Source organism: Streptomyces sp. NPDC054765 (assembly GCF_053612065.1).
Map to the genome: position 1 here is coordinate 115,344 of NZ_JBSHBP010000005.1, position 99,306 is coordinate 214,649.

A 99,306-nucleotide genomic window follows, 5' to 3' on the forward strand; every position below is an offset into this window, starting at 1 on the left:
TCCGCCGCCATGGGCATCGCCGTGGTCGCCGCACTGATCCGTGGCTTCACCCGGGAGAGGACCGACCAGGTCGGGAATTTCTGGGTGGACCTGACCCGGATCGTGGTGCGCCTGCTGCTCCCGGTCTCGTTCGTCTTCGCGCTCGTTCTGGTGGCCGCCGGTGTCATCCAGAATTTCCACGGACTCCAGGACGTCACCACGATTGCCGGCGGCCAGCAGAGCATCACCGGGGGTCCGGTCGCCTCCCAGGAAGCAATCAAGGAAATCGGTACGAACGGCGGCGGTTTCTACAACGCGAATTCCGCCCACCCGTTCGAGAACCCCAACGCCTTCACCAACTTCGTCGAGATCTATCTCCTTCTGGTGATTTCGTTCGCGCTGCCGCGCACCTTCGGGAAGATGGTCGGGGACAACCGCCAGGGATATGCGGTGGTCGCCGTGATGGCGCTGCTGTGGGCCGCCTCGGTCGCGATCGTGACCGCCAATGAGCTGCACAGCGTCAGCAGCGTGGCCGGTCACGCGGCCGGCGGAATGATGGAGGGCAAGGAAACACGGTTCGGTATCTGGTCGTCGGTGCTGTTCGCCGTGTCCACCACCCTGACGTCATGCGGCGCGGTCAATTCCTTCCACGACTCGTACACGCCGGGCGGCGGGGGCATGACGCTCTTCCACATGATGCTCGGGGAGATCGCGCCCGGCGGCACCGGTTCCGGGCTCTACGGCATGCTGATCCTGGCGATCGTCGCGGTTTTCGTCGCCGGGCTGATGGTCGGCCGTACGCCCGAGTACCTGGGCAAGAAACTGCGCGGCCGGGAGATGAAGTACGCCTCGCTGTACATCCTGACCACGCCCGCCGTCGTACTGGCCGGCGCGGGGCTGGCGATGGCGTTCCCCGGCGAGCGGGCGGCGATGCTCAACTCCGGGGCGCACGGCTTCTCCGAGGTGCTGTACGCCTTCGCTTCCGCGGCCAACAACAACGGCTCGGCGTTCGCGGGCCTGAGTGCGAACACCGTCTGGTACAACACCGCGCTCGGTCTGGCCATGCTCTTCGGCCGCTTTCTTCCGATGGTGTTCGTGCTGGCGCTGGCCGGGTCGCTCGCGCGGCAGCAGCCCGTTCCGGTCACCGCGGGCACCCTGCCCACCCATCGGCCGCAGTTCGTCGGGCTGTTGACCGGCGTGGTCCTCATCGTCGTCGGTCTGACGTATTTCCCCGCGCTCGCGCTGGGACCCATGGCGGAAGGTCTGGAGGGTCTGCGCTGATGCCCACGACCGGCATTCCCGCTCCCGCTCCGCCGACCGGGCCCTCGGCCGGCCCTCGGCGGCCCCGGGTCCCGGGCGGACTGCTCGGCCCCCAGCAGCTGCTGAGGTCGTTCCCCGATGCCGTGCGCAAGCTGGATCCGCGGATGATGTACCACAACCCGGTCATGTTCGTCGTCGAGGCCGGGGCGGTCCTGGCCACACTCTCGGCGGTCGAGACGCCCAGCGTCTTCGCCTGGGTGATCACGGGATGGCTCTGGCTGACGTCGGTCTTCGCCAATCTGGCCGAGGCGGTGGCGGAGGGCCGCGGCAAGGCGCAGGCGGAGACACTGCGGCGGACCAAGACCGCCACGACGGCCCGTCGTCTGGCCGGGTGGCAGGCGGGTGCGAGCGAGGTCGCCGAGGAGGAAGTCCCCGGCGCCGGCCTGCGGTTGGGTGATCATGTGGTCGTCGAGGCCGGGCAGATCATTCCGGGGGACGGCGATGTGGTCGAAGGCGTCGCGAGCGTCGACGAGTCGGCGATCACGGGTGAGTCGGCGCCGGTGATCCGTGAGTCGGGCGGTGACCGGTCCGCGGTGACGGGTGGTACGAAGGTGCTCTCGGACCGGATCGTCGTGAGGATCACCTCGAAACCGGGTGAGACCTTCATCGACCGGATGATCGCGCTGGTCGAGGGTGCGGCCCGGCAGAAGACCCCGAACGAGATCGCGCTCAACATCCTGCTGGCCTCGCTGACGATCGTCTTCCTGGTCGCGGTGGTGACACTGCAGCCCTTCGCGCTCTTCGCGGGGGCCGAGCAGTCCCTCGTCATCCTGGTCGCCCTCGTCGTGGCCCTGATCCCGACCACGATCGGCGCTTTGCTCTCGGCGATCGGCATCGCGGGCATGGACCGGCTGGTACAGCGCAATGTGCTGGCGATGTCCGGGCGTGCGGTGGAGGCCGCGGGCGACGTCAACACCCTGCTGCTCGACAAGACCGGCACCATCACACTCGGCAACCGCCAGGCGGCCGCGTTCCTGCCGGCCGAAGGGGTGGGCGTCGAAGAACTCGCGGACGCCGCCCAGCTGTCGTCGATCGCCGACGAGACGCCCGAGGGCCGCTCCGTCGTCGTCCTCGCCAAGCAGCGGTACGCACTGCGCGGCCGCGGTGAAGGAGAGCTGGTCCAGGCGGAGTTCGTCCCGTTCACCGCCCAGAGCCGGATGAGCGGGGTGGACCTGGCGGATCCAGGGGAAGCGCGGTCGCTGCGCAAGGGCGCGGCGACGGCCGTGATGCGCTGGGTCCGTGACCACGGCGGACACCCCACCGCGGAGGTGGGCCACCTCGTCGACGGCATCTCCGCGAGTGGCGGCACCCCGCTCGTCGTCGGTGAGGTGATCCGGCCGGGCGGTGACCAGGCCGCCGACGCCCGTGTCCTGGGCGTCATCCACCTCAAGGACGTGGTCAAGGAAGGCATGCGCGAGCGCTTCGACGAGCTGCGGCGGATGGGCATCAAGACCATCATGATCACCGGCGACAATCCGCTGACCGCGCGCGCCATCGCCCAGGAAGCAGGGGTGGACGACTTCCTCGCCGAGGCCACCCCCGAGGACAAGATGACCCTCATCCGGCATGAGCAGGAAGGCGGCAAGCTGGTCGCCATGACCGGCGACGGCACCAACGACGCCCCCGCCCTCGCCCAGGCGGACGTCGGCGTGGCGATGAACACCGGCACCTCGGCCGCCAAGGAGGCCGGGAACATGGTCGACCTGGACTCCAATCCGACCAAGCTCATCGAAATCGTCGAGATCGGCAAGCAACTGCTCATCACCCGGGGGGCGTTGACGACCTTCTCGATCGCCAACGACGTCGCGAAGTACTTCGCGATCATCCCGGCGATGTTCGCCGGGGTCTATCCGGGCCTGGACAAGCTCAACATCATGCGGCTGCACAGTCCGGCCTCGGCGATCTCCTCGGCGATCGTCTTCAATGCGCTGATCATCGTTGCGCTGATCCCGCTCGCGCTACGCGGTGTGCGCTACCGGCCGTCCTCGGCCGCGAAACTGCTCAGCCGCAACATCTGGAGGTACGGACTCGGCGGTCTGGTCCTGCCGTTCGTCGGCATCAAGCTGCTCGACCTCGTCATCCAGTTCCTCCCCGGCCTGCGCTGACGGGCGCCGGAAGGGCGACCCGCAGCAGACCGGCCGACGGCAGAAAAGGTCCGACGAGAGAAGAAGGCGATCCCTTCATGCACACTCCTCTTCCTCCCTTGCTCCGGCGGCATGTGGCGGCGCTGCGGATGCTGCTCGTGTTCACCGTGCTCACCGGCATCGCCTATCCGCTCCTCGTCACCGGCATCGCGCAGGCCGTGTTCTCCCACGAGGCCAACGGCTCCCTGGTGACGACGGACGGCAAGCCGGTGGCCTCCAGTCTGCTCGGCCAGAACTTCGCCCTGCCGAAGCGGAACCCCGAGGACGCGAAGGAACCGCTGCGGCCCGACCCCAAGTGGTTCCAGCCCCGCCCCTCCGCGGGCGGGTACGACCCTTTGGCATCCGGCGCCTCCAACCTCGGCCCGAACGACACCCGCCTGATCAGCACCGTCAGGCAACGCCGCATTGCCGTGGCGGCATTCGACGGCGTCTCCCCCGCATCCGTTCCGGCCGACGCCGTGACCGCCGGCGGCTCCGGTCTCGACCCGGCGATCTCCCCGGCGTACGCCTACGAACAGGTCAACCGCGTGGCAAAGGCCCGACGCCTGGCCCCCGCCGAGGTCGAGCAGCTTGTCGCCCGCCACGTCCAGGGCCGCGTCCTGGGGTTCCTGGGTCAAGAACGCGTCAGCATCGTCGAACTCAACCACGAGCTTGCCAGGCTGATGTGACCGTGGAGCAGACCGCCGGCCGGGGGATGACCCGTAGGACAGGCCTTACGGCCGGCCGTCGGCCGCGGGCGGTTCCTCGGCAGGGAACAGGATCGGGCTGAGCAGGTACCGGGTGCGCCCGGGTGAAGGTTCGTTCGCCATGCGCGAGACGAGCACGTCGCGCATCTCGCCGATCAGCCCGGCGAGTTCGTCCGGGCTGAGCCAGAGCGCATGCTGACGGTAGCCGACCAGGTCCGCGGCCGGGTCGGCACCGTCCCGGTCGAGGTAGGCATGGAACTCGGCGAGCAGAGTGGCCACGGCCACGGCGAACCCGCGCCGGTGGTCTTCCGGTGACACCGACGCCGCGGTCTCGGCGTCGATCACCGCCCGCTCCCGCCGCAGCCGGTAGCGGCGCTCCACGGCGCCACGTACCCGCTGCTCGTCCACCACTTCCAGCAGGCCACCGTCGGCCAGCAGCCCGACATGCCGGTACACGGTGGCCTTCGACACGTCGGGCAGCAGCGCGCACAGCTGCGACGTGGTGAGCGACCGCCCACCGGACAGGGCGTGCACGATGCGCAGCCGTACCGGGTGCAGCAGCAGATCGACCGTCTCCATGGGATGACATTCTCATAGCTGATAACGTTCTCAAAGTCAAGAACAGTGCCTTCGAGTGACCGGGAGAGCGCACCGTGCCGCACCAATCGCCACCGCTGGGATGCCACTTCGACGTCGGCGGGCGGCAGCTGATGCTGTACCGCTCCGGCGGTGAAGGCCCGACCACAGTGTTCCTGGCGGGAGTCGGGCTGATGAGCCTGGACTACCTGAACATCCACCACCGTGTGGCCGAGCTGACCGGCAGCGTGCTCTACGACCGTGCCGGCAGCGGATGGAGTGACCCGGTCGCGCTGCCGCGTACGGCCGCGGAGGTCACCGACGAACTGCACGAACTGCTGCGCACCGCCGCCATACCCGGCCCCTACCTGCTGGTCGGCCACTCCCTGGGCGGGGCCTATGCGCGCCACTACGCACGGCGCTTTCCCGGCGAGGTCGCCGGCCTGCTTCTGCTCGATCCGTTCCACGAGGACTTGGCCGTACGCGGGCCCCGGCAAGCGCGGGAGCGGCTGGAGCAGATGCTGGAGCAGATGCGGGACCAGAAGCTGGTGCCACTCACGGAGCAGCAGATCCGGCAGTCCCGCGACCGGATGGCGCACCGCTTCGCGGCGTGGCCGGAAGCGGTGCGCGGGCCGCTGGCCGAACGCCACCTCGTCACCTGGCAGGTCGCCGCACAGGAGAACCAGAACGTCTATGACAAGGTCGCCGACGAGTTCCGGCGCGCACCGGACACGCCCGACGTCCCCTTGATCGTGCTCTCCGCGATGGGACACGACGCCACGCAGGCCCACCTCTGGCCAAAAGAGCTGCTGCGCGAGATCAACGACGCCAAGCGCGCCCTGCACGCGGAACTGGCCGCCGAGTCCCCGCGCGGCGAACAGCGCATTCTCGATGACGCGGGGCACGGGTGGCTCCATGAGGAATGCCCGGAGGCTGTGCTCCAGGCGGTCAACGACCTTCTCGACCGGGCGCGTTGAGCGCTGTGATCGCGTAGGGCTGTCCGGCGGATCGGATCGGATGCGGGTTCCGGGCTCCGCGCGGCGATGAGCCCGTGGGGTCCGTCACGCTCCTCCCCCGGCAGTCGGTGTTGCCTGGGCCGTGATGTCGTGCTGCGCCAGCAAGCGCGTACGGAAGAGGTCGAGGACCTCGTCCAGCGCCTCGCGGGTCGGCTGGCCGGGTTCGTCGATGAGGTGCTCGGTCAGTACGGAGTGCGGCGGCAGCGTGGCACGGGGATTCGCGGCGGAGTCGTCCAGTTCGACGGCGGTGAAGGCATCACCGAGTTCGCGGCGCAGAAAGTCGAAGCGCTCGCCCGGTACCAGCCGGTCTCCGCGGAACCGCAGCCCCATGACCCGAAGCCCCTCGCGTGCACAGCGGCCCCGGACGGCGGCGAGGTCTTCGGCGGAAATATCGATGCCGCCGGCCCGGCTCTTGGTGAGCGCCAACGGCAGCGACGGCTGGGACAGGACGGGCGCGAGAAGGCGCTCGTCGGCGGCCATGGCCAGGGCGAAGCCGCCGGTGAGACACATGCCGATGGCCCCGACGCCGGGGCCGCCGCAGCGCCGGTGTTCGTGCGTGGCCAGGGCCCGCAGCCAGGTCACCACCGGCGAGGTTTTCCCCTTGGCCAGCACGGTGAATTCCCGGCTCACGCACACCTTCCGCAGTGACGAGGCTGCATAGAGTCCGGCCTTCAGCCGGCCGGCCTCGGCAGGATCGGCTTCGCGGCCGGGGGTGCCGAAGAGCACCGGAAGCACGGCGGTGCAGCCGATTGCGGCCACGCGTTCCGCGAATTCCAAGACCTTGGGAGTGATGCCCGGTATTTCTGCCATCACGATCACGGCGGGCCCGGTGCCACGCCGCAGAATCCGGCGGGTGGTGCCGTCGTGGGTGAAGGTGCCGCGGTCGAAGCCGGTCAGGTCATGATCTGCCATGGATGGCCACCGTCCTGGTAGGTCGTTGCCCGGGGGCTGGTCGGGGTGCTGGTTGGTCGGTGCTGCGCTCCGGCCGGGCGCTCGGCCGGGCGCTGCGGCCGGGCGCTTCTTCCCCGTCCCGGCATGCGTCAGCGCGAGAGTACCCGGCGGGTGTCGTTCGGGGCAGCGCAAACCTCGCCGCTCCCGACAATGTGGCCCGCGGCCGGTCACCGCGCCGTCTTCCCAGGTGACGCCGGGGTGCGGCCGGAGCGCGCCCTCCAACTGACGTGTGTGACACGGCAGTTACGCCTGCGAAGGCAGCTCGGCTTTCAGGTTCGCGGGATGGTGCGGTCCTGGGGATACGGCAGTTCGGGCAGGGAGGGCTCCCGCAGCCAGGCGTCGAAGAGTGCGTCGAGCGGGGCGGAGGCGAACTGCCGGGCGTATGCGGTGAAGTCGGCGGTGCTCACCGTGCCGTGGCGGTGCTCCGTGGCCCAGCCTTTGAGCATGCGGAAGAAGGCGTCCTCGCCGAGGGCGCAGCGCAGCGCATGGACCGCCAGTCCTCCTCGCCGGTACAACCGGTCGTCGAACATCAGGATCTTGCCGGGGTCGGCCGGCCGGAGGTCCTGCGGCAGAGTGGCGAGCAGGGCGTGCGAGGCCGCGGCGTGCGCGGCGGCCGCGGGGCCTCCACCGTGCTCCGACCAGAGCCACTCCGCGTACTTGGCGAAGCCCTCGTTGAGCCAGATGTGCTGCCAGTTGGCGACCGAGACGCTGTTGCCGAACCACTGGTGGGCGAGTTCATGGGCGATCAGGCGTTCCGAGGTGCGTGCGCCGTCCAGGTGGTTGGTGCCGAAGGTGGCCACGCCCTGGGCCTCCACCGGGACCTCCAGTTCCTCGTCGGCGACCACGACGGTGTACTCCCCGAAGGGGTACGGGCCGAACAGCTCCTGGAAGAACTGCATCATCCGGGTCTGCCGGGCGAAGTCCGCGGTGAATTCGGGCAGCAGCCGTGCGGGCAGGTAGGCGGTCTGCGGCACCGGTGGCTGCTGTCCGGCCATCGGGGCCGGGCCGGTGAGCGGCACGGCGGTGTACTTGCCGAGGGAGACGGTCACCAGGTAGCTGGAGGTGGGGGCCGGCTGCTCGTACACCCATGTGGTGCTGCTCGACCGGGTGGTGCGGCTCAGCAGCCGGCCACCGGCGACCGCGGTGTACGGGGACGGTGCGGTGACCGACACCCGGTACGACGCCTTGTCGGCCGGCCGGTCGTTGCAGGGATACCAGGACGGTGCACCGATCGGCTGGCTCGCCACCAGCGCGCCCTCGGTCAGCTCCTCCCAGCCCAGGCCGCCCCACGGGCTGGGCATCGGCTTGGGGTTGCCGGCGTAGCGCACCTCCACGGTGAAGGCTCTGCCCGGGGCCAGTGCCTTCGGCGGGCGGATCCGCAGCTTGCCCGCCCGGTGGGTGTAGCGCACGGTGCGGCCGTCCACCAGGATCCGCTGAATCCTGAACGGGGCCAGGTCGAGTGCGATCTCGTCCAGTGGAGCGGGGCCCGCCAGCGCGCTGAGCCGCGCCGAGCCGCTGAGCCGGTTGGCCACGGGCCGGTAGGTGAGGTCGAGTTCGTAGTGGCGGACGTGGTAGCGGGCGTCGCCGTGACCGGGGAAGTACGGGTCCGTGGCAGGGGCCGGGACCTGATCGGGGTTCATCGGTGCCATTCTCCCCCGGCATCGGCGGACTGACGGTGCATCGTCGTGCTGTACCTCATTCCCGGGGGTGCCAGGCCTCGATCGGGTTGCCCAGCCACCGGGTGCCGGCGGGGACGGTCTCCGCGCCCATCGCCAAGGACGCCGGTCCGAGTGTGCTGCACGCCCCGAGGGTACTGCCGGGCAGGACGATGCCGCCGGGTCCGAGAGTGGCGCCCTCGCGCAGCAGCACGGTGTCCATCCGCAGGACCCGGTCGTGGAAGAGGTGGGTCTGCAGCACACAGCCCCGGTTGACGCTCACCCCGTCCTCCAGCGTGACCAGGTCGGCTTCCGGCAGCCAGTAGCTCTCGCACCACACGCCCCGGCCGATCGTGGCTCCCAGACCGCGCAGCCAGAGGTTCATCAGCGGCGTGCCCGGTACGGCACCGACCAGCCAGGGCACGGCGAGCACCTCGACGAAGGTGTCGGCGAGCTCCGTACGCCATACGAAGCCGCTCCACAGCGGGTGTTCCGCCGGGCGGACCCGGCCCGCCAGCAGCCACTTGGCGGCAATCGACACGCCACCGGCGACGGTCCCCGCGGCCAGCAGCACCAGGCCGGAGAGCAGCGCCGCCACCACCGGTGAGCTGCGTTCGGCCAGGCAGGCGAGCGCGGCCAGGGCCAGCAGGCCGAGGGTGGCGGAGACCAGCACCGGCAGCAGCCGGCACCCTTCGACCAGTCCCCGGGCCCAGAGCAGCCGGGCCGGCGGATCGTAGGTCAGACGGTGGTCCGCGATGCCGGCCGAGCGCGGCAGGCGCATGGGCGGCATGCCCAGGTACGAGCTGCCCTTCTTCGCCTTCTCGGGGGTGGCGGACAGCACGCCCACCAGCCCGCGGTCCGGGACGGCGCGCCCCGGTGCGGTCATGCCGGAGTTGCCGAGGAAGGCCCGCTCGCCGATCTCGGCCGCGCCGATCCGCAGCCACCCGCCGCCCAGTTCGTACGGGGCGACCAGGGTGTCGTCGGCGAGGAAGGCACCGTCGCGCACCGTGGTAAGGCTGGGCAGCGCCAGCACCGTGGAGACCTCGACCCGGCTGCCGACCTTCATGCCCAGTGCGCGCAGCCAGAGGGGAGTGATCAGACCGGCGTAGAGCGGAAAGAGCGTCTCACGGGCCAGGTCCATGAGCTGGCTGACGGTCCAGGCCTGCCAGCCGGTCCGGCCGTGCAGCGGATGCCAGCCGGGGCGCAGACCACGGCTCAGCGACCGGACGACGGCGATCAGCAGGGCCGCGTAGGCGAGCCCGAAGGCCAAGGTGGCGGGCACGAGGGCGAGGAGCGCGCCGCGTACGGCGTCGCCGAGGTCGTCCCCGGCGCGGACGAAGCAGCCCGCCACCGCCAGCGCCGGGATCCCGGCCACCAGCCGCAGCAGTGCGAGCAGCGGGCCGCTCATGCCGTACAGCGCCGCCCACGGGGCCCGGTGCGGGGGTCGGCGCTTGGGCCAGCGCCGGGCGGCCTTGCCCAGCTTGACGGCGGGGACACCGCCCCAGCTCTGCCCGGTCGGCACCCGGGCGGTGACACCGGAACCGGGGGCGATCTGAGCCCGCTTGCCCACCCGGGCGCCGGGGAGGAGTGTGCTGCGGCTTCCGACCACCGCCCCGGAGCCCACCTTCACCGGACCGACCTCCAGCCGGTCCCCGTCCAGCCAGTAGCCGGACAGATCCACCTCCGCCTCGACGGCGCACCCCCGGCCCAGCTTGAGCATCCCGGTCACCGGTGGCAGGGAGTGCAGATCGACCTCCGGCCCGATCCGTGCGCCCAGCGCACGGCCGTAACGGACCAGCCACGCCCCGGAGAGGTGGACCGCACCGCTCAGCTCCGCGAGCCGCTCCGCGGTCCACAGGCGCAGATGCACGCTGCCGCCGCGGGGGTAACTGCCGGGCCGCAGTCCCCGCAGCAGCAGACGGGCCCCGCCGGCTGCCACCGCCACTCTGCCGGGCGGGCTGAAAAGCAGCAGGCCACCGGCCACCACCCACCACCACGAGGCTGTCGGTGCCCAGGGGTAGCTGCCGAACCAGGCCAGGACGTTGCCCAGCGTCAGCAGTCCGAGCGTCCAGCGCAGTCCGACCAGGGTGAAGAGCGGCAACAACAGGAGAAGTTGCACGGTCTGGGCCCGGACCGGGACGGGCCGCACCTGGCGTGTGCCGCTCTCGGCCTGCGCGGAACGTTCCAGCAGCCGGGCCAGCTTGCGCAGTGTGGGGTGCTGGTAGACATCGCGGACGGCCGTGGCCGGGTAGCGGTCGCGGAGCAGGGTGGTGAGCCGGGCGGCGGCGAGGCTGCCGCCGCCGATCGCGAAGAAGTCGTCCCGGGCATCGGTGACCGGGACCCCGAGGATCTCGTACCACTGCCCGGCCAGCCATGCCTCGGTGCCGTTGAGCCGCTCGCCGGGACCCGCGGCACCGTGACCGGGGCCTGCCGTCCGGGGCAGGGGCCAGGGCAGCGCGGCCCGGTCCACCTTGCCGGACGTGCGGGTGGGCAGGGTGTCGACCGGGGCGAGCAGCGGCACCAGTGCGGCGGGCAGTTGGGCGCGCAGCCGCTCGACGGCCTTGGTCCGGTCCCAGCCGTCCTGGAGCACCACATAACCGACCAGGAGCGGGGTGCCGCCCCGCGCGGTCCGGACGGCGGCAGCGGCACCGGCGACACCGGGCAGCGCCAGCAGGGCCGCGTCCACCTCCCCCAGCTCGATCCGCCGGCCGCCGAGTTTGATCTGTTCGTCGTCGCGCCCCAGGAAGACCAGTCCGTCGGGCTCGGCCCGTACGAGGTCGCCGCTGCGATAGGCCCGGTGCCAGCCGAGTGACTCCAGCGGGGCGTATTTCTCGGCGTCCTTGCCGGCGTCCAGGTAACGCGCCAGCCCGGCCCCGCCGATGACCAGCCGGCCGATGCCGCCCATGGCGACCGGAGCTCCGGTGTCATCCACCACGGCCAGCTCCCAGCCGTCCAGCGGCAGGCCGATCCGTACGGGTCCTTCGCCGGTCAGCAGCGAGGCACAGGTGACCACGGTCGCCTCGGTCGGGCCGTAGGTGTTCCAGACCTCACGCCCCTCGGTGACCATCCGCTCCACCAGTTCGGGCGGACAGGGCTCGCCCCCGAAGACCAGCAGCCGCACCTCGTTGAGCGCCTCGGCCGGCCACAGCGCGGCGAGCGTGGGCACTGTGGAGACGACCGTGATGTCCTGCTCGGCGAGCCAGGGGCCGAGACCGGCACCGTCCCGCACCCGGGACCGCGGCACGGGCACCAGACAGGCGCCGTACCGCCAGGCGAGCCACATCTCCTCGCACGAGGCGTCGAAGGCGACCGAGAGGGCGGCCATCACCCGGTCACCCGGGCCGAGCGGCTCCTCCTGGAGGAAGAGCGCCGCTTCGGCGTCGACAAAGGCCGCCGCATTGCGGTGGGTGACCGCGACGCCCTTGGGTGTGCCGGTGGAACCGGAGGTGAAGATGATCCAGGCGTCGTCCTCGGGTCCCGGGCGGCGCAGGCGGCCGGCGGGGGCGCGGCGGCCCGTCAAGGTGAGGTTCCGCCCCTCCCCGAGCACGGCGCACACTGCCGCCTCGCCGAACACCAGCTCCGCCCGTTCGTCCGGGTCGTCGGCGTCCACCGGTACGTACGCCGCACCCGCGGCGAGCACGGCCAGAATGCAGAGGTAGAGGTCATTGGTGCCGGAGGGCACCCGTACCCCGACGCGGTCGCCCACGCCGACGTCGGCCGAGACCAGCCGGCGGCGTAGTGCGTCGACCTCGCCGGCGAGCTCCCGGTAGCTCAGCGAGACCCGTCCGTCGTCCAGGGCCGGCTCGTGCGGATGGATCAGGACGGTGGCGTCCAGGACATCCACGAGCGTGCGCGCAGCGGGAGCCGTACGTCCGCCGAATACGGCGGGCAGGCCGTCGGCACTCTCACCCGCGGGGTCCTGCTCCCGCACCATGCGCCCCGACGCCAGCTCAACCATGCGTTCCTCGTCCCTTGTTCCCCCTTCCGCCGCCGGGTCGGGACGGGTGGCGGGGTGGCGTGCACGGGGTGAGGTGTTTCGGGTGCCGCGCACCGGGTGCCGTGCGCCTGGGCCCCCGCACGTACGGGCCCCGCGAACTGCCCGCCGGCCCCTCGCCCGTCCATGCGAATATCCGGCATTCCGCGATATTCGGCGAGCATTGGTGGCAAAAGGGTTGTTTTCCCTCTGTGGTCGGCTGCTGCCGCCCCTCGACGGACCGCAGCGGGGTCACCCGTTCGGCCTGCCGCACGGTGCGTCACACGGGCATCCGGCCCACGCTGCTCCCAATCCCCACGGGAAAGGAGTGGTACCGGTGACGCCGTTGGCCGACGACTGGCTGGCACCCTGGGTCGCGCAGGCCCGCTCAGCCCTCGAAGGGGGACCGCTGGCCGCGTTCCTCGCAGACCTCGCCACCGCCGCCCCCGCACTGGGACGCGCCACGGCACACATCATCAGCCTCCCCGTGCACCCCGCCGCACTCGCCCTGCGCACGTCCCCCGAAGTCCTCACCACGGACCTGGCCCAGCTCAGTGCGGCCGGGCTGCTCACCTGTACCTACGACGGCGACGCCGACGCCGCGCATGCCACGATCACCCTGCTGCCCGGCAGCTCGTCCTCGTGATCACACAGCGCCGCCGGCCATGGCCGACGGCCGGCCCCGCGGTGCCGGGCCGTCGGACCGCCGGTCGTCATCGTCACGTGTAGGCGGTCTCCAGCGCCGTGGAACCGGCCGTTGCCCGCTGCTGGGCACGGTGGAGCGTCCGCACCGCGAGCCATCACGGGGCGGACTGTTACGTCGTTACGTCGTCACGTCGTCACGTATCCAAGGTCCTCACGTCCTCACGTCCTCACGTCCGAAGCCGGACAGCGGATGTCGGCGCCGCCTCCCTGCTCAGCCACCTGTCGACCGTCTTCGCCAGTCCGGCGAGGGCGGGGTGGCGCAGCATGCTGTGGTGGCTGCCTTCGACCGGGTGGGCGGTAGGGCTGCCGGTGGTGCCAAGTCCACGGCGTCAGCGGGTCGCCGATCCCGTCCGCCACGTCCGCCCTGCCCGCACCCTCCGCCCCGCGCTGAGCGGTGGATACCCCCTGGGGGTGTATGAGGGCAAGCAGCGGAGGGCTCACCGTGCCCGGCGCGAGAGCGGGGGCGAGGGCGGCGCGACGGCGGAGCGACGGCGGAGCGACTGTCCCGTAAATCCCGCTTTGGATATTTAGCGCCCATTGGAGTGGCATTGTTCCGGCGCGTGGTCGTAGCGTGTCCGCAGAGAAGCAGCGACAGCCCCGCGGGGACCGTTCGGCCCGTCACAGGACCGCACCCCGCGCCGCAGCCGGTGTCCAGCCATACGAAGCGGTTGAGGAGCGGATATGCGAGCTCACAGGGCAAAGGCAGCACTCATGGTCTGTGCCGGGGCAGCCCTTGTGGCGGCTGCCGCACCGGCGGCCGCGTCCGGCGCCTTTGAACCGCCGGCGCGGCACGGGGTGGCAGCCATCGACTGCAGCGGCCATCCGCAGGTCCGCCCCGGCGATTTCTTGATCGCCTGCGGTGACGGCAACAACGGCCTCACCTCGCTCCGGTGGGCGCAATGGCAGCCGCAGTCCGCCACGGCCGAGGGAAGCAATGTGGTCAACGACTGCCGGCCTTACTGCGCGGCAGGCCACTTCCACCGGTACCGCGTCACCGTCCGGCTCGACCACCCGCAGATCCGCCCCGGTCACCCTGGGCAGCAGCACTACACCCGGCTGACCCTCAGCTACCCCGCCGACCGGCCGGCCGGCACACCCCGCGTCGTCACCTCCCAGCTCTGGAACTGACCGGGCCCCCGCGAGTACGCGGCGCCGGGGGGATGGTGGCAGCGGCGGATGATGGTACCGGTGTCGGGACCATGATGCCGGGCTGAGACCGTCCGGGCGAGCCGGTGGCGACAGCGGTCACGGCATCTTCCCGCACGCCGTCGCAGCGCCGGCGGGCGCCCGGCGGAAGTGGGCGCCCTCGGCCGCGGACCGCTGCCCGGCGGTTCACTTCGGGGGGTCCCCCGACGCTTCGACGCGCGCGATCGGGGCGGAGCTGGTCTGCTGGACCGGGGGCCGTTGTACCCGTTGTACCCGTTGTACCCGTTGGGCCGTTGTACCCGTTCCCCCGGAGATCCCGATGAGCACTTATCGAGCCGCACAGGTCGCCGCCGCCGGCGGTCCGCTGGAGATCGTCGAACGCGAGGTGGCGCGGCCCGGCCCCCGCCACGTACGGATTGCCGTGGACGCCTGCGGGGTCTGCCACAGCGACTCGGCTTTTGTGGACGGCCTGTTTCCGGGCGTCCGCTTCCCGCTGGTCCCCGGGCACGAGATCGCCGGACGCATCGAGGAGACCGGCGAGGGAACGTACAGCGGCTGGCAGGTGGGCGACCGGGTGGCGGTGGGCTGGTTCGGCGGCAGCTGCGGCCACTGCACGCCCTGCCGGCAGGGCGACTTCATGGTCTGCGAGAACCTGAAGGTCCCCGGATGGGCGTACGACGGGGGCTTTGCCGACACCGTGATCGCCCCGGTCGACGCCCTGGCCCGGATCCCCGATGCGCTGGCGGCCACCGACGCAGCGCCCCTCGCCTGCGCGGGGGTGACCACGTACAACGGGCTGCGGCGCAGTTCGGCGCGGCCCGGCGACCTGGTCGCCGTACTCGGCATCGGCGGCCTCGGTCACCTCGGGGTGCAGTACGCGGCCGCGATGGGGTTCGAGACCGTGGCCATCGCCCGCGGAGCCGGCAAAGCCGAATTCGCCAGGCGGCTGGGCGCGCACCACTACCTCGACAGCACCGTGGACACCCCCGTCGGGGACGCGCTGCAGGCCCTCGGCGGCGCCAAGGCCGTGCTGGCCACCGCCGCCAACTCCGACGCCATCACGGCCACCGTGGACGGGCTCGCTCCCCGCGGCGAACTGGTGGTCATCGGTGTGGACGCCGAACCGCTGGGCATCAGCCCGAACCAGCTGCTCATGAGCGGCAAAATCATCCGCGGCCACCCGTCCGGCACGGCGCAGGACGTGCAGGACACTCTGGAGTTCAGCACCTTGCACGGGATCCGCCCGATGGTCGAGGTCGTGCCGCTGGACCAGGCCGACGACGCCTACCGGAAGATGATGTCCGGCGCCGCCCGCTTCCGGATGGTGCTCACCACCCGCTGAACGGGAGGCGGTGAGCGGAGCCGCTTGCTGCGGGATCTGTTACGGAGTGCCTCGCCGGGGCCGTTACGGGTCCTTCCCGGGTCTGACGCGGGGCCGTTGCGGGGTCCGTTGAGGCAATCCGTTGAAGCATTCCGTTGCGGGCGCAGTGCGCTCCCCCGGCGCCGAGGGGGCGGCGCCGGGCCGGCAGCGCGTTCCACTTTCTCCCTGGGACGGCTGGGACACATCATCATGTGAGCCGTCGGAAACGCTGAGCGACGCAGGGTCACGCTCCGGTGCACCTGCACATCACGCAAGGAGAATCCGATGAATCGACGCATGCTGCGCAACGGCGTGGTCGCCGCAATCGCCGCTTTCGCCATGGTCCCCGCGGTGGCGGTCGCCGACTCCTGTCCGCACCCCGCCCGCGTCCGGCACTCCACGTACCACGGCACGGCGACGACGTGGACCACTCATGCGTACGGCCGCGCGGTGACCCCGAACGGCATCACACTGAACGTCCGTTCGGGCCCGGGTACCGGCTACCGCGTGGTCGACACCGTGCGTGCCGGCGGTGTGCGGGCCCTCGTGTGCAAGACGAGGGGCAGCACGGTTCGGGGCAACAGCCGCTGGTACAAGCTCTCGCACCGTCGGGGTTATGTCTCCGCCCACTACGTCCACGCCTTCCGCACCGTCCCGTGGTGCCGGGTCCTCAGCAGCTGACACCGGCACCGCCGTCCGTGGTGCCGCCGGAATGACCTCCGGCTGCCCGCCCGCTCGCGGCGGCGAGCGGGCGGGCGGGCGGGCAGCCGGTCCGATCTCTTGGAGCGCTTGATGGTCAGAGACATGCAGGGACAACACCCCGGACAGGGACAACGCCCCGGACGCAGGACCGTGTTCAGGCTCGGTGTGGTCGCGGCGGCCGCTGCCGTCGCCCCGGTGCGGTGGGCAGGGGCCGCCTCGGCCCCGGGCCGGAAGCCGCCCGCACTGTCCGCGGCGGGCCGGCAGTTCCTCGCAGGGAAACTGCGGCACACCACGGTGCTGCAGTCCTTCGCCGTCGACGAACGGCGGGGTCATGTCTACGCCTTGCAGCTGGTGGCGGGCGGGTTCCGGCTGCCGGGCGAGAAGGCGGCTCTTTCGCATGCGGAGCGCGCCGGGAACGGCGATCTGTGTCTCAACCGGCTCACCCTTGACGGCTCCGAGGCCGGGCACATGTATCTGAAGGGCTTCGGCCACGGGGGCTCGATCGGGCTCGAGGAAGCCCCGGGCGGCGTCAGACTGTGGACGGAGTGGGACGCCAACCCGTCGTCCGGCTACGGACGCGGGGTGTGCCGTTTTCGTTTCGCGGACGGCCAGGTACGGGGAAGGGACAGCGGCGAACTCAGCACCTACCACCCCGTCACCGGCTCCACCAGCAACTGCCCCGCACTTGATCTGTCGCACCGGCACCTGCTGGTGCGGTACAAGCGGGCGGGCATACCGCGGTTCGCCCTGTACGACCTGGACCGGTTCCGGTCCCGTTGGTTCTGGCCGCTGACCGACTTCCTCCAGCCAGGCGCCGGCCTGGGACTGCCCTTCCAGGGCATGGCGCTGTACGGCAATTACGCCTACCAGATCCTCGGCAGTGCATACGGGGCGGGGAATCCGGCCTCCTCGGGCGGCAATACCCGGCTGTACCGCATGGATCTGCGGACCGGGCGTGTGGTGTGGCAGCAGCTGGAGCGGACGGCTCCGGGACTGTCGCCGCGCGAGCCGGAGGGCCTGGCCGTGCTGAGCGGCGACGGCACACCGCGGCTGTGCCTGGGGTTCGTCGAAGGCCCGGCGGGCGGGCGCAGCTTCCGTCTGTATGACAAAGCGCTCAGCTGACATATGTCGTTCGGTGTGCGCGGGGTGTCATCGGCCGCCATGCATGGGTACACATTCCGCCATCCGGGATGAAACAGGCTTCCCGGACCGCCGGTCGGGGCCGCTGACGCCACCACCCGCGGGTCGGAGGCAGGGTGGTATGGGGAGGCGCACATGGTGTCCCGCTGGCGGCCGCTGCCCGACACACTCGATACCGACGCACAACGCCTGGCGGAGGAGTTGCGCACACTCAAGGAGCGGACCGGGCTGAGCCTGGACGGGCTGGCCAGGAAGACCCCGTACAGCAAGTCCGCCTGGCACCGGTACCTCAACGGCGAGAAGCTGCCGCCGCGCGATGCGGTCGGGGCACTGGGCCAGGTCGCCGGCGCGGATCAGGAACGGCTGCTCGAACTGTACGACGCCGCCTACCGCGCCCGGACAGCGCCCGTGGCCGGACTCCCCGGGGCAGCGGCGGCTCCCGTCACGGCGGAACGGGGCGGGCGGGTACGGGAGATCCTGCGGGGCGCCGGGGTGCTGCGGGGCGCCGGAGTTCTGGTGGCCCTGACGGCACTGGTGGCGACCATGGGAGCGGCGGCCTCGATCGTCACGATCCCCGCACCCACTGCGCCCTCGGAGTGGGGCGGGTCCGACTCGTGCCACGGTCACCGGTGCCAGGGGCGTTATCCCCGGAGGTTCGGCTGCAACGGCGACGCGCGCACGGAGAGCACCATCACGGACACCACGTACACCGTGCGGCTCCGGTCCAGCCCGTCGTGCGGCACCGTCTGGTCGGAGGTGCAGCCGCGCTCCGGCGGCGCACAGAAGGTGTCGATCTGGGTCGGCAGTGACGCGCGGCTGACCTCCCATCCCGACGGACGTACGGGACTTGCCGTCAGTCCGATGCTGGCCACGTCGGACCTGCGGAAGGCGGTGGCATGCGCGAAGGTGACGGACCGGGTGGCGTGCACCGGCGCCGTCGAGCTGACGAGCCCGGCCCGCCCCAACGACGACGATGGCTTTCCGGGCCCCACATTCCTTGAACGGGTGATGCGTTGAGCTTCGGCGGGCGCGAGGTGTGCGCTGTCGAAGGCGGACGGTCCCTCCGCACAGCGGACTACTGTGGGGGAAGCCGTCGGCGAAGTGGCCGGCGGACGGGCGGCCCGCCCCGCGCGCGTCGGCCCGTAGCCCGATGAAAGGTGTGGAAATGACGAGCGTGCACGGCGCCCCCCTGGACATCCCCACCGCGGACGGCGTCGCCGACGCCTATCTCGCCCACCCCGACGACGGCGAGCCGCACCCCGGCGTCCTGCTGTACATGGACGCCTTCGGACTGCGCCCCTCGTTGGAGGCGATGGCCAGGCGCCTGGCCGGGCACGGCTACACGGTGCTGGTGCCCAACGTCCTCTACCGCGCCGGGCGCGCCCCGGTGGTGGACCTGCCCGAATTCATCGACCCCGCCCAGCGGCCGGAGATCATCGGGCAGCTCGTCCCGATCATGCAGACCCTCACCCCCGACCTGGCGATGCGGGACGCCGGCGCCTATCTCGACTGGCTGGCCGCCTCCCCCCTGGTCACCGACGGCCCGCTGGGCACCACCGGCTACTGCATGGGCGGCGTCCTCGGGATCCGCACTGCCGCGGCCTACCCCGACCGGATCGGTGCCGCGGCTTCCTTCCACGCCGGCCGCCTGGCCACCGACGCCGAGGACAGCCCGCACCGGCTCGCCGGCCGCATCACGGCGGAGCTGTACTTCGGTCACGCCGACCAGGACCACTCGATGCCGGCCGACCAGATCAAGAGCCTGGAACAGACCCTGGATGCCGAGGGCGTGCCCTACCGCAGCGAGCTGTACGGCGGGGCCCCGCACGGCTACACCCAGTCCGACACCACCGCGTACGACGCCGAGGCGGACGAGCGTCACTGGCGCAATCTGCTGGAACTCTTCGGACGCCGCCTCTGAGCAGACCCGCGCGGGCCGGCCGTCGGGGCGTGCGGGCATCCGGGGTAGCAGGGCGCCGGGCAGGAGGCGCCGGGGCACGAGGGCGCCCTTGCACGCGGAGGGTCGACCCACGGGACGGCCGGGTCCCGTGCGGGCCGGGCCCGGCGCAAGGACAGGCCCCCCGGGTCAGACAGCCGTGGGTTGTGGTGGGGTGAGCGGCTCGCCGTCGCGTGCTCCGGTGGCGGGGGTCGCGCCCGGGTCCTGTCTGTTGCCGGTGGGGATGACCAGCATCTTCGTGACCGTGCCGTCGTCCGCGACGACATCTCGGACGTGCGCGAATCCCAGCTTTTTGCCCAGCGTCAGGCTGGCGGCGTTTCCCGCGCCCACCATTCCGTAGACCTCGGTGAGCTTCAGCGTGTCTGCGGCGTAGCGCAGCACGCCGCGCACCAACTCGTTGCCCACTCCCCTGCCCCGGCTGCCCTTGACCAGTGCGGCGACCATCTCGTAGCCGTCGACATTGCCCGTCTTCTTGATCTCCGCATGGCCCACGTATTCACCGTCGGCCCAAACAGCCCACACATCGAACAGGTTCTTGGTATAGATCTCGTTGAGAATGGCTTTGAATACGGCCCGGATCTCTTCTTCCGGCGAACGCTCCTGGCCCATCCAGCGGCAGACCTCTTCGTCGCTGAGCAGAGCCAGAAACAGCTCCTCGTCCTCGGGCTGATAGGGCGAAAGAACCAGTCGGTCGGTACGCAGGATCGGGGTCATTCCAGGGTCCCTTCTTCGGTGAACGCCAAATGATCTCGGTGGGGCGAAAGCCCACGCCGGTACGGGGCAACAGGACTGGTTTCCGGGGAGTGCGCGCCGTGCGGAGGCGGGCGGGCAGGCCGCTTGCGGGCGTACGCGTACGTAGGTGATCTCATGCGAACTCCGGTCTGTGCAGCCGGAGTTACCCCGTCACGCCGCCGAATGCAGCGGCCCGCCGACGGAAGGGGGCCACGCCCGGCCTTCCGGCCGGGTGAAACGGCACCTGGTCACGGACCGGCCCCTGAGAAATCCCCTGCAATTCGCAGTGCCCTCACCCCGTAAAAGTCTCGAACTCCGCTCTCAGGCATCCGGCCCGTGCGGCGCATGTCACTGGTATAGCGCAATAATCGCCTATCGTCACTACCTGGCACCAAAACCGATATGACAGGTAATTAAGGCGTACGCCATCATTTGCCGACGGCATCGGATGCGGGGCTGCGCGGGGCTCCAGCCCCCGGCCGGCTGGGGAAAGGGAGGCGGCCACCGGGGAATTCGCTTCCGGTGGCCGGCCGTGACGCGGCCTGGCGGTGCCGCGGGCGCGATCTGCCGGATGGCGGTCCGGTCATTTCCCGGCGGACACGGCGGCGGGAGACGGGAAGAAGGGCATCAGGTCAGCGGGGCGGCGGCTCCCGGGGCGGCAGGGCGGAGCGAGGGCAGGGCGCCCGGGGAAGTCGCGGATTCGGGAGGGCAGTTCGGCCGGCAGCGCATACGGCCGGGGGCGGCGTCCGCGAGCCGTGCGGGCCGCGCCGGCCGTGCGGGCCGCACGGGCCGGGTGGCCGTGGTCGCGGCCCGCACGGAAGGTGGTGCGGGAACGGGCAGGGCGGAGCGGTCAGGCGCGGCCCTGCCGGGCGGGCCCGGTCAGGAAGCGGCCTGGTCCATGCGTTCGCGCAGGCTACGGGGCCGCATGTCGGTCCAGACCTCGTCGACGTAGGCGGAGCACTCGTCCTGGGTGCCCTCCTTGCCCACGGCGTGCCATCCGGCGGGGACTTCCAGGTCGGCCAGCCACAGCGAGTACTGGTCCTCGTCGTTGCGCAGCACCTGGTAGCGGGCGTTCTCGTCCATGTCACGCTCTCCCATCATGGGTTGACTTGTTGATCGGGCGGGTCGTCGGGTGGCCGCGGGGGCCGGGGCGTGCGGTCGAAGTGGGCGGTCCGGGCGGGCGGTCCGGGCGGCCGGGCGGTTGATCTCATTCAGGCTGCCGTCAACGGCCGCTGTGCGGGGGGCTTTTCGGGAAACCCCCGCGGGGAGGTACGCGATCGTCACTCGCGAACGGGGCACGGCACGGGGTGCGGCGCGGCGCGGGGCGCGGCACGGGGCGCGGGGCTCGGGGCACGGGGCACGGGGCGCGGGGCTCGGGGCACGGGGCACGGGGCGCGGGCGCGCCGGCTTCCGGCCCGTTCATGCGCTGTCCCGGGCGTGCCGGGCGATCCGGCGAAGGGCCTCGGCGAAGTCCCCGGCCACCGCCCGTACGGTCGTCTCCTCGTGGCGGCCGGGGCGGTAGTGCCAGGTGAAGGAGAGCCGGCCCTCCTGCACCGCGCCGACGGCCTCCAGCAGGTGGGAGCCACCGTCGCGGGGGTCGTGGTCCTGGCCGAAGGAGCCGTGCTCGGCGCGTACGAGGGCACCGTCGGTCCCACCGGGCCGGGCGTCCCACTGGCCCAGGTAGTTGAACACGATCTGCCCGCGGCCGGTGCGGTCCAGTCGCTCGCGCACGTCGGCGGGGCCATGGGTGCGCAGGGCGCCGAAACCGAGGCCGTTGCCGGGGACGGCGCGCAACTGGCGCCGGACCGATTTGACCAGGGCCCGCCAGTCCCGGGAGGGACCGAGGTCCGTCGGATCGGACACCTGAAGGCCGACGGGGTAGACGGTGGTGAACCAGCCGACCGTGCGGGAGAGGTCCACTCCGTCCAGGACGTCTTCACGACCGTGTCCTTCGAGGTCGATGCAGACCCGGTCGTGGCCGGTCCAGCGCGCCAGTGCCAGGGCGAGGGCGGCCAGCAGGACGTCGTTGATGCGGGTGCGATACGCGGTGGGGGCCGCGCGCAGCAGCGCCGTGGTGTCCGGCTCGTCGAGCGTCACGGTCACCGTGCGGGACGCTCCGGCGGGAGCTTCGGTGTCGTGGTCGACGGGAAGCGGGGCGGGGGCCGCGGCCTCCTCCCAGTACGGCAGTTCGTGGTCCAGCCCACCGTCGGCGACATGTGCGGCGAGGCCCCGGGCCCAGTCCCGGAAGGCGGTGGTCCGCTCGCCGAGGGTGACGGCCCGTCCCGTTGCGGCCTGCTGGTAGGCGGTCTCCAGGTCGTCCAGCAGGATGCGCCAGGAGACCGCGTCGACGACCAGGTGGTGCGCCACCAGGAGCAGGAAGGCGGGGCGGTCCGGTTCGCCGGTGAACAGCGCCGCCCGCAGCAGCGGGCCATGGCCGATGTCGAAGCCGGTGTGCAGGTCGTCGGCCGCCTTCTCCATGGCGGTGTCGGCCTCGCCGGGCGGCAGACCGGTCAGGTCGTGCCGGATGAGGAGGCTCTGCGGTGCGGACGGTGGCGGGTTCTCCTGGCGCCAGCGGCCGCCGTCCTCGGTGAACCGCATCCGCAGCGCGTCGTGGTGCGTCAGCAGGGCGGCCAGCGCGTCCTGGAGGGCCGCCGTGTCGGGGGTGCCGTCCAGTTCGAGCAGCGCCGACTGGTTGAAGTGGTGGCGGTTGGCCCGCGGGGTGGCGAAGAACCACGACTGGATGGGGGTGAGCGGCAGGTCGCCGGTCACCGGTCCGCTGTCGGTCCGCTCCGGCCCGGGGGTGACGACGGTGGCCAGTGCCGCCACCGTCTGATGGGTGAACAGGTCCTTGGTGGCCAGGTGCAGTCCGGCCCGGCGCAGCCGTGACACCACTTGCATGCTGAGGATCGAGTCGCCGCCGAGGTCGAAGAAGTTGTCGTCGGCTCCGACGGTGTCGAGGCCGAGGACGTCGGCCCAGATCCGGGCGATCTCGCGTTCGGTGTCGGTGCGGGGTGCGACATGCGGGGTGGTGGAGGCGGCTGCCGGGTCGGGGTCGGGCAGGGCGCGCCGGTCGGTCTTGCCGTTCGGGGTGAGCGGCAGCCGCGCCAGGGGGACGAACACCGACGGCACCATGTGCGGCGGCAGCAGGCGGGCCAGGTGGTCGCGCAGTTCGGGGACGGGCAGCGGTTGTGGCGTGCCGTCGGCCGGGACGACGTAGGCGACCAGCCGTCCGGGGCCGGCGGGGGGCTGTCCGGCCGGGCCGGCGGCGCGTACCGCGACCACCGCGTCACGTACCCGGGGGCTGCGCCGCAGCGCGCTCTCGATCTCGCCGGGCTCGATGCGGAAACCGCGCACCTTGACCTGTTGGTCGGCCCGTCCGGCGTAGCGCAGGTCGCCGTCGGCGCCCCACCGCACCAGGTCCCCGGTGCGGTACATCCGCTCGCCCGGCGGGCCGAACGGGTCGGCGACGAACCGTTCCGCGGTCAGTCCCGGGCGTGCCAGGTAGCCGCGGGCGAGTCCGGGGCCGGCCACGTACAGCTCGCCGGTCACGCCGACCGGTACGGGGCGCAGGGCGGCGTCCAGGACGTATGCCCGGGTGTGGGCGACGGGGCGGCCGATGGGCGGTGCGCCTGCTTCCGGGGCGAGCGGGCCGGTCCATGTGGACACCACCGTCGCCTCGGTCGGGCCATAGGAATTGATCATGCGGCGGCCGGGGGCCCAGCGCTCCACCAGGTCGGCGGGGCACGCCTCGGCGCCGACGATCACGGTGCGCAGATGCGGCAGGCCGCCGGCCGCCTCGGGCGGCAGGGTGGCCAGTGCGGCGGGCGGGATCAGGGCATGGGTGATCCGCTGCTCGGCGAGCACCCGGGCGAGTCGTTCGCCGAGCAGCGGTCCCTCCTCGCCCGCGATCAGGGCGGCTCCGGAGAGCAGCGAGACGGTCAGTTCCAGGACGGAGGCGTCGAAGCTGGGTGAGGCGAACTGGAGGACCCGGTCGCCCTCGTGCACCTCGTACCGGGCGGCGGCGGCCGAGGCGAATCCGGCGAGCCCGGTGTGGGTGACCACCACCGCCTTGGGGGTGCCGGTCGATCCGGAGGTGTAGATGACGTACGCGGGGTGCGCGTGCGTCAGCGGGGCGAGGCGGTCCGCGTCGGTGGGTGCGGAGTCGGGGCCGTCCGTACGCCAGATACCGGCCGGGTCGTCGAGGACCACGGCGGCTGCGGAGTCGCGCACCATGAAGTCCCGCCGCTCGGCCGGGTAGGCCGGGTCCACCGGCAGGAAGGCGCCGCCGGCCTTGGCGACGGCCAGCTGCGCCACCACCGTCTCCGCCGAGCGGGGCAGCGCCAGCGCCACCACGTGCTCGGGGCCGACCCCGCGGCCGATGAGGTGGTGTGCCAGCCGGTTGGCCGCGCGCTCCACCTCGGCGAAGGTCAGCTCGCGTACGCCGTCGGTGAGCGCCACCGCGTCGGGTGTCCGGGCCGTCCGCCGCTGGAACAGCGCGGGCAGGGTGGCCGGGCGCACCGGTCCGGCGCTGCCGCGCCCGTGGGCCAGCAGACGTCGCAGTTCGTCGTCGGGGGCCAGGGGCAGGGCGCCGAGGGGGCGGTGGGGGTCCTCGGCGATGCCGGTCAGCAGCGTGGTGAGCTGGTCGGCCAGCCGCGCGGCGGTGGCGGCGTCGAACAGGTCGGTGTTGTAGGTGATCAGCCCGTGCAGCGCGCCGGAGCCGGTCTCGGCGAACTCCAGGGTGAGGTCGAAGCCGGCGTGGTGCGTGTCCGGCTCGATGTCGCTCACCTGGAGACCGGGCAGGTCCAGCGCCGCTCCGGGCGCGTTCTGGAGGACGACCATGGCCTGGAAGAGCGGGGTGCGGCTGGTGTCGCGGACCGGCTGGACCTCGTCCACCACCTGCTCGAACGGCACGTCCTGGTGCGCGAAGGCGTCCAGTACCGTCTCCCGCACCTGCGCCAGGAATTCGGGGAAGGCCCGGTCCGGGTCGACGTCCGAGCGCAGGACGAGCGTATTGACGAAGAAGCCGATCAGGCGCTGGGTCTCGGCGCGGTCGCGGCCGGAGGTGACGGTTCCGACGGCGATGTCCCGCTGTCCGGACAGCCGCGCGAAGAGGGTCTGCGCGGCGGCGACCAGCGTGGTGAACAGGGTGGTCTGCCGGGTCCGGCCGAACTCGGCCAGCCTGCGGGCCGTGTCCGGCGGGAGGACGAGCGGGGCACTCGCACCGTTCCTGGTCTGTACGGCCGGCCGCGGCCGGTCGGTGGGCAGTTGCAGTGGCTCGGTCCCGGCCAGGCGTTCCTGCCAGTACCGCAGTTGCCGCCCGGCGGCGGTGCCGTGTGCGGTGCGCTGCCAGTGCGCGACATCGGCGTACTGCACCGGCAGCGGCGGCAGTCCGGCCGTGGTGCCGTCGAGCGCGGCCCGGTAGAGGTGGGCCAGGTCGCCGGTGAGCACCCCGGTCGACCAGCCGTCGGTGATGATGTGATGGAGGGTCAGTGTCAGGACGTGGTCGTCGTCCGCCAGCCGGACCAGTCCGGCCCGCAGCAGGGGGCCCTGGCGCAGGTCGAACGGGCGGGTGCGGTCGTCGGTCAGCAGCCGTGCCAGTTGCCCGGTGCGGTCGCCGGCGGGCAGGGCCGACAGATCGCGCAGCGGCAGCGGTACGTCCTGCGGCGGGTGGATGACCTGGACGCCCTGGCCGTCCACGGTGTCGAAGGTGGTGCGCAGCGACTCGTGCCGGGCGGCCAGCGCCGTGAGGGCGGCGCCGAGCGCGGCGGTGTCGAGCCGGCCGCGCAGGCGCAGGGCCAGCGGGGTGATGTACTCGCTGCTGCCGGGCGCGAACGCGTCGAGGAACCACAGGCGTTGCTGGGCGAAGGACAGCGGCGGTGCGGTGTCCCGGGGGACCGGGACGATGGCGCCCCGCTCCACGGGGCTGCTCTCCCCCCGGGTGAGCAGCGCGGCGAGCGCGGCCGGGGTCGGGTGGGTGAACACCGCGCGCGGGGTCAGACCGGTACCGAACGCCTCCGCCAGCCGAGAGGTCAGCCGGATGCTGAGGATCGAATCGCCGCCCAGCGCGAAGAAGTCGTCCTGCACACCGACCTGTTCCAGTCCGAGTACCTCGGCCCAGATCTCCGCGGTGCGGCGTTCGGCCTCGGTGCGCGGGGCGACCGGCTCCGGCCGGTCGCTGCCGGCGCCGGGCGCGGGCAGCGCCGCCCGGTCCACCTTGCCGTTGGCACTCAGGGGCAGCGCCGCCAGCGCCACGAACGCGGTGGGCACCAGGTAGTCGGGCAGGGTGTCACGGGCGTGTGCGCGCAGTGCGGCGGTGTCGAGGCCGTCGTGTGCCACGACATAGGCGACCAGCCGCTTCGCCCCGGTCCGTTCCGCACGGGCCACCACTGCGACGTCCGCGACGCCGGGGTGGGCCGCGAGGACGCCCTCCACCTCGCCGGGCTCGACCCGGAAGCCCCGGATCTTGACCTGGTCATCGGTGCGGCCGAGGAATTCCACCGTGCCGTCGAGCCGGCGGCGGGCCAGGTCCCCGGTGCGGTACATCCGGCCGCCGGGCGGTCCGCAGGGGTCGGCGACGAACCGGTCCGCGGTCGCGCCGGGGCGGCCGAGGTAGCCGCGGGCCACCCCTTCGCCCGCCAGGAAGAGTTCGCCCGCGGTTCCCGGCGGCACGGGCCGCATCCGTGCGTCGAGGATCTGGACGCGCATGTCGTCCAGGGGGCGGCCGATGGGCACGGTGGCGGGGACCACCGTGGCGTCGGTCATGGCGAAGGACGTCGCGAAGGTCGTGGTCTCGGTCGGTCCGTAGCCGTCCACGACGGTCAGGGCGGGGCAGGCGGCCAGCACCCGGCGCACGGCGGCGGCCGGGACCACGTCGCCGCCGGTCCACACCTGGCGCAGGCCCGCGAAGCAGTCCGGTGCGTCCTGGGACAGCAGCCGGAAGACTCCGGCCGTCAGCCACAGTGCCGTCACCCCTCCCCCGGCGGCCAGCCGGCGCAGCAGGGCCGCGTCCACGGCGCCCGGCGGGGCCACCACGACGCGTCCGCCGTTCAGCAGCGGTGCCCAGACCTCGAAGGTGGCGGCGTCGAAGGCCACCGGCGAGTGCAGCAGCACCCGTTCGCAGGCGGGGCCGGTGAAGCGGCTGTCGGTGGCGAGGGCTGCCACGTCGCGGTGGCGTACTCCCACGGCCTTCGGGGTGCCGGTCGAGCCGGAGGTGAACATCACGTACGCGAGCCGGTCCGGGTCCGCGGGTGGCAGCGCGGGCGTGCCGGCGGCGGCCGGCGCACCGGCCGGTCCGGCGGTCCGTGCGGCGGTCACCTCCCCGGCGGTGAGCCGGGCCGTGACGCCCGCCTGGCCGAGCAGTGTCCGGCGGCGTTCCGCGGGGGCGCGGCCGTCCACGGGCACGTACGCGCCGCCCGCCTTGAGCACCGCGAGCTGGGCCACGACGAGTTCCACCGAGCGGTCCATGAGCAGCGCCACCCGGCCCTCGGGGGCGAGGCCGTTCATCAGGAGCCGGTGCGCCAACCGGTCGGACCAGTCGGCCAGTTGACGATAGGTCACCTCATTGGTGCCGTCCGTTTCGGTGAGCGCGACCGCGTCCGGGATGCGGGCCGCCTGCGCGGCGAACAGGTCCACCGGCGAGCCGCCCGGGGCGGTGCGTGTGGTGGCGTTCCACCGGCGCAGCACCGCACGGTCGGCGGCGGTGAGCAGATCGAGGTCGTCCAGGGACCGGGCGGCGCCGTCGGCGACCGCGGTCAGCAGGTTCTCCAGGTGGGCCGCGGCCCGCTCCACCGTCGTACGGTCGAACAGCGCCCCGTCGTAGGCGAGGTCGAAGCCGAGGCGGTCGGCGAGGTAGGCGCGCAGGCACAGCGGGAAGCTGGTGGCGTCCTCGGCGCGCACGTCCTGGATGCGGATGCCCGCCCCGGCGGCGGCCGCCTCGTCGAAGGGGTAGTTCTCGAACACCATCATGCTGTCGAACAGCGCCTCGCCCGGAGGGAGTTCACTGAGCGCCTGGATGCGGGCGAGCGAGACGAAGTCGAAGTGCCGGGAGTCGCTCTGCTGTTCCTGGAGGTCGCGCAGCCAGGACAGTACGTCCTGGGCACCGTCGGTCCGAACGCGGGTCGGCACGGTGTTGATGAACATGCCGACCATGGACTCCACGCCCGGAAGTTCGGCCGGGCGGCCCGAGACCGTGGTGCCGAACACCACGTCCCGGCGGCCGCTGTAGCGGGCCAGCAGCAGTGCCCAGGCGCCCTGTACCACCGTGTTGACGGTCAGTCCGTTCCGTCCGGCCGTCGCGCGCAGCCGGGCGGAGGCCTCGGGGGTGAGCTCCAGGTGCACCAGCGCGTCGGACCGGGCGCGGTGTGCCTCGACGGGCGGCCGGTCGTAGGGCAGCGGGGTGCGGGCGGTGAACCCGCTGAGGGTGCCGGTCCAGTGCCGCTCGGCCTCCTCCTCGTCCTGCTCCCCCAGCCACTGCAGGAAGTCCCGGAACGGCCGCCGGGCCGGCGGCCGGACGGCGCGTCCCTCGACCGTCGCCGCGTACTGCGCGCACACATCGGCGAAGAGCTGTCCGGTGCTCCAGCCGTCGAGCATCAGATGGTGCGAGGACCACACCAGCACGATCTCGTCGCCGGGGAGCGCGGCCACCGCGAGCCGGCTCAGGGGTGCGGTGGTCACGTCCATGCCGGCTTCCCGGTCCTCGGTGAGCAGCCGGTCCAGGGCGCGGTCGCGCTCGGCGGCCGTCAGGGTCCGCCAGTCGTGGTGGACGACGGGCAGCACGGCACGGCGGTGGACGACCTGCACGGGGTGGGGCAGGCCCTGCCAGCGGACGCTGCTGCGCAGTGCCGGGGTGTGGTCGGCGACGGTCTGCCAGGCCGCAGCGAACGCACGCGGGTCGGCGACCCCGGCGATCCGGACCGCCATCTGGTCGAAGTAGGCGCCCGCCGAGTCGACCAGCCCGTGGAAGAGCATGCCGGCCTGCAGCGGGGTGAGCGGGTGGATGTCCGCCACCTCGTGCCCGTCGCCCGCGATCAGGTCCACCTGGCGCTGGTCGAGCCGGGCGAGCGGGAAGTCGGACGGGGTCCGGCCGCCGGTGTCCGGCCGGGCGCAGTGCGCGACGATCTCGGTCAGCGCCGTGAGGGTTTCCTCGGCGAGGCGGCGCACGGTGGATTCGTCAAGGACCGCGGGCGGATAGGTCCAGCCGAGTTCGAGCCGGCCGCCTTGGACCACGCCCGTCACATCGAGCAGGTAGGTACGGGTCTCGTCCGGGTCGGTGTCCTGTCCGGCCGGCGGCAGGGCGGCGCGGTACAGCGCCTCGTCGTCCGGGCGCCCGCCGGACGCGATGTCCCACTGGCCGTGGTAGTTGAAGCCGACGCGCGGCGCCGGCGCTTCGGGCAGCAGGCTCTGTGGGGCGAGGTGGCGCAGCGCTCCGTAGCTCAGTCCCCGCAGCGGCACGGCGCGCAGCTGCTCCTTGACGGACCGGACGGTGTCCCGCCAGTCCGCGTCCGGGGCGACGGACAGGGCGAGCGGGAACTCCGCGGTGAACCAGCCGACGGTGCGTGACAGGTCCAGGTCGTCGAAGAGGTCCTCGCGGCCGTGGCCTTCCACGCCGATGAGGACGGTGTCCCGGCCGCTCCAGCGGGCCAGGGTGCGGCCCAGCGCGCTGAGCAGGACGTCGTTGACCTGGGTGCGGTAGACGTCCGGGACCTGGCGCAGCAGGGCGTCGGTCTCGGCGCGGCCCAGGCGGACGGTGACGGTGGCGGCGGTGCCGTGGGAGTGGGGGCCCGGACGGTCGACGGGGAGGCCGGCCGGGGTCCGGCAGACGCGGGTCCAGTACGCCAGGTCGCCGTCGAAGGCTCCGCAGTGGGTGTGCCGCTCCAGGCGGGCCGCCCAGTGCCCGTAGGCGCTGCTCGCGGGTGCCAGGCCGGCCGGCCGCCCGGCGGCGGCATGACGGTAGGCGGTCTCCAGGTCGCCCAGCAGGATGCGCCAGGACACCCCGTCGACCACCAAGTGGTGGACGGTGAGGAGGAGTTGGGCGGGGAGTCCGGGGCCGCAGTCGAAGAACAGGACCTGGACGACCCGGCCCTCGGTGACGTCGAGGGAGGTCTGCGCGGCGGCGGCCGCGCGCTGGACGGCCTCCTCCCGTTCCTGGGCGTCGAGACCGGTCAGGTCGTGGTGCGCGAAGACGTCCCCGGGGGCGGCGGGCAGCACCTCCTGGCGCCAGGCACCGTCGGTGCGGCGGAACCGGGTGCGCAGTGCGTCGTGCCGGGCCACCAGCGCGTCGACCGCCTGGCGCAGTGCCGGCTCGTCGGTCTCCGGGGCCAGCTCCAGCCGGTTGGTCATGGTGAAGCGCAGGGCCTGTCCGGGCCGCCGGCCGTCGAGGTACCAGTGCTGGATGGGGGTGAGCGGCGCCGGTCCGGCCGGGGCCGCGGCGCCGTCGGCGGACGACGGGGTCACGGCGGCGGTGCGCAGGGCGAGTTCCGCGATCGTCTGGTGGCGGAAGACGTCCTTGGAGGTGAGAGCGAGTCCGGCGCGGCGGGCCCGGGAGACGATCTGGATGCTGAGGATCGAGTCGCCGCCCAGGGCGAAGAAGTTGTCCTCGACACCGACCCGGGGGACGCCCAGCACCTCCGTCCAGATGCCGGCGAGGCAGGTCTCGGTCCCGGTGCGCGGGGCGATGTACCGCGTCCCGGCCTCGGGCTGGACGGGGGGTGCGGGCAGGGCGCGCCGGTCGGTCTTGCCGCTGCTGGTCCGCGGTATCCGCGCCAGGGGGACGAACACCGCGGGGACCATGTAGTCCGGCAGGGTACGGCGCAGCCGGACCCGCAGCTCCTCCGCCGGTGGCGGCTGCGAGCCCGCGGGGACCACATAGGCCACCAGCCGGGCCCGGCCGGCGTGTTCGCGGGCCACCACCACGGCGTCGGCGAGGCCGGGGTGGCCGAGCAGGGCGGCCTCGATCTCTCCGGGCTCGATCCTGAAGCCCCGGACCTTGACCTGTTCGTCGGTGCGCCCCAGGTACTCCAGCAGCCCTTCACCGTCCCGGCGGGCGCGGTCGCCGGTGCGGTACATCCGGGCGCCGGGCGGGCCGAACGGGTCGGCGACGAAGCGAGCGGCGGTCAGTCCGGGCCGTCCCAGGTAGCCGCGGGTGACCTGGGCGCCGGCGAGGTACAGCTCTCCCGGCACCCCGGCCGGTACCGGCTGCAGGGCGTCGTCGAGCACATAGGCGCGCAGGTTGCGGCCCGGCCGGCCGATGACGGGACGCCCGGCGTGGTCGGTGAAGCGGCCGTACACGGCGTCGACGGTGCATTCGGTGGGGCCGTAGACGTTGTAGGCGGTGACGCCCTCGGTCTCCCGCAGCTCCCGCCACAGCAGCGCGCCGACGGCCTCGCCGCCCACCATGACCATCCGGGGGCGGTGGTGGCCGCCGGTGAACAGCCCGGCGGCCATCAGCTCGTGCAGGAAGGACGGTGTCACATTGACGCAGTCCAGGCGGCGTTCGGCGATCAGCCCGACGAACGCGGCCGGGTCCAGGCGTACGTCCTCGTCGACGAGGTGGACCTCCTGGCCCAGCGCCATCAGCAGCGGGCCCTCCCAGGAGGTGTCGAAGGAGAAGGCGGCACTCAGCGCGAAGCGCAGCGGCCGTCCGCCGGTGGTGTGCGGGGCGACGAGCCCGGCCAGGTGGTCATGGCAGAGGTTGACCAGCTGGCGGTGTTCGACGGCGACGCCCTTGGGGCGGCCGGTGGAGCCGGAGGTGTAGTTGAGGTAGGCGGTGTGGGCGCCGCACAGGGGCGAGGTCCGGTCGGCGTCGGTGGGGTTGTGTCCGGGCTGCCGGTCCAGGGGGGCGTCGCGCAGGGTGCCGGGCGTCAGGACGGTCTGCGGCGCGGCGTCCGCGAGCAGGAACGCCAGGCGTTCGGCGGGCAGTTCCGGGTCGACGGACAGCTGGGTGCCGCCCGCCTTGAGGACGGCGAGGAGCGCCACCAGCATGTCCGAGGTCCGCGGCAGCTGGACGGCGACCACGCGCTCGGGGCCGACGCCGAGCGAGATGAGGTGGTGGGCGAGCCGGTTGGCACGGTCGTTCAACGCGGCGAAGTCCAGCGTGGCGTCCCGCGCCACCAGGGCCGTGGCGTGCGGGGTACGGGCCGCCTGGGCCTCGAACAGGTCGACGAATGTGCTGTCCGGTACGGGCAGGGCGTCGCCCTGCCCGTCCTGGAGCACCTGCCGCCGCTCCTCCTCGGACAGCAGCGGCAGTGCGCCGACGGTCCGTCCGGGGTCGTCGGCGACCGCCTCCAGCAGCAGGCGCAGCCGTGCGGTCGCCCGCTCCACGGTGGCCGCGTCGAACAGATCGGTGTTGTACTCGACGAAGCAGGTGAGCCCGCCGTCGCGCTCGACGAAGTCGAAGCCGAGATCGAAGGCGGCGTGCCGGCCCGGCGGCTGGAGGGTTTCGACGTTGAGGCCGGGCAGGTGCGGTGCCTCGCCGCCGAGGTTGTGCAGGGCCACCATGACCTGGAACAGGGGGGTGCGGCTGGTGTCCCGCTCCGGCTGGAGCACATCGACGAGCCGCTCGAAGGGCACGTCCTGGTGGGCGAACGCGTCCAGCACGGTGGCGCGCACCTCGGACAGCAGCGCGGTGAACGGCAGGTCGGCGCGCACCTGGCTGCGCAGTACCAGGGTGTTCACGAACATCCCGATCAGATGCTCCAGCTCGGGACGCTCGCGCCCGGAGGCCACGGTGCCGACCGTGACGTCCTCCTGGCCGGCCCAGCGCGCGAGCAGCATCTTGCAGGCCGCGAGCAGCGTCATGTAGAGCGTGGCGTCGGCGCCGCGGCCGGTCTCCCGCAGCCGGTCGGTCAGCGTGGCGGGCAGGGCGAACTCCAGCAGCGCGCCGTTCTTGGTCCGGACGGCGGGCCGCGGCCGGTCGGTCGGCAGTTCCAGCGGGGCCACCTCGGACAACTTCTCCCGCCAGTAGGCGAGTTGAGCGTCGTCGGCTTCGGCTGCCCGTGCGCGCTGCCAGGCCGCGTAGTCGGCGTACTGCAGTGGCAGCGGGGGCAGGGCCGGGCTGCGGTCGTGCAGGGCCGCCGTGTACAGCTCGCCCAGGTCCCGGCCGAGCACCGCGGTGGACCAGCCGTCGGTGACGATGTGGTGCATGGCCAGGGTCAGGACGTGCTCGTCGCCGGCGAGCCGGACCAGCCGGGTCCGCAGCAGCGGCCCGCTGGCCAGGTCGAAGGGGGTGGCACCCTCGCGCGCCAGCAGCGCGTCGAGCGCGTGGTGGCGCTCGTGCGGCGGGGTGTCCGACAGGTCGTGCAGCGGCAGGTCCACCGGGTGGGGCGGGTGGACGTGCTGGCGGGCGTGGCCGTCCTGTTCGGCGAACGTGGTGCGCAGCGGTTCGTGGCGGGCCACCAGGGCGTCCAGGGCGGTGCGCAGGGCCGCTTCGTCGAGCGGGCCGCGCAGGCGCAGCACGAAGAAGGTCAGGTACTCGGTGCTGTCCGGCTCGAAGGTGTCCAGGAACCACAGGCGCTGCTGGGCGAACGACAGCGGCAGCCCGGCGGCGCGGTCGGCCGCCGGGATCGTGTCGTGGGGTGCCCGGTGGGCCGCGGCCGGGTCCGGCAGGACGGCGGCCAGGGCGGCGATGGTGGGGTGGGTGAACAGCAGCCGGGGAGAGAGTTCGGCGCCGAGCACGGCGCGGAGCCGGGAGGTGACGCGGATGGCGAGGATCGAGTCGCCGCCCAGGGCGAAGAAGCTGTCCTCGACGCTGATTTCCCCGGTGTCCAGGATCTCGGCCCATACCCGGGCGACGAGGCGCTCCGCCCCGGTACGCGGTGCGGTGCGCACCTCGCCGGCGGCGAAGCCGTCCGGTCCGGGGGCGGGCAGGGCGCGGTGGTCGAGCTTGCCGTTGACGGTCAGCGGCAGCGCGTCCAGGGGAACATAGGCGGCGGGCACCATGTGCGCGGGCAGGGTGTGTTCCAGGTGGGCGCGCAGCGCGGCGGCGGACGGCGGGGCGGCCTGGCCGGTGCCCACGACATGGGCGACCAGCCGCCGTACCCCGGGGGTGTCCTCGCGCACCCCGACCACGGCCTCGGCGATGTCCGGGTGCCCGGTCAGGGCGGCCTCGATCTCGCCGGGTTCGATCCGGAACCCCCGGATCTTGACCTGCTGGTCGGCGCGGCCCAGGTACTCCAGGGTGCCGTCGGGCCGCCACCGGGCCCGGTCGCCGGTGCGGTACATCCGGGTGCCGGGCGGCCCGAACGGGTCCGCCACGAACCGCGCCGCGGTCAGGCCGGGCCGGTTCAGATAGCCGCGGGCCAGGCCCTCGCCGGCCACGTACAGCTCGCCGACGGCGCCGGGCGGTACCGGTGCGAGACCGGCGTCGAGCACCCGCACGCGCAGGTCGGGGATGCCGCGGCCGATGGCGCTGCCGGTGGCCCCGGCCACGGTGGCGCGGTCGAGGGGCGCGTAGGAGACGTGCACGGTGGTCTCGGTGATCCCGTACATGTTGACCAGGACGGGCGCGGTGTCCGGGTGCCGCTCGTACCAGTCGGTGAGCCGGCCCAGATCCAGCGCCTCTCCGCCGAACACCACCCGCCGCAGGGAAAGCCGCGCCCCCAGCTCGGGGTGTTCGGCGTCCGCGCGCATCAGGGGGTGGAACGCCGAGGGCGTCTGGTTGAGCACCGTGACCCGCTCGTCCACCAGCAGGCGCAGGAACTCCTCGGGGGACCGGGCGACCTCGTGCGGGACGACGACGAGCCGTCCGCCGTGCAGCAGCGCGCCCCAGATCTCCCAGACGGAGAAGTCGAAGGCGTAGGAGTGGAAGAGCGTCCACACGTCGTGCTCGTCGAAGGCGAACCAGTCGCGGGTGCGGGAGAACAGCCGCACCACGTTGGCGTGCGGGACGACGACGCCCTTGGGCAGACCGGTGGAGCCCGAGGTGTAGATGACGTAGGCGGGGTGCTCGGGCAGCGGGCGGCGGGCCGGGGCCGGGCCGGTGGCGGGGCGGCGGGCCAGGTCGGCCCTCACCTCGGGGTCGTCCAGGAGCAGCCGGGGGCAGGCGGCGTCGCCGAGCCGCCCGGCGACGGCAGCGGTGGTCACCAGCAGGGCCGGGGCCGCGTCGCCGAGCAGATGGGCGATACGGCCGCCGGGCAGCTCCGGGTCGACGGGCACGTAGGCGGCGCCGGCCTTCAGCACCGCCACGATCGCCACGATCATGTCCGGGGAGCGGGGCAGGGCGAGCGCCACGAAGCGCTCGGGGCCGGCGCCGCCCTCGGCCAGCTGGTGGGCCAACCGGCCCGCCCGCGCGTCGAGTTCGGCATAGGACAGGGCGGTGCCCGCGCAGGTCACCGCGGTGGCGCCGGGTGTACGGGCCGCCTGTGCCTCGAACAGGTCCACCAGGGTCGGCTCGGGCCGCCCGTGCTCCGTGCCGTTCCAGTCCACCAGCATCCGCCGGCGCTCCTCGGCGGTCGTCCACGCCAGTTCGCGCAGCGGCCGTTCCGGGCCGGCGGCGATCTCCGCGAGCAGCAGGCACAGCCGCTCGGCGAGCGCCTCGGCGGTGGCGGAGTCGAAGAGATCCGGGTCGTAGGCGAGGTCGAAGCCGAGGCGGTCGCCGTGGTGGGCACGCAGCACCAGCGGGAAGTTGGTCGCGTCCCGCGAGGCGACGTCCAGGATGCGGACGCCGGCGCCGGACGTCCGGGCGTCGTCGAACGGGTAGTTCTCGAAGGCGACCATGCTGTCGAACAGCGCGGTGCCCGCCGGTACGTCACTGAGCGAGGCCAGCTGTGCGAGCGAGACGGCCTCGAATCGCCGGGATTCGGACTGGGCGTCCTGGAGGTCGCGCAGCCACTCGGCGGCCGTGCGGTGTTCGTCGGCCCGTACCCGGGTGGGCAGGGTGTTGATGAACATCCCCACCATCGATTCGACGCCGTGCAGTTCGTCCGGGCGGCCGGACACGGTGGTGCCGAACACCACGTCCGGCTCCCCGCTGTAGCGCGCCAGCAGCAGCGCCCAGGCGCCCTGCACGACCGTGTTGAGGGTCAGTCCGCTGCGCCGGGCGGTGTGCAGCAGCCGGTGGGACAGCTCGACGGGCAGACCCGACGCCAGCACCGCGGCGGAGTGGGCCCGGTGGGCCTCGCGGGGCGGGCGGTCGCAGGGCAGGGGTGTCGGGGTGGCGAAGCCCGCGAGGACGGTGCGCCAGTGCTCCTCGGCGCCGTGGCCGTCCCGGCGCGACAGCCAGCGCACATAGTCGCCGAACGGGCGGCGCAGGGGCGGCGTCGGCGCGCGGTCCGCGACGAGCGCGGCGTACTCCTCGCACACCTCGGTCAGGACCTGTGCCAGGCTCCAGCCGTCCAGGATCAGATGGTGCGAGGTCCACAGCAGGCGCAGCTTCCCGCCGGGCAGCCGGACCAGGGTGAGTCGCATCAGGGGCGGGGTGGCGAGGTCCAGGCCCTGCGCCAGGTCCTCGGCCTGGATGCGGGCGAGTTCGTCCCTGCGCCGCTCCTCGTCCAGCTCGCGCCAGTCCAGGTGGACGGTGGGCACCGTCACTTGCCGGTGCACGATCTGCAGCGGTACGGGCACGTGCTCCCAGACGACCGAGGTGCGCAGCACCGGCGTCCGGTCGGTCACCCGCTGCCAGGCGCGGGCGAATGCCCGCGGGTCCGCCACCCCGTCCAGCAGCAGGCCGGCCTGGTCGAGGTAGACGTCGTCCGGCCCGCCCATCAGGCGGTGGAAGAGCATGCCTTCCTGGAGCGGGGTCAGCGGGAGGATGTCCTCGACCGCGCGCCCGTCCCCGGCCAGGCGGTCGACGCCTGCCTGGTCCAGCCGGGCGAGGGGGAAGTCGCAGGGGGTGCGCCCGCCCGCGTCCGGCCGTTCGCAGTGGGCGGCGATCGCGGCCAGCGCGCGGACCGTGCCGTCCGCCAGGTCCCGGACGGTGCTCTCGTCGTGGACCTGGTCGCTGTAGTGCCAGGTGAGTTCCAGGACGCCGTCGGCCACCACGGCCGAGACGTCCAGCAGGTGGTCGAGCGCTTCACCGGCGGCCATGTCGCGGCCGGGGACGTCACTGGCGGGTGCGAAGTCCCCGCCGTGTCCGCTCTCCCACTGGCCGTGGTAGGTGAAGCAGACCTGGGGCAGGGGCAGTTCGCGCAGGAGGCGGGCGGCCGGGTCCGGCGAGCCCAGCCGGGCCAGCGCCTCGTAGCCGAAGCCGCGGCGGGGGACGGCCCGCAGCTGTTCCTTGACCGCCTTGAGCGTCGCGCCCCAGTCCGGTTCCCGCGACGGGCCGTCCAGGGTGAGGGTCACCGGGTACTGGGTGGTGAACCAGCCGACGGTCCGGGACAGGTCGACGGTGTCACCGGCGCCGGCCGCCTCGCTGCCGGCGCCGTCGCGGTGGCCGTCGATGTCCTCCCGGCCGTGCCCCTCCAGGGCCACCGTCACCCGGTTCGTGCCCGCCCAGTCGGCGAGCACCCGGCCCAGCGCGCTGAGCAGTACGTCGTTCACCTGGGTCCGGTACACCCCGGGCACCCGGCGCAGCAGGGCTTCGGTGGTGCCGGGGTCGAGGCGTGCGCGTACGGTGCGCACCGAGCCGGCGAGCGCAGTGCCGGGGCGGTCCACCGGCAGCGGGGTGCGCGCCGCCTCGCTCTCGGCTCTCCAGTACGGCAGGTCGTCGTCGAGTGCGCCGTCCTGGACGTGCCGGGCCACGTACGCCGCCCAGGTGGTGAACGCCGTGGTGGCGGGCTCCAGTTGGACCCTCTCGTCGGCGGCAGCCCGGCGGTAGGCGCTCTCCAGGTCGGCGAGCAGGATGCGCCAGGAGACGCTGTCGACGGCCAGGTGGTGGGCCGTCAGGAACAGCTGCGGCCGGCTGCCCGGCTCCGCGCTCAGCAGCGCGGCGCGCAGCAGGGTGCCGGTGGCGGGGTCGAGGTCCGCGCGGGCGGCGTCGGCCGCTTCGGTGCGCGCGGTGTCCCGGGCGTCGCCGGTGGCCGCGGACAGGTCGTGCCGGGCCAGGAGACCGGGTGCCACGGCGTCGCCGGGGTGCTGGCGCCAGGTGCCGCCGGTACGGTCGAACCGGGTGCGCAGCGCCGGATGGTGGGCGACCACGGCGTGCAGGGCCCGCTCCAGGGCGTCCGGGTCGAGGTCGTGCGGCAGGTCGAGCAGCATCGACATGCTGAAGTGCCGCAGCGGTCCGTGGGTGGCGAAGAACCACTCCTGGATGGCGGTGAGCGGGGCCGGTCCGGTGTCGGCCGGCTGCTGCGCCGCGGGGGCCGGTGCGGAGCGCAGGTCCACGGCGGCGGCCAGCTCGGCGACGGTCTGGTGCAGGAAGACGTCCCGGGAGGTCAGGCGCAGTCCGGCGGCGCGGGCCCGGGAGACCGCCTGGATGCTGAGGATCGAGTCGCCGCCGAGTGCGAAGAAGTTGTCGGTGACGCCCACCTGCGCGATGCCGAGGACCGCGGACCAGATCCCGGCGAGTTCCCGTTCGGCCGGGGTGCGCGGTGCCACGAACTCCCGCTCGCGCGGGGCCGTGTCGAGGTCGGGGGCGGGCAGCGCGCGGCGGTCCAGTTTGCCGCTGGTGGTGAGCGGCAGGGCGTCCAGGACGACGAAGGCGGCGGGCACCATGTGGCCGGGCAGGGTGCGCTGCAGGGCCGCCCGCAGTTCGGAGGCGGCGGGGCCCCCGGTTCCGGCGGCGGGCACAAGGTAGGCGGCGAGCCGGGCATGGCCGCGCTCGTCGGCGACGGCGACGACGGCCGCCCCGCCGACCTCCGGCAGGGCCGTCAGCGCCGCCTCGACCTCGCCGGGTTCGATGCGGTGGCCGCGGATCTTGACCTGGTCGTCGGCGCGGCCGAGGTGGTCGAGGCGTCCGTCAAAGGTCCAGCGGGCCAGGTCGCCGGTGCGGTACATCCGGCTGCCGGGCGGCCCGTACGGGTCCGCCACGAACCGGGCCGCGGTCAGGCCGGGGCGGTGCAGATAGCCGCGGGTGACCTGGTCGCCCGCGAGGTACAGCTCGCCGCCGACACCGGGCGGCACCGGCTGGAGCCGCCGGTCGAGGACATGGGCGCGCACATTGGCCAGCGGCCGGCCCACCACGGGCCGCCCGGTGCCGTCGATGCGGCAGGCCAGCGCGTCGACCGTGCACTCGGTGGGCCCGTAGAAGTTGTACGCGGTCACCTCGGGCAGCTGGGACAGCTCCCGCCACAGTGCGGGGCCGACCGCCTCGCCGCCCAGCATCAGCAGCCGCGGATGGTGGCGGGGGTCGGTCAGCAGCCCGGCGGGCAGCAGCTGGCGCAGATAGGAGGGGGTCAGGTCGAGGAAGTCGACGCGGTGCTCGACGACATATTCGACCAGGGCGGCCGGGTCGAGCCGGGTCGCCTCGTCGACCAGGTGCAGCCGGTGGCCGCCGGCCATCAGCAGCACGCCCTCCAGCGAGGTGTCGAAGGAGAACGACGCGGTCAGGGCCACCCGCAGCGGGCCGCCGCCCGCCGCGGCGACGAAGCCGTGCTGGTGGCCGGCCAGCAGGTTCATCAGGGACCGGTGCTCCACGGCCACGCCCTTGGGGCGGCCGGTGGACCCGGAGGTGTAGATGAGGTAGGCGGTGTTGCCGGGGTGCAGCGGGGCGCGTCGGTCGGCGTCGGTGGGGTTGGTCGCGGGGGCCGATGGGGGGACCGCGCGCAGGGCCGCCGCGTCGAGCACCAGCGCCGGCCGGGCGTCCTCGGTGAGGAACTGCAGCCGCTCTTCGGGAAGTCCGGGGTCGAGCGGCACATAGGCGGCACCGGATTTGAGCACGGCGAGGATCGCCACGATCATGTCGGCGGTGCGCGGCAGCCGCAGCGCGACGAGCTGTTCGGGGCCCGCGCCCCGGCCGATGAGGTGGTGGGCGAGCCGGTTGGCCCGCGTGTTGAGCGCGGCGTAGTCCAGCGTGGTGTCCCCGGCCACCAGTGCCGTCGCGTGCGGGGTGCGGGCGGCCTGCGCCTCGAAGACGGCGGGGTAGGTGGTGGGCGCGACGGGCAGTGCGGTGTCGTTCCACTCGGTGGTCAGCTGCCGCCGCTCCCCCTCCGACAGCAGGGACAGTTCGCCCAGCGGCCGGTCCGGTTCGGCCGCGATTCCCGTGAGCAGGGTGACCAGTTGTCCGGCCATCCTCTCGACGGTCGCGGCGTCGAAGAGGTCGGTGCGGTACTCCAGCAGCCCGGTCAGCCCGTCCCCGTCGGGGACGAACTCGATGCTCAGGTCGAAGGTGGCCGCGCGGCGCGGCACGGTGACGGTGGCGGCGGTCATCCCCCGCAGGCCGGGGGCCGCGGGCGGGGCGGGGTGGAGCAGGACCATGACGTCGAAGAGCGGGTTGCGGCCCGCTTCCCGTACGGCCCCCACGGCGTCCACCAGCCGCTCGAAGGGGGTGTCGTCGTGGGCGAAGGCATCGAGGACGGCGGTGGCGGAGGCGTCCAGCAGCTCGCGGTAGGAGCGTGCGGTGTCGACGGGGGCGCGGAGCGCGACCGTATGGACGAAGAGGCCGACCGCGCGCTCCAGTTCGGTGCGTCCGCGTCCGGGGGTCAGCGAGCCGACGGTGATGTCGTCCTGTCCCGACCAGCGGGCGAACAGCGCCTGGCAGGCGGCGATCAGCGCGGCGAACAGGGTGGTGTGCTGCTGCGCCGCCACCTCCCGCAGCCGGGCGGCCGTGGCCGCCGGGACACGGAACTCGTGGACCGCGCCGCCGCCGGACTCCTCCCCGCTGCGGGGGCGGTCGAGCGGCAGCTCCAGCGGCACCGCCCCGTCCAGCTGCTTGGTCCAGTAGGCGAGCTGCTCCTCCAGCAGGGCTCCAAAGAGCCGCTCGCGCTGCCAGACGGCGACGTCCGGGTACTGCGCCGGCGCCGGGGCGGGCGCGGGCGTCTCACCGTGCGCCAACGCGTCGTAGAGCGTGCACAGTTCGTCCAGCAGCACACCCATGGACCAGCCGTCGGTGACGATGTGGTGCGCGGTGAGCAGCAGGACGTGCTCGTCGTCGGCCAGGCGTATCAGCAGGGCCCGCAGCAGCGGACCGGTGCGCAGGTCGAACGGGCGGGAGTACTCCGTCAGCAGCACGTCGTCCAGCGCCGCCGGGCCCGGGACGGACCGGCCCCGGTCCTCCGCACCGGCCGCGGGGCCGTCCGCGTCCCGCAGATCGCGTACCGGCAGCGGTACGGGGGCGGCCGGGTGCACGGTCTGCACGGGCCGCCCGTCGATGTCGTCGAACGTGGTCCGCAGCGACTCGTGGCGAGCCGGCGCGGCGTCCAGCGCCCGGGACAGCGCGGCCCGGTCCAGGGTGCCGGTCAGCCGCAGCGCGACCGCGCTGTGGTAGCGGGAGTCGCCGGGGCGGAGCTGTTCGAGGAACCACAGCCGCTGCTGGGCGAAGGAGAGCGGCAGCGGCTGTGACCGGTCCGCGCGCGGGATGCCCTGGCGGGCCGTGGCGGCCGGCGGGGCCTGCCCCGCAAGGCGGCGGCGCAGCGCTTCCTGCAACTCCTTCGGCAGGGCCGCGGCACGGTCCTTCTTCGAATGCGAAGACGTCATGTCGTCGTTCCTCACCGTTCGTTGTGGTCGCTGGTGCCGCGTGCGGCGTCTTCGAGTTCGCGCAGGACGTGCTCCTCCACCAGATCCGCCAGGGCGGCGACCGTGCGGGCGGTGAGCACGTCGCGGGGTGTGAGGGCCACCCCGAAGGTGTCGTTGACCCGGGAGGCGATGAGCAGGCTGCGCAGCGAGTCGCCGCCCAGGGCGAAGAAGTCGTCCTCGACGCCCACGGTCACTTCCAGGGCCTGTGACCAGACGTCCGCGAGGAACTCTTCGGTGGGGGTGCGCGGGGCGACATGTGCGGCGGGCTCGGGCAGCTCCGGCCCGGGTGCGGGCAGGGCGGCGCGGTCGGTCTTGCCGTTCTCGGTGAGCGGGAAGCACTCCAGGACGACGAAGGCCGAGGGGACCATGTGGACGGGCAGCGTCCGGGCGGCGAACGCGCGCAGCTCGGCGCCGGAGGGGACCTCGGTGTCCGGTACGGCGAGCAGATGGGCCACCAGTCGCGGCGTTCCGGGCTCGTCCTCCCGTACGGCGACCACGGCGTCCCGCACGGCCGGGTGGCCCACCAGGGCCGCCTCGACCTCGCCGGCCTCGATGCGGTGGCCGTGCAGTTTCATCTGGTGGTCGCCGCGGCCCAGGTAGTGCAGCTCGCCACGGGCATCGCGGCGGACCAGGTCGCCGGTGCGGTACATCCGGTCGCCCGGTGCGCCGTAGGGGTCTGCGGTGAACCGGGTGGCGGTCAGTCCCGGCCGGTGGAGATAGCCGCGGGCCAGGGACGTTCCGCTGATCCACAGTTCGCCGGGGACGCCGTCGGCGACCGGCCGCAGGCGCCCGTCGAGCACGTACACCCGGCTGCCCGGCCGCGGGCGTCCGATGGGGGGCGCGGTGCCGTCGGGCAGCAGCGGGCCGGACCAGGTGGCGACCACCGTGGCCTCGGTGGGGCCATAGGAGTTGATCATCCGGTGGTGCGGGGCCCAGCGGCCGGCCAGGTCGGCGCCGCAGGCGTCCGCGCCGACGATGAGCGTGCGCAGGTCCGGCAGTGTCCCCGCGGTGGCGGGCGGCACCGTGGCGAGCGCGGCGGGCGGCAGCAGCGTGTGGGTGATGCGCTCCTCGCGCAGCACCTCGGCCAGCTGCTCGCCGAGCAGCGGACCGGGCGGCGGTACCACGAGGCGGGCACCGGCGGGCAGGGCCATGCACAGCTCCAGCACCGAGGCATCGAAGCTGGGGGTGGCGAAGGCCAGTACGCGGTCACCCGGCCGCACGTGGTAGTGACCGGCCTCGGCGGCGGCGAAGCCCGCCAGGCCGCGGTGGGTGACGACCACGCCCTTGGGGGTGCCGGTGGAGCCGGAGGTGTAGATCACATAGGCCGGGTCGTCGAGGTCGAGCGGGCGGACCCGGTCCTCGTCGGTGGGACGGTGGCCGGGTGTGCCGTCGTCCCCGGCGGACAGCAGGTCGCGGACCTCGGCGGCGTCCAGCGTGAGTGCCGGGGCCGCGTCGCGCAGCATCAGTGCGATCCGCTCGGCCGGGTACCCGGGGTCCACCGGCAGGTAGGCGGCGCCCGTCTTGGCCGTCGCGAGCTGGGCGACGACCATGTCGGCCGATCTGGGCAGGAGCAGCGCGACGAGGTCGCCGGGCCCCGTTCCCCGGGTGAGGAGGTGGTGCGCGAGGCGGTTGGCGCGCGCCTCCAGCTGTGCGAAGGAGAGCTGCACCTCCGGTGCGGTCAGGGCGGGGGCGTCCGGCCACCGGTCGACGGCCGCCTCGACGAGCGCGGCCAGGGTGGCCGCCGGTACCTCGTCACCGGCGGGCCGCGCGGTCAGCCGCTCGCGCGCGTCCGGCGGCAGGATGTCGATCGCGTCCACGGTCGCCGCGCCGCCGGGTGCTGCCAGGGCGCCCAGGGTGTGCACCAGTTGGGCGGCCAGGGCCTGGGCGGTGGACTCCTCGAAGTAGCGCGGGTCGTAGCCGAGTTCGACGCTCAGCCGGGCGCCGGGCGAGATCACCACGGTGAGCGGGTAGTTGGTGGCCTCCAGGGCGTGCAGGTCCCGTACCCGCAAGCCGTGTGCGGTGGCCGCGCTGTCGTTGATCGGGTAGTTCTCGAAGACCACCAGGCTGTCGAAGAGCGTGGCCCCGGCGGGCAGTTCGCTCCAGTTGCGCAGATCGGACAGCGGTACGTGCTCAAAGCCGCGCGCGTTCGCCTGCGCGGACTGCAGACCGCGCAGCCAGTCGGCCGGAGCCGCGCCGCCGTCCACGTCGCACCGCACCGGCAGGGTGTTGATGAACAGGCCGGTGATGGAGTCGGCGCCGGGCAGGTCAGCGGGCCGGCCGGAGACCGTCGTGCCGAAGCACACCTCGCGCTCGTGGCTCCAGCGCGACAGCAGCAGCCCCCATACCCCCTGGACGACGGTGTTGAGGGTGAGGTGGTGGCGCCGGGCGAAGTCCTGGAGGGCGGCGCTCTCCCGCTCGCCGAGCCGCTGCGAGAGCCAGGTGCCGGCGCGGGTGGGGGCGCCCGGGGCCGGGCGGCGGTCGTAGGGCAGCGGGGTGGCCGCGGTCAGGCCCGCCAGCGCCTGGCGCCAGTGCTGTTCGGCCGGGGCCGTGTCGTGGGCGGCGAGCCAGGCGGCGTAGTCCGCGAACGGCCTGCGGTCCGGCAGCCGGGGCTCGGCGCCCCGGGTGAGCGCCGCATGGCAGGAGAAGACGTCCGAGAGGACCTGGAAGACGCTCCACCCGTCGAGCAGGACGTGGTGGAAGGTCCACACGACCCGTACCTCGGCCGGGGACAGCCGGATGAGGGTGAGCCGTAGCAGCGGTGCCCGGTCGAGGGCGAGCCCGCGGTCCCGGTCGTCGGCGAGCAGCCGCGCCAGTGCGGCGTCGCGCTCGTCCGGCGCCAGGCCGCTCCAGTCGAGTTCGGTGACGGGCAGGGTGACGGAGCGGTGGACGGTCTGGAGGGGTACCGGCACCTCGTGCAGGACCACCGCGCTGCGCAGCACGGGGGTGCGGTCGACGACGTGCTGCCAGGCGGCGGCCAGCAGCCGGGAGTCGGTGACGCCGTCCAGGACGAAGGTGGCCTGTTCCACGTACAGCCCCTGGTCGGGCTCGTCGAGCCCGTGGAAGACCAGTCCCGTCTGGGTGGGGGTGAGCGGGTAGACGTCGGTGACGTCCCGGCCGTCGCCGACGAGCCGGTCGACCGTCTCCTGGTCGAGGCGGACCAGCGGGAAGTCGGCGGGCGTGCGGCCGCCGGCCCCCGGTTGTGCGCAGTGCCGCACGATCTCCCGCAGTTCGGCGGTCATCTCCTCGGCCAGCCCGGTCACGGTGGTGCGCAGGTGCAGGTTCGTGGAGTAGGACCAGGTGAACTCCAGCCGTTTCTCCGTCACCATGCCGACGACGTCGATCAGATGCGGCCGGCCGGCCGCCCGGTCCATGTCGCCCTCCAGCGCGCCGAACGGGGCGTGCAGCAGGCCGTCGCCCCCGGTGGCGCTCCAGTCCTGCTGGCCGAGGTAGTTGAAGGTGATCTGCGGGTCTGCCGGGAGCCCGGTGGCCGCCGGGGTGCGCAGGTGGCGCAGCGCGCCGTGTCCCAGTCCGTGGTGCGGCAGCGCCCGCAGGCCCTCCTTGGCGGACTTCAGCGCGGTGGCGATGTCCGCGTGGGGCGGCAGGTCCAGTGCGACCGGGAACATGGTGGTGAACCAGCCGACGGTGCGGGAGAGGTCGACGTCGTCGAAGATCTCCTCACGGCCGTGGCCCTCCAGCCCGATCCGTACCCGGTCGTGCCCGGTCCAGCGGGCCAGCACCCGGCCCAGGGCGCACAGCAGGACGTCGTTGACCCGGGTCCGGTAGACGTCCGGCACGTCCTGGAGGAGCTTGCGGGTCTCCTCGGTGTCCAGGCGCACGGTCACCGTGTCCTCGGAGTCCGCGGTGTTGCGGCCGGCCCGGTCGGTGGGCAGGGCCGACCGGCCGTCCGGCTCGTTCCAGTGGGCGAGTTCGCCGTCGAAGCCGCCGGCGGCGGTGTGGTCGTGCAGCCGCTGCGCCCAGGTGCGGAAGGAGGTGGTCTTGGGGCCGAGACCGGCCCGGCCGCCAGCCCGCACCCGGCGGTAGGCGGTGTCGAGGTCCTCCAGCAGGATGCGCCAGGACACCGCGTCGACGACCAGGTGGTGGGCCGCCAGCAGCAGCACCGGGCGGTCCTGGTCGCCGAGGTGGCACAGCGCGGTCTTCAGCAGCGGCCCGGCCGCCAGGTCGAAGCCGGCGCACAGGTCCCTGGTCAGCGTGCGCAGCTGCGCGGCGCGGTCCTGCGGCGCCCGGCGGGACAGGTCGTGCACCTCCAGGGCGGGTGCCGCGCCGGGTGCCGCGCTGTACTGGCGCCAGTGGCCGTCGCCGGTGGTCTCGTACACCGTGCGCAGGGCGTCGTGGTGCTCCAGCACCGCGGCCAGGGCGGCGCGCAGCGCGCCCTCGTCGACCTCGGCGGCCAGCTGGAAGGACAGCGACTGGGTGAAGTGCCCGGGGCGGTCCGGGACGGTGTCGAACAGCCAGTGCTGGACGGGGGTGAGCGGCACCTCGCCCACCACCGGGCCCTGTTCGGCGGTGGACACCGCGGCCGGGAGCTCCTCGGCGGCCGCGGCCAGGGCGGCCACGGTCTGGTGGACGAACAGATGGCGCGGGGTCAGCGCGATGCCCGCACGGCGGGCCGCGGAGACGATCTGGATGCTGAGGATGGAGTCCCCGCCGAGCGCGAAGTAGTTGTCCTCGGCGCCCACCTGCTGCACGCCCAGCACCTCGGCCCAGATCCGGGCGAGCGCCTTCTCGGTGTCCGTGCGCGGTGCGACGTAACCGGCGGCCGGGGCGGCCCAGTCGGGCGCCGGCAGGGCGCGCCGGTCGAGTTTGCCGGTCGCTCCCAGCGGCAGCCGCTCCAGGGGGACGACGACCGCGGGGACCAGATGGTCGGGCAGGCTCTGTGCGAGGAAGGCGCGCAGCGCGGCGGGGTCGGCGCCCGCCGCGCCCCGTGCGACGACGTAGCCCACCAGCCGCTTGTGGCCGTCGCTCTCGACGACCCGGGCGGCGGCCTCGGCCACCTCGGGGTGCCGGGCGAGGGCGGCCTCCACCTCGCCCAGTTCGATGCGGAAGCCGCGCACCTTGACCTGGTCGTCGCTGCGGCCGAGGTACTCCAACTGCCCCTCGGCGTCCCAGCGTACGAGGTCGCCGGTGCGGTACATCCGCTCACCCGCGGGGCCGAACGGGTCCGCCAGGAAGCGCCGGGCGGTCAGTCCGGGCCGCGCGAAGTACCCGCGCGCCACACCGGTGCCGGCGAGGTAGAGCTCACCGGGTACCCCGACCGGGACCGGCCGCAGGTACGGATCCAGCACATAGGCGCGGGCGCCGGCGACCGGGCTGCCGATCGGCGGGGTGCGGTCCGGGTCCGCGGGGTCGCACGACCAGGCGGTGGCGTAGACGGTGGCCTCGGTGGGGCCGTAGATGTTCGCGACCCGGCAGCCGGGGACGGCGGCGCGGACCTCGCGGACGGTGCGGGCGGCGAGGCCCTCACCGGCCAGCACCACGTTGTCCGCGGTGACATGGACGGTGTCCTCGGTGAGGAGCCGGCCGAGGGCGGAGGGGACCGCGCTGAGCAGGCTCGCGGTCCAGGGGGCGGAGCGTTCGGCGAGGGCCAGCAGGTCGCTCACGACCTCGACGCAGCCGCCGGCGAGCAGCGGGCAGAAGATCTCGAAGACCGACACATCGAAGTTGAGCGAGGTCGACGCCACGACGTGGGACAGTCCCCGGCCGCCGAACTCGCCGGCCGCCCAGTCGGCCAGGGAGACCACCGAACCGTGGGTCGCCACCACGCCCTTGGGCAGGCCGGTCGATCCCGAGGTGTGGATGACGTAGGCGGGGTGGGCGGGCAGCAGCGGCCCGCTCCGCTCGCCGTCGCCGATGTCGGCGGCGGACCGCCCGGCGAGCCGGTCCGCCGACGCGGGATCGTCCAGCACGATCCGGGTGGCGGGCCCTTCGGGCAGCCGGCCGGCCAGTGCCGCGGTGGTGAGCACGAGGTCCGGTCCGATGTCCTCGAACAGGAAAGAGATGCGCTCGGCGGGGTATGTGGGGTCGACCGGCAGATAGCCGGCGCCGCTCTTGAGCACGGCCAGCAGGGCCACGATCAGGTCGGCGGTGCGCGGCAGCGCGAGAGCGACGAACCGTTCCGGGCCCGCGCCCGAGGCGATCAGCAGCCGGGCGAGCCGGTTGGCGCGTTCGTTCAGCTCCCGGTAGGTGAGGCGGTCGTCCCCGGACAGCACGGCCGTGGCGTGCGGGGTGCGGACCGCCTGCCCCTCGAACACCTCGGGCAGCACGCGCCGCGGCTGCGGGGCGGCCGCCCCGCCGAAGTCCCGCAGGACACGCCCGCGTTCCTCCTCGGTGAGCAGCGGCAGGTCCCCCAGCCGGCGGTCCGGACCGGCGGCCATCTCCGTCAGCAGGACGCGCAGACAGGCGCCCAGCCGCTCGACCGTCGCGGCGTCGAAGGCCGCCGGGTCGTAGTCCAGGGCCACGGTGAGGCGTTCGCCGGGGGCGACGATCACGCTCAGCGGGAAGTTGGTCGGCTCCAGGTCGCGTTCCTGCTGGATGCCCAGGCCGTGCCGGGCCAGGGCGTCGCTGTCGAAGGGGTAGTTCTCGAAGACCACGATGCTGTCGAACAGACCGGTCCCGCGCGGGATTTCGCTCCAGTTCTGGAGCTCGGTCAGGGAGACGAAGTCGAAGCGCCGGGACTCCGACTGGGCCGTCTGCAGGTCGCGCAGCCAGTCCAGCAGTCCGCGGTTCGGGTCGACCCGTACCCGGGTGGGCAGGGTGTTGATGAACAGTCCGACCATGGACTCCACCCCGGGCAGCGCGGCGGGCCGCCCGGAGACCGTCGTGCCGAAGACCACGTCGTCGCTGTTGCTGTAGCGGGACAGCAGCAGGCCCCAGGCGCCCTGCAGGACCGTGTTCATGGTGAGTCCGGAGCGCTGCGCGGTCTCCCGCAGGCGGGTGGAGTCCGCCTCGTCCAGGGTGACGTGCACCGATCCCGAGGACGAGGCGCGGTGGGCCTCCAGGGGCCTGCGGTCCCGCGGGAGTTCGGTCGGCGAGGTGAATCCGGCCAGCGCGGTGCGCCAGTGCCGCTCGGCGCGGGTGGTGTCCTGCTCCGCCAGCCAGCCCAGATAGCTGCCGAAGGGCCGGCGGGCGGGGACCTCGGGACGGCGGCGGCCGGTGAGCGCCGCGTACCGTTCGCAGACCTCGTCGAAGACCTGGGCCGCGCTCCAGCCGTCGAGCAGAATGTGATGGAAGGTCCAGATGAGCCGGACCCGGTCCCCGGACAGCTTGATCAGGGCCAGCCGCATCAGCGGGGCGCCGGCGAGGTCGAGACCGGCCTCCCGGTCCTCGGCGAGCAGGGTGGTCAGCGCGCGCCCGCTCTCGTCCGCGGGCCGCCGGGACCAGTCGTGGTGGGTGACGGGCACAGTGGCCCGTGCCTGGACGACCTGTAGCGGTTCGGCGGTCTCCTCCCACACCAGGCGGGTGCGCAGCATCGGGTTGGCGTCGGCGGTCTGCTGCCAGGCGGTGGCGAGGGCGACGGGGTCGGTGACGCCGGAGAGCACCAGCTGGACCTGGTTGAAGTAGGTGTGGGAGGCCGGGTCCATCAGGCTGTGGAAGAGCATGCCCGCCTGCATCGGGGTCAGCGGGTAGAGGTCCTCCACCGCGCGGCCGTCCCCGGCGACCCGGTCCACGGCCGCCTGGTCGAGGCGGGCGAGCGGGAAGTCGGAGGGGGTGCGGCCGCCGGCGTCCGGGCCCGCACAGTGGGCGACGATGTCCTCCAGCGCCGTGAGCATGCCGGTGGCCAGCGCGGTGACCGTCTCCTCCCGGTGCACTCCACGGCTGTAGTACCAGGTGAGTTCGAGGCACCGCTCCTCGACCCGGCCCACCACGTCCAGCAGGTGCGGCCGGCCGGACTCGGGAGCGGCGGCGCCGTCGAGTCCGCCGCGCACGGCACGGATCAGTCCGCCGTCGCCGGACCAGTCGAACCGGCCGAGGTAGTTGAAGCTGATCCGGGGCTGGGGCGCAGCGGCGGCTGCGCCGGTCCCTGGCCCGAGGTGCCGCAGCGCACCGTGGCCGAGCCCCCGGCCGGGGACCGCGCGCAGCTGTTCCTTGACGGACTTGAGCGCCGCGGCCCAGTCCCCGGCCGGGACGTCCAGGGCGACGGGGAACAGGGTGGTGAACCAGCCGACGGTGCGGGACAGGTCGATGTCGTCGAAGAGGTGGTCCTCGCGGCCGTGTCCCTCCAGGCCGACGGCGACGGTGCGCTGTCCGGTCCAGTCGGCCAGCACCCGGCCGAGCGCCGTGAGCAGCACGTCGTTGATCCGGGTCCGGTAGACGCCGGGCACCTTCTGCAGCAGGTCGCCGGTCCGCTGCCGGTCCAGCCGGACGGTGACCGAGCGCAGGTCGGCGATGGTGTTGGACCCTTCGGCGTCGACGGGCAGCGGCGCCGCGCAGTGTTCGGCCACCTCGCTCCAGTGCGCGCGCTCGCCGTCGAACCCGCCGGACGCGGTGTGGGCGTGCAGCCGCCGGGCCCACTCCTGTACGGATGTGGTCCGGGCGGGCGGGCTCACCGGCCCGCCGGTGCGCGCCTGCTGATAGCCGCTCTCCAGGTCCTCCAGCAGCACCCGCCAGGAGACCCCGTCGACCACCAGGTGGTGCACGGTCAGGAACAGCCGCGGTGGCCGGTTCCGCGCGCCGGTGAACAGCCGGGCGGCGAGCAGGGGCCCGTCCGCCAGCCGGAAGCCGGCGTGCGCCTCGGCCATGGCGGCCTCCGTCGCGGCGGCGCACTCCGCGTCGTCCCGGCCGGTCAGGTCGTGGACGTGCAGCAGCTGCGGCTCTGTCGCGTCCGGAGCCGGGCAGTGCTGGCGCCAGGTCCCGTCCGCCCGCTGTTCGAAGCGGGCCCGCAGGGCGTCGTGGTGGTCCCACAGGGCGTGCAGGGCGCGTTGCAGCGCCTGCGGATCGGGGTCCTCGGCCAGTTCGATGACGACGGACTGGTTGAAGTAGCCGGGACGTTGCGGCCGGGCGTCGAGGAACCAGTGCTGGATCGGGGTGAGGGCGACGTCCCCGGTGACCGGGCCGGTGCCGGCCACGGGGGCCTCGGCGCCGGTGGCGGCCGCCAGGGCGGCGACGGTGGGGTGCCGGAACAGGTCCCGGGGGGTGAGGGTCAGCCCGGCCCGGCGGGCGCGCGAGACGACCTGGATGCTGAGGATCGAATCGCCGCCCAGCATGAAGAAGTTGTCCTCGACCCCGACCCGTTCGACGCCCAGCAGGGCGCACCAGATCTCCGCGAGGATCCGCTCGGCCTCGGTACGCGGGGCGAGGTGCTCGCCGGCGGTGGCGGCCGTCCGGTCGGGGGCCGGCAGCCTGCGCCGGTCCACCTTTCCGTTGCCCGTGAGGGGCAGCGCGTCCAGGGTCACGAACGCGGCGGGGAGCATGTAGTCGGGCAGCTCGGCGGCGAGGAAGGCACGCAGCTCCGCCGCCGGCGGCACCGCGGCGTCCGGGGCGGGCACGAGATAGGCGGCCAGGAGCTTGCGGCCGCCGTCCTCGCGGACGGTCAGCACCGCTTCGGCGACCGCGGTATGGCGGGTGAGCACGGCCTCGATCTCGGCCGGTTCGACCCGGAAACCCCGGATCTTGATCTGGTCGTCGGCACGCCCCACGAAGTGGAGTTCGCCGTCGGCGCTCCAGCGCACGATGTCGCCGGTGCGGTACATCCGGGTCCCGGGCGGTCCGAACGGGTCGGCCAGGTAGCGTTCGGCGGTCGCACCGGGGCTGCCGGCGTAGCCGCGGGCGAGTCCGGCACCGGCGAGGTACAGCTCGCCCGGGATGCCCGGCGGCTGGGGCTGCAGCGCAGCGTCCAGGACGTGGACGCGGGTGTTGTCCAGGGGGCGTCCGATGGGCAGGGCGGCGGGCAGCGGGTCACCGGAGCGGAAGGGCCGCCGGGTCGCGAAGGTGGTCGTCTCGGTGGGGCCGTAGCCGTCGACCACGGTCAGGCCGGGGCAGGCGTCGAGGACGCGGCGCACCGCGGCGCCCGGCACGGCCTCGCCGCCGGTCCACACCTCCCGGGCGCCCCGCAGGCACTCGGGGTCCTCCTGGGCCAGCAGACGGAACAGCCCGGCGGTCAGCCACAGGCAGCTGACGCCCTGTTCGCAGACCGCCCGGCGCACCGTGGCGGCGTCCACGTCGGCCGGCGGTGCCAGCACGGCCGTGCCGCCGCGCAGCAGCGGCACCCACAGTTCGTAGGTGGCCGCGTCGAAGGCCTGCGGGGAGTGCACCAGGACCCGGTCGTGTCCGTCGAAGGCGCGGTCGAAGACGAGCGCCACGACGTCCCGGTGGCGCACCGCGACCCCCTTGGGGCGCCCGGTGGAGCCGGAAGTGAACATCAGGTAGAGCACGTTGTCGGGGTGCAGGGCCGGCGTGCCCGCCCCCTCCGGAGCGGGGGCGCCGTCGGCGCCGGACGGCACGGGGGATGCCGCCGGGTCCGTCACCAGCAGGGTGTGCCCGCCGGGTGCCACCTCACGGGCGGCTTCCTCCCAGGCGGCGTCGGTGAGCACGAGTTGCGCCGTGGTCTCCGCGAGCACCTGCCGCAGCCGCTCCCGCGGGGCGCGGCCGTCCAGCGGGACGTACACTCCGCCCGCCTTGACGATGGCCAGCTGGGCGATGACCAGTGCGGCCGAGCGGTCCATGAGGACCCCGGCCGGGGACTCCGGACGTACCCCGAGCCCGGTCAGCCGGCGGGCCAACTCATCGGTACGGGCGTCAAGTTCCCGGTACGTCAGCCGGGTGTCCCCGGCGTCCAGGGCCGTGGCATCGGGGGTGCGCCGGGCCTGGGCGGCGAACAGCTCCGCCACGGTGCCCTCGGGCAGTGCGGCGGTGGTGTCGTTCCACTCCTCGACCACCTGGCGCCGGCGCGCCGCGCCGAGCACCGGCAGCCGTGCGGGCGGCCGGTGGGCGTCGGCGGCCATGCCGTCCAGCAGCACCGTGAGGTACTCGCCCATCCGCTCGACGGTGGCGGTGTCGAACAGTGCCGGGTCATAGCCGAGGCGCAGGGCCAGCTCCGGGCCGGGGTAGGCGACCAGGCTCAGCGGATAGTTGGTGGTCTCGATGCCGTCGAGGCCGCTCAGCCGCAGTCCGTGCGCGGCGGCGAGGTCGCCGCCGACCGGGTAGTTCTCGAACACCACGATGCTGTCGAAGAGCCCGACCCGCTCGGGCAGGTCGCTGAACGCCTTCAGCCGGGCGAGCGGGACGAAGTCGAAGCGCCGGTCGTCGGTCTGGATCTCCTGCACCCGGCGCAGCCAGGCCGTCAGGGTGCCGTCGGCGGGGACCGTCAGCCGGGTCGGTACGGTCGCGATGAACAGGCCGTTCATGGCCTCGACGCCCGGCAGTTCCGGCGGGCGTCCGGACACGGTGGTGCCGAAGACGACGTCCGGCCGCCCCGTCTGGCGGGCCAGCAGCAGCGCCCAGGCCCCCTGCACCAGCGTGTTCATGGTCAGGCCCGCGCCCTTGGCCAGCTCCTCCAGCCGGCCGGAGGTGGCGGCGGACAGGGTGACGCGTACCGCCTCGGTGGACTCCGCGCGGTGGGTCTCCCTGGGCTCGCGGTCGTAGGGCAGTGCGGTCGGCTCGCTCAGGCCGTCGAGCCTGGTCTGCCAGTGCCGTTCGGCCTCCGCCCAGTCGCGGTCCCGCAGCCAGGCCACGTAGTCGCGGAAGGGCCGGCGGCCGGGCAGGCCGGGGTCCGGCGGCGTCGCACCGTCCCCGGCCGCCGCGTCGCGCAGCGCGGCGTGGCACCGGAAGACGTCGGAGAGCACCTGGAACAGACTCCAGCCGTCCAGCACCAGGTGGTGGAAGGACCACACCACCTGCACCTCGGTGTCGGACAGCCGGGCCAGGACCAGGCGCAGCAGCGGGGCGGTTTCGAGGTCGATCCCGTGCCGCCGGTCGCGGTCGAGCAGTTCCCGCAGCCGGGCCCGGCGCTCGCCGTCCGGCAGCGCGCGCCAGTCCAGCCGGGTGACCGGCACGGTGACGCCGCGTTCGACCACCAGCAGCGGTTCGGGCACGTCCTGCCATACGACGCGGCCGCGCAGCACCGGGGTGCGGTCCGTCACCTGCTGCCAGGCCGCGGCCAGGGCCTGCGGGTCGGGCACGCCGTCCAGGATGAAGGTGAGCTGCTGGAAGTAGACGCTCTGGTCGTCCTGGGAGAGCCGGTGGAAGAGCATGCCGGCCTGGGTGGGGGTGAGCGGATGGATGTCCTCGACGGTGGCGGCGTCGCCCACCAGCCGGTCCACGGCCGGCTGGTCGAGCGCGGCCAGCGGGAAGTCGGACGGGGTGCGTCCGCCGGCCCCGGGCCGGGCGCCGTGCCGGGCGATGCCGCCCAGGGCGCGGGCGAATTCCCCGGCCAGCCGGGTGACGGTGGCCTCATGGTGGAGGTTCGCCGAGTAGAACCAGGTGAACTCCAGCGCGTCGCCGTCCAGCCGCCCGACGACCTCCAGCGCGTGCGGCCGCTGCGCCGCGGGATCGGCGTCCAGCGCCAGTGCGCGGTACGGACCGCGGTAGAGGCTGCCGTCACCGCCGGGCAGGCCGAACTGGCCGAGGTAGTTGAAGCTGATGCCGGCGGCCGGGGCGTTCGGCAGGCCTTCCGGGCGGACCAGGTACCGCTGGACGCCGTAGCCGAGACCGCGGCGGGGCACGGCGCGCAGCTGCTCCTTGACCGACTTCAGTACGGTGCCCCAGTCCGCGTCCGGGGCCACGCTGAGGGCCACCGGGTAGCGGGTGGTGAACCAGCCGACGGTACGGCTCAGGTCCACATCCGTGAAGAGTTCCTCCCGGCCGTGGCCCTCCAGGTCCACCGGGACCCGGTCGTGTCCGGTCCACTCGTGCAGCACCCGGCCCAGCGCGCTCAGCAGCACGTCGTTGACCTGGGTGCGGAAGGCCCCGGGCAGGGTGTGCAGCAGGACGCCGGTGTCCCCCGGGGTGAGGCGTACGGTCACCGAACGGGCCGACGCATAGGTGTTGGCGCCGGCGAGGTCACTCGGCAGCACCGGGTCGCAGGTGCGGGCCGGCGTCGTCCAGTAGTCCGTCTCGTCCTGGAAGCCGCCGGCTTCGGCGTGCCCGGTCAGCCGGCGTGCCCAGTGCCGCAGCGGGGAGGACTTCGGCGGCAGCGCGGTACCCGCTTCCCCGCGCTGTGCGCGGTAGGCCCGGTCCAGGTCCTCCAGCAGGAGCCGCCAGGAGACGCCGTCGACCACCAGGTGGTGGACGGCCAGGTGCAGGATCCGCGGCAGGCCGGCGCCCCGGTCGTGGAGCACGGCACGCAGCAGGGGGCCGTGACGCAGGTCGAACGGGCCGAGGTGCGGCGCGTCGTCCTCGGGACCGGTGTGACGGTGCAGCGTGACGCCGGACGCCTCGCTGTCGATGTGCTGGTGCCACCGGCCGTTGCCGTCCGGTACGAAGCGCGAGCGCAAGGCGTCATGGTGGGCGACCACCTCGTGCAGGGCGGCCTCCAGCGCCGTGACGTCCGGTTCGCCGGCCAGCTCGACGGACATCGTCTGGCCGAAGTGGCCGGCCCGCTCGGCGTCGTCCTCGAACAGCCAGTGCTGAATGGGCGTCAGCGGGGCCGTGCCGGTGGCTGCCGCCTCGGGAGCCGGGCCGTCGGCCGGCTGTCCGGCGGCGTCCAGGCACTGCGCGAGGGCGGCGACGGTCTGGTGGTGGTAGACGTCGCGCGAGGTGACGGCCAGGCCCGCCTGCCGTGCCTGGGCGACGACCTGGATGCTGAGGATCGAGTCGCCGCCGAGCGAGAAGAAGTTGTCGTCCGCCCCGACGCGCTCGACCCGCAGGACATCGGCCCAGACGCGGGCGAGCGCCCGTTCGGTGGCGGTGCGCGGCGCCACGTAGTCCGTCGTGCCGGCGGCCGTCCAGTCCGGGGCGGGCAGCCGGCCGCGGTCCAGCTTGCCGTTGGGGTGGAGCGGCATCGCGTCCAGGACGACGACCGAGGCGGGCACCATGTAGTCGGGCACGCTGCGGCCGAGCCGGCGGCGGATCGCGCCCGGGGTGAGTTCCGCGCCGGGCACCGGGACGACATAGCCGATCAGGCGCTTGTGGCCGTTGCTCTCCCGGGTGGCGGCGGCCGCCTGGGCCACCCCCGCACAGCGCAGCAGCGCCTCCTCGACCTCGCCCAGCTCGATGCGGAAGCCCCGCACCTTGACCTGCTGGTCGGCCCGGCCCACGTACTCCAGCTCGCCGCCGGTGGTCCACCGCACCAGGTCGCCGGTGCGGTACATCCGGCTGCCGGGGCCCGCGAAGGGGTCGGCGAGGAACCGGGCGGCGGTCAGACCGGGACGCCTGAGGTACCCCCGGGCCAGGCCCCCGCCGCCGAGGTACAACTCACCCGTCACGCCCGGTGGTTGCGGACGCAGCATGCCGTCCAGGACGTAGCAGCGGGTCCGGGCGACGGGCCGGCCGATGGGCGGCGCCTGCTCGGGCGTGCCGTCGCCGGCGAACCATGCCGTGGCGTAGACCGTGGCCTCGGTCGGGCCGTAGATGTTGGCGACCTGGGAGGACGGCATCGTCTCCCGGATCTCCCGTACGGTCCGGGCGGGCAGCGCCTCGCCCGCCAGGACCACCGTGTCGGCCGTGACGGTGCCGGCGTCCCGGGTGAGCATCCGGGAGATCACCGACGGCACCCCGCTGATGAGGCCGGCCTGCCGCGGGGCGGCGCCCGGCAGGTCGGCGAGGGCCGGCAGGTCGGCCACGACTTCGATGCTGCCGCCGGACAGCAGGGGGCAGAGGAGTTCGAAGACGGACACGTCGAAGTTGAGCGAGGTGGAGGCCACCACATGGGTCAGCCGCTGCCGCCCGAACTGCGCTCCCGCCCAGACCGCCAGGTCGGCCACGCTGCGGTGGGTGACCACGACGCCCTTGGGACGGCCGGTCGAGCCGGAGGTGTAGATGACGTAGGCGGGGTGGCCCGGATCCAGCGGCCGGACCCGTTCGGCGTCGGTGAGGTCGTCCTCCGCGTGGCCGGCCGGCCGGGCCGTGGTCTCCATCTCGTCCAGTACCAGCCGTTCGGTGCCCTCGGGCAGGCAGCCGGCCGTGTCCCGGGTGGTCAGGACGAGGGCCGGACCGGCGTCGGCGAGCATGAACCGGATGCGCTCGGCCGGATAGCCGGGATCCACCGGCAGATACCCGGCGCCCGCCTTGAGCACCGCCCACAGGACGGGGACCAGGTCGGCCGAGCGCGGCAGGGCCAGCGCCACCAGGGTCTCGGGGCCCACCCCACGGCCGGCCAGCAGCCGGGCGAGGCGGTTGGCGCGCCGGTTCACCTCGTCGTAGGTGAGCTGTGTCGTCCCGCAGACCACGGCGGTCCGGCCGGGCGTGCGGGCGGTCTGCGCCTGGAAGAGTTCGGGCAGGGTGGTGTCCGGGCCGTCCTGCTGCGGGGCGTTCCAGGCGTCGAGCATGGTGCGCCGCTCGTCGTCCGTCAGCAGCGGCAGTTCGGCCACGGTCCGGTGCGGGCCGTCCGCCATGCCGTCCAGCAGAAGGTGCAGCTGACGGCTCATCCGCGCCACGGTCGCGGCGTCGAACAGGTCGGTGTTGTACTCGACGGTCAGCCCGAAGGACCCGTCGCTGCGCGGCAGGAACTCCAGCACCAGGTCGAACCGCGCGGCCGGGCGCGGCAGCGGATGCTCCTCGATGCGTACGCCGCCGGCTTCCCGGGGGTGCACCATGGCGGTCTGCTGGACCACGAGGACCTGCACCAGCGGGGTGCGGCTGGGGTCACGCTGCGGGGACAGCTCCTCGACGACCCGGTCGAACGGCACGCTGTCGTGGCTGAAGGCGTCCAGCAGGGTGGCCCGCATGGTGTCCAGGAACCGGTCGACGGTGGCGGTGCCGTCGACGTCGCTGCGCAACACCAGGGTGTTGACGAAAAAGCCGGTCACCTCCTCCAGTTCGCGCTGGGTGCGTCCGTTGGTGACGGTGCCGAGCGCGATGTCGCGCTGACCGGTGTAGCGGGAGAGCAGCACCGAGGCCGCCCCGGCGAACAGGGTGAACAGGGTCGTGCCCTTGGACCGGGCGAGCCTGCCGAGGCGGTCGGCCAGGTCCGCCGGCAGGTCGTGGCGGTGTACCGCGCCGGCCGTGGTGCGCACCGGCGGCCGGGGCCGGTCCGTGGGCAGGTCCAGCTGCGCCATCCCGGTCAGGTGCCGCCTCCAGTAGGCCAGGTCGTCGGCGTGCTGGGCGGGTGTGGGGTGCTCGCGCTCCCACACAGCGAAATCGGGATATTGCAGGATCGGTTCTGCGAGACCGTCCGGGCTGCCGTCCGCCTCGGAGGCGTAGAGCGCGGCCAGTTCACGGACCAGCACACCGACCGACCAGCCGTCGGTGACGATGTGGTGCTGGGCCAGCAGCAGCAGGTGCTCGTCGTCGGCGAGCCGGATCAGCAGGGCCCGGGTGAGCGGGCCCTCGCGCAGGTCGTAGGGGCTCTCCAGCTCCTCGGCGAGCAGGCGCTCGGCCTCCGCGGCACGGCGGCCGGCCGGGAGGGCGCCGAGGTCGACGGTGCGCAGGGGCAGCGAGGCGGTGCCGTCGACCCGTTGCACACCACGCCCGTCCACCGTGGTGAAGGTGGTGCGCAGCGAGTCATGGCGCGCGGCGAGCCGGTCCAGGGCGCGGCGCAGCGCGCCGGCGTCCAGCGGGCCGCCCAGCCGCACCCCGACGCCGGTGTTGTACTCGGTGCCGCCGGCCGTCAGGTCGTCGAGGAACCACAGCCGTTGCTGCGCGCCGGACAGCGGCAGCGCGCGGTCGCGCGGGACCGGGGTGACCGGTGTCGTCGGATCCGCGGCCGCCGGGTCGTCCAGCAGCGGCACCAGCGCGGCGATCGTCCGGGCGGTGAACAGGTCACGGACGGACAGTTGGGCGCCGAGTTCCTCTCGGACGCGGGACAGCACCCGCACGGCGAGGACGGAGTCGCCCCCGAGGCCGAAGAAGTCGTCCCCGGTGCCGGGGGGGCTCACCGACAGGACGTCCGACCAGATGCCGGCGAGGGTGTGCTCGGCGGGTGTCCGGGGCGCGATGTGGCCCCCGTCCGGGGCACGTGCGGGCTCGGGCGCGGGCAGCGCACGCCGGTCGATCTTGTGGTGCGCGGTCAGCGGGAACGCGTCGAGCACGACGACGGCGGACGGAACCATATGGGCCGGCAGGCTGCGGGAGACCGTGGCGCGCAGCTCACCGGACTGCGGCGGCCCGAGGGGGTCGCCCGGTGTCACATAGGCGACGAGCCGCTGCCGTCCGGGCTCGTCCTCCCGCACGATGACCACGGCTTCCCCGACCCGGGGGTGGCGGGCCAACGCCGCCTCGATTTCCCCGAGTTCGATGCGGAAGCCCCGGACCTTGACCTGCCGGTCGGCCCGTCCGAGGAATTCCAGTTCGCCGCCCGCGTTCCGGCGGGCCAGGTCTCCGGTGCGGTAGAGCCTGCTTCCGGGCGGCCCGTACGGGTCGGCCACGAAACGCGCGGCGGTCAGACCCGGGCGATGGAGATAGCCGCGTGCCACCCCGGTCCCGCCCACGTACAGCTCGCCGCCGGTCCCGGCCGGCACCGGCCGCATCGCCGCGTCCAGCACATGGACCTCGGTGTGCGGCAGTGGTCTGCCGATCGACGGGGTGCCGCCGCCGACGGCCAGCGGTCCGGTCCAGGAAGCGACCACGGTGGCTTCGGTGGGGCCGTAGGAGTTGACCAGCCGGCGCCCCGCGGCCCAGCGGTCGACCAGCTCGGCCGGGCAGGCCTCGGCTCCCACGATCAGGGTCCGCAGGCCGGGCAGGGCGTGGCCGTCCGACGGGGCGGGCACGGTGGCGAGCGCGGCCGGCGGGATCAGCGCGTGGGTGATGCGGTGGTCCCGCAGGACGGCGGTGAGTTCGTCACCCAGCCACGGCCCGTCGGGCGGAACGACCAGGGTCGCCCCCGACAGCAGGGAGATGCACAGCTCCAGGACGGAGGCGTCGAAGCTCGGGGACGAGAACTGCAGAACGCGGTCGCCGGGCCGGACGTCGTACTGCGCGGCGGCCGCCGCGGCGAAGGCGCCCAGGCCCGTGTGGGTCACCGTCACCCCCTTGGGGGTTCCGGTGGATCCCGAGGTGTAGATGACGTACGCGGGGTGCTCGGCGTACAGCGGGGTGACCCGGTCGCTGTCCTGCGGAGCATGGTCCGGCCCCGTCGGTGGCCGGGTCTGCCCCGGATCGTCGAGGACCGCCGCGGGCTTGGCGTCGGACAGCATCAGGGTGCGGCGTTCGGCGGGGTAGGCCGGATCGACCGGCAGGAACGCACCGCCCGCCTTGGCCACCGCGAGTTCCGCGATGACGAGTTCGACCGAGCGGGGCAGCACCAGAGCCACCGTCCGCTCCGGCCCCACCCCGCGTGCGATGAGGTCGTGCGCGAGGCGGTTGGCGAGGGCGTCGACCTCGCCGAAGGACCAGGTCCGCCGGCCGTCCGTGACCGCCGGGGCGTGCGGGGTACGAGCCACCCAGGCGGCGAACAGGTCGCCGAGCGACGCCCCGGGCACCGGACGGACCGGGCCGGCGTCAGAGGCCGGGGGAACTGTCCGGGCCTGCGGCGATGCGGACTGCGGTGCTGAACTCTCGTGCTGGTCCGTCATGGAGGTCGGTCCTTCTCAGCGGGGACGGGGCGTGCAGCAGGACATCGGGCAGCCCGGACGAGCGGTGCCGGGCGCCGCAGGCGGGTGGGTACGGGCGAGCCGGGTGCGAGGGAGCGGGGAGTCGCACCGGGTTCGTCCGCGGCGGGGCCCGGTCAGACGGTGACGGTACGGCGGGCCGTGCGACCGGAGATCTGGAGGCGGTCGATGGCGCCGCTGTCCGGATCGCGCACGAAGCGTCCGCCGGGAACGCGGCGGCCGGACGCGGGATCCACCAGGTCGCAGGTCAGGTCCGGGTAACAGACCAGGGGCGCCGGTGTGTCACCGTTCACGGTCAGCGCCAGGGAGCCTTCCGCGTCCGCCGTGACCCGGTACTCGACGGTTCCGTTGTGGTAGGTCCCGGCGCACTGGGGAAGTGCGACGGCGCGGCCCCGTTCGTCGAGCGGGCGCGCGGCCGACGGAACCTGCACTCCGGTGATCCGGGCGATGTCCTCGGCGAGTTCGTGCCACAGGGCGGTGCCGTTGTTGGCGTTGCTGGTGAAGGCGACGACCGTGCCGCTGTCCGGTTCGGCCCGCAGATGGCAGGAGGTGCCCTGGGCGTTGCCGTCGTGGCCGCACCACTGCTGGGTGCCCTGCTGGAAGAGCGCGAGGCCCAGGCCCCATGCGTCGGCCAGGACGCCCGGCGCGGCACCCGGTACGGGGCGGCGCATCTCCTCGGCGGCCTCCGGCGTCAGCACCGCGCGGGGGCCGCGTCCGATCAGGACCCGGCCCAGTGCGACCAGGTCGAGCGCGCTCGCCAGCAGGGCACCCGCCGGGGCCTCCACCGGCGCCAGGGTCTGCTGCACCGCAACCACCCGCCCGGAGGCCGGGTGCACGGAGTGGCCGCGGGCCACCGGACGCGTCGGCGCGGCATCGCCGAGGAAGGCGGGACGGGTGCCCAGGGGTTCCAGGAGCAGCGCGCACACGGCGTCCCGCCACGGCATGCCCGTCACGGCTTCGACCAGCCGTCCGGCAGCGACATATCCGGCGTTGGAGTAGGAGAAACCGCTGCCGGGCGCGCACACCGAGTCCCGGCCGGAGCAGTGCGCGGACAGATAGCGCACGGGGGTCAGCGCGGCCGCGTCGTCCGAGTCGGGCCCGGTCGGCAGCCCCCCGGTGTGGCTGAGCAGCTGCCGTACGGTCAGGTGCGGTGCCCGCCGCAGCTCGGGTAGGTGCGTACCGACCAGGTCGGTCAGCGCGAGGTCGCCGTCGTCGGCCAGGAGCATGACAATCGCGGCCGTGTAGGGCTTGGTGACGGAGCCCAGCGGCACCGCCGTGTCCACGGTGAACATCTCGCCCGTGGAGACGTCCGCCTCGCCCGTCTGGACCGTGTACGTGACCGAGTCGGTCCGCACGGCGAGTTGGGCCCCCGGCACGCCGTGGGTACGCGCGAGCGTGTCCAGCCGCTCTTGTAAGGCGCGTCGTATGTGTGTCGGCTGCCGGCTCGCGACCGGAGCACTCGAAGCATGCGGCATGAGAAAGGAACTCCCGGAACTCGAAACTCACGGGGGATGACGCGCCTGCCTGCCGGGCAACCAACGGTTCACGGCAGGGGCGGACCAGCCCCTGGGCCTGGTCGCCGAGGGCACTCGGCGACCGTTCTCCTCACACGCGCCCGGCCCGTGGAGCCGGGCGCGCCTCCTGTGCGAACGGCGCTACGGCCTCTGCACCTCCAACGGCAGACGGCTCGGGCTGACGATGACGGCAGGGTTGTGGAACTCGACCTCGCGGCGGCTCGGGACGGTGATGCCGGAGAACCGGTCCAGCAGTTGGCGCAGCGCGAGGTGCGCCTCCAGCCTGGCCAGGGGGGCGCCGAAGCAGAAGTGGATGCCGTGGCCGAAGGTCAGATGCGGGTTGGGGCTGCGCATCACGTGGAACGTGCCGGGATCGGTGAACCGTGCCGGGTCGCGGTTGGCGGCGGCGAGGTTGGCCATCAGGATGGAGTCGGCGGGCACGGTCCTGCCGCCGAGTTCGACCTCGCGGGTGGTACGGCGCCCGAGTTCGGGGAAGGGCGGCAGCCAGCGCAGCACTTCCTCGATGGCGTCGGGCAGCCTGCCAGGGTCCGCGCGTACCAGGGCGGCGGCCTCGGGGTACTGGTCGAAGCTGAGCACGGCGTTGCCCAGCAGGGCGGTGGTGGTGATGTGCCCGGCGACCAGCAGCAGGGCGACAAAACCGACGATCTCCTGGTCCGCCAGGCGTACGCCGTCCACTTCGGCCTGCAGCAGTCTGCTGGTCAGGCCGTCACCGGGGTGTTTCCGGTGGTGGCGGATGTGGTCGAGGATGTAGCCGTTCATCTCGCGCACGGTGGGCGCGATGGAGTCCAGCGCGCGCTCGATATCGCTCATGTCCAGCGCGTCGCCCAGCTCGTCCCCGCCGAAGAGCGTGGCTGCCCACTCCTGGAACAGCCCGCGGTCACCGGCCGGCACGCCGAGCAGCTCGGCGATCACAAGGATGGGCAGCGGGTAGGCCAGTGCGTCCACCACGTCGAAGTGGTCACGGTCCTCGACGGCGTCGAGCAGCTCCGCGGTGATGGCGTGGATCCTCGGCTCCAGTCCGGCGACGACGCGGGGGGTGAACGCCTGGCTGACGAGGGTGCGCAGCTTGCGGTGCTCCGGCGGGTCCATGCCGACGAAGTTGCCCTGGCGGAAGGTCTCGAAGTCCGGCTGGGTGGGGGTCAGCCCGGAGAAGTCCGAGGAGTAGGTCGCCGGGTCGGCGAGGACGGTGGCCACGCTCCGGTAGTCCAGAACCTGCCAGAGGTTCTGCTCCTCGTCATGGCGTACGGCGTCGGCCGCACGCAAATTACTCCACCGGCCGACCAGATCGTCGAGGACGAAAGGTGCCTCTTTCACTTCGTTGCTGGTCACCGGTACTCCTTGAAGTGCGGTTCCGGGAGGCTTCGTTCCTCCCCGGCAGTGATGCGCTGGTCTGGTCGGCGGCCGTACCCCTCGAAAAGACGGATCGCCGTGTGACGCAACAGGGTTACTATCACAGCCCTTTCGTGACGTTGACTGCCTTCTGATTAATTTTGTACTTCCTGTGCGCGAATTGAAGAAACCCGTGTTCCGGCGCATGCTTGTCACGATGTGGTCGTGATCCCCAAAAGGGCATCCCAAATCCCCCGACGGCACGCCCCTCATCGAGATACGGGAACATGAACGCCGGTTATAGGAATGCCGATACGGTCAGCGGCCGGGCCCCACGGAGAGTCGACAGCGCAGCCCCCTGAATCTGCACTTCCTGTCGGCCGCGGGCGCGGCAGCGCCGGCCGTCGCTGTGCCGCGATCGGCTTGGGCGGCGCCTGGATTCCGGGCGCCGACGGTCAACGGCGACAGCAGCAGAAAAGCAGCCGTGATGGTCGGCCGGGACACCGTCGCAGGCCGGCCGCCGGCCCCTTACGGACAGAGCCGGACGCGCAATTCCACATGACGAGCCCCCCTCCCGCCCCTTGCCGAATGCCGCGGAGAACACGCCGCCGGGTCCGCCTCACTACTCGGCGAACAAGCCCGCGGAACCCCTCCTCGGCCATTCACCGTTGCACGGGCATACGGCAGCGAAGCCGCCGTTGACCATCTCGTTACCACACATCCCCCACTGAAAACCCCCTCGCACATGACGCGTGCACAGGAATCCCCGCGCCCAGCAAAGGTGGACGATCCGCGCACGAGCCGCCGGCGCCCGAAAAAGGAAAGAGAGAAACGTAAACATTACCGGCAGGTACATTTTGATGTTGTCAGCGATCCACGTCTCCGAGCGCTTTCACGCCAGTCCAGCCTGACCGACAGTCTTCACTCCCCGTCATATAATAGCAACCCCCTGCAGTCTGACGGAGAGTGATTTTTAAACCCATTTGCCTTCACTCGCTCGCGGGCCGCAAGTAACACCTGTTGCTCGTGAGGCGAGGGATTTTCGACTGTCCGTTCGAGTCGAGCGCGGGGAAGTGGGTATTGAGCGTTTCCCGGAGAGCTGAGGAGCCCCTCCAAGGGTGTCCGCCCTCCCCGCCGCACGATGATGCCACCACCGTTGGCCGACAAGTAGCAGACCTTGGCAAACCACTGCGGGGAGAGCAAGCCTCCAGAGCAGATCCGGCCCAGGGCGGCGGCCGGCGCGGTGCGCCTCGAGGCGCTCACCTCGGCGGCGTCCGGCATCGAGGTCGAGCAGGCCAGGCGGTTGCCACGGTCGTCATCAGCCACCGTGGCCTGCATCCACGGTTGTTGGTCGGCCAGGTCGGCCACTCGCTTCATGGCTTGCTTTCGACGGTCGGCTAATTGGCTGGATTCCATGCCTTGCGGCCGATGTCGACGCCGGGGTAATTGCTCCGCCGCATACGCGGAAAGAGATGACGTATTCCTTCCCGACGCGCGAACACCCGGGGCGGACACGCCGAATATGCCCACGCCACGAGCCCGTCGCTCTCGGCTCGCGGCGGTCCACGGCCTCACCACGGAAGGCACAGACCCGCGGCCCGAAGCGCCGAGGGCACCCGGCGCGCCGGCACACCTGCCGGACGACCCGACCGGTGGCATGGGGGCGGGCACCGAATGACCGTGCTCCGCCGCTACGTTGCCGGCCCGCCGTGCTCAACGACGGTAACGGACACCCGGGTTGGACTGACACGTGGGCAGCGCAAGGCGGCTGAACACGGCGCACGGGGTCACGGCGCAGGGCCGGACGACTCCTGGAGCCGTGGTCTCGCACAGGGTGCGCTCCCGCCCCGCACGTCTCAGGGCACCGGGACGCCGACGCGCCGCCCGCACCGGCCGTCGTCACTCCCGGAGCAACCGGCCGGAGCCCTGGCCATGGTTACGCAGGGGCGGCGGAGTATGGGACAGTGAAGCGACGGAACAGCCTGGTTCGGCTCGTGAGTCTCACTCACCCGGCGCTCCCAGAGGCAGGATGTGTCCCCGGCAGCTGCTGCCGTGGCGACCGCGAACTCCGGACCCGACGCCGACGCGATGCCTGCCGTGTACCCGCAGCGTTGCGGCTGCTCGTGGCTGCCACCCCAACTCTTTGAGGGCGTTATTCCTTTCAGCATCAGCACCCAGTATCTGGATGACACCGTACTGCTCATGGCCTGCGGTGAGATCGACCGCGCCGGGGAGCCCGTGTGCGACCGCGTCCTCACCACACTGCCCGCGACGCTGTCGAGTGTGGTCCTGGACATGCAGAACGTGCCGTTCATGGACGTGACGGGACTGCACTTCCTGTGCGGCCTGCACCATCACACCACCCGGCATCACATCCGTCTGCACACCCGCGGCTGGCGGTCGCAGCCACGGTACGTCCTCGATTCGGCCCTGCACCTCGATCTGCGGGGCGCGGACCTGAACACCGCGGTACGCGCGGCTCTGGACCTGCTGTAGCGCTTCTCGTGTGGCGCGGGAAGCGGGTCAGGTGTGCTCCGCTCCCCCGAGGCGCCGCCGGGCCCGGCCCACCGGACGGCCACCGCAGTCACGACAGGAGCTCCTGCAGTGCCCCCTGGTCTTTTCGCGATACGGGCCGGGGCGCTGCCGCGAGGTTGACCGCCGCCGTGGCCCGCCCCGGCCCCCTCCTCCCCTACCCCGGTGACAGACCGTCACGCATCAGGATTCCGCGCGGATCCGCCGGCGCTCCGGCCGGCTGAACCCGCCCGGATCACGTCCCGCAAGTCGGCTCAGCCGAGGGCGACTTCACACGGAACCGTCGTCGCCAGGGTCGACGCTGACACCCGGGCGAGGAACGAGCGGCTCAGCGGGCAACCACACAAGGCAGGGGCACCGCCGGCCGGCACCTGCCGAAGTCCCGGGGGCACACAGCGGCGGAGCCCGCACGCTCCCCGCACGGGGTCGTACGGCAGGGAAAGGCGATGGGTCCGGCCGGATGTCCGGCCGGACCCATCGCCTTGCTGGGCATCAGGTCAGGGTGCGGGTCAGTGGCCGCCCTCGTCCACGACCGCGACCTCCTCGATGTTCTGCTCGATCGCCTCGGCCGAAACGGCGGTGGCGCGGGCCCAGTAGTAGATCCCCAGCGAGAACACCGTGATCAGCGCCATGTCCCACCACAGCGGGAGGTTGCCCTGGCCGCCGAAGCCGCCCTGCCAGGCGATGAGGCCCATGCCGATCAGGTACGCCGGAAGCCACTGCGCGGCCTTCCAGTCCAGTCGCGGAGCGTTCGGAAGCCGCTTCTTCGTCGCGTACCAGGCGTAGCTGCCGAGCAGCACATACCCGATGACGATCGCCCCGCCGAGCCGCTCCAGGGTGTTCCAGCCGGCCCAGTAGATGATCAGGCTCGCGACCGCGAAGGACACCGGGGAGATCACGCCGCCGCCGGGGAGGCGGTACGGGCGCTCGTGGTGCGGCAGCCGGTTGCGGAAGACGCCGAACGCCAGCGGTGCGCCCGCGTACATCAGCACGCTCGCCGAGGTGATGAAGGAGACCAGCTCCTGCCAGCTCGGGAAGGGCAGGAAGCAGATCACGCCGGTCACGAACGAGATGATCAGGCCGAACCACGGCACACCGCGGGCATCGGTCTTCTCGAACAGCCGGGGCGCGTAGCCGTTCTTGCTCAGGCCGTAGGAGATGCGCGAGGTCGAGGTGGTGTAGATCAGGCCGGTGCCACCGGGGGAGATGATCGCGTCGGCGTACAGGACCCAGCCCAGCCACCCCAGGCCCACCACGGTGGCCAGACCGGCCCACGGGCCGCTGATGCCCGCGTAGTCCAGCTTGGCCCACCCGTGCGCGAAGGAGGCCAGCGGCAGTGCGCCGATGTAGACCACTTGAAGAAGGATGTAGATCACCGCGCCGATCACGACCGAGCCGATCGTGGCGCGCGGCAGGTCGCGCTTGGGGTTACGGCTCTCGCCTGCGAGCTGGATGGCCTGTTCGAAGCCGAGCAGCGCGAAGATGATGCCGCTGGTGCTGATGGCGCTGAGCACGCCCTTGGCGCCGAAGGGGGCGAAGCCCTGCGAGGTGAAGTTGTGCGGATGGAAATTGGTCGCCGCGATGATGAAGATCGCCCCGAGGGGTACGGCGATCTTCCACCAGGTCGCCGCGCTGTTGGTGTGCGCCAGCACCTTCACACCGAGGAAGTTCACCGCGACGAAGACCGCCATCAGGACGAGCGCGACGATGAAGCCGCTCGTCGTGAGGGTCCCGTTCGCATGCTGGAACCCCTGGGCCCATGACCAGTGACCGGCGTACCCGATCATGGCCTCGACCTCGATCGGGGCCACCGTCGCCGCCTGGAGCCAGGAGAACCAGCCGAAGGACATACCGGCCAGACCACCGAAGGCGTAGTGCGGATACCGCGCCGTACCACCGGCCACCGGGAACAGACCGCCGAGCTCGGCGTGCACCAGTGCCAGCAGCACCACCGCGATCGCCCCGATGATCCAGGAGATCAGCGCGGCCGGACCCGCCACCACTACGGCCTTCTGTGCTCCGTACAGCCAACCGGATCCGATGATGGAGCCGACCGACGCCCACATCAGGCCGATCAGTCCCACATCCCTGCGGAGGGAACCGGATGAGCTCGTCCTCTGGGGAGCGATCTCGTCAACGCTTGCCATAGGAGGCCTTTCAAGACAGGGCTGGCTGAAAATTTGCCTCAGAGTAGGGAGCATTTCTGGCCCTGCAAAGAGCCGTTGGCTAAATAGTTATATTTCTTGAAGAAATGCATACCTAATTCTCGGCTCGCCGCTATGGACATTCCGCGGAATGTGCGAAGGAGTGCCTCCACGAGCAGGCCGGATGGCAGGCCGCGACCGGGCCCTCACTCATCCCCGCATCGGCATTCCGCGCAAAATTGAGGGAATCTTGAGCTTTCGCGTCCGGGCAATGCCATTCACCAGGGCGAGCCGACCTCGCTAACTGTCAGTGAGCGTTGCCCCCCGTTGGGTGACGACCCTTTTCCGTACCCACGGGCGGTCGCATGGCGGCCCGGCGGAGTACGAGGCCCGAGCGGCTCCCCTCTCCGTCACCGCCGAATCCGCCCCCGGCCGACCGGCGAAGGGCACCGACGGACCCCCGCCGCGACACCCCTGCCCTACCGGACATCGCGCCCCGGCTGCCGCCGCGCCGCCGGCCGCCGCTCCAGCGGGACGGAGGCCTTCCGCGACGCGCCGATGAAACGAGAGTCGTGGAGCAGCCGGCAGGGCGGACAGGGTTAAAACTCCGCTTCGGCGCGCCGTTCCCCCTAAGAGTCAACTTCTCGCTCATGCCACCCATAAAGCGCATTTTTCCCATGTCTTCAAGCGGTGCGCCGTGACAAGACGGCTGACTGTGGGTCATATGTCGCTACTGCGACTCAGAAGGCCGACGCTGTGTCGTCCTTCGCCGCAGGCCGAAAGGAACATGCCCATGCGCACTGCCCGCACCCTGTTCGCCTCAGCCGTCATCACCGCGGTTTTCGCGGTGACCGCCCCCTCCGCGATCGCCTCGTCCGCGGCCGAGGACAGCGCCACGGTCAGCGCGACCTCGGCACACAACGACGACCACGGCCGTTACCCGAGGGGGGACGATGACCACCGGTACGGCCACCGCAGGCACCACCACTGCAGGCACGGTCACCACAGGCACCACCACCGCTGGCCGGTCGGCGGTGTGCACACCGGCGGCGGAGCCATGGCCGGCTGAGACGAGGGCCTGACAACGGAACCGAGCTGTTCCGCCGGACGGCGACGACCCGGCATCGGCGCCGGCGGGTTCCGACGACTCCCCTGTCGACAGCACTGAGTGGGTGCGGCAACAATCGTGTTGCCGCACCCACTCATGTGCATTCCGGACGCCTCTTGCGATCCCGCATCCGGTGATGCCATCTTTCGTGACCCCACGTCAGAAACCGCCCGGAGGGAAATGGTTCGGGACCGGTACGAGGGTGTCGTGAGCCCCTTTTCCCGCCTCCGCAGGCACGCGCTCAGCTTCGGCCCGTCGCGCGGACCGGGACCGCCCCTCACGGGAAACTCCCCCGTTTCCCGCAGAGTCCTGCGGGCAGCGGAATGATGACGCCGACGAAAGGACCGCCTCATGAGCGCCGTTGAGAAGGCGAAGGCCAAGACCGGGCAGACGACCGGGAAGGCGGAAAAGGAAATTGGCCGCACGGTCGGCAATGAGCGGCTCGAAGCAGACGGTGTGGTGCGCGAGTCCAAGGGAAACCTGCGCGATGCAAAGGAAAAGGGCAAGGACACCCTCAAGGACTGACGCCGGGATGCTGCTCATGGTGGGTGGGACCACACGATCGTGTGGTCCCACCCACCATGAGCAGGTGCTGCATCCGGAGCCGCTACGGAAACCCGTCGCGGAAGTCGGGGCCGGACACGAAGCGGCCCCGGCCTCCGGCTCTGTCCGCCACAGAGCTCCGCGTCGCTCTTCCCCACCGGCCTCCTCCCCCGTACGGCCCCTCCGTCCCGTTACGCCTGGCGGGAACCCTCCCGACGCCTCGGCGCCCGCATACCGGCGCTCACGTCACCGGGAGCGATTCGCCGAAGCAGGCCATGGCTGATAGGGAGGTGACATGAGCGATATCCCTCCGGTTTTGACCGTGACCGCCATCAGCACCATCGGGGTCACCGATGTTCACGACGAGAACGCGGACTCCTGGATGGTGATCGAGACCGCCGAGCAGGGGCAACTGCTGCTGAACCTGCCCGGCCCCCTCTACGAGGCCGCGGTCCAGGCAACCAAGCTCCCGGCCGACCAGCCCGGCCCCGGCCGCCTGGCGCTCACCGAGGAAGAGATTGCCGCCTACCGCGCCCATATCGCGGGGATGTCCCGCACCGACTAGACGTCCGCCCGCACGGACTGGCGATCCGCCCGGGAACGGCTGCCCGCGCGATGCCCCCTCGTCCCCCGGCGCGGGGGCGGCTGAGCCGGGCGGCAGCGTGCGCGGCCCCGGCCGAACAGCCCGTCGCACCGGCCGCCTTGACCTGCTTGCCCGCCCGGCCGAGCCGCACAGCACGCCGCGGAAATGACCGGTGCGCTGTGCGGCTCGGCCGCACGGTGTCCGGGAGTGCGGCCGTCAGAGTGCGGCTGGGGCCGGCGCCCAGCGGTCGAGTATGAAGCGACCGGCCCGGTCCAGTGCCGCATCCGCTTCGTCGAGCGATCCGGTGAACGACTGGAAGACGTGCGGGACGTCAGCGGTGACGTCGAGGATCACGTCCACACCGGCTGCGGCCGCCCGGGTCGCGAGGCGGGTCGAGTCGTCAAGCAGTACCTCGTTCGACCCGGCCTGCAGCAGGAGCGGTGGCAGCCCGCTGAGGTCGGCGCACACCGCCGGGCTCAGCAACGGCTGCCGCGGGTCCTGGCCGGCCAGGTAGTGCGTGCCCAGACGCTTCAGGGACTGGCGGGTGAACAGCGGGTCAATCCCCTCCTTGGTCGTCATGCTCTCCCCACTGCGGGTCTGGTCCAGCCCTGGCGAGAACGCGACCACCCCGGCCGGGTTCGGCAGGCCGGCGTCCCGCGCGGCAAGTACGGTCATGATGCTCAGTCCGCCGCCGGCCGAGTCCCCGGCCAGCACGATCTGCTCGGCCGGCACGCCGTGCTCCAGCAGGTCACGGTAGGCCGCGACGCCGTCGTGGATCGCGGCCGGGAACGGGTGCTCCGGTGCGAGCCGGTAGTCGAGCGAGACGGCCCGAGCCCCGGTACGCCGAACGAGCGCCGCGGTGAGGTGCTGTGCCGTGGCGGGCGAGCCGAACACCCAGGCCCCGCCGTGGAAGTAGAGGACCGTCCCGCTGGTCACCCCGTCCTCCGGCTCGATCTCCAGTGCCGGGCGGCCACCGAGGGCAGTCGGGGTGAGGGCGACTCCGAGCGGCTCCGGGCTGCCGGCCATCATCGCAACGAAAGCCGTGCGCAGCTCATCCGGTGTCCGACCGGCATCGAACGCCGCCGACCGCAGTAGGGCGTCAACGGTCGCGCGCTGTTCCTTGCTCATACTGTCCTCCAGATCGGGTGGCCGCGGGCTCATGGCCCGTCGGCGGTAGCCTTGAGAGACTACATTCCATGGAAGATACTTCCCGAGAAGCCGGAGCGTCCATATGACTGATCACGTGCAGGTATTCGCCGACCTCGTCCGGTACGAGACGCGGCTCTACAACGTCCTCGGCGAGCGGCTGCGGACCGAGCACGGCCTGACTGCCGGCCAGTTCGAGTTCCTGCGGATCATCGGCAGCCGCGACAGCTGCCGGGTGAACGACCTCGCCCACGAGATCGCCATTACCGTGGGCGCAACCAGCAAAGCGGTCGACCGGCTGGCGGCCGCGGGGTGGGTGAGCCGCCGCCCGAACCCGCAGAACCGCCGCTCGTCGCTGCTCGCCCTGACGGCGGCGGGCCGGCAACTGCTCGACGCCGCCACACCGACCTTCGAGAGCGAGTTGCGCACCTGGCTCGCCGACCCGTTGACAGCACAGTCGCTCGACCAGCTGGCGGCCACTGTCGCCCGGCTACGACAGACCGTGGAGGACGCGCGCGTCGGTATGCCGACAGGCTGAACGATCAGCCGGCCCGCCCCCACCGGCGGGCGTACCGGTCCCTGCGGCAGGCCAGGGCCGTCCGCTGACGGCCCTCAATTCCGCGGCAGGAGGGAACCCAGCGGCCCGAGGTCGAGGTTGAGGTCTTCGAGACGCAGGCCGTGCTGATCGCACAGTTCGGTCATGCGCGCTTCGAGGTGCATGAGTGTCTCCCCGATCTGTTCCACCTGGTCGTCGCTCAGGTCCCCCTGTTCCACCCGGCGGATCGCCTGCCGTTCCATCAACTGCCGCAGGAGTTCCACCACGGTGAGTACCAGCGACACCAGGTCGCGGCCCATTTGTTCACGGTCGACGTCGAATCTGCCCTCGCGCGGACCGGTGCGTTCCGTCACAACGGGCCCGAATCCGACCACGGTGCGGGCACCCGTTCGCTGACTGACGACAACAGCGCGTGCAGGGAGAGCCGCACCAAGGGCACGTCCGCGATGGCGATGACCAGGTCCCCGCTGATGACAACGCCGGTGGACAGGACGCGGTCCAGAAGGTCGACCAACGGGACGCCGATGGGGCCCGAGAGCGGGCCCGGTGTTTCCCAGGGGACGGGATACGGAGCGGACACGATTCACACCTCTCCGACGAATGAGTACGGGACCCAGGGGCCTGATACCTCGACCTCTGCTCCGGTGCGGTGGCGCAGGTCCTCCACGGCGTGGAGCAGTCTCCTTTCGCGCACGGACGTCACCAGGTAGGCGGCGTTGAGGACCTGCAGGCGGTGCTTCTCCCCCGTCATCTCCGGGGTGTGCGGGCGCAGCCGGCGGGTCGCCGTGGCGAGGCGGCTCAGGGCGGTATCGATGTCTTCGGCGGTCTGCAGCGCACGGTCGTGGTGATGCTCGCGCGCCCGGTGCAGGCCCCGCTTCCGTTCCAGGTAGGCACGGCCCGCCCCTCCTTCCGCACGGCCGCCGCCGAGAGGTTCCGGGGGTGTGGCCGCGGAAGGTGTGGGGGCTGCCGCGGAAAGGTAGACCTTCACCCCCCATTCGGCGTGGCCTTCAATGCGTTCCAGTACGGCGGCGAAGCGGTCCGCGTCCGCTTCGAGGGCCTGCCGCGCCCGCTCGTCGCCCCGGTAGAGAGTGGCCAGCGCCAACGGCACCGTGGGCCCGCAGGCGGCGGCCGCGGTCACCACCTCGTGGTGGGCCCGTGCACAGCGCTCGAGTTCCGCCCGGTCCGACAACCGCTGCTGCCATGCATCCTCGGTGAACTCGGCAGCGGGTACGTGCTGGATGACCGCCGTGAGCGGCCCGAAGTCCAGACCGCGCACGGGAAAGCCGCCGGCGAGGCCGGTGAGTGCGGTGAGGGCGGCGGGATCAAGCTGCCGGCAGACGGCGTAGACATAGGTCGCGGTGGCACCCTGCGGGGTGCCCGGCTGCTCCGTCGTCATGTCCCCGCCCCCGCCGTGTCCTTCGTCCGGGGAGCCGGCGAGTCACCGCCATCGGCGGACTCCAGCGCTTCCATGCGCTCGCGCAACCGGCGGTTCTCCTCCCGCAACTCGTTCTGTGCTGCCTTGGAGCTGAGCGCGGGATCGGTCTCCCACCAGTCGATGCCGGCCTTCCTGGCCGTCTCCACCGACGCGACGAACAGGCGCAGCCTGATGGTGAGCAGCTCGATGTCGAGGAGGTCGATCTTGATGTCACCGGCGATGACGATCCCCTTGTCAAGGACGCGTTCCAGAATGTCGGCGAGGTTCGAGGTGGTCGGACCGTTGGCGGGACGAGCGTCCCCTCTCTCATCGACGTCGGTCACGTGGTCACCCATTCCTCTTCGTCATGGTCGCGTTCTTCATCGGCTCAGGTCCGGCGGCGGCGCCGTTCTTCGGCGACGAGCTGACCGGTGCGGCCCGGCCGGCGTCGGGAGGGGGGCGACGCCGTGGAGCGGGTCGGCGTCCACTACGGCCGGGCGGGTGACCGCCGGCCGGGGCGGTTGCGCGAGGGGCTCCGGTTCGTCGGCCGGCCAGCGTCCGGTTCGATGGCCGGTCAGCGTGTGACACCACTCCTCAGCTGCCGCTCAGCTCTCGTACAACAGGTCGAGCAGCTGCTCCTCTTCGCGTTCGAACGCCTCCTTGCTGAGGTGGCCGGACTCGAATTCATGGTTCAGGGCGGCGAGCCGGGCGCGGATCACGGACGGGTCGTGCAGCTCACGGTCGGCCGCCTGGGCAAGTTGATCCGCCACCCAGACCACGCCTCGCACGGGCGCGAGCGGCAGGGTGAGCACACCGCTGATCAGCCCCATGTCATCCTCCGGCTCTGCCCGCGAGCGCGCGCGGTTCGAGGAAGCTGTAGCAGGGCAGCGGGCCCGCCACCCTCAGTGCGACGCGATCGCTGCGGTGCCGGGCGAGACGCTCCGCCTCCGCGGCGAAGCCGTCGCTGTCCCTCCGGTCCACCAGGAAGGACATATTGACCTGGCACCCGGAAACCTCCGGCCCGGCGGCGACGGCACGGGCCCGGGGCGTCAGCTCGTGCACGATTTCGTGCCCTGCCTCGGCGGCCCGGCGCGACAGCGCGGTTGCCACCGCTTCCCCGAGACGCATATTCGCCTCGTAGCTCGGGCGCCGGCGTACCGCCTCGCGGAGCCCGCGGATGGTGGCGTCCCCTTTGACGAGCGCGGCGAGCGAGTCGTCGGCCGGCATCGCTTTGACGTTGATCTCGACCCGCCCCGCGAGGTCTTCCAGGGCGGCCAGATGGCGCTCCTCGGCGTCCGAAAGCTGGCGGCGGACCACGGTCTCGTCCGGCGCGACCATGCCGAACCGCATGGGCAGCACCGGTCCGTCCTCGGCCAGGGCCAGCAAGAGTTCCTGGTGCGCCATGAGGTCGCGGCGACGGGCACGCAGCTTCGGCGGCGCCTGGCTCACGACCGCGGCAAGGCGCCCCTCGCCGATGCTCTCCACGGTCCCCGGGGGATCCCCCACTCCGCCCCGGTCCGCGGGCAACGGGTGGCCGGCCCGGACGATGCCGTAGACATAGATGCCGTCGTCCGTCACTGGTTACTCCTCCTCTGAGCGTCGTCGGCGGGAGGCGGCTCCGGACCGGGCGGAACTGCTGCGCCGGCGCCTTGACGGCTGCGCTTCCTCCTCGGATTCGTCCTCCGAGTCGTCGTCCCCGCCCACCGCCGAGCGGACCGTCTCGCCAATTGATGTGGCGGCTTTCTTGACCTTGCGCTTTCCGATGCTCTTGGCGGCCTGGCCGCTGAAGAGTTCCGGGACGGTCACGCTGCCCGAATCGCGCTCCAGATCCAGTCGATTGCACGCTTCGGCGAAACGCAGGTAGGTATCGACGCTGGCGACCACGATGCGGGCATCGATCTTGAGGATCTCGATGCCGACCAGGGACACCCGTATGAACACATCGATGACCATCCCCCGGTCCAGGATGAGTTCCATGACGTCGTACAGCGTTCCCGCTCTGGGCGGGCAGGGAATTACCTCGCCGGACAGTCCTGAATAAGTCGTCGTGGCCATCTGGGGTGCCCTTTCAGCTGGTCAGCGCGGCGCGTTCACTGGTCGGCCGCACCTCGTCGGTAGCGGTGGGTCCGGTAGTACTCGAGCAGCTCGCCGTCGTCGTCGAGCTTCACCTCGTATGTCGCGAGGAGGCTCGTGGTGTCCGGGATCCGCGCCAGCTCCAGCACATCCACCTCGACGCACCAGCCGTCGTCGGTGCGCCGCACCGCCGAAACGCCTTCCGTACGGTGGCTGATCAGGCTCTGCAGCAATTCAGCGGCCCGGCGAGCCACCGTCCCGGGGTCGTTCTCCGGCGCTTTCTTGCTTTTTCGGGCAGCCGTGGACGACCGAACCCGAGTTCGGGATTGTTCTGCCATACACCTCAGTCTCATCGCCATCCTGACCTGCGCATCTTTAACGGGACCAAATGATGCGACCCACAGGGACTTCGTGGTGGTGTCGCACGGCTCACCCTCGTCCTCATCGTCTGCCGGGGCTGCGCGCTGCCGGTTCAAGCCGTCCACGCGAACCGGTAACTCGAGGGCAGTGCAGCCGAGTTATCCACAGGAGGGGGCCTCCGGAAACGCGGACGGGGCATTCACCCCTACCGTCGGTGACATGCACGGAGGACTGCCGTTCATCGGCATCAGCACCATCGTCTACGGCGTGATCGGACTGTTCACGGTCGTAGCCGGCGCCATCCGCAAGACAAGGGGAGACCGAGTTGCACACCATCACCGTCATCGTGCCCGCGCACAACGAGGAGGAGGGACTGCCCGCCACACTGGAGTCCCTCGCACGTCAAACGGTCCGGCCTGACCGCATCCTGGTCGTGGACGACGCCTCCACGGACCGCACCGGCGAAGTGGCGGCCTTACACGGCGTCACCGTACTGCGACCGCCGCACAATCTCGGCAGCAAAGCCAGAGCACAGAACTTCGCCCTCCCACAGTGCACCACCGACCTCGTCCTGGCCGTCGACGCGGACACCGTCCTCGCACCGGACTACATCGAAACCGTCCTGCCCGTCTTCGACGACCCCGACGTCTCAGTCGCCGCAGGCACGGTCCGCACCCGCCACACCCGCACTCTCTGGGAACGCGGCCGCTCCACCGAATACCTCTTCGGCTTCCACTGGCACCGCCCCATCCAGGCCCGCGCCAACAGCCCCATGGTCTGCTCGGGCTGCTGCTCCGTCTTCCGGCGCGACGACCTGACGGCCTTCGGCGGCTTCCCCGAACGGACCATCGTCGAGGACATGGACTACACCTGGTCCCAGCAGATCGCCGGCCGACGCGCGGTCTACGTCTCCAACGCCGTGGCCCTGGCCGCCGACCCGGAAGACCTCACCTACCTCCGCAAGCAGGTCTGGCGCTGGATGGCCGGCTTCTGCCAAAACGTCCGCCTCCACCTCGGACGCCTGCTCACCCACAAACCCCTGCTCGCGCTCTGGGTACTGCTCGCCCTCCTGGAGATCCTCACCGCACCACTCTGGTGGGCCACACCATTCATCATCACCGCAACCACCGACCAGCCACCCGCGCTCGCCTTCGCCTGGTGGGCCGGAGCCGAACTCCTCCTGACAATGCCCCCACTCCTCTACGCCGCCCACCGCCGCAAACTCCCCTTGCCCGGCATCCTGTGGAACATCCCCTGCGTCTACGCAACCAAGGCCGTCAACCTCGTCTACGCCTGGAAGGCCCTCATCGTTGAACTCCTCCTGGTTCCACTCCACTTGGCCCAAGGCCTGACGGTCTACGAGAAAGGACGAGCCGACCACCGGCCGGTTCGATCAGCTTCGGCGGGGATGGGATAAGGCGAGGTGAGGCAAAGTGAAGTGAAGTGAAGTGAGGCGAGGTGAGGTGCGGGCCGGTCGTCCTTCCGGTGAGAGCCGGCAGCGGCTGAACACGGTCACCCCGGGCAGGAGACGGCGCACTCCTGCACCAGAAGCGGCCGGCGCCCCGCGCCCTCACCAAGGCCGTCACTGACGACGGTAAGTCGCCACCGCGTGTGATCGCCGTCCGGTGATCACACGCGGACGACGGCTTCCGGTTTCGGCACCCTGCCGGCACGGCACCGCAGAACCAGGCGTCCCGGTGGACGGTCTCCAGCACGAAGCCCTCACACACCTGCCCCCGGCTGCGGGCCTTGGTACGGGCGCCCTCGGCCATCCGGCCGATCGCCGTCTTCGAGCGGGCCGGGGTCTCGGAGTCGGACACCGTCAGCCGTTTCCCCCAGGCCGCCGACACCGCCGCGCCGTGACCGTCCTGCCCGACACCCGACACCCGACACCCGTCCCACCCATCGCACCCATCTCCCCCGTCCCATCCATCTCCCCCGCCCTATCCATCTCCCCGCCCTATCCATCCCACCCACCCCCCTCATAGCACCCATAGCGCTCATCGCACCCACCCCGCCGTCCTACCCGTCGCACCCGGCTCCCCACGTGGGCGGTCCTGTGCCCCTCCCGCCTCGGCCACCTCGCCCGGTGCGCTCTCCGGCAGTGATCGACCTCTCTCACCTCCCTCCACTACGGCATGTAGGGTTTAGGGGCCCTACGGCCCGTAGGGCGGACTGTGGGAGGTGCTTTTGGTGGACGGAGCGACTGCCGTCTTCATACCCGCGCAGGCGGAGGTGGAGGAAGTCTGGCCGCGCGACGGCCGGATCCTCATCCGCGGAATGGTGGCGGGCGGGGGCTCGCAGGAGGACGGGACCCTGGTCGTCCACTCCCGGGAGTCCAGAGGCAGCGAACTGTGTCTGCCGACCACCGGGACGGGCAATCGGTTCGAGGTGTCCATCGGCCTCGATGAGCTGGCCGCCGCCTGCTCGGGCACCGACCAGACCTGGGATCTGTATCTGAAGCTTCCCGGGCGTGCGGAGGCGCTGCGGCTGGGGCGTCATCTGGACGACATCGTGGGGAAGAAGAAAATCTTCGTCTACCCGGCCCAGGCCGTGGCGGGGATGTGGATCGAGCCCTATTACACGGTGAAGGACAACCTGTCGGTCGTCTGCCGTCGGGAGGTGTCATGAAAATCCGCTTCCTGCTGCTCAACGCCTATACCGTCGGCGGCACCGTACGGACGGTGTTCAGCCAGGCCAACGCGCTGGCCGCCGCGGGCCACGAGGTGGAAATCACCAGCGTCTGGCGCCGCCGGGAGACTCCGGCGTTCGCCCTCGACCAGCGGGTACAGCTGCGCCCACTGGTCGACATATCCGCTGCCGTGCCCTCCTGGCGCCGGCGCTGGGAGTCACTGGCCATGCGGGGGCCGAGTCGCCTGGTGCCGGAGACGGAAGTGCGCTACCACCGGTTCAACCGGCTCACCGACCGCCGCATCGTGCGCTATCTCCAGTCGCTGGAGGACGGAATAGTGGTCGGGACCCGGCCGGCCTTGAACCTGCTGATCGCGCAGTATGCGCCGGAGACCGTGGCACGGGTGGGGCAGGAGCATCTGCACTTCGCGCAGCACAAACCCGCCCTCGCCGACGCCATCCGGGAGTCCTACCCGCAACTGGACGCGGTCACGGTGCTCACCGAAGCCGATGAGCGCGCCTACCGCTCGGCGCTGACCGTGTCGGATGTGCAGATTGCCCGTATACCCAACCCGCTCCAGGACACCGTGGCCCCGCGTTCCCCCCTGAGCCGGCCCGTAGTGGTCGCCGCCGGGCGACTGGTCAAGTCCAAGGGATTCGACCAGATGATCACTGCCTTCGCCGAGGTGGCCCGCGACCACCCCGACTGGCAGCTGCGGATCTTCGGTTCGGGGCCCGAGAAGCAGCGGCTGCGCGACCTCATCCACGCCCGCCACCTGTACAACCACGTCTACTTGATGGGCACCACGACGCAGCTGGACGAGGAACTCGCCAAGGCCTCGCTGTTCGTCCTCAGCTCACGGCACGAAGGTTTCGGGATGGTCCTTGCCGAGGCGATGAGCCATGGCGTGCCGGTGATCAGCTACGACTGCCCGCAGGGGCCGCGGGAGATCATCACCGACGGTGAGGACGGGTTCCTGGTACCCCCGGACGACACCGGCGGCCTCGCCGCGGCCATGAACCGGTTGATCGAGGACGAGCAGTTGCGCGGGAAAATGGGCGGACAGGCCGCCGTCGCCGCCCGCCGCTACGACATGGACCTGCTCCGGCCCCGATGGGAGCGGCTCTTCGCCGACCTGCTCGACGCCAAGCACGGTGCCGAACTCCTCGTCGCCTGAGCGCCCCTACACACACCGTAAGGTGGGGGTCATGGTTGCCAGTAACTCCCGCGGCGAAGGCGAACGCCGCAGCTCCGGTGAGCTGGAGAGCGAGGTCCTCGCTGCGCTGTGGGCGTCCGAGCTGCCGATGACCCCCACCGAGGTCCAGACGGACATCGGCGGTCTCGCCTACAACACGGTGCACACCATCCTCAAGCGCCTGTACGACAAGGGCCTGGTCGTACGCGACGCCGACGGCCGCCGGGGGGCGTACCGCCCGGCCAAGAACGCGGCGCAGCTGACGGCCGAGGTGATGCATCAGGCCCTGGACCGCGGCCCCGACCCCATCGCCGCGCTCCAGCAGTTCGTGACCGGGCTCAGTCCGGCCGAGGAACGGGCGCTGCGGGATCTTCTCGGCGGGGGCAGCGGCGCATGAGGGTCGATGTGTATGTCCCCTTGGTGCTCGCGGTGCTGCTGGCTGTCGCGGGCCCCGGGGTGGGCCGGGTCCTCGCTCCCGCCTACGCGGCGCGGGCCCTGGTCATCACCGGTGGGGTGACGGCGGCGGCCTCGGTGTGGGCGCTGATGCTGCTGGGCGGCACGCTCCTGGACGACGCCCCGCCGGTGATAGCGGAGGAGCAGGAGAACCGGCTGCACATCCCCGAGCCCGTCCCCGAGGTCATCGCCGTACTCGCCATCGCCCTGCTCGTGTTCGGCGCCTACCGGGCCCACCGGGTCCTGCGCACCCGTCGCGCCACCCTGCGCACCCTGAAGCGACTGCGTGAGACGCACCCCGCGGACAGTGAACTCATCGTCGTCACCTCCGCCACCCCTCAGGCGTTCGCGCTGCCCGGCACAGCGGGCCGGATCGTGGTCACATCGGCGATGCTCGCGGGCCTGGATGCGCACGAGCGCCGGGTCCTGCTCGCACACGAGCGCGCCCATCTGCGCCACCGGCACGACCGGCTCCGACTGGTCGCGGACCTCGCCGCGGCCGTTCTGCCGGTGCTCGTACCCCTACGGGAGACCGTCACCTATCTGCTGGAGCGATGGGCGGACGAGGACGCGGCCGAGACCGGCGCCGGACGTGAGACCACGGCGCGGGCGGTCGCCCGTGCCGCGCTGCTCTCCCACCGCAGCCGCCTCTCCTCCGCACTTCACCTCTCCCAACTGGCCGTCACCCGACGCGTCGCCGCCCTCCAGGCCGCGCCCCTCCCCCGCGCCCGGCTGCTGGTCGTCGCGGTACTCGCCTCGGCGATCCTCCCCGCCCTCGGAGCCGCCGACGCGACCAGCGACTTCCTCCACTTCCTGGGGAACGCCCTCACGCCGTAGCGCTCTTCGCCATAGCGCGCATACGCCTCAGCACTCTTACGCCTCAGCCCTCTCGCACCGTGGTGCGCTGAGACCTTGGCACCTCGCACCGAGGCGCCGGATCCGTAGCGCTCTTCCCCGCGACCGCCGACCGCCGACGGCCGACCGCCGGCGTTCAACGCGCATGGAGCACCAGCGCGCCACGGTCACACCACGGGTTGCCGCGCCCCGCCCTGCCCGGCCCCACATCCGCACATCCGCACATCCGCCGGCACTCCCGGCCTCCTCACCCGCCCGGCACCCTCGGCCCCCTCGCCCGCCCGACGCTCGGCTCCGGCAGTTCTCCCCAGCCCCCAGCCCCCGGCCGTCCGGCGGCTTTGCCGAAGCGTCTTGCGTGATTCATCTCCGGAACCCCGGCCGCCACCCCTGTGGCGGCAAGCTCGGCAGGGCAAGGTTCCCGAGTTCTACATCATGTAGTAGTTTCTGGCGAAAGCCTGTCCGCCGACTGCGGAACGGGCTGTTCCGGGTGGCAGCACCCCGGCGCACCCCGCGGGCAACCTGCCGACGAGGCCGCGCCTTTCACGCCCATGCCAATGAGGAGCTGAGCGGCTGTGTCCTACCGTGCCAACCCTGCGGATACACGGGCTCATACGCCGCCCCCGTGCGCCGGTCCGCGTCGCCCCGCCGCCCGGCGCATCGTGATCATCTCCGCGAGTGTGGGCGCCGGTCACGACGGGGCGGCCGATGAGCTGGCCCGGCGCCTGGAGTCCGAGGGATTCCTCGTGGACCGCCATGATTTCCTGGATCTGCTCCCGGCCCGTTCGGGCAAGCTGCTGGCGGGGTGCTATCGCCGCATGCTGGCCTGGGCCCCGGTCGCCTACCAGCGGATCTACGGCGCCACCGAGCACCGCCGGCGCCCCGGTGCAGCGGTACGCGCGCTGTTGCGCAGCGCCGAGCGGCGCACGCTGCGCGCCCTTCCCGCGGACACCTGCGCGGTGGTCTCCACCTACCCGGGAGCAAGTCAGGTACTGGGTGCACTGCGCCTGCGCGGCCTGCTGTCCGTGCCCGCCCTCACCTATCTCACCGACTTCTCGGTCCATGCGCTCTGGGTCGCACCCGGTATCGACATCCACCTCGCCGCCCATGCGATACCCGCCGGACAGGCCCGGGAACACGGCGCCGCCCAAGTGACCGTGACCGGGCCGGTCGCCGCCACGCGGTTCACCCCTGCCACCGAGGAGCGGCGTGCGGCGGCACGCATCCGGTTCGGGCTTCCCCCGCAGGCACCGCTCGCGTTGCTGGTCGCGGGCTCCTGGGGGGTCGGCCCCGTGGAGCGGGTGGCCGCCGAAATCCAGGCCACCGGCGCGGCGGTGCCCGTGGTGGTCTGCGGACACAACCATGCGCTGGTCGCCCGCCTGCGCCGGGCCGGCCTGGCACATGTGTACGGGTGGGTCGCGGACATGCCGGCGCTGATGGCCGCCGCCGATGTGCTGGTCCAGAACGCGGGCGGCCTCAGCTCACTGGAGGCGTTCGCCGGCGGCCTGCCGGTCGCCGGCTACCGCTGCATCCCCGGGCACGGGCAGACGAACGCCGCGGCGCTGCACGACGCCCAACTCGCCTACTGGATACGGGAATCCGCCGATCTGGAGCCGGTGCTCACCGCCCTCCTCGACGGCCCGCTCGGCCGGCAGCAGCGCGACCGCGGCCTCGCCCTGTTCGGTGCCCGGCCCGGCCCGGCAGAGGTCATCGCCGCTGTCGCGGGCCGGACGGCTGCCGCTCCGTGTGCCACGGGCCGGGTCCGGGCGCGCCCCACCGGGCGGGGACCTGCCCGGCGCGGTGTCCCGGCGGTGGCGGCGGCCATCGCCGTCACCGCCACCGTCACGCTGGGCATCGCCGCCCCGCTCGCCGAGGCGTACGCCGACACCCCGACGCGGTTCGCCGCACTCACCCACTTTCTGGAGGAGGACCGGCGATGACCGCCGCCCGTACCTTCGTGCGCGCCGGGGCCGCGGCACTTCCCGTGCTCGCGGCCCTGCACGCCTCACCGGTGATCACGACGTTCGGGCCGCTGCGCAACCGCTTGCTGCCCCGGCTGTCCGGACGGGGCAGGCCCGGCCATGTCGCGCTCACCTTCGATGACGGCCCCGACCCGCTCTCCACCCCGCACTTCCTGCGCCTTCTGGAGACCCGGGGACTGCGGGCCACCTTCTTCCTGCTCGGTTCCATGGCGGCACGCTCGCCCGCTCTGGTGAAGGAGATGACGGCCGCCGGGCATGAAATCGGCGTCCACGGCTGGGCGCACCGGCCGCTGCTCCTGCGGGGCCCGCGGGAGACCTACGAGGATCTCGCGCGCGCCCGTGACACCGTGGCCGACCTCAGCGGCATCCGGCCACGGCTGTTCCGCCCGCCGTACGGCGTGCTGACCACCGGCACCTATCTGGCGTGCCGCCGGCTCGGCCTGTCCCCCGTCCTGTGGACCGCCTGGGGCGAGGACTGGCGGGCGCGGGCGACTCCCGGCAGCGTCTACGACACGGTCGTCCGTGACCTGAACGGCGGCGCCACGATCCTGCTGCACGACTCCGACATCACCTCCGCCACCGGTTCCTGGCGCAAGACCCTGGCCGCGCTCCCCTGGCTGCTGGACGCCTGCCGGGGACGCGGCCTCGACGTCGGTCCGCTCCGTGAGCACGGTGTCCGGCCATCCCTCTACGCGCCGTAGTAGTTTGGAGGTCCGACGCGGAGTGGTGCCGCTCCGCCGAGACGTCGGCACACCGGACGATGAAGGGCTGCGAAACGTGGGCAGGCAAGGGGGCCCGGCGGCGGGCCGGCGGGCGCGGGGCGAGCTGGAGGGCGAAGTGCTGGCGGCACTCTGGGCGGTCGGCGAGCCGGCCGGCGCGGGCGTCGTACGCGAACAGGTCACCGGGGACCCCGCCTACACCACCGTGCTGACCATCCTGTCCAGGCTCCACGACAAGGGGCTGGTGGCCCGCGAGCGGGCCGGTCGCGGCTACCTCTACTCCCCGGTGCGCGACGAGGCCGGACACGCCGCAGCCGGTATGCACGACCTGCTGGAGCAGGGCGGCGACCGCGCGGCGGTCCTGGCCCGGTTCGTCTCCGAGCTGCGGGCCGAGGACGAGAAGCTGCTGGAGGAGCTGCTGCGCGGACAGCCGCGGACGTAGGCCTGCCTGTCCGCGAGCCCGCACCGCGGCCGGGGCCCTCCCTGCGGTGGCCGCCGCCCGCCGCCTCCCCGGCGGCGGGCACACCGTGACCCGGGCTCCGACGCGCACTGCGCCCTCCCGGGCCGACGTATACCGGCACCGAAGGATCTCCTGACGCACAGGAGCATCACGGAGCGTGCCGGTGCGCCGACCGGGCAACTCGTCCGCGACAGCGCCCGGCACGTGAGGCGGTGCTGATCGCCGCGTCCGATGCCCCGGGGGCGAGCGGCGCCCGTTCGGGCGCGTCCCGCGCAGCGTCTCGATGGCCACCGGTACCCCGAGGACGAGCGCCGGACGCGTGGGTGAAACGACTCGTTCCTATGCGACCGTGAGTACGATCTTGCCCTGGATGTGCCCACGGGCGGCGCGTTCGTGCGCTGCTTGGGCGTCCGCGAGCGTAAACGTGCTGTCGATCGCGACGCGGACCGTGCCCGCATCGAGCAAGCGTCCCAGTTCGGCGAGCTGCGCGCCGTTCGAGCGGACCTGGGTGCCCGTGACCGTGACATCCAGCTTGGCGGTCTCTTCTTCGTCGAATTCGCCGAAGAATACGGGGAACTGGGAGCCGCCGCGCTTGAGCGTGCGCAGCAAGCGCTTGCTGTCGGGGCCGCCGACGGCGTCGAGAACGAGGTCGACGTCGTGTACGAGTTCCTCGGGGCGACTCTTGGTGTAGTCGATGAACTGGTCGGCGCCGAGCTCGCGCAGGAACGATTCATGCGCGCCCGATGCCACCGCGATGACACGTGCGCCCTTCCACTTCGCCAGCTGTAGCGCGAAGTGTCCCACCCCACCCGCGGCACCGTTGATGAGCACCGTCGCGTGGGCGTCGAGTGGCACCGGGCGATGCTGCGCCGCCTGGAAGGGCGACGGGTGATCATGTCCGAGCTCGATCAGGAACTGCCACGCGGTGAGCCCGGCCATGGGGGCCCCGGCGGCGTGAACGTGATCGATGCCGGCCGGCTTGAGTGCGAGGTCCGACGCGGGCGCGGCCACGTACTCGGCATATGTGCTGCCATCGAAGCTGGGGAAGCGAAGGAGACCGAAGACTTCATCGCCGACGGAGAAGCCGTCCACATCCGCGGCGACAGCCTCGACGACGCCCGACAGGTCCGTCCCCGGAATCACGGGCAAGTCGAACTTCGGCCTCGTCTCCGGAGGCAGGTTGGACATGCCGTCGCGCAGGTACCAGTCGGGGGGATTGATGCCGACCGCGTGTACGCGAACGAGCACCTCACCCGGCCCCGGCCCGGGAATCGGCACCTCGTCGTACCGCAGAACCTCAGGGCCGCCGTGCTCATGGAGCCGGACTGCCCTCATCGTGTGTGTCGGCATCATCTTCTCCTGCCCGTGCTGCGGGATACGCTTATTCGGATCAGCGATCCACATAAGTGGACCACTGATCCGAATATATGGACCACTGAACCGGATAGTCAAGAGGGACAGATGCGGGCCGACGCCAGGAAGAACCGCGACCACCTGCTCGCAGTAGCGGGCACTGCCATCACCGAGCAAGGCGTCGACGTGTCACTGCGCGACATCGCGCGCAGGGCCGATGTCGGGCTGGCGACGCTGCTGCGGCACTTCCCGACGCGCGAGGCGCTGCTCGATGCCCTGCTCCGCACGAGCTTCGACGAACTGACGGTAAAGGCAGGCGAGCTCGAGACGTCGAGCTCGCCCGAAGACGCTCTTGTTTCGTGGCTACGCGAGGGCGTCGCGTGGACAACCGAATATCGGGGCGTGACCGTGCTGATGGCAGCCGCCATCGAGGACACCGAATCCGCTCTCCACGCTTCGTGCGTCGCCCTGCGCGCAGCCGGTGCGCGGCTCCTCACCCGTGCCCAGGCCGCGGGCACGGCGCGGAGCGATATCGATGGCGCCGATGTGTTTGCGCTGATAGCCATGCTCGCCTGGCTCGGCGATCAACCCTCGCTCGCGCCACGCGCCGGTCGCCTCTTCGAGGTTGTCGCGACCGCGATTCTGACCGGCGCAGCCCCGGAGCACCACCGCGCGAGGCCGGGCCGGACCTGAACGGAACCTGAACGCGTCCCCCGGTGCCCCCGTCCTCGTTCACGGGAGCGGGGCGGGCCGGGGTAATACTGGCGGGGTGACCGCTGCCCGCATTCTGATCGTCGAGGACGACCACGGCCTGCGCGATGTCCTCGCGCGCGGCCTGCGCGAGGAGGAATTCGACGTCGTGACGGCCGCTGACGGTGCCGCGGCACTGCGCAGCGTCGATGCGGCGGTGGATGCGGTGGTGCTCGATATCGGGCTGCCGGACTCCGACGGGCGGGATGTCTGCCAGGCGATGCGCGGCGCGGGCATCACGGCCCCGGTGATCTTCCTGACCGCTCGCGGCAATCTCACCGACCGGCTCGCCGGCTTCGCCTCGGGCGGCGACGACTACCTTCCCAAACCGTTCCATCTGAGTGAGCTGGCGGCCCGGATCCGGGCGGTCCTGCGCCGCGGGGGCAGCGACAACACACTCGCCGACAGCGCCGGCGCGCTGCGTCTGGACCCGGTACGGCACGAGCTGACGGTGCACGGCCTGGCGGTCCCGCTGACCCCTACGGAGTTCCGCCTGCTGGCCTGTCTCATGGCGGACCCGGGGGCCGTGGTACGGCGCAAGGCGCTGGTGCGGGCGGGCTGGCCGGAGGGGGCGCAGGTCAGTGACAACACCCTGGACCAGTATCTGGCGCGGCTGCGGCGCAAGCTGCGCGAGGCGGACAGCCCGCACGGCATCAGCACCACGCGCGGCGTCGGCTACCGCTTCTCATGAATCGCCTCTTCGCGCAACGCTTCCCCGCCCCCCGCACTCTGCGCGGCCGGCTGGCGCTGATGGCGCTGGCCACCGGCGCGCTGTGGGTCGCCGTGCTGACGGCGGTGTTCAATCTGGCCCTCGACAAGCGGCTGCACGAGCAGGCCGACGATGTGCTGCGCACCCGGGCGGAGGCGGTGGCGGGCACCGTGGAGGCACGGCCCGACGGGCGGCTGGTCGTCCATGAGCCCGCGCAGGACCAGGCGCTGGACACCGGTGTGTGGATCTTCCAGGGCGCTCGCGCGATCGAGAAGCCGCCCGGTGTGCCTGCCGGTCTGCAACGGCAGGCGGATCGGCTGGCGGGCCACGGCGAGGCGTTCGCCGAGACCGGCGGGCCCGGTGCGACCCGGCTCTATGCCTTCCCGGTCAAGGCCCCCGACGGCCGCCGGCAGGCGGGCACCGTGGTCTCGTCCGTGAACCTCGACCCGTATCGCAGTACGGCCGAGGCCGCCTTGGCCGGATCCATCGCGCTGGCGGTGCTGCTGCTGGGCACCGTCTATCTGCTGACCCGGCTCGTGGTGCGCCGGGCCCTGCGGCCCGTCGCCGCAATGAGTGACCAGGCCGCGCGGTGGAGCGCGGCGGGAGCGCCGGAGCGTTTTGGGGCCGTCGGCCGCCCCGCCGAGCTCGCTTCCTTCGCGGCCAGTCTCGACGCCCTGCTGGACCGGCTCGCGGCCGTGTTGCGTCATGAGCAGCAGCAGGCCGCCGAACTGTCCCACGAGCTGCGGACGCCGCTGGCGCGGATCACCGCGGAAGCCGACTGGCTGACCAGCCGTCCGCGCGGTGCGGACGAACAGGCGGCCTCCCACGAGGCCATCGCGGGCGCCGCCGCCACCATGCAGCAGATCTGCGACACCCTGCTCTCCGAGGTCCGTACCCGCAGCTCGCAGACCCCCGGGCGCTGCCGGTTCCCCGACCTGGCGCACCAACTGGCCGCGCGCCTCGCCACCGCGCACCCCGGTGCCCCCGCGGTCGGTGTGGTCGGCGAGGCGGTGGACATCGGTGTCTCGCCCACCGTCGCCGAGCGGATCCTGATGCCGCTGCTGGACAACGCCCTGCGGTACGCCGAGCACTCGATCACCCTCAGCTGTACGGCGGCGGGCGGTGCGGTCACGGTGCAGGTCAGCGACGACGGGCCCGGTGTGCCCGAGGAGTTCATCGGCTCGCTCTTCGAACCCGGCCGTCGTGCGCGGCCCGAGGACGGCCACGACGGCGCGGGGCTCGGTCTGGCGCTCGCCCGGCGCCTGGCCCGCGCGGCAGGCGGCGACATCACCCTGGCCGACGGCGGGCCCGGCGCACGCTTCACCGTCACGCTTCCCGCGGGCTGACCTCTCCCTTCCCGTGGGTTGACCGCTCCCGATTCCCGTGGGTTGACCGCTCCTCCGGCTCGCGGCGCGGCTCCGTCACACCCGCTGGGCGGCTCTGCGATCGCCGGCGCCCGCCAGGTGTACGTGTCCTTCGCGGAGCAGGTGGAGGCTGTCGGTGTAGGCGGTGACGAGGTCGAGTTCGTGGCTGACGAGGACGAGGGCCAGCCGGCGTTCGGCGCGCAGTCGGGTGAGGAGTTCCATGACGGCGGTGGCCGTCGCCGGGTCGAGCGCCGAGGTGACCTCGTCGCAGAGCAGCAGGTCGGGCTCGGTGGCCAGGGCGCGGGCGATGGAGGCGCGTTGGCGCTGGCCACCGGACAGCTCATGGGGGTAGCGGCCGGCGAAGTCGCCGGGGAGGCCGACGTCGTCGAGGAGTTCGCCGACCCGGGCCGGCATCTCGGACCTGCTGACGGTGCGGTGGAGTTGCAGGGGGCGGGTGAGGGACGCGCCGATGGTGCGGGCGGGGTTGAGGGCGCCCAGCGGGTTTTGCGGGATGAGCTGGATGCGCCGTTGCTGGTCGCGGTTGCGCCTGCGGGCATGGGCGGACAGCGGCTGCCCGTTCCAGGTGAGGGTGCCGGCATCGGGTTTCTGGAGGCCGGCCAGGGTCCGCAGGAGAGTGGTCTTGCCGGATCCGGAAGCGCCGATGAGGCCGGTGGCCGAACCGGGCGGGGCGTGGAAGTCCGCCTCCTTCAGGGCCTGGTGGGTGTGGCCTTTGTGGGTGAAGGCGACCCGCAGCCCCGCGGCGCGCAGGCCGTCCCCGGCCGCGGGCGGGGTGCCGGGGGTGCGGGGAGGGTGGCCGGCCTTCCGGAGCGGGGCAGCGGGGACCGCCTGGGTCGTGACGGCGGCGTGCAGGCTGATGACGGTGTCCGCGCAGGCCTCGACGACGTGGGGGTCGTGGCAGGCCAGGACGACGGCGATGCCGCGGTGCGTGGCGAGCCGGCGCAGCAGGGCGACGATCTCGTCGCGCAAGGCCGGGTCGAGGCCGGCGGTGGGCTCGTCCAGCAGGAGCACATCGGGGCGCCGGGCCAGGGCACGGGCCAGCGCGAGCCGCCGTTGCTGCCCGCCGGACAGTGCCCCGGGGCGGTGGTGGGCGAGATCGTCGGGCAGTCGGCACTCGGTCAGCAGCGCGGCGACGGCCCGCGGCGTGGGGTCGGTGGCGACTTCGGCGATCAGCTGCCCGGCGGTCATCCGGGGGTTGAGGGCGGAGCCGGGGTCCTGCCCGACGTAGGCGATGCGGTGGCGGCGCAGGGACCGCAGGGCGGCGGGTGCGAGGGTGAAGACGTCCTGGCCGAGAACCTCGACGGAGCCGGAGGTGACACGGGCTCCCGGCGGGAGGGCTCCGACGAGGGCGCGGAGCAGGGTGGTCTTGCCGGAGCCCGAGGGGCCGGTGAGCGCGGTGATCTCACCGGTCCGCAGGCCGAGGCTGATGGTCGGCAGCAGGGGCGGGCCGTCCGGGAGGCCGATGGCGAGGTCGGTGACCGTGACGGGCGGCGGGGTGTCGGTCGTGGCCAAGGAGGTGTCCTGAGGTGTGGGCGCGGGGCGGCCGGTGGTGGTCATCGCAGGGCGGCCCTCCGGGCGGTGGCGGGCGCCAGCGCGTTGGCGGCGAGGTTGACACTGATGGCGAGCAGGCCGATGGCGAGGCCGGGGGCGACGACGGCCCAGGGGTTGAGGAGGATGCCGGGGCCGTTCTCGCGGATCATCAGTGCCCAGTCCGCTTCGGGTGGTTGGGGGCCGAGCTGGAGGAAGCCGGCCATGGAGATGACGTAGACGGCGTCGACGAAGCGCAGGCCGAACAGCGCCAGGACGGTGGCGCGGAGGTTGGGCAGGATCTCCCGCAGCGCCAGATGCCCGAGGCGTTCGCCGCTCGCGGCGGCCGCTTCGATGAATCCGCTGGTGGCCAGCGGCGCGGCCGCGCCGGCGACGATCCGCACCGCGTACGGGGTGCCCAGGACGATGGCGGCCAGGGTGATCGCGAGCCGCCCGCCACCGGGCCAGGCCAGTGCGAGGAGCATGATGCCCAGGACCGGGGGCAGCAGGATGGCGGTGTCCGCGGTGCGTTCGACGAGGCGTCCGAGCCGGGGGCTGAGGACGGCGAAGCATCCCAGGAGCGTGGCCAGGAGCGTGACGACGACGGCCACGATCAGCGCGCTGCCGATCAGTGCGCTGCCGCCGTGCAGCAGACGGCTGAGGACATCGCGGCCGAGTTGGTCGCCGCCCAGGGCCGCGTCCGTGCCCGCCGCGCCGTAGGGAGCGGTGACGGGCTTGTCGACGGGGTGCGCGGCCAGCAGCGGTCCCAGGACCGCTGCGAGAACGAGCAGGACGGCGGGGAGGACGGGCAGCAGGGTCCGTGGCCGGCGGCGGCGCGCGGCCCGCTGCTCGGGGACTGCGGTGGCGGCGGTCATGGGCGGCCTCCCAGGGTGCGGGCCCGGACGAGGTCGGCCAGGAGGAGGATGACGGTGATCAAGGCGGCCGCGCAGGCGACGACGGCGGCGATGACGGGGGTGTCGCGGTCGGCGACGGCACCGGCCAGCACCGTGCCGATGCCCGGGTAGTTGAAGAGGGTTTCCACGACGACGGTGCCGCCGAGCAGCATGCCGGTGGAGGTGGCCATGCCGGTGGCGATGGCCGGCCAGGCACCCGGCAGGGCGTGGCGCAGCAGGACGCGCCGGGTGGACAGCCCGTCGAGGACGGCGGCCTCCACGTGCGGGGTCGCGGCCTGGTCGGCGAGGGCGGCGCGGACGATACGGGTGTTCCAGCCGGTCTGCGGGACGGTGAGGGCCAGCACCGGCATGACGAGCATGGTCCAGGTCGCCGGAGCGCCGTCCCCGCCGGTGACGGTGGCGGCCGGCAGCCAGCCGGTCCACAGGGACAGCACCAGCAACAGGCCGATGGAGACCACGAATTCGGGCAGGGCGAAGGCGGCGGTGGAGGTGAGGTCCACCACGCGGTCGACGACGCCGCGGGGGCGGGCGGCGGCCCAGACCCCGAGGGCGAGGGCCGCGAGGACGGTGAGGACGAAGGCGGTGGTCCCCAGCACGATGGTGTTGGGCAGCGGGGCGGCAAGCAGGTCGCTGACGCGTTCGCCGCGGGCGGAGGTGCCGAGGTCGCCGGTGGGCAGGGCGGTGATCCAGTCCCAGAAGCGTTCCCACACCGGCCGGTCCAGCCCGAGCAGATGCCGGCGGGCGGCGATACCGGCGGCGCCCTCGCCGCGTTCGGAGGTGGCCGAGGCCGCGTCGCCGGGCAGCAGTTCGATCGCGGCGAACACCACGGCGAGCAGCACCACCAGCATCAGCAGGCGTTTGCCCAGCACCGTGGCGAGCCGCAATGCCGCCCTGCCGACGTGGTGCGCGGCCGAGGCCGCCACGGGCTGCGTGGCGGCCTCGGCCGAAGGCGCGGTGGTGCCGGTCACCGGGCCAGCCAGACGTTTTCGAGCTGGACGCGGCCGTAGCCGGGAAGCCTGGGCAGGCCATGGACCTTGGGCGCGGCCAGGTCGATGCCGTCGGCCATGCCCCACAGCAGGTAGCCGGACTTGTCGTACTCGATCTGCTGCAGGTCGCGCAGGGCGGCGGCGCGGGCCTTGGGGTCGGCGGTGGCGATGACCTTGTGGTAGGCGGCGTCGAAGTCCTTGTCGGACCAGTCGGCTTCGTTCTGGCCGGCTCCGGTGGTCATGGTCTTGGACGCGAAGAAGACCACGGAGTCGTTGGTGCCCCAGTAGTTGGTGTAGAAGTCACCCTTGAGCCAGGTCTTCTGGTAGAAGGTGCCGGACTCCTGTTTGACGACCTTGACCTTGATGCCGGCCTCGCGGGCCTGGGAGGCGAACAGCGTCGCGGACTCGGCGAGCCCGGAGATGTCCTCGGTGGTGACCAGCTCGTAGGTCCGGGAGAAGTCGAACTTGGCTTCCTTGAGCAGCTTCTTGGCCTTGGTCAGGTCGCGGTGGCGCTGCGGGATGCCCTTGGCGTAGTCGGGGTCGGCGGTGCCCAGGATGTCGTTGGCGACGGTGCCGTACCCGGACAGGACCTGCTTGATCATCGCCTTGCGGTCCACGACGAGCTTCATCGCCTCACGGACGCCGGGGTCGGCGAACGGTCCGCTGGAGGTACGCATCACGATCGGCATGGCCATGTCGTTGGGGCGCCGGATGACCTGGATGTCCTGACGGGCCTCCGCGGTCCGGGCGGCGACGGCTCCGGCGTTGGAGGCGACGTCGATCTGACCGGACATCATGGCGTTCGCCATCGCCTGGGGGCTTTCGAACATGGTCACCTCGATGGCGTCGAGGTGGACCGGGCCGCCGTGCCAGTGCTCGTTGCGCAGCAGACGGGCATTGCCGCCGCGGTACCAGTCGAGCTTGAAGGGGCCGGTGCCGGGTGCCTTGGCGATGGCCTTGTCGGGGGTGTCCTTCTTGAGGATGAAGGTCGACAGGCGGGTGAGCATGGGCAGTTCGGCGTTGGCGAAGTCGGAGACGAGGACGACGGTGTCCTTGCCCTCGGCGGTGATGTTCGCAGCCTTGATGCCGGGCAGACGGGCCGCTCCCGCGGGGGTGTTGCGCAGGCGGCGCAGCGACCAGACCACGTCATCCGCGGTCACCGGGGTGCCGTCGTGGAAGACCGCGCCCTTGGCGAGGGTGAAGCGCCAGGTCTTGAGGTCCTTCGACGGCTTCCAGGAGGAGGCGAGGCGCCCGACGGTGTTGTCCTTGAGGCCCGGTGCGGTGAGGGTGTCGTAGACGAGGGCGATGATGAGGTAGTCGCTCTCGTTGCCCTGGTTGCCGTGCGGGTCACGGGTGATGGCCGAGGAGCGGCCGAGCGCACCGATACGGAGAGTGCCGCCCTTTCTCGGCTTCCCGCCGGATCCGGAGGAGGCCGCGTCATTGCCGCCTCCGCAGGCGGCCAGCAGCGCGGCCGCGCCTATGCCGCCGCCGGCCCACAGCACCTGTCGCCTGTTGACGTTCACGTTGCCTCGCTCCACTCGGTTCCGGATGCTTAGGTTTGCCTACCCTAATGGAAACCGATTCCGCAAGGGCGCGCGGCGCCGGGCACCTCAACCGTTCGACGTCAACCAGCCCTTTACAGGGCGGAGTTCCCTGAAGCCGGACACACGGTTCGAAAAATTAGTTAGGTTTGCCTTACCTAAGAGTCGCAGGTACCTTCATCATCGTCCGCCGGACACCGGCACGGAGCAACACCCCGCCATGACCCCGTGCTTGTCCGTTGAGCGTGCCGCGCCGTGGATGCGCAGCGCCGCACCGGACCTCACCCCGCCTTCAATGGAAACGGATTACCTCGACATGAGCACGGGAGCCGCACCCGTCCGTCAGCTCGATGCCACCAGCGTGGGCGAACTGCGTCAGGCCGCCGAGAAGATCCTCGCCGAATTCGGCACCTCCGCCACCTCCCCCGGACTCCTCGCCCGCGTCGCCGAAATCGCCGGCGGCCTGAGCGAGCCGATCCGCCACGAGCTGCGCCCCGTCGACACCGACGACGGCCTGTTCGTCCTGCGCGGCCTGGAGGTCGACGACACCGAGATAGGCCCCACGCCCGCCGGCTGGGCCACCGCCGGTGACAGCGCCGCCGTCCACGACCTCGTCCTGCTGCTGCTCGCCACCGTCATGGGCAACCCCATTGCCTGGGAGGGCCAGCAGGACGGCCGCTTCGTGCACAACATCGTCCCCGCCCCCGGCCATGAGACCGAGCAGACCGGCGCCAGCAGCACCGTCCTGCTCAGCCCGCACACCGAGGACGCCTTCCACCCCGGACGCGCCCATCTGCTGATGCTCGGCTGCATGCGCAATCACGACAACATCGCCACCACCGCGGCCAGCATCCGCAACGTCCGGCTCGACGAGGCCGACATCGCCCTGCTGACCCGGCCGCGGCTGCCGATCCTCCCCGATGACGCCTACACCGAAGCGCAGGGCTTCGAGGGGGGCGAGCCGGCCGGCGTCCCCACCCTCTTCCACGCCGCGGACGGACTCACGCTCCGCTTCGACCCCGCCTACACACCGCTCGACGACGCCTCCCCCGCCCACCGGGCCGCCTACGAGCGGCTGGAGGCCGAACTCGCCCGCGTCTCGGGCGCCGTGAGCCTGAGCCCCGGCGAGGTGCTGATCGTCGACAACGACCTCGTCGTCCACGGCCGCGTGCCCTTCCGGGCCCGATACGACGGCACCGACCGGTGGCTCAAGCGTGCCTCCGTCCGTGTCCCCGCGCGCCGCACACGCCCCCTGGCCGAACAGGACGAGCACGGCTACGGTCAGGCCGCCATCGAAGCCCACGCCGCCTGACCGCCCCCACCACCGCCGAGGACGAAATGACCGAGACCACCGTGGCCGACGCAGCCCACTCCATACCCGCCGACGACAAGACGCTGCGTGTCCTGTCGACGTCAGATCTCGCCGGGATCGACATCTCCCTGGCCGATGTCGTCGCCACCGTCGAAGGCGCCTACCGCACCCTCCATGCCGGGAAGTCGGACAACCCCCGCAAGCTCACCGTCAAGCCCGAGGACGGGCACTCGGTCTCCTACGCGATGCTCGGCCGGGACGGCACCCGCAACGTCGTCGCGATCAAGACCTCGTACAAGCACGGTCTCGACAAGGGCCGCGAGGAGCAGCACTACTACACCGCGCTCACCCTCTACGACGACGTGACCGGCCTGCCCGTCGCGATGATGGACTGCGGCCGCATCGGCTCGCTGCGCACCCCGGCCGTCTCCGCCCTGCTCGCCCGCGAATGCGCCCGGCCCGGCGCCCGCAGCGCCCTGGTCATCGGCACCGGGACCCAGGGCCGCCTGGCGCTCCCCTTCCTGCTGACGACCCTGCCGGACCTCGACCGTCTGCTGCTCTTCGGCACCCATCCCGAGGGAATCGCCGCGGTACGCGAGGAGTTGCGCACCCACTTCCCCGAGCGGGACGTGGAGCTGGTCACCGATCTGCGGGCAGCCGCGTCGGATGCCGACATCATCGTCGCCACCGCCGGCGGCCACACCCCGGCGGCGGTGGAGGCGGGCTGGCTCAAGCCCGGCGCGCTCTCCCTCCTCGTGGGCCACGGGCTGGCCCCCTCCACCCTTCATCGCGCCGACCGGGTCGTGGCCACCAGCGAGGCACAGATGAAGGTCACCGGCACCGACATGGCCGACGAGGAAGGCAACTTCCCCGCCGTCGACACCGAGTTCCCGCCCGTCATCGCCGGTATCACCGCGGGCCGCCGGTCGGCGAAGGAACGAATCTTCGCCTACAACAGCGGACTCGTCGTCACCGACATCGCGCTCGGTCACCGCTTCGCCCAACTCGCCCTCGACCAGGGCCTGGGAGTGCAGGTGCCGCTGTGGCAGTGACCGGCCTCCCGGCCACCGACGTGCCGACCCTCCCCGCCCACCCCGACCCGGACACCGACCGTGTACTGGACAGCGGTCTGCTGCACGAGCTGTCCTACGCCTTCGGCGGCCCCTTCCACTTCCTGCTGCCGCAACGCTTCGACGCCAACCTCGCCGCCTTCCGCACCGCGCTGAGCGACGCCGGTGTGGAGGGGCGGGTGTACTACGCGAAGAAGGCCAACAAGGCAGCCGTATGGATGGAACGCTGCGCAGCCCGCCAGGCCGGCGTCGACGTGGCCAGCGCCGGGGAACTGCGCGAAGCCCTCGGACACGGGGTGCGCGGCGAGAACCTCGTCGTCACCGGCCCCGCCAAGAGCGACGAACTGCTGCGCCTGGCACTCCTCCAGGGCTGTCTGATCGCCGTGGACGCGCTGGACGAACTCGACCTGCTGGTCACCCTCGCGCTGACCGGCGCGGTACACCCGGCCCGGGTGCTGCTGCGCCGGCTGCCGCCCGCCCAGCCCCACAGCCGCTTCGGGCTGACCGCCGCCGAGACCGAGACCGCGCTGGACCGGTGTGTGCGCGCCGGGGACGCCGTACGGATGGAGGGCTTCAGCTTCCATCTTTCCGGCTACGCCACCCAGCCGCGCGCCGACCTCGCCGGCGAACTCGTCGACCTGTGCCTGAAGGCCCGGGTGCTGGGGCTGCAGGCCGACCGGATCAGCATCGGCGGCGGCTTCGCGGTCGACTACAGCTCCGCCGGCCACTGGCACGCCTTCCTCGCCGGCCAGCGCCCCGAGCACTACCACGCCCGCAAGGCGTTCCAGAGCGGCGACTTCTACCCCTACCACTCCCCCGTGGCCGGAGCCGGCGCACTGCGCACCATCCTGGCCACCGTCCCCGAAGGGGGACAGGCCACCCTGGCCACGCGGCTCAGGGAAACCGGCACACTGCTGATGATGGAGCCCGGCCGCGCCCTGCTGGACGGAGCGGGCGCATCCGTCTTCTGCGTCCAGGGCGTCAAGGAACGCGACGGCTACCGGATCGTCACCGTCGACGGCACCAGCCTCAGCCTGTCCGAGCAGTGGTTCAACAGCGAATACCTCCCCGACCCACACCTGGTGACACCGTCCGGTCGTGTGCACGGCAGTGAGGTGCACCCCGCCTGTGTGGGGGGCGCGTCCTGTCTGGAGTCGGACATGGTCACCTGGCGCAAGGTGCCCTTCCCCGCCCGCCCCCGCGTCGGCGATCTGCTGGTCTACCCGAACACCGCCGGCTACCAGATGGACTCCAACGAATCCCCCTTCCACGACCTGCCGTTGCCGCCCAAGGTCGTGCTGGACCGTCTGGGCGACCGCCCGCGCTGGCGCCTTGACCGCCGGCCCGCCTGCTGACCCTTCGACCCGCCCAGGAGCTTGCCCATGAACGAGGCCCTCGCGCGCCCCGCCGTGGTCTCCCGCATATCCGACCTCATCGGCTACACCCCGCTGCTGGAGCTCTGCCGTACCGAAACCGGCAGCCGCCTCCTGCTCAAACTGGAGATGTACAACCCCACCGGCACCGCCAAGATCCGCATGGCCCGCGCCATGGTCGACGCCGCCGAGGAAGCCGGCGAACTGCGGCCCGGCGGCCGCATCATCGAATCCACCTCCGGCAACACCGGACTGGGCCTGGCCGTCATCGCGGCCGAGCGCGGCTACACCTTCACCGCCGTCGTCGACAACCACGCCGCCGCCGACAAACTGCGCGGCATGAAGGCCCTGGGCACCGAACTCGTCTACGTCGTCGACGACGGCACCGAGGAACTGGCGACCGCCGCCCGCGAGGAGCTCGCCGAGGACATGGCCCGCGGCCAGGACAACACCTTCTTCACCGAGCAGCACAACAACCCCGCCAACGGCGTCGGTTACTTCCCCGTCGCCCATGAACTCCACCAGGCCCTCGGCGGCGACATCGACGTCCTCATCGGCGCGGTCGGAACCGGCGGCGCCCTCTGCGGCACCACCCGCGAACTGCGCAAACTCCTCCCCGATGTCACCACCATCGGCGTCGAGCCCAAGGGCTCCATCGCCTTCGGCGGCCCGGCCCACGACTACTACCAGTCGGGAACCGGCACCCCCGAAGGCGCCGAGATCGGTGCGCTCGTCGACTTCGGCCTGATCGACGAAGGCGTCAAGGTCGGCGATGTCGAGGCCTTCGCCACCGCTCGCGCGGTGGCCCGCACGGGTCTGCTGATCGGCGGTTCGGCCGGCGGCGTCGTCCACGAGGCCCTGACCCGGCTGCCGTCCCTCCCGCCGGGCACCACTATGGTCGCCCTGGTCAACGACGGCGGCGAGAAGTACATGGACACCGTCTTCAACGACGACTGGATGAACGCCCGCAACCTCATCGACCCCGCCATCGAGCGCGAGATCGACGAGAAGATCACCAAACTCCGCAGGATTTGATAGCCGCCATGCCACTGACCACCCTCCTCCGCGACAGTCGCGCCCTGGCCACCCTCGCCGTCCCCCTCGTCCTCACACAGCTCGCGCAAGTGGCGCTGACCACCACCGACACCGTGATGATGGGCATGCTCGGCACGGCCGACCTCGCGGCGGGCGGGCTGGCCATCGTCCTCTTCAACCAGCTGCGCACCATGGGCGTCGGGCTGGTCACCTCCGTCGGCAACCAGATAGCCGCCGCCTCCGCACGCGCCGAAGGAACCCGGGAGAACGAGGCGCCGGACGGCGCCGAGCAGGACAGCGACCACGAGGTGCGCACGATTGTCCGCGCCGGCCTCGCCGTGGCCACCCTCGCCGGCATCGCCGGAGCCGTGCTCATGCTCCTCATCGGCCAGGCCCTGACCTTCCTGGGCCAGCAGGCCGACATCGTCGACCGTGCACAGACCATGCTGCTGGCCCTCGCCCCCGGCCTGCTGCCCTGCCTCTGGTTCCAGGCCATCCGCCAGTTCACCGTCGGCATGCGCCGCCCGCAGGCACTGCTGCAGATCACCGTCGCCTCCGTCGCCGTCAATGCCGGCATCAACTGGGCACTCATCCACGGCACCTGGGGCCTGCCGAAGCTGGGTCTGCCCGGCGTCGGCGTGGCGACCTCCCTGGTCTATCTGCTGTCCTTCCTCGCCCTCTACCTGTCGGCAAAGAAGGACCCGGTCCTCGGCCCCCTCCTCAGCCTCAACGTCACCAAGGCCGACCGCACCGCCGTCCGACGCCTGGTCCAGCTCGGCATACCCATCGCGGCGACCTACGGCTCCGAAGCCGGCTTCTTCTCCGTCACGGCCCTGATGGCCGGCTCCTTCGGCAGCGCTGCCCTGGCCGCGCACACCGCCGTCAACCAACTCGTCTACATCGTCTTCCAGGTCGCCGTCGGCCTCTCGCACGCCGCGTCCCTCAACGTCAGCCGCGAACTCGCCCTCGACCGGCCCGAAGCCGCCCTGCGTATCAAGAACACCGCCCTGGCCTGCGCCGGTGCCGTCATGGTTGTCGTCGGCATCGTCTACGTCACGCTGCCCGACCTCGTGCTCAGCCCCTTCTTCGACACCAGCAGCGCCCACGACGCGCAGGCAGTCTCGATCGCCACCCACCTCCTCCTGGTGATCATGGTGCTGCAGTTCTTCGACTGCGCACAGAACATCGGCGTCGGCCTGCTGCGCGGCCTCGACGACACCAAGAGCGGCTTCCGCATCACCCTCATCGGCTACTGGGCCATCGGCCTCCCCGCCGCCTGGCTCCTGGGCTACACCGCGGGCCTCCACACGCTCGGCATCTGGCTCGGCCTGCTCACCGGCCTCGCCGCCACCGCCATCCTGCTCCTGCGCCGTTACAGCGCCACCCTCCGCGCGAAGTTCACGACACAGCAGCCGGTGCCCGCGGCATGAGATCCCCCCGGCCGGGCGCAAAGGCATCGGCAGGACGGCGCCGGACCGGCGTACCGGGCCGGTA

At 72.3% G+C, this 99,306-nt stretch carries 57 protein-coding genes (1 of these 57 cut by a window edge); 32 read left to right on the forward strand and 25 right to left on the reverse strand.

Going from position 1 to position 99,306, the window contains the following annotated elements:
• The 3 genes from kdpA to kdpC form a co-directional block, all read left to right on the forward strand.
• Positions 1–1,260, forward strand: the 3' portion of a protein-coding gene (gene kdpA / locus ACWGJY_RS05550) for a potassium-transporting ATPase subunit KdpA (protein ID WP_453259491.1). The gene continues 414 nt to the left of window position 1, outside the view; only the last 1,260 of its 1,674 coding nucleotides appear in the window; its start codon lies off the left edge, out of view; its stop codon occupies positions 1,258–1,260.
• Positions 1,260–3,404: a potassium-transporting ATPase subunit KdpB gene (kdpB, locus tag ACWGJY_RS05555; protein ID WP_453259492.1), complete on the forward strand. Its 2,145-nt coding sequence runs from the start codon at positions 1,260–1,262 to the stop codon at positions 3,402–3,404. Before kdpA ends, kdpB begins: the two co-directional genes overlap by 1 nt.
• A gap of 77 nt (positions 3,405–3,481) precedes the next feature.
• Positions 3,482–4,111, forward strand: a complete 630-nt coding sequence (kdpC, locus tag ACWGJY_RS05560) for a potassium-transporting ATPase subunit KdpC (protein WP_453259493.1) — start codon at positions 3,482–3,484, stop codon at positions 4,109–4,111.
• Positions 4,112–4,156: 45 nt separating this feature from the next.
• On the opposite strand, the gene ACWGJY_RS05565 is transcribed toward kdpC, so the two are convergent.
• Positions 4,157–4,708, reverse strand: a complete 552-nt coding sequence (locus tag ACWGJY_RS05565; RefSeq protein ID WP_453259494.1) for a helix-turn-helix domain-containing protein — start codon at positions 4,706–4,708, stop codon at positions 4,157–4,159.
• A 74-nt stretch (positions 4,709–4,782) separates the two neighbouring features.
• Here ACWGJY_RS05565 and ACWGJY_RS05570 point away from each other — a divergent pair, with 74 nt between their 5' ends.
• Positions 4,783–5,682 carry an alpha/beta fold hydrolase gene (locus ACWGJY_RS05570; RefSeq protein ID WP_453259495.1) on the forward strand — a complete coding sequence of 300 codons (900 nt, stop codon included), beginning with the start codon at positions 4,783–4,785 and terminating at the stop codon, positions 5,680–5,682.
• Between the two features lie 84 nt (positions 5,683–5,766).
• Here ACWGJY_RS05570 and ACWGJY_RS05575 read toward each other — a convergent pair whose 3' ends face one another.
• The 3 genes from ACWGJY_RS05575 to ACWGJY_RS05585 form a co-directional block, all read right to left on the reverse strand.
• Positions 5,767–6,633: a dienelactone hydrolase family protein gene (locus ACWGJY_RS05575; RefSeq protein WP_453259496.1), complete on the reverse strand. Its 867-nt coding sequence runs from the start codon at positions 6,631–6,633 to the stop codon at positions 5,767–5,769.
• Between the two features lie 308 nt (positions 6,634–6,941).
• Complete coding sequence (locus ACWGJY_RS05580; protein ID WP_453259497.1) at positions 6,942–8,312, reverse strand: M1 family metallopeptidase; 1,371 nt, start codon at positions 8,310–8,312, stop codon at positions 6,942–6,944.
• Between the two features lie 55 nt (positions 8,313–8,367).
• Complete coding sequence (locus tag ACWGJY_RS05585) at positions 8,368–12,285, reverse strand: Pls/PosA family non-ribosomal peptide synthetase (protein ID WP_453259498.1); 3,918 nt, start codon at positions 12,283–12,285, stop codon at positions 8,368–8,370.
• 352 nt (positions 12,286–12,637) lie between these two features.
• On the opposite strand from ACWGJY_RS05585, the gene ACWGJY_RS05590 reads away from it, so the two are divergent.
• The 7 genes from ACWGJY_RS05590 to ACWGJY_RS05620 all read left to right on the forward strand — a co-directional run bounded on the left by ACWGJY_RS05590 (position 12,638) and on the right by ACWGJY_RS05620 (position 19,274).
• Positions 12,638–12,946 (forward strand): hypothetical protein, encoded by a 309-nt coding sequence (locus tag ACWGJY_RS05590; RefSeq protein WP_453259499.1) that lies wholly within the window; start codon positions 12,638–12,640, stop codon positions 12,944–12,946.
• 740 nt (positions 12,947–13,686) lie between these two features.
• Entirely contained in the window at positions 13,687–14,133 is a 447-nt protein-coding gene (locus tag ACWGJY_RS05595) for a hypothetical protein (protein ID WP_453259500.1), read from the forward strand.
• 337 nt (positions 14,134–14,470) lie between these two features.
• The gene (locus ACWGJY_RS05600; protein ID WP_453259501.1) at positions 14,471–15,493 is read left to right on the forward strand and encodes an alcohol dehydrogenase; all 1,023 of its coding nucleotides are present in this window, start codon (positions 14,471–14,473) and stop codon (positions 15,491–15,493) included.
• Between the two features lie 303 nt (positions 15,494–15,796).
• Complete coding sequence (locus ACWGJY_RS05605; RefSeq protein ID WP_453259502.1) at positions 15,797–16,192, forward strand: SH3 domain-containing protein; 396 nt, start codon at positions 15,797–15,799, stop codon at positions 16,190–16,192.
• Between the two features lie 123 nt (positions 16,193–16,315).
• Positions 16,316–17,335, forward strand: a complete 1,020-nt coding sequence (locus ACWGJY_RS05610; protein ID WP_453259503.1) for a phage baseplate protein — start codon at positions 16,316–16,318, stop codon at positions 17,333–17,335.
• Positions 17,336–17,488: 153 nt separating this feature from the next.
• The gene (locus ACWGJY_RS05615; protein ID WP_453259504.1) at positions 17,489–18,370 is read left to right on the forward strand and encodes a helix-turn-helix domain-containing protein; all 882 of its coding nucleotides are present in this window, start codon (positions 17,489–17,491) and stop codon (positions 18,368–18,370) included.
• A 148-nt stretch (positions 18,371–18,518) separates the two neighbouring features.
• Complete coding sequence (locus tag ACWGJY_RS05620) at positions 18,519–19,274, forward strand: dienelactone hydrolase family protein (protein WP_453259505.1); 756 nt, start codon at positions 18,519–18,521, stop codon at positions 19,272–19,274.
• Between the two features lie 165 nt (positions 19,275–19,439).
• Here the strand turns inward: ACWGJY_RS05620 and ACWGJY_RS05625 are convergent, their stop codons facing one another.
• The 6 genes from ACWGJY_RS05625 to ACWGJY_RS05650 form a co-directional block, all read right to left on the reverse strand.
• Positions 19,440–20,024 carry a GNAT family N-acetyltransferase gene (locus tag ACWGJY_RS05625; RefSeq protein ID WP_453259506.1) on the reverse strand — a complete coding sequence of 195 codons (585 nt, stop codon included), beginning with the start codon at positions 20,022–20,024 and terminating at the stop codon, positions 19,440–19,442.
• A gap of 897 nt (positions 20,025–20,921) precedes the next feature.
• Positions 20,922–21,125 (reverse strand): MbtH family protein, encoded by a 204-nt coding sequence (locus ACWGJY_RS05630; protein WP_453259547.1) that lies wholly within the window; start codon positions 21,123–21,125, stop codon positions 20,922–20,924.
• Positions 21,126–21,461: 336 nt separating this feature from the next.
• The gene (locus tag ACWGJY_RS05635; RefSeq protein ID WP_453259507.1) at positions 21,462–41,546 is read right to left on the reverse strand and encodes a non-ribosomal peptide synthase/polyketide synthase; all 20,085 of its coding nucleotides are present in this window, start codon (positions 41,544–41,546) and stop codon (positions 21,462–21,464) included.
• Positions 41,547–41,557: 11 nt separating this feature from the next.
• Complete coding sequence (locus tag ACWGJY_RS05640) at positions 41,558–60,208, reverse strand: non-ribosomal peptide synthase/polyketide synthase (RefSeq protein ID WP_453259508.1); 18,651 nt, start codon at positions 60,206–60,208, stop codon at positions 41,558–41,560.
• Between the two features lie 152 nt (positions 60,209–60,360).
• On the reverse strand, positions 60,361–61,719 hold the full coding sequence (locus ACWGJY_RS05645) for a serine hydrolase domain-containing protein (RefSeq protein WP_453259509.1): 1,359 nt from the start codon (positions 61,717–61,719) through the stop codon (positions 60,361–60,363).
• A 180-nt stretch (positions 61,720–61,899) separates the two neighbouring features.
• Positions 61,900–63,108 carry a cytochrome P450 gene (locus ACWGJY_RS05650; RefSeq protein ID WP_453259510.1) on the reverse strand — a complete coding sequence of 403 codons (1,209 nt, stop codon included), beginning with the start codon at positions 63,106–63,108 and terminating at the stop codon, positions 61,900–61,902.
• A 2,052-nt stretch (positions 63,109–65,160) separates the two neighbouring features.
• Here ACWGJY_RS05650 and ACWGJY_RS05655 point away from each other — a divergent pair.
• A complete protein-coding gene (locus ACWGJY_RS05655; protein WP_453259511.1) occupies positions 65,161–65,604 on the forward strand; it encodes an STAS domain-containing protein in 444 nt (147 codons plus the stop codon).
• Positions 65,605–66,149: 545 nt separating this feature from the next.
• Here the strand turns inward: ACWGJY_RS05655 and ACWGJY_RS05660 are convergent.
• Positions 66,150–67,787 carry an APC family permease gene (locus ACWGJY_RS05660; protein ID WP_453259512.1) on the reverse strand — a complete coding sequence of 546 codons (1,638 nt, stop codon included), beginning with the start codon at positions 67,785–67,787 and terminating at the stop codon, positions 66,150–66,152.
• Positions 67,788–68,577: 790 nt separating this feature from the next.
• On the opposite strand from ACWGJY_RS05660, the gene ACWGJY_RS05665 reads away from it, so the two are divergent.
• The 3 genes from ACWGJY_RS05665 to ACWGJY_RS05675 all read left to right on the forward strand — a co-directional run bounded on the left by ACWGJY_RS05665 (position 68,578) and on the right by ACWGJY_RS05675 (position 70,000).
• Positions 68,578–68,853, forward strand: a complete 276-nt coding sequence (locus tag ACWGJY_RS05665; RefSeq protein WP_453259513.1) for a hypothetical protein — start codon at positions 68,578–68,580, stop codon at positions 68,851–68,853.
• A 390-nt stretch (positions 68,854–69,243) separates the two neighbouring features.
• A complete protein-coding gene (locus ACWGJY_RS05670) occupies positions 69,244–69,417 on the forward strand; it encodes a CsbD family protein (protein ID WP_453259514.1) in 174 nt (57 codons plus the stop codon).
• 313 nt (positions 69,418–69,730) lie between these two features.
• Entirely contained in the window at positions 69,731–70,000 is a 270-nt protein-coding gene (locus ACWGJY_RS05675) for a hypothetical protein (protein ID WP_453259515.1), read from the forward strand.
• Between the two features lie 234 nt (positions 70,001–70,234).
• Here the strand turns inward: ACWGJY_RS05675 and ACWGJY_RS05680 are convergent, their stop codons facing one another.
• Positions 70,235–71,146: an alpha/beta hydrolase gene (locus ACWGJY_RS05680; protein WP_453259516.1), complete on the reverse strand. Its 912-nt coding sequence runs from the start codon at positions 71,144–71,146 to the stop codon at positions 70,235–70,237.
• Positions 71,147–71,249: 103 nt separating this feature from the next.
• Between ACWGJY_RS05680 and ACWGJY_RS05685 the strand changes: the two genes are divergently transcribed.
• A complete protein-coding gene (locus ACWGJY_RS05685; RefSeq protein WP_453259517.1) occupies positions 71,250–71,702 on the forward strand; it encodes a MarR family winged helix-turn-helix transcriptional regulator in 453 nt (150 codons plus the stop codon).
• Between the two features lie 74 nt (positions 71,703–71,776).
• On the opposite strand, the gene ACWGJY_RS05690 is transcribed toward ACWGJY_RS05685, so the two are convergent.
• The 8 genes from ACWGJY_RS05690 to ACWGJY_RS05725 all read right to left on the reverse strand — a co-directional run bounded on the left by ACWGJY_RS05690 (position 71,777) and on the right by ACWGJY_RS05725 (position 75,545).
• Positions 71,777–72,073, reverse strand: a complete 297-nt coding sequence (locus ACWGJY_RS05690) for a gas vesicle protein K (RefSeq protein ID WP_453259518.1) — start codon at positions 72,071–72,073, stop codon at positions 71,777–71,779.
• Positions 72,070–72,300 (reverse strand): gas vesicle protein, encoded by a 231-nt coding sequence (locus tag ACWGJY_RS05695; protein WP_453259519.1) that lies wholly within the window; start codon positions 72,298–72,300, stop codon positions 72,070–72,072. Before ACWGJY_RS05695 ends, ACWGJY_RS05690 begins: the two co-directional genes overlap by 4 nt.
• Before the next feature lie 3 nt (positions 72,301–72,303).
• The gene (locus ACWGJY_RS05700) at positions 72,304–73,116 is read right to left on the reverse strand and encodes a GvpL/GvpF family gas vesicle protein (RefSeq protein WP_453259520.1); all 813 of its coding nucleotides are present in this window, start codon (positions 73,114–73,116) and stop codon (positions 72,304–72,306) included.
• The gene (locus ACWGJY_RS05705; RefSeq protein WP_453259521.1) at positions 73,113–73,478 is read right to left on the reverse strand and encodes a gas vesicle protein; all 366 of its coding nucleotides are present in this window, start codon (positions 73,476–73,478) and stop codon (positions 73,113–73,115) included. The genes ACWGJY_RS05700 and ACWGJY_RS05705 overlap by 4 nt, the downstream gene beginning before the upstream one ends.
• A gap of 261 nt (positions 73,479–73,739) precedes the next feature.
• A complete protein-coding gene (locus ACWGJY_RS05710; protein WP_244416569.1) occupies positions 73,740–73,964 on the reverse strand; it encodes a gas vesicle protein GvpG in 225 nt (74 codons plus the stop codon).
• Position 73,965: 1 nt separating this feature from the next.
• Entirely contained in the window at positions 73,966–74,712 is a 747-nt protein-coding gene (locus ACWGJY_RS05715; protein ID WP_453259522.1) for a GvpL/GvpF family gas vesicle protein, read from the reverse strand.
• A 3-nt stretch (positions 74,713–74,715) separates the two neighbouring features.
• Positions 74,716–75,189, reverse strand: a complete 474-nt coding sequence (gene gvpJ, locus ACWGJY_RS05720) for a gas vesicle protein GvpJ (protein WP_453259523.1) — start codon at positions 75,187–75,189, stop codon at positions 74,716–74,718.
• 35 nt (positions 75,190–75,224) lie between these two features.
• Positions 75,225–75,545 carry a gas vesicle protein GvpO gene (locus ACWGJY_RS05725; RefSeq protein WP_453259524.1) on the reverse strand — a complete coding sequence of 107 codons (321 nt, stop codon included), beginning with the start codon at positions 75,543–75,545 and terminating at the stop codon, positions 75,225–75,227.
• A 347-nt stretch (positions 75,546–75,892) separates the two neighbouring features.
• Here ACWGJY_RS05725 and ACWGJY_RS05730 point away from each other — a divergent pair, with 347 nt between their 5' ends.
• From ACWGJY_RS05730 to ACWGJY_RS05765, 8 genes are all read left to right on the forward strand, one after another.
• Positions 75,893–76,984 (forward strand): glycosyltransferase family 2 protein, encoded by a 1,092-nt coding sequence (locus tag ACWGJY_RS05730; RefSeq protein WP_453259525.1) that lies wholly within the window; start codon positions 75,893–75,895, stop codon positions 76,982–76,984.
• 776 nt (positions 76,985–77,760) lie between these two features.
• A complete protein-coding gene (locus tag ACWGJY_RS05735; RefSeq protein ID WP_453259526.1) occupies positions 77,761–78,198 on the forward strand; it encodes a hypothetical protein in 438 nt (145 codons plus the stop codon).
• Positions 78,195–79,376 carry a glycosyltransferase family 4 protein gene (locus ACWGJY_RS05740; RefSeq protein ID WP_453259527.1) on the forward strand — a complete coding sequence of 394 codons (1,182 nt, stop codon included), beginning with the start codon at positions 78,195–78,197 and terminating at the stop codon, positions 79,374–79,376. The genes ACWGJY_RS05735 and ACWGJY_RS05740 overlap by 4 nt, the downstream gene beginning before the upstream one ends.
• A 31-nt stretch (positions 79,377–79,407) precedes the next feature.
• Complete coding sequence (locus tag ACWGJY_RS05745) at positions 79,408–79,791, forward strand: BlaI/MecI/CopY family transcriptional regulator (protein WP_453259528.1); 384 nt, start codon at positions 79,408–79,410, stop codon at positions 79,789–79,791.
• Positions 79,788–80,684, forward strand: coding sequence for a M56 family metallopeptidase (locus ACWGJY_RS05750; RefSeq protein WP_453259529.1), 897 nt, complete (start codon positions 79,788–79,790; stop codon positions 80,682–80,684). Before ACWGJY_RS05745 ends, ACWGJY_RS05750 begins: the two co-directional genes overlap by 4 nt.
• Positions 80,685–81,361: 677 nt before the next feature.
• Positions 81,362–82,639, forward strand: a complete 1,278-nt coding sequence (locus ACWGJY_RS05755) for an MGDG synthase family glycosyltransferase (RefSeq protein ID WP_453259530.1) — start codon at positions 81,362–81,364, stop codon at positions 82,637–82,639.
• Positions 82,636–83,382 (forward strand): polysaccharide deacetylase family protein, encoded by a 747-nt coding sequence (locus tag ACWGJY_RS05760; RefSeq protein ID WP_453259531.1) that lies wholly within the window; start codon positions 82,636–82,638, stop codon positions 83,380–83,382. The genes ACWGJY_RS05755 and ACWGJY_RS05760 overlap by 4 nt, the downstream gene beginning before the upstream one ends.
• Positions 83,383–83,458: 76 nt before the next feature.
• Complete coding sequence (locus ACWGJY_RS05765) at positions 83,459–83,842, forward strand: BlaI/MecI/CopY family transcriptional regulator (RefSeq protein ID WP_453259532.1); 384 nt, start codon at positions 83,459–83,461, stop codon at positions 83,840–83,842.
• A 357-nt stretch (positions 83,843–84,199) separates the two neighbouring features.
• On the opposite strand, the gene ACWGJY_RS05770 is transcribed toward ACWGJY_RS05765, so the two are convergent.
• Positions 84,200–85,210 (reverse strand): NADP-dependent oxidoreductase, encoded by a 1,011-nt coding sequence (locus ACWGJY_RS05770; protein WP_453259548.1) that lies wholly within the window; start codon positions 85,208–85,210, stop codon positions 84,200–84,202.
• Between the two features lie 111 nt (positions 85,211–85,321).
• Between ACWGJY_RS05770 and ACWGJY_RS05775 the strand changes: the two genes are divergently transcribed.
• From ACWGJY_RS05775 to ACWGJY_RS05785, 3 genes are all read left to right on the forward strand, one after another.
• A complete protein-coding gene (locus ACWGJY_RS05775; protein ID WP_453259533.1) occupies positions 85,322–85,906 on the forward strand; it encodes a TetR/AcrR family transcriptional regulator in 585 nt (194 codons plus the stop codon).
• A 76-nt stretch (positions 85,907–85,982) separates the two neighbouring features.
• Positions 85,983–86,654 (forward strand): response regulator transcription factor, encoded by a 672-nt coding sequence (locus ACWGJY_RS05780; RefSeq protein ID WP_453259534.1) that lies wholly within the window; start codon positions 85,983–85,985, stop codon positions 86,652–86,654.
• Positions 86,651–88,018: an ATP-binding protein gene (locus tag ACWGJY_RS05785; RefSeq protein WP_453259535.1), complete on the forward strand. Its 1,368-nt coding sequence runs from the start codon at positions 86,651–86,653 to the stop codon at positions 88,016–88,018. Before ACWGJY_RS05780 ends, ACWGJY_RS05785 begins: the two co-directional genes overlap by 4 nt.
• Positions 88,019–88,093: 75 nt before the next feature.
• Here the strand turns inward: ACWGJY_RS05785 and ACWGJY_RS05790 are convergent, their stop codons facing one another.
• From ACWGJY_RS05790 to ACWGJY_RS05805, 4 genes are read right to left on the reverse strand one after another with little or no spacing between them, the layout of a single operon-like run.
• A complete protein-coding gene (locus tag ACWGJY_RS05790) occupies positions 88,094–89,611 on the reverse strand; it encodes an ABC transporter ATP-binding protein (protein ID WP_453259536.1) in 1,518 nt (505 codons plus the stop codon).
• Entirely contained in the window at positions 89,608–90,456 is an 849-nt protein-coding gene (locus ACWGJY_RS05795) for an ABC transporter permease (RefSeq protein WP_453259537.1), read from the reverse strand. The genes ACWGJY_RS05790 and ACWGJY_RS05795 overlap by 4 nt, the downstream gene beginning before the upstream one ends.
• Positions 90,453–91,475 carry an ABC transporter permease gene (locus tag ACWGJY_RS05800; protein ID WP_453259549.1) on the reverse strand — a complete coding sequence of 341 codons (1,023 nt, stop codon included), beginning with the start codon at positions 91,473–91,475 and terminating at the stop codon, positions 90,453–90,455. Before ACWGJY_RS05800 ends, ACWGJY_RS05795 begins: the two co-directional genes overlap by 4 nt.
• Positions 91,460–93,004: an ABC transporter substrate-binding protein gene (locus ACWGJY_RS05805; RefSeq protein ID WP_453259538.1), complete on the reverse strand. Its 1,545-nt coding sequence runs from the start codon at positions 93,002–93,004 to the stop codon at positions 91,460–91,462. The genes ACWGJY_RS05800 and ACWGJY_RS05805 overlap by 16 nt, the downstream gene beginning before the upstream one ends.
• A gap of 313 nt (positions 93,005–93,317) precedes the next feature.
• Here ACWGJY_RS05805 and ACWGJY_RS05810 point away from each other — a divergent pair, with 313 nt between their 5' ends.
• The 5 genes from ACWGJY_RS05810 to ACWGJY_RS05830 are packed head-to-tail and all read left to right on the forward strand — an operon-like array spanning position 93,318 to position 99,242.
• Positions 93,318–94,334, forward strand: a complete 1,017-nt coding sequence (locus ACWGJY_RS05810; protein WP_453259539.1) for a TauD/TfdA family dioxygenase — start codon at positions 93,318–93,320, stop codon at positions 94,332–94,334.
• 26 nt (positions 94,335–94,360) lie between these two features.
• The gene (locus tag ACWGJY_RS05815) at positions 94,361–95,386 is read left to right on the forward strand and encodes an ornithine cyclodeaminase family protein (RefSeq protein ID WP_453259540.1); all 1,026 of its coding nucleotides are present in this window, start codon (positions 94,361–94,363) and stop codon (positions 95,384–95,386) included.
• Positions 95,377–96,759 (forward strand): Y4yA family PLP-dependent enzyme, encoded by a 1,383-nt coding sequence (locus tag ACWGJY_RS05820; RefSeq protein ID WP_453259541.1) that lies wholly within the window; start codon positions 95,377–95,379, stop codon positions 96,757–96,759. Before ACWGJY_RS05815 ends, ACWGJY_RS05820 begins: the two co-directional genes overlap by 10 nt.
• A 27-nt stretch (positions 96,760–96,786) precedes the next feature.
• Positions 96,787–97,812, forward strand: coding sequence for a cysteine synthase family protein (locus ACWGJY_RS05825; RefSeq protein ID WP_453259542.1), 1,026 nt, complete (start codon positions 96,787–96,789; stop codon positions 97,810–97,812).
• An 8-nt stretch (positions 97,813–97,820) separates the two neighbouring features.
• On the forward strand, positions 97,821–99,242 hold the full coding sequence (locus ACWGJY_RS05830) for an MATE family efflux transporter (protein ID WP_453259543.1): 1,422 nt from the start codon (positions 97,821–97,823) through the stop codon (positions 99,240–99,242).
• Positions 99,243–99,306: the final 64 nt, after the last annotated feature.

Bases quoted from the DNA above. Each gene is read 5' to 3' on its own strand.
- kdpB (WP_453259492.1), top strand. From the start codon at position 1,260: ATGCCCACGACCGGCATTCCCGCTCCCGCTCCGCCGACCGGGCCCTCG.
- kdpC (WP_453259493.1), top strand. From the start codon at position 3,482: ATGCACACTCCTCTTCCTCCCTTGCTCCGGCGGCATGTGGCGGCGCTG.
- ACWGJY_RS05565 (WP_453259494.1), bottom strand. From the start codon at position 4,708: ATGGAGACGGTCGATCTGCTGCTGCACCCGGTACGGCTGCGCATCGTG.
- ACWGJY_RS05575 (WP_453259496.1), bottom strand. From the start codon at position 6,633: ATGGCAGATCATGACCTGACCGGCTTCGACCGCGGCACCTTCACCCAC.
- ACWGJY_RS05580 (WP_453259497.1), bottom strand. From the start codon at position 8,312: ATGAACCCCGATCAGGTCCCGGCCCCTGCCACGGACCCGTACTTCCCC.
- ACWGJY_RS05585 (WP_453259498.1), bottom strand. From the start codon at position 12,285: ATGGTTGAGCTGGCGTCGGGGCGCATGGTGCGGGAGCAGGACCCCGCG.
- ACWGJY_RS05595 (WP_453259500.1), top strand. From the start codon at position 13,687: ATGCGAGCTCACAGGGCAAAGGCAGCACTCATGGTCTGTGCCGGGGCA.
- ACWGJY_RS05600 (WP_453259501.1), top strand. From the start codon at position 14,471: ATGAGCACTTATCGAGCCGCACAGGTCGCCGCCGCCGGCGGTCCGCTG.
- ACWGJY_RS05605 (WP_453259502.1), top strand. From the start codon at position 15,797: ATGAATCGACGCATGCTGCGCAACGGCGTGGTCGCCGCAATCGCCGCT.
- ACWGJY_RS05610 (WP_453259503.1), top strand. From the start codon at position 16,316: ATGCAGGGACAACACCCCGGACAGGGACAACGCCCCGGACGCAGGACC.
- ACWGJY_RS05615 (WP_453259504.1), top strand. From the start codon at position 17,489: ATGGTGTCCCGCTGGCGGCCGCTGCCCGACACACTCGATACCGACGCA.
- ACWGJY_RS05620 (WP_453259505.1), top strand. From the start codon at position 18,519: ATGACGAGCGTGCACGGCGCCCCCCTGGACATCCCCACCGCGGACGGC.
- ACWGJY_RS05625 (WP_453259506.1), bottom strand. From the start codon at position 20,024: ATGACCCCGATCCTGCGTACCGACCGACTGGTTCTTTCGCCCTATCAG.
- ACWGJY_RS05630 (WP_453259547.1), bottom strand. From the start codon at position 21,125: ATGGACGAGAACGCCCGCTACCAGGTGCTGCGCAACGACGAGGACCAG.
- ACWGJY_RS05635 (WP_453259507.1), bottom strand. From the start codon at position 41,546: ATGACGTCTTCGCATTCGAAGAAGGACCGTGCCGCGGCCCTGCCGAAG.
- ACWGJY_RS05640 (WP_453259508.1), bottom strand. From the start codon at position 60,208: ATGACGGACCAGCACGAGAGTTCAGCACCGCAGTCCGCATCGCCGCAG.
- ACWGJY_RS05645 (WP_453259509.1), bottom strand. From the start codon at position 61,719: ATGCCGCATGCTTCGAGTGCTCCGGTCGCGAGCCGGCAGCCGACACAC.
- ACWGJY_RS05660 (WP_453259512.1), bottom strand. From the start codon at position 67,787: ATGGCAAGCGTTGACGAGATCGCTCCCCAGAGGACGAGCTCATCCGGT.
- ACWGJY_RS05665 (WP_453259513.1), top strand. From the start codon at position 68,578: ATGCGCACTGCCCGCACCCTGTTCGCCTCAGCCGTCATCACCGCGGTT.
- ACWGJY_RS05670 (WP_453259514.1), top strand. From the start codon at position 69,244: ATGAGCGCCGTTGAGAAGGCGAAGGCCAAGACCGGGCAGACGACCGGG.
- ACWGJY_RS05675 (WP_453259515.1), top strand. From the start codon at position 69,731: ATGAGCGATATCCCTCCGGTTTTGACCGTGACCGCCATCAGCACCATC.
- ACWGJY_RS05680 (WP_453259516.1), bottom strand. From the start codon at position 71,146: ATGAGCAAGGAACAGCGCGCGACCGTTGACGCCCTACTGCGGTCGGCG.
- ACWGJY_RS05685 (WP_453259517.1), top strand. From the start codon at position 71,250: ATGACTGATCACGTGCAGGTATTCGCCGACCTCGTCCGGTACGAGACG.
- ACWGJY_RS05700 (WP_453259520.1), bottom strand. From the start codon at position 73,116: ATGACGACGGAGCAGCCGGGCACCCCGCAGGGTGCCACCGCGACCTAT.
- ACWGJY_RS05710 (WP_244416569.1), bottom strand. From the start codon at position 73,964: ATGGGGCTGATCAGCGGTGTGCTCACCCTGCCGCTCGCGCCCGTGCGA.
- gvpJ (WP_453259523.1), bottom strand. From the start codon at position 75,189: ATGGCCACGACGACTTATTCAGGACTGTCCGGCGAGGTAATTCCCTGC.
- ACWGJY_RS05725 (WP_453259524.1), bottom strand. From the start codon at position 75,545: ATGGCAGAACAATCCCGAACTCGGGTTCGGTCGTCCACGGCTGCCCGA.
- ACWGJY_RS05740 (WP_453259527.1), top strand. From the start codon at position 78,195: ATGAAAATCCGCTTCCTGCTGCTCAACGCCTATACCGTCGGCGGCACC.
- ACWGJY_RS05745 (WP_453259528.1), top strand. From the start codon at position 79,408: ATGGTTGCCAGTAACTCCCGCGGCGAAGGCGAACGCCGCAGCTCCGGT.
- ACWGJY_RS05750 (WP_453259529.1), top strand. From the start codon at position 79,788: ATGAGGGTCGATGTGTATGTCCCCTTGGTGCTCGCGGTGCTGCTGGCT.
- ACWGJY_RS05760 (WP_453259531.1), top strand. From the start codon at position 82,636: ATGACCGCCGCCCGTACCTTCGTGCGCGCCGGGGCCGCGGCACTTCCC.
- ACWGJY_RS05770 (WP_453259548.1), bottom strand. From the start codon at position 85,210: ATGCCGACACACACGATGAGGGCAGTCCGGCTCCATGAGCACGGCGGC.
- ACWGJY_RS05775 (WP_453259533.1), top strand. From the start codon at position 85,322: ATGCGGGCCGACGCCAGGAAGAACCGCGACCACCTGCTCGCAGTAGCG.
- ACWGJY_RS05785 (WP_453259535.1), top strand. From the start codon at position 86,651: ATGAATCGCCTCTTCGCGCAACGCTTCCCCGCCCCCCGCACTCTGCGC.
- ACWGJY_RS05790 (WP_453259536.1), bottom strand. From the start codon at position 89,611: ATGACCACCACCGGCCGCCCCGCGCCCACACCTCAGGACACCTCCTTG.
- ACWGJY_RS05795 (WP_453259537.1), bottom strand. From the start codon at position 90,456: ATGACCGCCGCCACCGCAGTCCCCGAGCAGCGGGCCGCGCGCCGCCGC.
- ACWGJY_RS05810 (WP_453259539.1), top strand. From the start codon at position 93,318: ATGGAAACGGATTACCTCGACATGAGCACGGGAGCCGCACCCGTCCGT.
- ACWGJY_RS05815 (WP_453259540.1), top strand. From the start codon at position 94,361: ATGACCGAGACCACCGTGGCCGACGCAGCCCACTCCATACCCGCCGAC.
- ACWGJY_RS05825 (WP_453259542.1), top strand. From the start codon at position 96,787: ATGAACGAGGCCCTCGCGCGCCCCGCCGTGGTCTCCCGCATATCCGAC.
- ACWGJY_RS05830 (WP_453259543.1), top strand. From the start codon at position 97,821: ATGCCACTGACCACCCTCCTCCGCGACAGTCGCGCCCTGGCCACCCTC.